The organism is Sphingomonas cynarae, assembly GCF_039537815.1.
Taxonomy (GTDB): domain Bacteria; phylum Pseudomonadota; class Alphaproteobacteria; order Sphingomonadales; family Sphingomonadaceae; genus Sphingomonas; species Sphingomonas cynarae.
Window position 1 is genome coordinate 112754 of the sequence record NZ_BAABBF010000006.1, and the last position, 113482, is coordinate 226235.

Genomic DNA, 113482 nt, shown 5'->3' on the forward strand with positions numbered 1-113482 from the left:
CTTCGCGCCCTGGATCACGTTCAGCCCGATCCCGCCCAGCCCGAACACGACCACGGTGTCGCCCGGCTGCACCTTGGCGGTATGCACCACCGCGCCCACCCCGGTCGTGACGCCGCAACCGACATAGCAGCTGGTGTCGAACGGCGCGTCCGGCCGGATCTTCGCCACCGCGATCTCGGGCAGGACGGTGAAGTTCGAGAAGGTGGAACAGCCCATGTAATGGAAGATCGGCTGACCTCTATAGCTGAACCGCGTCGTCCCGTCGGGCATCAGCCCTTTCCCCTGCGTCGCGCGGATCGCGGTGCACAGGTTGGTCTTGCCCGACAGGCAGCTTTTGCACTGGCGACATTCCGGCGTGTAGAGCGGGATCACGTGATCGCCGACCGCGACGCTGGTCACGCCCGCGCCCACCTCGCGCACGATCCCCGCACCCTCATGCCCCAGCACGCTGGGGAACAGGCCCTCGCTGTCCAGCCCGTCGAGCGTATAGGCATCGGTGTGGCAGATGCCGGTCGCCATGATCTCGACCAGCACCTCGCCGGGCTTCGGCCCTTCGAGGTCCAGTTCGACGATTTCCAGCGGCTGCTTCGCCTCGAACGCCACGGCGGCACGCGTCTTCATGTCTCGCTCCTCGCGGGCGCATGCCCGCCATCCTGCCGGCGGGGGTACGCCCGCCATGCTGCAACCATTATGCCCTTGCCGCGATTGATGGCCGGCATACAAGAGGAGCAGGCGATGGATGACCCGAAAAAGGGCGACGAGGTGACCTGGAAATCGCACGGCGGCGAAGCCCATGGCAAGGTCGTCGAGAAGGTGACCCACGATACGAAGATCAAGAGCCATCAAGTCCGTGCCTCGAAGGATGAACCCCAGTTCATCGTAGAGAGTGACAACGGCGGCAAGGCAGCGCACAAGGCGGACGCGCTGAAGAAAGCGTAGTCCCGGCAACGGGGCGACCAAAGATCATATAGGAAGGAAGACGATGGCTAAAGCCAAGCAGGAAGCCGGTGCCGCAAAGGCCGCCGACACGCAGACCAAGGCAGGCTCGGGCATCCACGCACCCGTCAAGCCCTCGCCCGAACTCGGCGAGATCGTCGGCGCCGATGCGCTGCCCCGCAGCGAGGTCATCAGCAAGGTCTGGGAATATATCAAGAAGCAGGAGCTTCAGAATCCCCAGAACAAGCGCGAGATTCTCGCCGACGACAAGCTGAAGAAGGTCTTCGGCAAGGACAGCGCGACGATGTTCGAGATGAACAAGTACATCTCGGCCCATCTGACCAAGGCGTGATGCGGCGGGGGTGCTCCGGCACCCCCGGTTTGCTGGCCCCGGTTTGCCGGTCCCGATCTACCGATACCGGCCTGCCGACCGCGCGAGGGCGACGCGAGACGCGTCGGGACTTTCCCTTCCCCATCCGGGGCTTTCACCGGATCGGACCGGCCGCCGCGATCGGCCGCCAGCCCTCCATCCGGGCTTCGGCCATTGTCGGACAGACCCGCCGGTCTCGCATCCACCGGAACGATCCGGTCCACACGATCCCCCCCGACCCGGCGGACTGGAAACGCGGCTACCGCCTGTCCTACACATGGCCGTTCGGTCTATGATCCCGCCATATGCCCGGATCGCCGTTTCCTATCCGCCGTCCACGCCCCACCGGCACCCCTGTAGGATGGGACTTTCGTGACTTTCCGGTGTGACTTTCCAGCTGACCGACCCGCCTCGTCCGTGAACGCCATCGTCGCGACCCCCGACATGCGATCGCCCTGACGCAGATTTCGCCAATTTGCCGGCTAGAGTCAGATGACATCAGATTGATCCGTCATTGCGAGCGTAGCGAAGCAATCCAGCGCCGGACCAGGATGCCCTGGATTGCTTCGCTCCGGTCGCAACGACGAACATCCGGTTCAACCTGATGTCATCCGGCTCCAAGTCACGATGACGTCACCCCCCATCCGTCATTGCGAGCGCAGCGAAGCAATCCAGAGCCCAGTCCGCGACGCCCCGGATTGCCTCGCCAACCCCGCCACGACGGGATCGGTCAGGCCAGGCCTCTCGGCCCTAACTATCGCAGAATACAGGAAATTTGGTGGTCCCGGAGGGACTCGAACCCCCGACGCCCACTTTAGGAAAGTGGCGCTCTGTCCGGCTGAGCTACGGGACCACGCCGACGCTCCTTAAACCAGCGTGCCGCGGCGATCCAGTCCGTCAATTCACCCGGTCGGGCGGCACGACCGGCAGCGGCAACGGCACCACCGCCACGCCATCCTCGACCAGCGCCTTCGTCTCGGCCAGTGTCGCCTGTCCGTGAATCGTCCGGGGCGGCTCGTCCCCGTCGTGCATCGCCCGCGCCCGGGTTGCGAAACCGGCTCCCACCCATTGCGACGACGCGAGCAATTTCGCCTGCGCCGCCGCCAGTTGACCGATCGCCTGCTTCATCCGGGCTGGATCCGGCGACGTCGCCCGATTGCCTTTCGCGGCCACCGCCGGTGCCATCACCGCCTTGTCCACCGCGGCGGACCCGCAGACCGGGCATGACAGCAATCCATCCTCGCGCTGCCGTGCATAGGCGTCGCTGGAACCGAACCACGCCTCGAACACATGGCCACCGTCGCACCGCAGGTCGAACACGATCATGTATCCGGCACCCCCGGAATCACGGCAACGTCACCGGGGGAATGGGCCGGCGATGCCGCAACGCCGGGATGCGCGCGCGCACCTCATCCGGCCGGGCCGGGTCGAGATCGACTACCGCCAGCCCCGGCGCCTCCCCCATATCGAGCATCACCGCGCCCCAGGGATCGACCGCCAGCGAATGGCCATAGGTGGCCCGTCCGTCCTCATGCGTACCCGTCTGCGCCGCCGCGACCACGAACGCGCCCGCCTCGATCGCGCGGGCCCGCAACAGCACATGCCAATGCGCCGCGCCGGTCGGCCGGGTGAAGGCCGCCGGCACCGCCAGTACTGTTGCCCCAGCGTCGCTCAACGACCGGTACAGATCGGGAAACCGCAGGTCGTAACAGATCGACAGGCCGACCCGCCCCACCGGGGTATCGACGATGACGGCCGCCTCGCCCGCGGCATAACTCGCTGATTCGCGCCAGCTCTCGCCGCTCGGCAAGTCGACATCGAACAGGTGCAGCTTGTCGTACCGCGCCCGGATATCGCCACTGGCATCGATCACGAAGGCGCGGTTGGCGTATCGCCCGTCCTCGCGCTTCACCGCCAGTGAGCCGAGGTGAACCCAAATGCCATGGCGGGCGGCCGCCTCCCGCGTCGCCGCCAGCACGCGATCGGCATTTTCCCCGACGATCGTCGCCGCCGCCCGCGTGCGGTCGCGGTCGATCAATCCGGACATTTCGGGGGTGAACAGCATCGCCCCGCCCTGTTCCTGCGTCCCGGCGATGGCGGCGGCGATCGTCGCTGCATTGGCGGCCGGATCGATCCCGGCCGTCATCTGCAGGACGCCCGCCTTCACGCCGCCAGCAGCGCGTCGAGCTTGCCGGCCTGTTCCAGCGCGGCCAGATCGTCCGACCCGCCGATGTGCCGGCCATCGATGAACACCTGCGGCACGGTGGTGCGGCCGTTCGCCCGCTCGATCATCTCGGCGCGCTTCGGTCCGCCCATTGTGATGTCGAACTCGTCGGGGCTGACGCCCTTGCTGTCGAGCAGCCGCATCGCCCGCGAGCAATAGGGGCAGAACGCCTTGGTATAGATTTCGACTTTTGCCATGACCCGGAAGTGTGGACGCACGACCGGCTTGTCAATCGGGCTGATCGATCGTGGCGGGGATCAATCGTCGGGAAGGACGCGCGCCCAGCACAGGATCGTCACCGACCGCGCTCCCGCCGCCCGCAGCGCCCGGGTACACGCCGCGGTGGTCGCGCCGGTGGTGTAGACGTCGTCGACCAGCAGCACCGCCCTGCCCCGCACCCGGTCACGCCGCGCCGGATCGATCCGGAAGACGCCCGCCACCGCCCGCGCCCGCGCCCGCCGGCCCAGCCCGCGCAGCAGCGGCGTCGCCCGGTCGCGGCGAAGAGCCAGATGCTCGCGCGGCAACCCCGCCAGCCTGCCCACCGCCTCCGCGATCAGCCCCGCCTGGTTGAACCCGCGCCGCCACAGCCGGCCGCGATGCAGCGGCACCGGCACCAGCACATCGGCATCGCCCGGCACCAGCCGCAGCATCGCCCGCGCCATCGTCCCCGCCAGCGCGATCCGCCCACCATGCTTCAGCCGCACCGCCAATGCCCCCGCGACATCCCCATACGCCACCGCGGCCAGCACCCCGGCGTGACGCGGCGGGGTGGCCGCGCACGACGCGCACACCGCCCCCCCTCCCCGATCGAACCCGAACGGCAGGTGGCAATGCGCGCACCATGGCGGGCCCAGGAACCGCAGGCTCGACCAGCAATCCACACAAAAGCGATGATCCTCGGCCACCGGTATCCCGCAGGCCGGGCAGCGCGGCGGCAACGCGTAATCGGCGATCAGGCGCCAGCCGGTCCGGACGATCCCCCGCATCCATCGCTTGTCGCCGCGCGGCCGGCGGGGCACAAGCGCCGTCATGGACACTCCCTCCATCTTCGACCGTGCCGCCCGTCGCCAGCGGCGCGATCGCGCCATGCCGCTTTATGCCGATCACGATTTCCTGCGCGCCGCGATGCTGGACGGGATCGCCGAACGGCTGGATGCGGTGACGCGCGACTTCACCGACTTCCTCGATCTGGGCAGTTACGATGCCGCATTCGTGCCGCCACCCGGCGCCCGTGTCGCCCGATTCGATCCCGGCTTCCGCTTCGCCCGGGCGCATCGCGGCGTGCAGGGGGACGAGGATCGCCTGCCCTTCGCCGATGCCAGCTTCGACTGCGTCGTCAGTGCCGGGGTACTCGACACCGTCGGCGACCTGCCCGGTGCGCTTACCCTTGCCCGGCGCGTCCTGCGACCCGACGGGCTGTTCCTAGCGGCGTTCGTGGGTGGCGGATCGTTTCCCGTGCTGCGTCAGGCCTTCCAGCGGGCGGAGCGCGACCGGCCGGTCGCCCGGCTGCATCCGCAGGTCGACGTGCGATCGGCGGGGGACCTGCTGGTCCGCGCCGGCTTCGCACTGCCCGTCGCCGATATCGAGACGCTCGACATCGGCTATCCCGATCTCGGCCGCCTGCTTGCCGACCTGCGCGGCATGGCCGGCACCAACGTGCTGACCGATCGTCATCCGCTGTCCCGCGCCGCACTGGCCGCCGCGGCGCAGGCGTTCGCCGCGGCAGCGGGGCGGGACGGGCGGGTGCGCGAGCGGATCGACCTGATCTTCCTGACCGCCTGGTCGCCCGATGCCTCGCAGCCACAGCCCGCACGGCGCGGCAGCGGCACGTCGTCGCTGGCGCAGGCGCTGCGACCGCCCCGCTGAGGTCAGGTGATCGAGGCGCCGTCCGCGGCGCCGCGCGCCAGCACCCGGCCCATCGAATCGAACAGGTCGTCCATCGCCACCGGTTTGAAGATCACGTCATCCGCGCCGGCCGCCAGACAACGCTGGCGCAGGTCGATCGCGGTATCGGCGGTAACGACGATGATCGGCACCGTCGCCCGTGTGTCGGATCGGGCGCGAATGTGGCCGATTGCGGTGATGCCGTCCATGCCGGGCATCCGCAGGTCGATCAGCACGATGTGGTAATCGCCCGTATCGATCCGGGCCAGTCCCTGCTCGGCATTCTCGGCCTCGTCCATGCTGGCACCGGCGACACGCAACATGTCGCGCACGACCCGGCGGTTCATGGCATCGTCCTCGATGAAGAGGACGTTCACCACCGGGGTGCCGGTGGTAACGGACGCTGCGGAAACCGGCATTTCATGGCAAGACACCTACCCTTCATGCCGTCCCGGATACAAGCGTGCGATCGGACGGTTCGTCGTGTCCCTTCGCGAACAGCGCGGCGATCAATACCGGTCCCGTCACCGGTTTATGCACGATCCGCGTCACCGGTACATCCGGCGCGCTGCGATCGGCCGGCCACAGCAACACCGTGACGACCCCCGCCGCCCTTGCCGCCCCGGCCAGATTGTCCAGCGCGGCATCGGACAGCGGGTCTGCCACGATCGTCGCATCGTCGATCAGGATATGATCGATCCGGCGATCGTCCAGAGCCGCCACCGCATCGGTTGCGGTCGAGACGAAGATCAGGTGATCGGTATGCGGCCCCAGCAGCGATTTCCACATGCTGCGGGTGATCGGATTGCGATCGACCACCATCAGCGCGCCGCCCGCCGCGTCGCTCACCGCCGGATCGGCTGCCCGGATCGGCTCGGGAGCCACCGCCACCAGCGGCAGGGTGACGGTGAAGGTCGCGCCCTCGCCGGGACGACTCGCCACGGTCACCTCGCCACCCATCGCCCGCGCCAGATTGCGACAGATCGACAGCCCCAGTCCGGTGCCGCCATATTGCCGTGTGGTACCGGCATCCGCCTGCCGGAACGATTCGAAGATCGTCCCCTGCTTGTCCACCGCGATACCGATGCCGGTATCGCTCACGGTGATCGCCACCATTTCCCCGTTCGCGGCTGCACGCGCCGCCAGTGAGATGCCGCCGGTCGCGGTGAATTTCAGCCCATTGGCCAGCAGGTTGAACACCACCTGCCGCACCCGCGCGGCATCGCCCAGAATCCGCGTCGGGCAAGCGTCGAGATCGACGGCGAACGTCAGCCCCTTGGCCGCCGCCTGCGCCTCCCACATCCGCGACGCCTCCCGGATCGTGTCGCGCAGGTCGAACGGAGCCTGTTCGACCGACAGGTTGCCCGTCTCCATCTTGGCGACATCGAGGATATCGTCGACCAGCGCGCGCATCGTCAGCCCGGCGCCATGCACCACCGACACCCGCTCGCGGGTCGGCCCATGCAGCGCGTCATCGGCCAGCATCACCTGCGTCATCCCCAGGATGCCGTTCAGCGGCGTCCGGATTTCATGGCTCGTCGTCGCCAGGAACTCGGTCTTCGCCGCCAGCGCCTTGCCCAATGCATCGTTGGATCGGCCCAGATCGTCGTTCGCGGAACGCGCCTCGTTGCGGCTGCGCCGGATCGCGAACAGGCTGGCCGCCAGCAGCGCGATGACGATCGCGGTCGCGCCGCCGACCCCCAGGAAGATCGTGCGCTCGATCCGTGCCCGTGCCTGTTCGAACGCGACCGACCGGCGCAGTTCATCCGCCTTCAGATTGGCGATACGCAGTTCCTGATTGGCATAATCGAACCGCGCCGCCATCAGCGCGGTGCTGGTGGTGATCGCCAGCTTCGTCGCCTCGTCGTCGAGCCGCTTCAATGCCACGAGATGCGCCAGTGCCAGATCGTCGCGCCCCAGCTTCGAAAAGACGGCATAGGCGGTGGCATGCGCTTCACGCCAGACGACGCCGGTCGTCGTGGGATCGACGCCGGCGAAACTGCGTTCGATCAGGTCGGCCGCCTGCGTCGTGTTGCCGCGCTGCACGGCCGCCTGCGCCGCCACCGCCAGCAATTGCGATCGCGCACCGGCATCCCGATCCTGCACGGTCAACAACAGGCTGCGCCGCACGGCGCGCTCGGCGGCATCGACCTGCCCCGCCTTCAGCCGGTTGCGCGCGATGTTGCGGAGGACGGTGGCTTCCAGCGCCTGACTCTTGACCTGCGCGACATAATGCATCGCCAGCCGAAACTGACCTTCAGCCTCGTCATGCCGGCCAAGATCCTGCAAGACTCCACCACGCCCGTTATGAAGCGATATCAGCAGACTGGGATCGCCATGATATATTTCCGTCGCCTGTTCGAGATAGCGCAGGGCGGAGAGATTGTCGCGGCCATCGGTGTAAAGCGATGCGATCAACATCAGCGCGATCGCCTGACTGCGGGCATTGCCGATCTTGCGGAATATCTGGAACGCCGCCTGATAATCGAGCAACGATGCCGCGACATCGAACCGCGCCCCATGAACGCCCCCCCGGGTCAACAGGATATCACCGGCAAGTTGAGACTCAGCGGGTAAGATGATGGCGGCAGCCGCATCGATGTAGCGCTTGGCCTTGTTGAAATCGCCAAGTCGCGAATTCGCTTCGGCCCGCAACCAATCGGTCGTCGCAATAGCAATACGTCGTTCTTGCGGATCATCGATCCGGCGGGCGGTCACGGCCGCTTCCGTGGCCGCCTTACTGGCGCTGGGCGGACTCGTGAGCATCGACTCCCGTGCAGCAGCGATCTGGCGGTCAAACCGGGTCGCGTTCGGATCGGCTGCGACGGCCGCGGTCGAACAGGCGATCGTCAGCAGCATCGACCAGCCGATCCGTTTCATCGGATCAGGCCCGCCCGAAAGCCCGAGCGAGGTCGGGCAGCATCGCCCGCTTGGGGTCCAGATCGGCAATGGCGTTGCTGCCCAGGAAATCAAGCAGCGCCGACAAATCGATCGGACGGCTGATGAAATATCCCTGCGCGATATCGCACCCCATCACCGTCAGCAGTGCCAGCGCCGCCGGCGTCTCGACCCCTTCGGCGACGACCTCCATCTCCAGCGCGTGGGCAAGATCGATCGTCGACCGAACGATCAGGGGATCGCGATTGGAACTGGTCAATTGCGTCACGAACAGCTTGTCGATCTTCAATTCGCGGGCCGGCAGCTTTTTCAGATAGGCCAGCGACGAAAGCCCCGCGCCATAATCGTCGATCGCGATATCGATACCGATCGCCGCGAATTCGTGCAGATGCGCGATTGCGATCTCCGGCTCGCGGATCACCGCCGTCTCGGTGATCTCGAAACCGATCCGCGCGCCGCTGCTCTTCACCAGTGCACAGGCGCGGCGCACGAAACGGGCGTCCGACAACAGGCTGCCTGAGATGTTGATGAATGCGGTGACGTCATGGCCCTCGCGCGCCAGTGCGCGCTGGTCGCGAATCACCTGCTGGATCGTCCATACCGTCAGGTCGATGATATCGCGCGATTCCTCGGCAATGCCGATGAATTCACCCGGCATGATCAGACCGCGCACCGGATGCCGCCAGCGAATCAACGCCTCGACGCTTTCGACCCGGTTACGTCGCAAATGCACCTTGGGCTGGTAATGAAGGAATAATTCGCCCTTGCCGATCGCAAGCCGAAGGTCCCGGGCCAGCGCCTCGCGGTCCGGTATCGCCGTGTCGATGTCACCGACGCCGCGTATCACGGGCGCGCGGGCGATGCGGGCATCCTCGACCGCCTGTTCAGCCTCGTCGATCAGCCGGATGGCATCATGCTGGCCAATGTCGACGATCCCGGCTCCGATCACCAGATCGATCGCATAGGGTTCGTCATCGACCACGAAGGCGGTTTCGAACGCGTTGTCGATCGTCGCCAGCCAGGCGGACAATACCGCCCGATCGAACGCTGTCGCCGTCACGTCTATACGGTCGCGCGCCGTGGCGACCACCGTCGACTCGGGGATCAGTTTTGCGACGACCCCGGCGACATCCTCCGCCAGCCTGCCAGCCACCGCCATACCGAGATGGCGCCGCAGAACCGCGAAATTGGCGATCTGGGCAATGATGCAGACGCAGTTCGGCTCCATGCCACGTGTCCCGTGCCCGGCGGCCGGCGAAGCGACCAACGACGAGCTTCCTTCCTGTGGCAACTGCCCGCGATTGATAGGTCCGACGCGATCCATGGCCGATGGCTAGGCGCGGCGGTTGAATAAATGGTTAAAAGCCACGTTCAGGGCATATAACTTTCGTTAACCATATTGAGCTATGGTTAAAGTCGAATTAGAGTGAAGGCGCATCCCACCCCGGGTGCCAACGAGGGAGAATACCATGCTGAAGTTGATTCTGTCGCTGATCTACAACGAACATATCCGTCCTTGGTAATATAAGACATGGCTCGAGGGGGCGTCTTGCCCTTGCACGGAAGCGCCCCTTCGGACTTGTTAATCAATTTACGCGTGACGAATCACTTTTATGTCGAGATGATTTCGTTTCGACCATTATCGCATGAATCGCAACCCATTCCGCGCATTATTGCGGAGGGTGCCATGCCGTAACGTCATCTTATCGAGCAGATAGTTCTGGCAAAGCCGCCATGGGCCACGCGCGCCCTGTACCGGCAGATTATCGGCTGCCCGGGTGATATAGCCTGAACTGAACGATACGAACGGCTGAATCGCCAGTGATTCGTCTCCGTTTACCGGTACGACCGATCGCACTCCCGTCCGCTGCATCCGCCGCAGCAACCGGCACAGATAGACGGCGGTCAGATCTGCCTTCAGCGTCCACGACGCGTTGGTATAACCGAACGTATGGATCAGGTTCGGCACGCCTTCGAACATCATGCCACGATAGAGCAGACGACCGGCAAAGCCGATCGGACTCCCATCGACACTGAAGGCGATCCCGCCTGCCATCTTCACGCGCAATCCCGTCGCGGTCACGATCACGTCCGCCGGTATGGTAGCTCCCGATACCAGCCGCACGCCTTCCGGTACCAAGCGGTCGATGCTGTCCGTTACGATGGAGGCGCGTCCCTCCCGCAGCGCGGCGAACAGGTCGCCGTCCGGGGTCAGGCACAGCCGCTGATCCCATGGCCGGTAACGCGGTGTGAAATGAATACCCGCATCATGTGCCGGCCCGATCGCCTTCTGCGCCGCCGCCACGATATGGCGGGCGACCCGCGTGGGAAAGCGCCGCGCCAGTAGGAAGGTCGCCAGCCCGAGCAGGATGTTCTTCGCCCGGATCAGGGCATAGGCCGATCGGGTCGGCAACCAGCGTCGCAACCGCGTGGCGATCACGTCAACCGCCGGTATCGCCACGACGTAGCTCGGCGAACGTTGCAGCATCGTTACATGCCCGGCTTCTCCGGCCAAAGCCGGCACCAACGTGACCGCCGTGGCGCCGCTGCCGATCACCACCACGCGCCGTCCCCGGTAATCGAGATCGGCTGGCCAGTGCTGCGGATGCACGATCCGACCGGCAAATACCTCTGCCCCTGCCAATGCCGGTGCATGTCCGCCGTCATAGTCATAATAGCCCGCGCATAGATCGACGAATGAGGCGGTCAGCATGAAGGGGCCGTCCGGCCCCTCCCCCTCGATCCGCCAACGGGCCGTATCGCCGCACCACGACGCGGCCGTCACCGTCACGCCGAATCGAATGTGACGATCAATGCCATGGTCATGTGCCGTTTTCTGGACGTAGTCGCGGATCGACGCGCCATCGGCGATCGACTTCTCACCGGTCCATGGCTGGAACGAGAAGCCGAGCGTGTGCATATCCGAATCCGACCGGACGCCCGGGTAGCGGAACAGATCCCAGGTACCGCCGATCGCGTCCCGCGCCTCCAGGATCAGGTAAGACGAACCGGGGCAGCGGGTCTGCAGGTGATAGGCGGCGCTTATCCCCGATATCCCCGCTCCGACGATCAGGACATCGACATGGTCGGGCAATGTCGCGGACGGCGGCTCCATCGGCCGGCCATGCCACTCCGCCGGCGGAGGGTAAAGCCGGCCGGCGGAGGGTTCGTCAGTAGTTCTTCGAATAGCGCACGCTGCCGCTCGATCCGCCGAACGAGCCGGTCGACGTCAGGATGCTGAGTGCCCGGGTCAGCGCGATCTCCAGCTGCGTAGCGGTGAAGCCACGGGCATCGGTGACGATCTCCACATAGATATCGTCGGTCAGATATTTGCCCGCCGCCAGGCTGGTACCCCGCCCGGTGGTGTCATCCGCGCCGAGCACCCGCAGACGGTCGAACCCGGTCGCCGAGCGTAGCTTGCCCAGCGGATTCAGCCCGCCACCACCTGACCCCCGCAGCGAATTGAGCGCGGAGGCCAGCTGGATCGCCTCCATCGCCGACAGGTTCTCGGGATTGGTGCCGAACAGCAGCCGGCTCAACACCTCGTCCTGCGGCAGGTTGGGGGTGGACGTGAAACTGATCTGCGGACGCTGCCCGGTGCCGGTAACGTTCAGCGTCGCGGTGATGCCGTCGGTCGTCGTCGTCGCCTGAATGTTGATGTCCGGATCGGTCAGCGCGCCGCCACGGAAACGGATGACGCCGCGGCTGACCTCGAACCGCTTGCCCGCAAACGAATAGGTGCCGCGGATCAGGTCGAGCCCGCCGGTGATGACCGGCGCCGCCGAGGTGCCGCCGATCCGCAGGTCCATCTCCCATTCCGACTCGAGACCCATGCCCGACACGAACAGCTGATTGTCCGCCCGCACCCGCAGGTCGAGCTTGAACAGGCCGGTCGGTGCCGCCGGCGCAGGTCGATCCGTGGGGCTGGGGGTCCGCATCGCGCTGCGGCGACGAATGCCGGTCAGTTCCGGCACCTCAGCCGCACCCTGCCGGATGATCTGGTAGCGGGCGTTGGGAATCGTCAGTTCACCCCGGATCAGCCCACCCTGCGGACCATTGGTCAGCCGCACGGTGCCGCTGGTCGTCGCGGCCAGCGCATCGCTGTCCGCCAGTCGCGCATTGTTCAGCGTGGCACGCAGATCGATCGGGAAGCCCGAATCCGCCGCCAGTCCGATCGATCCCTGCGCCTCAACCGTGCCGTCGCCCGCTCGTGCCGCCAGCCGGGTGATCTCCAGCCGATCATTGTTGAAGCGCCCGGCCAGCTGCATCCGCGACAGCCGTGTCCCATAGGTTTCGTTATCATAGGTCAGCGCATCGGCCCGGATCACGCCGTTCAGTCGTGGCGCCGAAACCCGTCCCGAAAAATCGGCGGCGACCGCGATCGGCCCCGTCAGTTGCTGCCCCTCCAGCGCCGCGAAGGAGAACAGCAGCGACGACGGCCCGTTATACCGGATGCCGCCCGCCAGCGGTGCGGACATCAACCGCGTCGTCCACGATCCCGACCCCGGCGGCAGCGGCCTGAGCGTCGCCAACATCCGGCCGACCACCGTCTGCCCGCTCTTCACCAGCGCACGCGCCTCGCCACCATCGGCCAGCAGCTTGCCGGCGAAGACGATGTCGACCGGGGTCGACACCGCGGCCAGCCCGGTGCGGCGGAACTGCGCGACCGTAATCCGTGCATCCGCCGTCGGGATCGCCGTCCCGCCCGTCTGCGCATAATCGACGCTGCCGGTCGCCTGACCGGAGATGCCCAGATTGGGCACGAACGCACTCAGCACCGACAGGTCGAGCCGGTCGAGCCGCAGTTGCGCGGTCGTCGTCCGGCCGAAAGCACCCGCGATCCGCGCCGATCCCCGGTCGAAATCGATCCGCGTGGCGGCCAGGCGATAGTCGCCGGCCACCTTGCGGATGCGGGCCGGGTTGGCGGTGCGGAAGTTGATCCCGTTCGCCATGCCTTGCAACGCAACGAGATAATTGTCGGGCGCGAGCCGGGCATTCGCTGCCACGCGGAACGGCACGCCGTTTGATCCGGTCAGCAGCGCCTGCGCGGTGCCGCGGCCGCCGACATAATTCACCTTTGCCCGTGCCGCCTGGATGACGGTGGGGCCATAGCGGGTATCGGCCAGCTGCACGTCGGCCACCACCTGCGGCGCGCGCGGCAGCATGACGATGCTGGCATCGACGATCGCGCGCCCGATGGTGAAGTCGACCGGCCCGGGCAGCTTGGCATTGTAAGCCCGCGCGGTCACGTCGGCACGCTGGTTGCCACCCTGACTCGCCAGTCGGACATTGCCGTTCAGCCCCTGTCCGTTGAACGCCAGCGCCCCCGCAAACGGCCCGGCGGCGGTCTGCACCACCCGTCCGTTGGCGACGATGCCCGCGAACACCACGCGCCGCACGTCGACGGCAAGCTGAGCGCCCGGCCGGACCAGCACGTCCGCGGTGAAGGGGCCATAGTCGGTACCGCCGCTCGCGGTGACGGCATAGGCCCCGTTCCGCCCGACCACCCGCGCCTGCAGATCAGCCAGTCCGACCCCGACCCCCGGCCGCGCCGCACGCAGCACGACCACCGGGTTCGTCGCCGATCCGGTGACCCGCGCCGACAAGGGGCCATATTGGGTGGACACGGCATCGGCGTTCACCGCCACCGCACCGGTGCGCGGATCGAATCGCCCCTGCCCGCGGGTGATGCGGAACTGGGGCGCGTTGAGCCGCAGCCCGCCGAAGGTCACGATACCTTCCGGGCTATATCCAACATCCGCCCGCAGCACGGCATTACCACCGAGGAAACTGCGTGCGCCGTCGTTGAACAGCTGCTTGGTCTGCGCGACAACGCGTCCGGTGATGCCGAACCCGCCATTGGCGCCCGCCACCAGCTTCGCATCGGTCGACAGGTCGATGATGCCGATGGAATCGACGCGGTAGTTATTTACGCGCCCCTTGAGCGCGCCGGTATACCGGCCGGTCTGCACGTTCGCGACGACGATCGCGGTCGCATCGATGTTGTCGGATCTGATCCGCAGATTGTCGGACAGGATGTTCGGCATCGAAATCGCGAAGTCGCCCTGGATGGCGACATTGTTCGCCAGCCCGCCGACCGCCGCATTCAGCCCGGTCACGCGCCGCGCCCGTGCCTTCACCGGCACCAGGATGCGATCGGCATTCACCGTCGCCTGCCCTTCGGCATACAGGTTCTGCGCGGCAATATCGCCGAAGCCCAGCGTGGCGGCGGCGATCTTGTAGTCGACCGTCGGCGTTGCGAACGCGCCGTCCAGCACCACCCGCGCGGTGACGTCGCGACCATTGACGTTGGGCGCGATGACCCCCGGCGTCAGCAGCTTCGCATCGACCGCGAATTGTCCGAACCGGCTATTGGCAAGGTCAAGCACGCCGCCCGCATCCACCGCCAGCGCGCTCGATTGCAGCTTGATACGCGTATCCGCCCGCCGCTCGTTCAGTGTCGTGTCGATCGCCACCTGCAAGGCCGGGGCGGTCAACCGCTCGACCGGTCCCGCGAGATAAAGTCCGGGGCGGGTGGTGCCGCGCACCTCGATATGCCCCGATTTGGCGGTGAGCCCCAAGTTCGCCAGTTCGCCGTCGCCCAGCCGCGCGATCGCGCGCCCCTGCCACGCCGCCCAGCCGCCGCGCCCGTCGACCGACAGCGCCAGTGGTTTCGTCAGCCCGCCCATCGTCGCCACCAGGCCACCGACCGGGGCCTGCAGCTTCACGTCGACGTCCAGCTTGTTGTCGTCCGGCACAGCATCCAGCTTCAGCGCCAGACGATCGCCACCTGCCACGCCCGGCGCCCGCAGCGCGGTCGCATTGCCCACCAGTTGCGCGCGCCGATCGGCGATATGCACCACGCCGTCGATCGACAGCACATGCGGTTGTCCGGTAACCGGTGCAGCGATTGCGAAACGCCCGATCCTCATCCGGTTCACGTCGATGTCCAGATCGGGAAGCAGCGGCGCGTCGGGGTCGCTGGGGGTCGGCTTCAGTGCGGGCCGCCGCCGCAGATTGACCGCGTCCGCAACCAGTTCGCGCACGTCGACATGATTGCTGGCAAACGCGAACGGGCGCCAGTCGACCGCCAGTTTCGGGCTGTCGAGGAACACGCCCTGCGGATCGCTCACCCGCAGGTCGCTCAGCGTCATCCGGCCATAGAGCGATCCGTCGATCCGCCCCACCTTGATGTTCAGGCCCGATGCGGTCGTATACCCGCCGATCTGGTCCGCGACGAAGCGGCGGCCGGGATCGGTGTTGATCCCGAACAGCACCAACAGCGCCAGCGCCACGACGCCCGCCGCCGTGATGGCGACACCCTTGGCGATCCGCCGCCACACCGGCCGCTTGGCGGGGGCGACGGTGCCGTCCGGCGCAGTATCATCCACCATCAGAATGCCTGCCCGATCGAGATATAGAGGGCGATCTTGCCGTCGCCGGGTCGCGGATTGAGCGGGGTCGCCACGTCGACGCGGAACGGCCCGAAATTGGTGTAGAAACGCCCGCCGATCCCTGCGCCCCAGCGCAAGGCCGAGAAGGTCGGTAGCGAATCCTCGTAACTGTTGCCCGCATCCACGAACGGCACGATCCCGAAATTGCCGAAGCGGTACCGCGCCTCGACCGCGAATTCGTTGAGCGAACGACCGCCGACGGGGTTGCGCTTCGCTTCCGGATCAGCCGGATTCACTGGCTCGAACGGCCCGAGCCGCTGATAGCCGTAACCGCGCACCGACCCGCCGCCGCCGCCGTAATAACGCCGCGAGGGTGCCAGTTCGTCACGCGAAATGCCTTGGACCGATCCGGCACGGGCGCGCCCCGCGATCACCAGCCGGTCGTTGATCGGGTAATAGACGGTGCCCTCCACCATCGTGCGGACATAGGGGCTCACCCCACCGCGCACCGACGTTTCCGGGCTCAGATTCAGTTTCAGGCGGTAGCCCCGCGTCGGATTGAGCAGGCTGTCCGACTGGTCGAACACCACCTGTCCCGGCAGGGCCGCGATGAAGAACGTGCCACGCCGCCGCCGGTTGAGGTCGAAATCATACACGTCCTCGTTCGTGCCGGTCAGTTCGCCGCCATAGGAATAGGTGAACTTCTTCTGCCAGATCGGTGTCGAATCGTAGCTCCACCGAACCGCCAGCGTGCCGATATAGGCCTCGTACGCGTCGTAATTCTGGTGACTGGCATTGGCGATGATCGAGAAGGTGCGGTCGCGCCGGCCCGCATTGGACCGGCGGAAGGTTGCGCCCAGCCCCTGTTCCTGCGTACCGCCGACTGCGGTCGCGATCAGTGCCCCTTCGTCGGGGAACAGGTTGCGATGCTGCCAGCTTCCCTCGACCCGCGCGCCCTGCCCCGTCGAATAACCCGCGGTCGCCGCGAGCGTGCGCGCCGGCCCCTTGGTCTGGCGGACCAGCAGGTCGATTTCCTCGGTACCGTCCGGTCCGGCGCGGCCGGTACGCTGCGGCTCCACCGCGACGCTGTTGAACAATCCGGTGGCGACCAGCGCATCGCGCAGATCGTCGGTCAGCCGCGAATCGTACAATTGCCCCTGCTCGAACCGGGGGAAGATGTTCAGGTGATCCAGCCCGAACACGGTCTCCGCCGCCGCGCCGTTCGCCCCCTTGCCCGCATCGTCGCCCATCACCGCGCCCGCGACCGTGGTCAGCCGCCCGAACGACGATCTGGGTCCCGTGTCGACCGGCAGCGTATAGGCGCCCACCGGTTCAGGCCCCTGATCCTCCAGCAGGATGTCGCGCTCCCCGACCTGGACGAAGGGATAGCCCTGTTGCGGCAGCACCAGGCTGACATTGGCTTCCGCCCCTTGGATGCGCGCCGCCTCGATCGGGTCGCCGACCTTGATCGGCAGGTTGCGGCGGATCAGGTCCTCCGGCACCACCGCGGGGGCCTGCACCGTGATCGACGACAGGTGATAAAGCCGCCCGGGCGAGGCGGTGACGATCGCCCGCAGCCGTCCGGTCGCGGTATCGGCGCCATCCGCTGCCGGAACGGCAGCCACCGGGGTCGTCGCCGGCGTGGCTACAGGCGCGGTGGTTTCCGTGGGGGTGGCGGCCGTGGTGACGGTGGCGGCGACGGGGGGTCGTTCGACCACCGACAACGCCGTCGCATCGTAATAGCCCAGCGACTGCATCAGCCGCACCGCCAGTGCTTCGTCCTCCCTGGCCCGCGCCGCCACCTGCGATGCGTTGGCGGCCTTGCCGTCGCCCTCGCGCAGGGCGGACAGCGACTTGAATTCATCATCGAGATTGAGGGCGTCGAGCCCGCGCACCACCGTCTCGTACCGGATTTCCGGGCTGTCGGAATTGGCGATGACCGCATCCTGCAACGGCGTGGCGTCGAACGCGGCGAGTGGAGTCAGCGGCTGCGTCAGCGCCGGGTCCTCGGGTCCGACCGGACCCAGCGTTTCTCCCGGTGAAACCGGGGCGGTGGTCGTTGCCGGCGTCGATCCGGCGGCAGGGATGGCCGGCATAGGTTCAAGCGGCGCGTTGATATCGCCCGACAGGGGCGGCAGCGCCGCACCGAATTCGGCATCGGGCACGATCGGGCCAGTGCCCTGCACGGCGTCACCCGACGTGGTGGAAGCGGGAGCATCCGCCGGTCGCGGTGCGTCCGGCCCGCGTGCGGGAGCGGTGCCGGGGGCGGCGATCTGCGCAGTAGCAGGCACCGATGCCATCAGCGCGACGGCTAACCAGTGATGCCGACGGTCGGATACGATCACGCTGTGCAAAACCCCTTTCGAAGAGTGTCGCCGTTTGCCGGTGCTACACCCATCCTCCCTCGCCAACGCGCATCCCGGCAAAGAGTTCAGTCGATTAACCAGATTGCATCCGGGATCGCGCAGTTCCCGCCGACGTTCAGCGCGCCGGCGCACAGCCGATCAGCCCGGCGACCGGTACGATCACCTGGTCCGCGCCGCCGCGCGCGATCGTCAGCATCCCCTGTGGCACGCCACCACCCTCGGTCAGGTCGGGGCGGGTGGTGACGGTCATTTCCAGCCGCGCGGTGATGTCACCCAGCCGATAGTCGCCGGTGCCACCCAGCCCGAATTCGCCGCTGCCCATCTGGGCGACCCGCGCCAGATCGGCGGGCTTCCCGCCCAGCGCCAGTCGCAGCCGCGCCGGATCGGCGCCCGCCACCGCCACCAGCTTGCGGTCGGCCACGCTCCACAGATAGGCCGCGCAGCCGCGCTCGGGCAGCGACTGGCGCTCCAGCGCATCGGGCAGCGGTGACGTGGCGGGCAGCGTGGCAGGTGGGGCCGCGACGGCGGCGGCCTGCAGGGCAAGAAACAGCGCGATCATGCCGACGATCCTATCATCATCAGCCATGCCGGGTAAGCCGCCAGCGCCATCAGCGTGCCCAGCGGCAGCATGTCCGTCGCCATCATCGCCCGCCCCGTCGCCTGCCGGAACAGCACCACGCCCAGTCCGATCAGGCCGGCGGTCAGCATGACGGCGGGCAGCATCCGCCAGCCCAGCCACAGCCCGATCGCGCCGAACAGCTTGGGATCGCCCCCGCCCATCCCCTCACGCCCCCGCCAGCGGCGATAGCCGGCGGCGATGCCCCACAGCAGCGCGAACCCGCCGACGCCGCCGATTAGCCGGTCCGTCAGGGCCGGCGTCCACCCCATGATTCCCGTCGCCACTCCGCCCCCCGCGAGCAGCGCGGTTAGCCGGTCGGGCAACCAGAACGCCCGCCAGTCGAGCGCCGCCAGCGCCAGCAGCAGCCAGCCGAAGACCGCCCCCGCCAGCGCCACCGGCCCCGCCGCGACCCAGCCCGCCGCCGCGCCGATCGCCAGCGCCGTCGCCTCGACCTGCCAGTGCACCGGGTCGATCGCCGCCCCGCATCCCCGGCACCGTCCGCGCAGCGCCAGCGCACTCAGCAACGGCACCAGTTCGGCCGGAGTCAGCGCCCGTCCGCAGGCATCGCAGGCGGATCGCCCGCGCATCACCGACCGATCCTCGGTCCAGCGCACCACCAGCGCCGCGATGAAACTGCCGACGATCGCCCCCAGCACCGCCAGCGCGACGCCCCAGGTCACCGGGTCAGAGACGTTTGCGGACCAGATATCGATATACCCCCAGCACGTTGATCGCGAACAGCACGCCGTTCTGCGTCGCCAGCGCCCAGTCCCCGGTCAGCCACGCGCCGGTGAACCACGCGACGGACGAGGCGACGAACACCACGAACCCCCACCCCGTCGCGACCCGGCCGAGATCGAGCGACACTACCAGCGCCGCCGCCATGCCCGAGATGGAGGCGAACCATTTGACGATGTTGATCGCATTGTCCATGCCGGCCCGTAACGCACTCGCCCGGCGTCGCCATTGATCGTGATCGACTACGGGGCAGGGCGCAAAAATATAGTCTGGAGAGCTGTCATGATCCCCGCCCCGACCGCCAACACCGCCGCCGATCCCGTCGTGATCCTGTCGTTCGCGCGCACGCCGATGGGCTCGTTCCAGGGCAGCCTTGCCGGCGCCAGCGCGACACAGCTCGGCGCCGCCGCCGTCCGCGCCGCGGTCGATCGTGCCGGGGTCGATGCCGCCGCGGTGGAGCGCATCGTGATGGGCTGCGTCCTGCCCGCCGGCCTAGGCCAGGCCCCGGCACGGCAGGCGGCGATCGGCGCCGGGCTGGGCGACCATGTCGAGGCGACGACCGTCAACAAGATGTGCGGATCGGGGATGCAGGCCGCGATCATGGCGGCGGAGGCGTTGGCGGCCGGGTCTGCCGACCTGATCGTCGCGGGCGGCATGGAGAGCATGACCAACGCGCCCTATCTGTCGCGGCGTCATCGCGGCGGTGCGCGGATCGGCCACGATACGCTTCATGACCATATGTATCTCGACGGGCTGGAGGATGCCTATGAACCCGGCCGGCTGATGGGCCATTTCGCCGAGGAAAGCGCGGCGGAATACCAGTTCACCCGCGCTGCGATGGATGATTTCGCGATCCGTTCGCTGCAACGCGCCCAGGCCGCGCAGACCAGCGGCGCGTTCGACCGCGAGATCGTCGCGGTCGAGGTGCCGGGCCGCAAGGGTTCGACCACCGTCGCACTCGACGAACAGCCCGCGCGCGGCGATGTGGCGAAGATTCCCACGCTGAAACCCGCCTTCTCGCGCGACGGGACGATCACCGCCGCCAATGCCTCCTCCATCTCGGACGGCGCGGCGGCGCTGGTGATGACGCGGGCCTCCGTCGCGGAGCGGCTCGGCCTCACCCCGGTCGCGCGCGTCGTCGCGCACGCCGCCCATGCCCATGCTCCCGCCAGGTTCACCACCGCCCCCGTCTTCGCGATGCGCAAGGCGATGGCGCGCGCCGGCTGGTCGATCGACGATATCGACCTGTTCGAGGTGAACGAGGCATTCGCCGCGGTGGCGATGATCGCGATGCGCGACCTGTCCATCCCGGACGATCGCATCAACATCCATGGCGGCGCCTGCGCACTCGGCCATCCGATCGGGGCGAGCGGTGCCCGCGTGCTGGCGACGTTGCTGTCGGCGCTGGCGACGACCGGCCAGCGTCGCGGCATGGCCTCGCTGTGCATCGGCGGAGGCGAGGCGACCGCGATGGCGGTAGAGCTGATCGACTGACACGGCGCGCCGGCGTCGGTTGCTCCTGTCCGGTTACGCCTGTCCGGTCGCCGGGCCGTCGCGGCAGCCATGGTCGTACAGCTGCATCCCGGTCGGCATCGCGCGCGGCTGTGCCCCTTGCGCCACCGCATGGGCTGCAGTCACCGCGCGGCCCAACGCCGCGGTCGGGAACGGCTTGGCCATATAGCCCACCACCAGCGGATTGTCGGTGCGCGAGGGGCAGTTGCCGCTCAGATACAGGCTGGGAATGCCGAACGCGGCCAGTTGCGCCGCTGCCTCCACGCCGCTGTCGCCGTCCGCCAGCCGGATGTCGCACAACGCCAGATCGATCGGCTCGCGCATCGCGATCATCATCGCGCCCGCGACATTTTCGGCCACGCCCACCACCTTGTGTTCGTACAAGGTCAGCGCATCCTCGATCAGCATCGCCACCAGCGCTTCGTCTTCCACCACCAGGATACGCAAGCACTTTCCTTCCACGTCGTCGTCCATCCCGACCTACGTCTCGTTGATGAAATGGATGGTCACGCCCGATCGGTCGCGATCGATAGCGGCATGAAGCTGGCGCAACAGCAGGCCGATCGATCGCGGCACCTCCATCTCGCTCCGGTCGTCGCCGGCCAGCGAGGGGGCGGAAAACCCGACCGCCAGCCTCGTGACCCCGTCCATCGTCCGCAGGCCCACCCGGATCATCTCCAGGTCGCCATTGCCCAGCAGGACGGCGTGGATCGCCAGCGCCAGCGCCACGCCGCGTTCGACCGACAGGCTGTGGATGCCATCGACCAGTACCGCCACGTCATGTCCGACGGTCTGCTCCGCCACGCCGCGCACCAGCGCCTCGACATCCACCTGCCCCAGCCGGTCGGTCGCATAGAGCGGCCGGTGCGCGGTCGCCATCGCTTCCAGCCGGGCGACCGCGCGGCGTTTCGCGGCGAGCGGCGTATCGACGTCGGGCACGCCGAATTCCATGCCGACGATGCTGATCGCCAGTTGCAGCGCGTTGCGCACCCGGTGATTCAGTTCGTGCAGCAAGCGTTCCTGCCGCTCCAGCGCGTTGCGCATATCCGCCTCGACCCGCAGCCGGTGCTTGGCGATCGCGACATAGCTGCACACGATATGGATAAGGCTCAGTTCGTCGGTCTTGAACCTTCCCGCCCAGCGTCGCGCGAAGGCCAGCGTGCCGAGCAGCCGGCCGCCATAGATCAGCGGCGTACAGGCAAAGGCGTCCAGCCCCACATCCTTGGCGAAATCCAGCGCGGGGTCGGGCGACGACTGGATGGCGGTAACGTGCAGCTTGCACCGGTCGCGGGCCGCCACCCCACAGATCGGCTGGCCCAGTTCGACGACGGCAGCGCCCGCTGCATGATGGGGACTCACCCCGCCATGCGCCTCCAGCACCAGCCGGTCGCCATCGAGGCGATAGTTGAAGAATACGTCCAGCTTCAACTCGTCGCAGATCGTCGCGAACAACTCGTCCACCATCGCCGCCGGATCGTCGGCCGCCAGCAGTCGTTCGGCGGCTTCGGCAATGATCGCCAGATACCGTCTGGGCAACCCGTCGTGCAACACAGGCGGATCGTCGTGGATCGCAATGATGCCGCCAGGTTCACGTTCTAGCATGGATCAAGTTCTAGTGGCTGAATCCTTGCCATGCAATGCTGCAACTTCATGGACTTATTCAACCATTTCGGCTTGCTCGACACCCCAAAGCCGTTCGGTTTCGATATAGCCGGTCCGCCCCTCGACATCGAGGCGACACCAGCCATTGCCGGCACAGTCGCTGATCCGCCCCACCACGCCCGGCGCGGCCTGCCACACCAGCGTCGCATCTGCGGCGGGGTGCTTGCGCATCGCTGCCGGCCCCTCGCCCCGCACGATCGCGGTCCGGGTGGTGCGCAGCAGGTTGGACAGCATCCATCCTTCCGCCCCGTCCGGGTCCTGCACCCGCCGCCACTCCTTGAACACCGCGACGACGCGCAGCGGCAGGTCGCGGCGCTGGTACAGCCAGCTTGCCGGATAGGTGCGCGCCGGGCCGGTGCGCATCAGCGCCCGGCCCGGCCCGATCGACCGCCAATAGGGTGGTGCCTGCTTCGCCGTCTGCGCCGTGGCGGGGCGGACAGGGATGGTCGTTCCGCCAGCGGCGGCGATGACGAGGAGCGCGATGGCCGCGATACGCATTGAACCTGTTCCCTCCGGGGCCGATCGTCTCCCTTTCACGAACGCCGCCGCCGATCAACGTCCGTTGACGCGGCGCGGTCCGTCCGCCAAGCCATCGGGCATGTCCGATACGCGCCGCTGCCCTCATCCGCAGGTGGTCGTCACCCGCGAACTGCCCGATCAGATCATGGATCGGATGGCGGCGCTGTTCGATACCGTGCAGCATCGCGGCGACACCCGCCTGACGGCCGATGCACTGCGCGTCGCGGTGGCGGAATGCGACGTGCTGGTGCCCACCGTCACCGATGCGATCGATGCCGCGGTGATCGCCGCCGCCGGGCCACGGCTCAGGCTCATCGCCAATTTCGGGGCGGGGGTGAACCATATCGACCTGCGCGCTGCCCGCGCCCGGGGCATCATCGTCACCAACACCCCCGGCGTCCTGACCGAGGATACCGCCGACATGACGATGGCGCTGATCGTCTCGGTCCCCCGCCGGCTGGCGGAGGGGGAAAAGCTTGTCCGCTCGGGCGAATGGCATGGGTGGAGCCCCGGCGGGATGCTGGGCCACCGGATCGGGGGCAAGGCGCTGGGCATCGTCGGGATGGGTCGGATCGGGCAGGCGGTCGCCGCCCGCGCCCGCGCGTTCGGGCTGTCGATCCATTATCATAACCGGCACCGCCTGCCCGCGATCGTCGAGCAGCAACTGGGCGCGATCTGGCATCCCGATCTCGACGACCTGTTGCGCGCGGCCGATATCGTCACCGTCCACACCCCGCTGAACGACGACAGCCGCCTGCTGATCGATCGCCGTCGCCTCGCGCTGCTGCGCCCCCACGTCTACCTCATCAATGCCAGCCGCGGCGGCATCGTCGACGAGGAGGCGCTGGTCGACGCGCTGGAGGCGGGGCACCTCGCCGGGGCCGGGCTCGACGTCTGGGAACATGAGCCGCGGATCGACCCGCGCCTGCTCGCCTTGCCCAATGTGGTGATGACCCCGCATATGGGCTCCGCGACCATCGAGGGGCGGCTGGCGAGCGGGGAAAAGGTGATCCAGAATATCCGGATGTGGGCCGACGGTCACCGTCCCCCCGATCAGGTTCTGGACGGCTGGGCATAGATTTCGCAGGCGAAACAACGGGAACGATTGATAGCGCGCGGCTTTAGAAGGGCGTCTCCGGACCTCATCAGCTACGCATCAACAGGAGTTTCCCCATGAAGAAGATCGCCATGTCCGCCGCCCTCGTCGCCGCCGCCGTATCGATGTCGGCCTGCTCGACGCTGCGCGGCGCTGCGATCGGTGGTGCGGGCGGGGCCGGTGTCGCCGCGGTCACCGGCAAGGACGTCGGCAAGGGGGCGGCAGTCGGCGGCACTGCGGGTGCGGTGGTCGGCACCGTCGTCGACTGACGCCGTGAAGGGAGGCCCGGTCGATCGCCGGGCTTCCCCTCATCGATACCTGAGGACCTGTGGTCACGGCCGACGGCGGCATCGATCGCCGCGATAGGTCTACCTCAATTCGCGCCAGCACCCTGCTGGTCGGGCGCGACAGGCGTCAGTTCGTAGACCTCCATCATGTTCCCCGCCAGCACCAGCCGCCACCGGAATGCGCCGATCCGCTCCATCACGCCGATCAGGTCGCGGGTGGCATCGACGCCATAACCCAGCGATACGTCACCCGCCCGCCGCTGCCGCGCCCCCAGGAAGATATATCGGTCCCGTTCGGGATACAGCCAGCCGCCGGGCAGCGCGGTGCCGGTCTGCTTGGTAAAGCTGACCCGCTCGCCCGTCTCGCCCCCGACATAACAGAAGAACGGCTTGCCCGCCTGAACCAGGCCGCGTGCCAGCGTTACCGAGCGACACCGGTACGACCCCGGCGGCAGCGCGGGATGCGCCAGCCCCGCATCGGCGCGCAGCAGGTCGCCTTCGCCCCGTAACGCCGCGGCCCCGCGCCGCCCGACACCGGCCCGCGCGGCGGCCCATCGTGCGGGCAGCGTATCGATCCGCATCGCATCATCGGGCCGGATCATCGCGCGCCAGCCGGACACCGGCTTCATCTCGACCGTGGCAGCCTCGGCCACGGCAGTCCCGCCCATGGCAGCTGGCCGATCACGGGCGGCACACCCCGCCAGCACCGGCACCGTCAGCAAAGCCAGACCGATGATCCGCTTCATTCGATACCTTTCGCCGGCGGGGCCGACCGTCTTCATGGATAGGCCCGTCACTGGTGCCGCCGACGCGCCGGAATCATCGGCCAGCGGACACCCGTCACGTCATGCGGGTCGATCGTAAACAAAGGATGAAGACCGGCACGACCCGCGCCCGCGTCAGTCACCCGTCAGAATGCGATCCACCAACTGCTTTACCGTCGGCACGAACCCATTGGAATAGAACGGATCGCGCTTGAAGTTATACGCGGCATGGCCCGCGAACATCAGATTCTGTTCGGTGTCGCCGCCATGGGCGATATCCTGCAGCGTCTTCTGGATGCAGAAGCTGCGCGGATCGGCCAGCCGCCCGGTCGAATTGGTGTCGGTATCCGCCCAGCTGGAAAACAGGCACTGCGACAGGCAGCCCATGCAGTCCGCCTGATCCTTGCGGATCTCCCCCTTTTCCTGCGGGGTCACGAATACCAGCGTGTTGTCCGGCGTCTTCAGCGCATCGGTAAAGCCCGCGCCGAACCATTCGCGCGCGCGCAGCAGATCCGCCTGGGTCACCCAGAAATTCTTGCCCTTCACCCCGACATCGAGCTGGAAGACATGATCGCCCCCCTCCTGCATCGAGAACGCGACCTGCCGTGCCGATCGCCCCTCCAGCGCGCGCAGGAACGGGTTGCGCACCGCCGACGAATAGAAACCGGTCGGCGAAAAGCGATGCAGCAGCACCTGCCCTTCCTCGATCTCCATCAGCCGGTTCTTCCACCCCTCCGGGATCGGGCTTTCGCGGGTCAGCAAGGGGCGCGTGCCGTACTGGAACGCGATCGACCCCAACTCGGGATTGTCGATCCACTCGTTCCAGTCGCGCAGGTACCAGACGCCGCCAGCCATCACGATCGGTGTCGAATCGGGAATGCCGCCCTCCCGCATCGTATCGCGCAGCGCCTTCACGCGGGGATACGGGTCCTCGGGCTTCAACGGGTCCTCGGCATTGGACAGGCCGTTATGCCCGCCCGCCAGCCACGGGTCCTCGTACACCACCGCCGCCAGCCATTCCGCCGCCTTGGAATAGGCGCGTTTCCACAGCGCGCGGAACGCCCGGCCCGACGACACGATCGGCAGATATGATACGCCGTAGGACGAGGTGATCTCCGACAGCTTGTACGGCATCCCCGCACCGCAGGTCACGCCCGCCACCAGCCCGCGCGTCTGTTCCAGCACGCCATGCAGGATGCGCGGCGCGCCGCCCATTTCCCACAGCACGTTGATGTTGATCGCACCCTTGCCGCCGGCGATGTCGTAGGCGCGCTTCACCTGTTCGACCGCGCCGTCGATCGCGTAGCGGATCAGTTCCTCGTGCCGCGCCCGTCGGGTCAGTTCGTGATAGATCTGCGGGATGATCTTGCCGTCGGGATCGTAGCTGTCGGCATTGACCGCCGACACGGTGCCGATCCCGCCCGCCGCCGCCCATGCACCGGCGGAGGCATGGTTGGTCGCGGCGACGCCCTTGCCGCCCTCCACCAACGGCCACACTTCACGGCCGGCATAGGTGATGGGCTTTAGACCTTTGAACACGGACGACGATACCTTTCCCGGCAGTAAAACGACGTGACGAACCAACCCGCTCTATAGCGACTGGGGGCCATGGTGCGAGCAAAACATGGATCAGCCCGCCATGCTCAGGAAAGCGCGCCCGGCCGCCCCAATACACCTTCATACAGCGCACGATACCGGGCGATCATCACCCCCTCGTCATACTCGGCCACGGCCTTCGCCTGATTGGCGGCACCCACCGTCCGTCGCAGGCCGGCGTCGTTGACCAGCGCCTGCATCACGTCGCGCAGCCGCACCTCGGTCGGCCATTCGGCGATGAAGGATGCATTTTCCGCCGCCACCATTCGCCGCACGTCGCCCACCGGCAGGCTGGCCACGGGCAGTCCGGCCGCCATCGCCTCGATCACCGCGGTCGGGAACTGTTCCGCACGCGACGACAGCGCGACCAGATCGAACCCGCGCAGGAACCGATAGGGCCGCTCGACGAAGCCCGGCATCACCACCCGGTCGGCGATCCCCATCGCCGCCGCCGCGCCTGCGATCATCGCCCGCTCCGGCCCCTCCCCCACGATCACCAGCCGGAATTTACCGGACAGACCGCCCGCTGCGCGGACCAGCGCGGACAGGTTCTTCATCGAGGTCAGTGCCGCGACCGCACCGATCACCACCTCGTCCTTGCGCCGGACGAAGCCGGGGATCGCGCGGGGATCGGGATCGGCGGCGTAATGCCGGGTGGCGATGCCGGTGACGATGCGGTGAACGCGCGATCGCGGCTGCTTCCATGCGCCCAGCGCGATCCCCTCCAGCGCCTCCGACGGCACCACCAGCCCCTGCGCCGCGGACAGCGCGACGCGGCGGTACAGGTTGCGCTCGATCTTCAGCCCCGCCGCTTCCTCCGCGCCAAAGCCGTCCTCGTGATGGATCAGCGGCGGCATGTCCTTGCCGAACACGCGCCGTGCCATCGCCCCGTCGATCGCGCCCCAGCCATAGGTCAGCACCAGATCGTAGCGCCGCATCATCCGCGCGATCGCCTCGTACCGCGCCACCGCAGGCTTGCCCCCCAGCGGCGGTGGGTCCTGCGCGATCTCGTAGCGTACGCCGGCCGGAATCAGCGTCTGCGCGTCCGTCGCCGCCGGATCGGCGGAGACGATCACGTGCCGGGCGCGGCCGCCCCACGCCGCCATCAATCGCGCGGCGCGTGCCTCCTTGCCGCCGATGTCGAACGATCCGTGGAGGTGGAGGATGGAAAGGGGCGCGTTCATATCGGTTCCGATAATCGATTCGGATGCCATTGCCACCTATTGCGTGGCGGGATCACCTGCGTCATCCTCCGATGCTCCACGGGACGACCACGGGAGAAACCATGATGATGAAGACCCTTATCGCCTCCGCCAGCGCCCTCGCGCTGTCCGCCACGCCCGCCCTTGCTGCGGCGGCCAACCCTGCGGCCTCGTTATCGGTGAAGGCCACCACCCGCGCCGCCACCCCCGCCAAGCGCGGCAACAAGCTTGCCGCCCCCGGCGCGATCGTCGGTCTCGTTCTTGCCGCCGCGGTCGTGGCCGGCGGTGCATTCATCATCGCGGACGACGACGACAGCGACAGCAACTAAGGCTCATATCCAGACGGGAAGGATCGGCCCCCTATACCGGGGCCGGTCCTTTCGCGTAATGGGCCCGAACGAACCTATATCGCCTCGCCCGCTGCGATCCGCCGGATGCGTTCATCGAAGCGGGCCTGCGACCGGCGCATCCAGCGCCGCACCCCGGCCGCGATCATCCCGAACCCGATCATCAGCATCGCCCAGGTCGCCGGTTCCGGCACGTGCGACATCGCCATCGCCGTATCCACGGGTGCCGATCTGATCGCCGCCGCCGGCCGCACCGCGATGCGCGTGATCGCGCCCACCAGTGTCACCCGCTCGCCATCGCCAGCTCCCCGCACCGATCCGATCGTATGCCCGGCCGCGTCATAGGCGGTCAGCATCGCGCCGTCTTCAGCCGCCAGCAGCGAGAACGACCGCGTGGAGGTCGGCCGCCCCGGATCGGCGAGATCGACGAACAGGATATCCGCCGCCCGTCCCGCGCCGCACAGCGCCTCACCCGGCCGCGTCGTGCAATCGGCGAAGGCGGTGCCAGACCGATCGACCGGCATCCGCACGATATCCGCTCCGGTCGCGGTCATACTGGTCGCGGCGGCGGTCCCAAACACCGCGCCGGGCCACACGGCCGCCGCCGGTGTCGTCACCAGCCCGATCGCCGCCACTGCCAACCCGAACCGCATCGATCCCCCGATGGATGTCATCCCCTAGGTGGCTTAATCGATCGTTCAGCAAAGCTCAATCGCCGCCGGCGAAGACGCCTGCATCGATATGGGTTACGCGGCAGGCCAGATCGGCCTCGCCGCTCGCCACGATGTAATGATCGCCCGCCGCAACGATACCGGTCGTGAAGACGACGTCGCTGACATACATCTGCTCCTGCAACGGTTCGGTCAGCGCCGGTGCAGCCTCCAGCAGGGGCGCGTGCTGCGTCCGCACCGTGATCGACGGATCGTCCCGGTCCAGGATCGACCAGTAGGTGCGATAGATACCCACCACCCCCGACGGCTCCACCCCGTGCCACAGGGTCAGCCAGCCGTCGTCGATCAGGATCGGCGGGGTACCCCCGCCCATCCGCGCGGTTGCCACCGTCGCCGCATGGGGGCGGATGCCGGGCTTGTCATACGGTTTCCAGTGCAGCGCATCGGGCGAGGTGGCCAGGTTGATCGACGGTCCCGCCCGCCATTCGCTGCCCGGCGGATAGGCGAAGTACAGGTCGCCCAGCGGCCGGGTCTGCGCCCAGTATTTGCCGCCGACCAGCCCTTCGAAGATCAGCATGTCCTTGTTCTGGTGGTCGAGGACGATCCCCTCCAGCGTCCAGTCCATGGCGTCCGTGCTGGAATATAGCGTGGTCGAATGGCGTTCCGGGCTGACCGAACAGGTCGTCATCAGATACCGGTCGCCGACCCGGCTGATCCGCGCATCCTCGATGCCATAGCATTGGTAATCGGTCGCCGGCGCGATCGCACGGTCGTAATGCACCGCGACCACCGCCGTGCCGTCCGCGTTCAGTTCGACGGGCAACAGCCAGGACAGGCTGGTCAGCGCCATCACCTTCCATCCGCCGCCATGCATCATGAACTTGCGCGGATCGGCGGTGTCGACCATTTCCAGCGGCCACGCATCGAGGTGATAACCGCCCGCCGCCCAGCGGATTGCATGGACGTGCCCGTCGAACCTCGGCCGGCGCAGCGCCTCCGCCACCCGCACCATCATCAGCAGGTTGCCGTTCGGCAGCCGGGTCAGCCCGGGATTGAACGCCCCCAGCACATAGGTGTCCGCCCCCAGCTTGCCCGCCAGCGGCGACCGCGACAGATCGACATCGTCGGGGGTGAAGACCAGTGCATCGAATCCCATCATTCGCCCTCCTGTGCGCGCGGCACGATCACCAGTTGCTGCACCACCGTCCGCGACGGTTGCGTCAACAGATAGTGGACGCCCACAGCGATATCCTCGGCCCGCAGCATCGTCTCGTCCCGGATCATCGCCCGCTGTTCGTCGGGCGGCAGGTCGGGTGACTGCATGTCCGATCCCGTCTTGCCCGGCTCGACCAGCGACACGCGGATGCCCTTTGGCCCAAGCTCGCGGCGCAGCGCCGCGGCGAAGCCGGCGATGCCCGCCTTGATCCCGGCATAGATCGTCGATCCCGGCCCCAGCACATGCGCGCTCATCGATCCGATCAACACCAGATCGCCGACCGGCACCAGCCGTTCCGATACCGCCTTCGCACCCATCAGATACGCGGTGAAGTCGACCGCGATCGCGCGTTCGATCGCCGCGGCGTCCATGTCGGTCAGCCCCTCGGCAGCGACCGCGGCGTTCATCACCGCGATGTCGATCCCGTCCAGCGCCGCCTCGCCCGCCGCGACGAACCGCTCCACCGCCCCCGGCCCGGCCAGATCGATCGCCATCCCGTCGCCCGTACCGACCTCGCGGATGTCGGCCAGCGCCTCCGTCAGCGCCGCCTCCTCATGCCCGCATATGAACACCTTGGCCCCCTCGGCGGCGAGCAGCACCGCGATGGCACGGCCGATCCCCGTCGTTCCGCCGGTCACGATCGCCCGCCGCCCGGTCAGGCTGCGGCGCGCGGTATGGGTATCGGCGGGCTTGGTCATCGTCGCTCCGGGGTCGGGGTATGCCCCCAAGACGAACGCGATGTCCCGCGGTTCCGGCCATGGACCGGTCGGATTGACCCCGGCGGACGCGATACCTACGATCGGGCCGGATCGGAGAGGGCATGACCATCTGGAAGATCTTCGTGGGCGGCGGGGGCGACGACTGGTTCAGCCATATCGTCGAAACCTATCATGCCGAATATGCGAAGATGAACCCGGATTTCTCCTGCCGCTGTTTCAGCTGGACGGAGGGCGATGCCATCCGCGCCTTGCTGAACGGCGAGGCGAAGGGCGGCAACGTCACGCTGGTCGGGCACAGTTACGGCGGCGACACCGCCTTCTGGGTATTGAGGGACACACCGAACGTCGACCTACTCGTCAGCATCGATCCGGTCGGACGTTTTCAGCGCAGCTGGGCCGCGATCCGCGCCGACGTCGGCCTGTGGTTCAACGTCCGGGCGGAACCGTCGTCGGACAACCGGTCGTTCGACGATACGATCGCATGGGCGGGGCGCAAATATCCGCGTCCGCCGGCCATCGGGCAACCGAACGCCCCCAATCACAGCGTCATCGCCAACCGGACGCACGGCGATTTCCGCGGGATGATGCGCGATACCGTCGGCGGGGTGAGTGGCCGGATGCTGCTGGGCGGCCATCATGTCGGCTGACGCCTCCTCCCGCCGCGCCGGCCGGCGCCCGATCCTTCTCGTCCTTGCGATCCTGCTCGCGCTGGTCGCGGCGGTGGCCGTCTGGGCGCTGGTCCCCCGCGATCTCGGCCCCGTCACGGTCGAACGGGTGCGGCTGCTCCCCGCCGGCGTGCCCGATGGCGGTACCAAGCCGGCTGCGCTCGGCACTCCCGTCCGGATCGCCGTCACCTTCGCGGTGCCGCAGGATCTGGCGTCGGTCCGCGAACGACTGGGCCTCGGTTATATCGCCGCCCGGCTCGCCGATTGCCGCGACGATGATGCCGCCACGCAGGAGGTGATCGCCCAGCGAGCCGGCTATCTGGGCGACTATGGCCGCGTCACCCGGCTCGGCACAGGTGCGGACGGACGGACCCGCTACCGAGCGGTGTTCGACGACGAACTGACCGCGACGGTCGATCACGCCGCCCGCCGCACCCCGGCCCGCGCCACGCCCGGCGGGCTGTGCCTGTCACTCTATGGCGCCAGCATGTGGTTCCGCCATGCCACGTCGCCTTCGACGCCAATTAGCTCCTGACCGGCACCGCATTATTTTTATAAATATTGATTATCAGAGTTTTTTGTCAGGCTCATCATACCATTCGGTCAGACGAATAAGGGGCGAAGATGCGTCCACGCTTTTCCCGATCATCCGTACTCGAGCAATTTTGTTTTGCCAGCGGCCTACCTTTGGCTCGTACAGCGATGCACCGATCTTGTAGCTTGACGCGGTTCGACTGACATTACGCAAGCTTACGATGGCAATTGGCCTTTCACCGGAGACATTCGTCCGATCGAGCAGGTTTTTCAGCGACGAAACTCTGGCATCATTGGAAAACTGTCCGATTACGTCATCGGCGGCAATGCAGCTTTTTGTTTCACGACATTCCGCTTCGGCGTCACCAAGCCCCGATATGATGAACTTTCCGCCCAGTTTACGCTCTAGCCCCATCAGGAACATACGGCGGGCATCAGAATCGATATTCACTTGTTCCACTTGGACTGCGGGAACACTCAAGGCCAATATCAATGAAACGAACATGATCTGGTTCCTTTATTTAGGTATCACAGTATCCTAACGTCGAAACGGCGGCGGCGTCGCCATTTTTCCACTGAAACGGCCCGGCATATAAACGACTGCAAGCTGTTACAGGAGGTGCTTTGCCTCATTAAATTCAGCATCAATATGCCTGTTGGCAATCTGAATGCAGCCTTGCTGGATTTCATAAAATCACAGATTGTTCAGTCCAGCCGCGCCAGCCAGCGACGGATCGCCGCATCCGCCACCGGCTCGTCCAGCATCGGCGCATGGCCGACCTCCGCCACCGTCACCCGCTCCGCGTTCGGCAGCGTGGCCGCCATCCGCGCCATCGCCGGTTCGCCCAGCAGGTCGGATCGTTCGCCGCGCACCAGCAGCACGGGCATGTCCGCCAGCCCGGCCAGCGCGCCCCACATATCCGGCCCCGCCTCCGCACCCGGCACGCGGAACGGCTCGGCGATGCGCAGGTCGTAATCCAGCACGATCCGCCCGCCGCTCGACAGCCGGTACAGTCGCTTGGCCATGCCCAGCCACTGTTCCAGCCCCCAGCCGGGGTAGACGTCGCGGTTGTTCTCCTCGATCGTCCGGGCCGCATGCAGCCAGGTCGGGCAGCTCGATCCCCGGCCGACATAGCCGCGGATGCGTTGCAGCCCCGCCGCCTCGATCTCCGGGCCGATATCGTTCAGCAGCGCGCCGGCCAGCCGCCCCTTTGCCGGTCCCGCCAGCAGCATCGTCACGATCCCGCCCAGCGACGTGCCCACCGCCGCGAACCGGCCGATGCCCTGGTCCGCCAGCAATGCCTCGACATCCTGCACATAGGTGAGCGGGACATAGGACATCGCGTCCTTGGCATAGCCGCTTTCGCCCCGACCGCGGAAATCGACCGCGATCACCCGCCGCTCCCCCGAATGCGCTTCGGCGAAGGCGGCGAAGTCGCGGGCGTTGCGGGTCAGCCCGTGCAGGCAGACCAGCGGCACCCTGGCGGGATCGCCGGGATAATCGCGCGCGTGGAGCCGCACCCCGTCGTTCGACCACCAATGTAGTTTTGCATAAGCGGCCATGTTGCGGTTCCCGTGTTCGACCACCCATATCGGCGGATGCCCTTCTCCCCGCAAGCATACCGCCCCGACTGGCCCATCCTCTCGTTGGGCGACGCCTTCTACGATCCGGTCGCGGCGGCCGACTTCCCGGAAACGATCCTGCGTTTCCGCAATGATCGCGCCGCCGCGCAGATCGGCCTCGCCGACCTGACCGACGACGAGTGGGCCGCGCATTTCGGCCGCTTCGTCCCCCTGCCCGGCACGCTGCCGCAACCGCTGGCGCTGCGGTATCACGGCCACCAGTTCCGCCAGTACAACCCCGATCTCGGTGACGGTCGCGGCTTCACCTTCGCACAGCTCCGGGACGATCGCGACCGGCTGATGGACCTCGGCACCAAGGGATCGGGGCAGACGCCATGGAGCCGCGCCGGTGACGGTCGCCTGACGCTGAAGGGCGGCGTCCGCGAAATCCTCGCGACCGAGATGCTGGAGGCGCTGAACGTCCCCACCTCGCGCACCCTGTCGCTGGTCGAGACGGGTGAGGAACTAATGCGCGGCGACGAGCCCTCCCCCACCCGCTCCGCCGTGCTGGTCCGGCTCAGCCACGGCCATATCCGCATCGGCAGTTTCCAGCGGCTCGCCTATGAACGTGACGAGGCGTCGATGCGCGCCCTCGTCGCCTACGTCCTGCGCCACCTGTACGGCGAGGACAGCGACGATCCCGTCCGCCTGCTGACCCATGTCGTCGATCGCACCGCGACGCTGGCGGCGCGCTATATGGCAGCGGGGTTCGTCCACGGCGTGCTCAACACCGACAACATCAATGTGACCGGCGAGAGCTTCGATTACGGCCCGTGGCGCTTCGCACCGACATGGGACCCGGCCTACACTGCCGCCTATTTCGACCATGCCGGCCTCTACGCCTTCGGTCGCCAGCCGGAGGCGATCGGCTGGAACGCGATGCAGTTCGCCAGTTCGCTGCGCCTGATCGCCGACAGCGACCCGCTGGTCGCCGCGCTCGACGGATTCGCCCCCCGGTTCCAGCGCGAACTCGCCGCTGCGATCCTGTGGCGGCTGGGGCTGGCGCCGGTCGACCCCGACACCGACCGCGCCACCGTCCGCGCGGTGGAGCAGGCGCTGCGCACCACCGCCACGCCGATCGACCGCTTCTTCTTCGACGCCTTCGCCCGTCCCGACCTGCCTGCCACCTATGGCGAGCCATGGGCCGCGGTACGTACCGCGCTCGCCGCGCATCCGCCGCGTAGCGACCGTGCCCACCCCTATTGGTCGGGCGAGCCGTGCGGGATGCAGATCGACGAGGTGGAGGCGCTATGGGCGCCGATCGCCACCGCCGACGACTGGTCGCCGCTCCATGCCAAGGTCGCCGCAATCCGGACGATGGCGGCGGCGCTGCGGTGATTAGACAAGCCAGCCGGACAGGGTAAGACACCGCGATGACCGACCTTCTGTCCCATGAACCCGCGACCGGTGCCGAACTGGCCCGCCTGCCCATCGGCAACGCGGACGACGAGGTTGCCGCCGCCCGCGCCGGCTGGGTCGGCTGGGCCGCACGGCCGCTGGTGTTCCGGGTGGAGACGCTGCGTCGCTACGCCAATGTCGTCCGTCAGCGCTACGATGCCTTCGCGGACCTGATCGCGCGCGAAACCGGCAAACCGCTCTGGGAAGCGCGGACCGAGATCGACTCGGTGATCGCCAAGGTCGACATCTCGGTCGCGGCCTATGCCGAACGCACCGCGCAGCGGCGGATGGACGGGCAGCTCGGCGCGCGCGTCGCCGTCCGGCACAAGCCGCACGGCGTATTGGCGGTGCTCGGCCCCTATAATTTCCCTGCGCACCTGCCCAACGGCCACATCGTCCCCGCGCTGATCGCGGGTAACGCGGTGGTGTTCAAACCGTCGGAGAAGACACCTGCCACGGGCGCCTTCATGATCGACTGCCTTCATGCCGCCGGGGTACCCGCCGAATGTGCGCGCCTGCTGGTCGGCGGCGCGGACGAGGGGCGGGCGCTGGCCGCCCATCCCGGTATCGACGGGCTGCTGTTCACGGGCTCGGCCACCACCGGCCTTGCGCTCAACCGTCTGTTCGCCGATCGGCCGGACAAGATCCTCGCGCTGGAGATGGGCGGCAACAACCCGATCATCGTGTGGGACACGCCCGACATCGCCGGCGCGGCGGTGCTGGTGGCACAGTCCGCCTTCACCAGCGCGGGCCAGCGCTGCACCGCCGCACGCCGCCTGATCGTGCAGGACGCGCTGTACGAACCGCTGGTGGCGGAACTCGATCGCCTGATCGGTCGCATCATCGTCGGCGCTCCGCACGACGATCCCGCGCCGTTCATGGGGCCGGTGATCGACAACGACGCCGCCGACCAGTTGAGCGACGCCTTTGTCGACCTGCTGATGCGCGGCGGCCGGCCGATCCGCCATCTGGAACGCCCGGTGCCGGGCCGCCCCTTCCTGACGCCCGCGATGATCGACGTTACCGCCGTGCCCGACCGTCCCGATGTCGAGCTGTTCGGCCCGCTGTTGCAGGTGATTCGCCACGGCGATTTCGACGCCGCCATCGCAGAGGCGAACGCGACGCGCTATGGCCTGTCCGCCTCGCTGGTCAGCCAGACGCCCGAACTCTACGACCGGTTCTGGGCCCATATCCGCGCCGGCATCGTCAACTGGAACCGCCCGACCAACGGCGCCGCCTCCAATGCGCCGTTCGGCGGCATCGGCTGGTCCGGCAATCACCGCCCCTCCGCTTATTATGCGGCGGATTACTGCGCCTATCCGGTCGTCTCCAGCGAAACCGACAATTCCCGCGCCGCGATCGGCATCGGCTTGCGGGACGAATAGAACGTCCCGACCCCCGATGCGTCGAAGGGGCCGGACCGTTCCCATCGACGGCTTGACGATGATGCCATCAAAGCAGCCCCAATCGTCATTGCGAGCGTAGCGAGGCAATCCAAGGCGCGGCGTGTGACGCTCTAGATTGCCTCGCTACGCTCGCAATGACGGGATGGGTTGAACTGCCTCAGGGCGGGGAATCACTTCCCCAGCCAGTCCCCGATCTTCTTCTCCAGCACCGGCATCGGCAGCGCGCCCGTATCCAGCACCTGCGCATGGAATGCCCGCGGATCGAACGCCGCGCCCTGTTTCGCCTGTGCCTGTGCCTTCAGTTTCGAGATCGTCAACTGGCCGATCTTGTACGCGGTCGCCTGTCCTGGGATCGCGATGTACCGCTCCACCTCGGCAGTCGCGTCGGTCTTCGACATCGGCGAATTTGCCAGCATATAGTCGATCGCCCGTTCGCGGCTCCACCCCTTGGCGTGCAGCCCGGTATCCACCACCAGCCGCATCGCGCGCAGCATCTCGTCGCTCAGGCCGCCCATCCGCTGATACGGATCGGTCTCCATCCCCAGCGGCTTCCACAATGTCTCCGCATAGAGCGCCCAGCCCTCGACATAGGCGGTATTGCCGCCGAACCGGATGAACGACGGCAGCGCGGCATTCTCCTGCGCCAGGCTGACCTGGAAATGATGCCCCGGCACCGCTTCGTGCAGGTACAGCGTCTCCATCCCCCAGGTATAGCGGATCGGCAGGTCGTAGGTGTTGTAATAGAACACGCCCGCGCGCGACCCGTCCGGTGTGCCGCCCTGATAAGAGCCGCCCGCATCCGATTTCGCCCGAAAATCGGGGACCGGCCGGATTTCCAGCGGCGTCTTCGGGATCAGCGAGAACTGCTCGCACACCCGCGCATCCACCCGCTTGCCGATCGCCTCATAGCCCAGCCGCACCTCCTCGGCGGTCTTGGGCTGGAACCGCGTATCGGTGCGCAGGAAGGTGAAGAACTGCGCCAGCGTACCCTTGTACCCCACCGCCGCCTGCTGCGCGTTCATCTCGCGCGTGATCCGTGCCACTTCGGACAGGCCGAGCGTGTGGACCGCGTCCGCCGTCATCGGCAGCGTCGTCGACTGCTCGATCCGGTAGGCATACAGCGCGTCGCCACCCGGCATCGCCGACAGCCCCACCGTGTCGCGCGCCCTGGGCAGATATGTGTCCGCCAGGAAATCCCGGATTTTCCGATGTGCCGGCATCAGGACGTCGCGGACCTGCGCGGCATAGGCGGCGGTCAGCCGGGTCCGGTCGGCCGCGGACATCGACGACGGGAACATCGTGACCGGCGCATAGAAGGTCGATCCCTCCACCCCTTGCGCCAGCAGGCCGTCGAACTGCTCGATCATGTTGCGCACGACCAGCTTGGGATGCACGATCCCTCCAGCCATACCCTCTCGGAACCGGGCGATGATGCGATCGTACAACGCGGCATAGGCGGCGTTGCGCGTCAGGTTGTTCTCGTAATCCTGCACCGTCTTGAACGGCGCGCCGCCCTTGCCCGACGCGAAGTCGGGATAGAAGGTCTGGAAGCCGCCGAAATGATTGATCGGCAACGCCCGCTCGATCCGCTCGATCGCCGGGGCGAAGCCGCGCAACGCCACCTCGGTCTGGTTGCGGAACACGTCGTAGGCGATCCGGTCGACCGGGGTCAGCTTGTCGCGATCGATCGCGGTGATCGCCGCCAGATCGGCCTGCGTGTTGCGTTTCTCGATCGCGGTGCGGGCATCGGTCAGATATTCGCCGAAGCGGTCGGCATAGCGCAGGTCCCCGCGAAAGATCGCCTGGATCGGATTCAGCGCCAGATCGCGTTCGTCGCTGTCATGGAACAGCCGCTTCAGCTTGGCGTCTTCCGGTCCGTCGCCCGGCAGTGGCGTCGCCAGCGGGATCGCCTGACCCAGGACGGGCGTGGCGCAGGTGGCGGCAAGCAGCAGAGCGACGGCAACGGTCAGGCGCATGGATTTCCCCTTTTCGATGCAGCCTTTGCGCGAAGTGGAACAGAAGACAATGGATCGTTGCGCCCACCGCCCAAAGCCATGCTACCCCCGCCCCAAGCATCGCTCGATTGCCGCACCTGCACGAAGACGCCATCTGATGGTGCATGGCGACGTTACTCGATCCCCACGCGCGCGGGCGCGTGATCCTCGTCGGGGCAGGCCCCGGCGATCCCGGCCTGCTCACCGTGCGCGCGGTGGAGGCGTTGAAGATCGCCGACATCGTCGTGCACGACGGCCTGATCGACCCCCGGGTCCTCGATCTGGCCCCCGCCACCGCGCAGCGCATCTCGGTCGCCAAGCGCCGTGCCCGCCACACCCTGCCGCAGGAGGCGATCAACGCGCTGATCGTGGCGCATGTGAAGACCGGCGCGATCGTCATCCGGCTGAAGGGTGGCGACCCCTTCATCTTCGGTCGCGGCGGCGAGGAGGTGGAGGCGGTGCGCGCCGCCGGGCTGACGGTCGAGGTGATCCCCGGCGTCTCGGCCGCGCTCGGCTGCGCGGCGGAGGCGATGCTGCCGCTCACCCACCGCGATCATTCGTCGGCGGTGTCGTTCGTGGCGGGCCAGTGCAAGGGGTTGCAGGATCAGGACTGGTCCGGCCTCGCCGGGCAGGGCCGCACGCTCGTGATCTACATGGGCGTCGCCACCGCCGCCGTCATCGCCGACAAGCTGATGGCGGACGGCGTCGCCCCCGACATGCCGGTCGCGGTGCTGGAACGCGGCACGCTGGCCGGCCACCGCGGGCTGCGCACCCTGCTCGCCGATCTCGGCGCGATGGTCGCGCGCGAACGCGTCGGCAGCCCGGCGGTGATCGTCGTAGGCGAAGTCGTTGAATTGTCGGACGCCGAAGACAAGCTTGCCCGCTGGGCACGGATCGCGGAAGAGACCGAAGCATGAGGATATTGACCGGTAACGACCTCGCCAGCGGCGATGTCACCTGGTGGACCGGCACCGGCTGGTCGCGCCATCTGGACGACGCCATCGACGTGGCCGACCAGGGCGAGGCGATCGCCCGTGCTGAGGAAGGCGCGCGCCGCGTCAACGTGCCCTATGTGATCGACGCGACGATGACGGCGGACGGCCCCCGCCCCGCCCATATCAAGGACCGTATCCGCGCGCTCGGCCCGACGGTGCGGCCGGACCTGACGCTCAAACCGGCCGATCCGACCGCGGGAAGCTGGGTGATATGATGCGCGCGAAGACAAAGAAAGGGGGTCACGCGGAGACGCGGAGACGCGGAGGTGTCTTCCCCGGCGCGCAGCGTCCCCCGGAATTACCGGCGGCGTCGCGCTTCCTAGCCGCTGACGCGACCGGAAAACCTTTCTTCTTCTCCGCGTCTCCGCGCCTCCGCGCGAACCATATCTTCTTCACGTCCTCGCGTCCCTACGCGAACCACATTCTTCTTGCGACCGCGCTCCGCCGCGCGACACCCAAGGCCCCCGCTCATGTATAAGTATGACGAATATGACCAGAGCATCGTCGACGCCCGCGTCGACGAGTTCCGCGATCAGGTGACCCGCCGTCTCGCCGGCCAGTTGACCGAGGATCAGTTCAAGCCGCTGCGGCTGATGAACGGCCTCTATCTCCAGCTGCATGCCTATATGCTGCGGGTGGCCATCCCTTACGGCACGCTCGACAGCCGGCAGATGCGGATGCTCGCATCGATCGCGCGCGATTACGACCGTGATTATGGGCATTTCACCACCCGCCAGAACCTTCAGTTCAACTGGATCAAGCTGGAGGATACGCCCGATATCCTCGCAAAACTGGCGACGGTCGAGATGCACGCCATCCAGACCAGCGGCAACTGCATCCGCAACATCTCGTCCGACCAGTTCGCCGGCGCCGCCGCCGACGAGATCGCGGACCCGCGCCCCTGGGCCGAACTCATCCGCCAGTGGAGTACGTTCCACCCCGAATTCAGCTACCTGCCGCGCAAGTTCAAGATTTGCGTCATCGCCGCGGACGAGGATCGCGCCGCGATGCGCCTGCACGACATCGGCATCCAGCTGGTGACGCAGGACGGTGAGCTGGGCGCGCGCATCTTCGTCGGCGGCGGTATGGGCCGCACCCCGATGATCGCGCCGCTGATCCGCGATTTCGTTCCCGCCGACGATCTGATGAGCTATCTGGAAGCCGCGTTGCGCGTCTACAATCGCTACGGCCGCCGCGACAATATGTACAAGGCGCGGATCAAGATCCTCGTCCACGAGATCGGCGCCGACGACTATCGCCGCCAGGTCGAGGAGGAATTCGTCGCGGTCAAGGCGCTCGGCCTCGATCCCCCCGCCGCCGAACTGGCCCGCATCACCGCGATGTTCGCGCCCCCCGCCTTCGATACGGATGCGCCGGACCGGGTCGATCGCAGCGATCCCGACTTCGCCGTCTGGCTCGACCAGAACGTCGTGGCGCACAAGCAGCCGGGCCATGCGATCGTCACGGTCAGCCTCAAACCCGCCGGCGGCATCCCGGGCGACGCATCCTCCGCGCAGATCGACCTCGTCGCCGATCTGGCCGAACGCTACAGTTTCGACGAACTGCGCGTCACCCACGCCCAGAACCTCGTCCTCCCGCATGTCCGCAAGGCCGATCTGTACGCAGTATGGGAAGCGTTGCGCGACGTCGGGCTGGCGGAGGCGAACCTCGATCTCATCACCGACATCATCGCCTGCCCGGGCCTCGACTATTGCAGCCTCGCCAATGCCCGCTCGATCCCCCTGGCGCAAAAGATCGCGACCCGCTTCGCCGATCCCGTGCGCCAGCGCGATCTGGGCGAGCTGAAGCTCAAGATATCGGGCTGCATCAACGCCTGCGGCCACCACCATGCCGGCCATATCGGCATCCTCGGCGTCGACAAGAAAGGCACCGAGAACTACCAGCTCTCGCTCGGCGGCTCGGGCGCGGAGGACGTATCGCTCGGCAAGATCACCGGCCCCGGCTTCGACGAGGACGGCGTGGTCGACGCGATCGAACGGGCGACCGACACCTATGTCTCGCTGCGCGAACCCGGCGAGCGGTTCCTCGACACCTATCGCCGGGTCGGAATGCAGCCGTTCAAGGAGGCGATCTATGGATGACCTGCTGCGCTTCCGCGACGACGTGGCGCATGACGAGCCGGCGGTCACGCTCGACGCCTTCCTCGCCGAACAGACCAACGCCACCGCCGTCCGGCTGGAAGCGGGCGAGGATGCGCGTGCCCTTCTCCCCCATCTCGACCGGCTCGCGCTGATCGAGGTCAGCTTTCCCTCGTTCCGCGACGGTCGCGGCTATTCCGCCGGACGTATCCTGCGCGAGGGCGGCTATACCGGCGAATTGCGGGCGCAGGGCGACGTGCTGGTCGACCAGTTGCCGCTGATGCGTCGCTGCGGCTTCGACAGCTTCGCCCCCGAAGCGGAGATCGATGCGGAGGTGCTGCGCCGCAGCCTCGATCGCTACGACTATCGCTATCAGCCCGCCGTCGATGCGGTCGTGCCCGTCTGGAAACGCCGTCATGGCTGAACCGGTTCGCACGCTCGACACGATCGATACCCGCCCCGCCTTCACCGCCGCCGACGCGGCAGCGCTGGAGGCGCGGTTCGCCGGTGTGCCCGCGCCCGCGATGCTCGCCGAACTGCTGACCGGCGAACTCGCCGGACGAGTTGCGGCGGTATCGTCGTTCGGGGCGGAATCGGCAGTGCTGCTGCATATCGTCGCGGGCGTCGACCGCAGCGTGCCGGTGATCTTCACCAACACCCAGAAGATGTTCGGCGAGACGCTCGCCTACCGCGATACCCTGTCCGAACGCCTCGGCCTGACCGACCTGCGCGTCGTGCGCCCCGATCCGCACCTGCTCGCGGTACGCGACAAGCAGGCGGAACGCTGGTCCTACGATCCGGACGGCTGCTGCGAAATCCGCAAGGTGAAGCCGCTCGCCCGCGCCCTTGTCCCCTTCGACGCCTGGATTTCGGGTCGCAAGGGCTTCCAGGCCGGCACCCGCACCGCGCTGCCCCGGTTCGAGGAGGATCAGGGCCGGCTCAAGATCAACCCGCTGGTCGACTGGGACAAGGCCGCGCTCGACGCGTATTTCGCCCGGCACGACCTGCCCCGTCATCCGCTGGAAGCGCAGGGCTACCCCTCGATCGGCTGCGCACCCTGTACCTCGCCCGTCCGTCCCGGCGAAGACCCGCGCGCGGGTCGCTGGCGCGGGATGGACAAGGTGGAATGCGGCATCCACATGATCGCGGGCAACGGCATCAAGGTCGACGAAGCGGGCCTCTGACGCCCGCGATCCTCAATATCCCGCATAATCCGAGAAGCGGGTGATCGTCGGATCGAACTTCATCGTCACCTTGCCGGTCGCGCCGTGGCGCTGCTTGGCGACGATCAGTTCGGCGAGGCCCGCGGCCGCCTGATAGCGTTCGCTCCACATCGCATGCTTGGTCTGCACATCGGCGCTGCTGCCCGCGGTCGGCATCTCCGGCTCGCTCATCGCCAGGTAATAATCGTCGCGATAGACGAACCAGACCATGTCGGCGTCCTGCTCGATCGATCCCGATTCGCGCAGATCGGACAGCATCGGCCGCTTGTCCTCGCGGCTTTCCACCGCGCGGCTCAACTGCGACAGTGCCAGTACCGGCACGTTCATGTCCTTGGCCAGCGTCTTCAGCCCGCGCGAGATTTCGGAGATTTCCTGCACGCGGTTGTCGCTTTTGGTGCCCGAGGTCAGCAGCTGGAGATAGTCGACCACCACCAGCCCGATCTCGTTATTGTGTCGCCGTTGCAGGCGCCGCACGCGGGTGTGCAGCGCACTGATGCTCAGGCCACCGGTATCGTCGATGAACAGCGGCAAATTCTCCAGCTCCGCCGCCGCCGCCGCCAGTTGCCCGAATTCTGTGCGGCTGATCTTGCCCATGCGCAGCGATTCGGAACTGATCTGTGACTGTTCGGCCAGAATACGCGTCGCCAGCTGGTCCGCGCTCATTTCCAGGCTGAAGAACGCGACCTTGGCGCCAACCGAATCGGCCGGGGCGATCCCGTCCGCCATGTCGCGCATCCAGCGCCGCGCCGCGTTGAACGCGATGTTGGTGGCGAGCGACGTCTTGCCCATGCCCGGTCGCCCGGCGAGGATCATGAGATCGCTGTGATGCATGCCGCCGATCTTGGCGTTGATCGAATCGAGCCCGGTCGTCACGCCCGACAGGTTGCCGCCCGAATTGAGCGCACGTTCCGCCATCTTGACCGCCATCGTCGTGGCCTGGGCGAAGGTCTTGGTCGCGTTCTCTGCCCCGCCGTCGCCGGCCACCTTGTACAGTTCCTCCTCCGCCGCCTCGATCTGCGCGCGCGGGTTCACCGCCTCTGACGTGTCCATCGCCCGGTCGACCAGCGTGCGCCCCACCGTCACCAGCGCGCGCAGCATCGCCAGATCGTAGATCTGCTGCGCGAACTGCCGCGCGCCGATCAGCCCCGCGCCCGATCCCGTCAGTCCGGCCAGATAGGCGGGACCACCCAGTTCGCGCATCCCCTCGTCCGCCTCGAACATCGGGCGCAGCGTGACGGGTGTCGCCAGCATGTCGGCGGCGCGTAGCGTCTTGATCGCAGCGAACACGCGGCCGTGGACGGGTTCGAAGAAATGCACCGGTTCCAGCCGGTCGACCAGATCGTCGGCCAGCCGGTTGTCGATCATCATCGCGCCGAGCATCGCGGCCTCCGCCTCGACGTTGCGGGGAAGCTGGGGCGCGACGGGGGTCGTGGGTGCGGGGAATGCGAGGGTTGCCATGCCCGGCCCATACCCCCGCGACTCCATCGCTTCAAAGGCCATGTGACGATCAGTGACAGTTTGCGGACACGCCGCTATCCGGGGGCATGGCCGATCCGCGCATCATCGCCGTCGAACTGGACGAGGGCAGCATCGGCTGGCGATCGGCCGATGTCGATCAGGAACGCCGCATCGCGATCTTCGACCTGATCGAACAGAATCATTTCGCGCCGCAACGGGTCCATGCCGATGGCTATGCCGGCCCGTACCGGATCAAGCTGCAGACCGAGGAAGGCCGTCTCGGCATCCACATCCACCGCGAGGATGGGTCGCACCTCGAAACGCTGGTCCTCGCGCTCGGGCGGTTTCGCCGGCCGATCAAGGATTATTTCGCGATCTGCGACAGCTATTACCAGGCGATCCGCCGCGCCACGCCGCAACAGATCGAAACCGTCGACATGGCACGCCGGGGTGTTCACAACGAGGCGGCCGAGATGCTGCGCGAACGGCTGGAAGGCAAGATCGAGGTCGATTTCGACACCGCCCGCCGCCTGTTCACGCTGATCTGCGTCCTCTACCTGCGCGGCTGATCGCCGCCGACATTCGTAAACCGGAACCTCGACCTACATCATGACCGATCCCACCGCTTCCGACCCCGCCGTGACCGCGCTGGTGCAGGCCGCCCGCGTCGCGGCGCTGAATGCCCATGCTCCCTATTCGCGCTTCGCGGTCGGGGCGGCGTTGCTGATGACCGACGGCAGCATCGTCACCGGCGCCAATGTCGAAAATGCCAGCTACGGCCTGTCGCTCTGCGCGGAGACGGTCGCGATCGCCACCGCCGCCGCCGCGGGTCGCCTGCGCGACGTGGCGGCGGTGGCGGTGATCGGCGGCGCGATGGACGATGCCGGCCGCCCCACCGGCACCGTACCGGTCAGCCCGTGCGGCCGCTGCCGTCAGGTGCTGAACGAGGCGGCACAGCTCGGCGGTCGCGACCTGCCCGTGCATTGCGGCGCGGCGGAGGGCGATGCGATCCGCAGCCACCGCCTGTCCGACCTGCTGCCCCACGCCTTTGGCCCCGCCGACCTCGGCATCGCGTGACGATGCCCGCACCCTTGCGCATCGGGCGCGAGGGGATTAAGTGGCGGCCTATCCGACAGCGAGGATGATCCCCCGCGCCGGTTCCCCTGACAAGGGAAACGGCGGCTGGGTTCATGTCTCCCGATCGACCAAACAGATTAGCGGGCGTGACGGTACGTGGCGAAGACGACCCCCATGGAGTTCATCAACCAGGTCAAGACGGAGACCCGCAAGGTCACCTGGCCGACCTGGAAGGAAACGTGGATGACCGGCCTGATGGTCGTCATCATGACCACGATCCTCGCCCTGTTCTTCCTGGGTGTCGACTCGTTCTTCAACGCGGTGGTCAACGCCCTGCTCAAGCTCGCGCAGTAAGGAACAACGCACGATGGCGCGCTGGTACATCATCCACGCCTATTCGGGCTTCGAGGGCAAGGTTCGCGACGCGATCATGGCGGAAGCGACCCGGCTCGGGCTCGACCGTCTCGTCGAGCAGATCGAGGTGCCGACCGAAACCGTGACCGAGGCCCGCCGCGGCAAGAAGATCGCGGTCGAACGCAAGTTCATGCCCGGCTACGTCCTCGCCAAGCTCGATATGACCGATCAGGTCTATCACCTCGTGAAGAACACGCCGAAGGTGACCGGCTTCCTCGGATCGATGGGCAAGCCCCAGGCGATCAGCGAATCCGAAGCGACGCGGATGCTGAATTCCAAGGAAGAAGCCGCCGCCGCCCCGAAGACCAAGGTCAAGGTGGATTACGAGATCGGCGACGCGGTCAAGGTGCTGGAAGGCCCCTTCGCCAGCTTCAACGGCACCGTGGAATCGCTCGACTTCGACAAGTCGAAGGTATCGGTGTCGGTATCGATCTTCGGCCGCGCCACCCCGGTGGAGCTCAACTTCGAGCAGGTTGAGCGGAGCAAGTAGGGCAAAGCCTTACTTGCGAACGCCGGCCGGCGGGCCGCGAAAACGGTCCCGTTCCGACGTCACGATGCGGCTTTGCCGCAACGTGGCCATTGGCGCTTGACCTTGCCCCCCACCGCGCTTTCGTCTAAGCGCGCCCCCTTCCCGTGCATCTGCACCGGATAGCCTCGCGGGAGGACGTTCGCGTCCGTTCGAACCGCTAAACTTGGAACAGAGAGACAATGGCAAAGAAGATCACAGGTTACATCAACCTGCAGGTTCCTGCCGGCGATGCGAAGCCCGCCCCGCCGATCGGGCCGGCGCTGGGTCAGCGCGGCGTGAACATCATGGAATTCTGCAAGGCGTTCAACGCGTCGACGACGGATATCGCCAAGGGAACGCCGATCCCCACGAAGATTACCGTCTATGCCGATCGTTCGTTCAGCTTCGAGACGAAGACGCCGCCGGCAACCTTCCTCATCAAGCAGGCCGCCGGCCTGAAGTCGGGCTCGAAGGAGCCGGGCAAGGTGTCTGCGGGCAAGATCGCGCGCTCCAAGCTCGCCGAGATCGCACAGGTCAAGATGAAGGACCTGAACGCCAACGACATCGAGGCGGCGACGAAGATCATCGAAGGTTCGGCCCGCGCCATGGGCCTCGAAGTTACGGAGGGCTGATCCATGGCCAAGCTGAGCAAGAAGCAGAAGGCGAACGCCATCAACCCCGAGACGCTGCACGGCGTCGACGAGGCGATCGCACTGGCCCGTTCGAACGCCACGTCGAAGTTCGACGAGACGATCGAGGTCGCGCTGAACCTGGGTGTCGATCCGCGTCACGCCGACCAGATGGTCCGCGGCGTGGTGAACCTGCCCAAGGGCACCGGCAAGACGGTGCGCGTCGGCGTGTTCGCGCGCGGCGCGAAGGCGGACGAGGCGCGTGAGGCCGGGGCCGACGTGGTCGGCGCCGAAGACCTGATGGAGATCATCCAGGGCGGCACGATCGATTTCGATCGCTGCATCGCGACCCCGGACATGATGGGCGTCGTCGGTCGCCTCGGCAAGGTGCTGGGTCCCAAGGGCCTGATGCCGAACCCGAAGCTGGGCACCGTGACGATGAACGTCGCGCAGGCCGTCAAGGACGCCAAGTCGGGTCAGGTCGAATACCGCGTCGAAAAGGCCGGCATCATCCATTCCGGCATCGGCAAGGCATCGTTCCCGGCTGAGGATCTGCGCGCGAACTTCGACGCGCTGGTCGATGCGGTCGTGAAGGCCAAGCCGTCGGGCGCGAAGGGCAAGTATGTCCGCAAGATCGCGCTGTCGTCGACGATGGGCCCCGGCATCCGCGTCGACACGGCGGAAGTCGCAGGCGCGTAAGCCGAAGCGGGGCGCGCGGTACAAGCCGCCCGCCGCTGCGCCAAAGGCGCACGCGCACGGCCGGCCAGCGCGGGTATAACCCGCGACTGACGGCATGGGATTTACTCCCATGCCGGCCCTTGCCGGATAGAATGAAAGGGCCGGGCTAAACCCCGGCCCTTTTCGCATGGATCGCCCGGTTCGCCGCCATCGCCGGATCGCCTTGCCCGACCCCATCCCGTCATTGCGAGCGCAGCGAAGCAATCCAGAGCCCCGCGCATGACGCCCTGGATTGCTTCGCTATGCTCGCAACGACAGCATGGCGGCTTCACGCCACTAGGCTCCAAGACCTCAAAACAGAGAGGCCCGTCATCCCCGACCCCCGCCGTATCCTCGTCGATGCCGATGCCTGCCCGGTAAAGGACGAAATCTACCGCGTCGCGTGGCGGATCGGCGTCGCGGTGGTCGTCGTCAGCAACCAGCATCTGCGCGTGCCCGCCCATCCCCTCGTCTCGCGCATCGTCGTCAGCGACGGGTTCGATGCCGCCGACGACTGGATCGCGGAGGCGGCGGATGCGAAATCGGTCGTCGTCACCGCCGACATCCTGCTTGCCGATCGCTGCCTGAAAGCGGGCGCGACGGTGTTGTCGCCGACCGGCAAGCCCTTCACCACCGCCTCGATCGGCGGCGCCATCGCCACCCGCGCGATCATGGCCGATCTGCGCGCGGGCGGCGATCAACTGGGCGGCCCCGCCCCCTTCGCCAAGGCGGACCGTTCCCGCTTCCTCTCCGCGCTCGATGCGGCGCTGGTGAAGCTGAACCGGTAAGGCACGATGACGTGAAACCCGCCCATCCGTCATTGCGAGCGTAGCGAAGCAATCCAGGGCGTCACGCACTGGGCTCTGAATTGCTTCGCTACGCTCGCAACGACGGGGCGGATCAGACCAATGTCATCCTGCTTCAGGCTTCATCGGCCGGAAAATCGGTCGCCACGCTCGCCGCCCGCCGGCTCTCGATTTCGGCCAGCCGGGCGCGCAGGCGATCGGTCACCGCGTCCATCCCGAACGCGCCCAGCACCATGTGCCGGGGTGGCGTCTCTTCCTCGGCCAGCGCGATCATCGCCGCCGCCGCGCGCACCGGGTCGCCGGGTTGGGTGCCGCTATACCCCCTGGTTGAATCCAGCCGCGCCCCGGCGGTGTCCGCATAGGCATCGATCCGCACCGGCGTCTGGCGCAGCGACCGGCCCGCCCAGTCGGTGCGGAACGGCCCCGGCTCGACGCAGGTCGCGCGGATGCCGATCGGTGCCCCCTCCGCCGCCAGCGCATCGGTAAAGCCCTCCACCGCATGTTTCGACGCGGCATAATAGCCCGACCCCGGAAAACCGACGAGCCCGGCGACCGAGGTGATGTTGATGACATGGCCGCTGCCCCGCGTCCGCATCCCCGGCAGCACCGCCCGCGTCAGCGCGAACAGGCCGAACACGTTCGCCTCGAACTGTGCGCGGATTTCGTCGTCCTCGCCCTCCTCGATCGACGCCTGATAGCCATAGCCGGCATTGTTCACGAGCACGTCGATCCGCCGGAACCGTGCCTCCGCCGCGGTCACCGCCGCCGCGACCTGTGCCGGATCGGTCACGTCGAGCGCCAGCGCCAGCACACGGTCGTCCGCACCATCGGCCAGGTCGGCGACCCGTGCCGCATCGCGCGCGGTCGCCACGACGCGCCAGCCGCGCGCCAGCACCCGCTCGGCCAGGGCGCGGCCGAAGCCGGTCGAACAGCCGGTGATGAACCACACGGGATCGGCAGGAAACGTCATCATTTTTGTCCTTGTCGTCAGGCATCGCCAATGATCGCCGCCCCGCCCCGGTTCCCGCATCCGCCGCCATCGTCTATCGTGCCGCGATGACCCAGCGCACCGGCGGCCGCCTCCTTGTCGATCAACTCGTGGTGCAAGGGTGCGATCGTATCTTCACCGTACCCGGCGAGAGCTTCCTGGCGGTGCTCGACGCGCTGCACGACACGCCCGCGATCGATCTCGTCACCTGCCGGCAGGAGGGTGGGGCCGCGTTCATGGCCTGTGCGGACGGCACGCTGACCGGGCGGCCCGGCATCGCGTTCGTCACCCGTGGCCCCGGCGCGACCAACGCCTCGATCGGCGTGCATGTCGCGATGCAGGACAGCCGGCCGATGATCCTGTTCATCGGCGATGTCGATCGCGCCACCCGCGACCGTGAGGCGTTTCAGGAGATCGACTTCGCCGCGATGTTCGCGCCAATGGCGAAATGGGCCGCCCGGATCGACGACGCGGCGCGCATCCCCGAATATGTCGCGCGCGCCTATGCCACCGCGATGAACGGCCGCCCCGGCCCCGTCGTGCTGGCGCTGCCGGAAGACATGCTGCTCGACCGGGTCGAGGCAGCCGACCGGCCACGGGTGGAGCGGCTCGCCCAGCCGGCCGATCCGATCGCGATGGCGCAGCTCGCCGCTCTGCTCGACGCGGCCGAGCGTCCTGTCGCAATCATTGGGGGCGCCGATTGGAACGACGCGGCCGCGCGCGGCGTCGCCGACTGGGCCACCCGCAGCGACATCCCGCTGGCCGCCGCGTTCCGCCGGCAGGATGCGGTCGCCAATGATTGTCCGGTCTATGCCGGCAATCTCGGCTACGGCCCCGCGCCTGCCTTGGTCGAGCGGGTCCGCGCCGCCGACCTGTTGCTGGTGATCGGCGCCCGGCTGGGCGAGGCGACGACGGACGGCTACACGCTGGTCACGCCGGACCATCCCGGCCAGCGCCTGATCCATGTCCATCCCGATCCGCACGAACCCGGCATGGTCTATCGCACCGATCTGCCCATCTGCGCCGGCATGGCCGATTTCGCCGGGGCGCTCGCCGCGATCGACCTGTCGCCCCGTGCCGAAGGGGCGGCGGCCCATGCCGCATGGCTCGACTGGTCCACCCCCGCCCCGCGTGCCGGCGTGACGCTCGATCTCGGCCCCTGCGTCGCGACGATGCGCGCGGTGCTGCCCGCCGATACGATCATCTGCAACGGCGCGGGCAATTACTCCGGCTGGTGGCACCGTTACTGGCATTATGCCGGACCGGGGACGCAACTGGCACCGACTGCCGGGGCGATGGGCTATGGCTTGCCCGCCGCAATCGCCGCCGCGCTGCGCCATCCGGGCAGGAGCGTCGTCGCGCTGGCGGGGGACGGGTGTTTCCTGATGAACGGACAGGAACTCGCCACCGCCGTCCAGCATGGCGCCGACCTGCTCGTCGTCATCGTCGATAATGGCGGCTACGGCACGATCCGGATGCATCAGGAGCGGGAGTTTCCCGGCCGGATCGCCGGCACGACCCTCACCAACCCGGATTTCGCCGCGCTGGCACGCGCCTATGGCGGATGGGCCACAACGGTCGAACGCACCGAGGATTTCGCCCCCGCCCTTGCCGAGGCACAGACGCTGTCAGGCGTCCGGGTGCTGCATTGCCGCACCGATATCGAGATCATCACCAACCGCACCACGCTGTCGGCGATAGCGGCGAGGGGTTGACCCGATATAACTCGTCATTGCGAGCGTAGCGAAGCAATCCAGAGCGTCATGACATTACCTCTGGATTGCTTCACTATAGTCGCAACGACGAATTAGCCGGACGACATCTTACTCAAAGCAACACCCCCAAATAAAAAAGCCGCCTCGGTTTCCCGGGACGGCTTTTTCAGTCAGTCAACGTCAAGATCAGATCTTGTCGCCGAGTGCACCCTTGACCGAACCCTTGACGTCCTGCCCGGTGCCCTTGACCTGCTGCGCTTCGCCCTCGGCCTGCAACCGCTCGTTATCGGTGTGCTCGCCGATCGCTTCCTTGACGTTGCCGACGACCTTGTTGGCTGCTGCTGCAACCTTGTCCGTGAACTCACCCATGAGAGCCTCCGTTATTTTGCCGACACGCCCACCGCATCGGCTTGATCTGGTTTAAATAACGGCCGGGTTGGGGCAGGGTTCCGTGACAATTGCGTAACGTTCAGATCAGGCCGGCAAGCGGGCTGGACGGATCGGCATAGCGCCGCATCCCCATCCGTCCCGCCCGGTACGACAGCCGTCCCGCCTCCACGGCGGCGCGCATCGCGGCGGCCATCATCACCGGGTCCTTCGCCTCGGCGATGGCGGTGTTCATCAGCACGCCGTCACAGCCCAGCTCCATCGCCACCGCCGCGTCGGAGGCGGAGCCGACCCCGGCATCGACCAGTACCGGCACCCCTGCTCCTTCCACGATCAGGCGGATGGTGACGCGGTTCTGAATACCCAGCCCCGATCCGATCGGTGCGCCCAGCGGCATGATCGCGACCGCGCCGGCATTCTCCAGCCGCTTCGCCGCGATCGGATCGTCGACGCAGTACACCATCGGCAGGAAGCCCTCGTTCGCCAGTATCTCGGTCGCGCGCAGCGTCTCGACCATGTCGGGGTACAGCGTCTTCGCTTCGCCCAGCACCTCCAGCTTCACCAGATCCCAGCCGCCCGCCTCGCGCGCCAGCCGCAGCGTGCGGATCGCCGATTCGGCATCGAAGCAGCCGGCGGTGTTGGGCAGATAGGTGATGCGCTTCGGATCGATGAAGTCGGTCAGCATCGGCGCGTTGGGGTCGGACACGTTCACCCGCCGCACCGCCACGGTCACGATCTCCGCGCCCGATGCCTCGACCGCCGCCGCGTTCTGCGCGAAGTCCTTGTACTTGCCGGTGCCGACGATCAGCCGCGACCGGAACGTCCGGCCTGCGACGGTCCAGCTGTCCTGCGTGACCGGGGCGACGTGATCGCCACCACCGACGAAATGCACGATCTCGATATCGTCGCCATCCTCGACCAGCACGTCCGCCAGCGTCGATCGCGGCACTACCTCCAGGTTGCGCTCGACCGCCACCTTCTCCACCACCAGCCCCATCTCGGTGGCCAGTTGCGCCAGCGTCAGCCCGGCGCTGATACGCTTGTGTTCGCCATTCACGGTGATCGTCACGGTGCCGTCGCTATGGGCCATGTCGCGTTCCCCCCGGTCGCTTCGAGCGGAAGTCGAGAAGCACCGGTCATCTGTAGGGCCGACCCGCATGGACACATGTCTCGACTTCGCTCGACACGAACGGGTAGAAGACCTGCGATCTAGGGGCGCGGTCCGCGCCCCGCAACCGAAAGCGCCCCGACATGGCCGAAAACGCCACCGGCCCCATCTATGTCCTGAACGGTCCGAACCTCAACCTGCTCGGCCTGCGCGAGCCGGAAATCTACGGCCATGACACGCTCGACGACATCGCCGGGATGCTGGAAGACCGCGCCCGCGAACTCGGGCTGGAGATCGACCTGCGCCAGTCCAATCACGAAGGCCATCTGGTCGACTGGCTGCACGAGGCGCAGGCACGCCGGGCAAAGGCCGTGCTGCTGAACGCCGGGGCCTTCACCCACAGCTCGATCGCGATCCACGACGCGATCAAGGCGGTGACGACCCCGGTGATCGAGGTTCATCTGTCGAACCCGCATCGGCGGGAAGAATTTCGCCATATCAGTTACGTGGGACGCGCGGCGAAGGGGACGATCGCGGGTTTCGGGGCGCAATCATATATGCTGGCGCTTGAAGCCGCCGCCCGCTTCTGACAGACGCCCGCGCTTGACAAGGGGAAGGGTCACCATGACCGACGTTAAACCGAACGGCCCGATGCAGATCGATGTCGACCTCGTCCGCCAGCTCGCCGAGCTGCTGGATACGACGCAGCTGACCGAGATCGAGGTCGAGGACAAGGACCGCAAGATCCGTGTTGCGCGCAAGGCGCCACCGGCCGCCGCGGCACCGATGCACTATGCGCCGGCACCGCCCGCCGCCGCGCCGATCCCGGCCGCCGTCACCGCCGAGGTCGCGGCCTTCGCGCCGACTGCCGCGGTCGATGCGGTAAAATCGCCGATGGTCGGCACCGTCTATCTGTCCGCCGAACCTGGCGCGAAGCCGTTCGCCGGCGTCGGCCAGACCGTGGCGGCGGGCGACACGTTGCTGATTGTGGAGGCGATGAAGGTGATGAACCCGATCCTCGCCCCCACCGCCGGCGTCGTCCGTCAGGTGCTGGTCGAAAACGGCCAGCCGGTGGAATTCGACCAGCCGCTGATCGTGGTCGAATAATGCCGCAGATCAAGAAGCTGCTGATCGCCAACCGTGGTGAGATCGCCCTGCGTATCCACCGCGCCTGTCATGAAATGGGCATCAGGACGGTGGCGGTCCATTCCACCGCCGATGCTGATGCGATGCATGTGCGCCTCGCGGACGAGGCGATCTGCATCGGGCCGCCGGCGGCGACCGACAGCTATCTCAACATCCCGAACATCATTTCCGCCGCCGAGATCAGCGGTGCGGACGCGATTCATCCCGGCTACGGCTTTCTCAGCGAGAATGCCCGGTTCGCCGAGATCGTCGAGATGCACGACCTGATCTTCATCGGCCCCAAGCCCGAACATATCCGCACGATGGGCGACAAGGTGGAGGCGAAGCGGACCGCCGGCGCGCTCGGCCTGCCGCTCGTGCCCGGCTCCGACGGCGCGATCTCCGACGTGGCAGAGGCGAAGGTGCTGGCCGCCGACATCGGCTATCCCGTCATCATCAAGGCGGCGTCGGGCGGCGGCGGGCGCGGCATGAAGGTCTGCAATTCGGAAGACCAGCTCGAAACGCTGATGCAGCAGGCGGGGACGGAGGCGAAGGCGGCGTTCGGCGACGCGACCGTCTACATGGAGAAATATCTCGGCAACCCGCGCCATATCGAATTCCAGATATTCGGCGACGGTAACGGGCAGGCGATCCATCTGGGCGAGCGCGATTGCTCGCTCCAGCGCCGCCACCAGAAGGTGCTGGAGGAGGCCCCCTCCCCGATCATCACCCCCGCCGAGCGCGAGCGGATGGGCGGCATCGTGGCGAAGGCGATGGCCGACATGGGCTATCGCGGCGCGGGCACGATCGAATTCCTGTGGGAAGCCGGCGAGTTCTACTTCATCGAGATGAACACGCGCCTCCAGGTCGAACATCCCGTCACCGAGATGATCACCGGCATCGATCTGGTCCGCGAACAGATCCGCATCGCGGAGGGCAATCCCCTGTCGGTCCGGCAGGACGAGGTGCGCTTCTCCGGCCATGCGATCGAATGCCGCATCAATGCGGAGGACCCGCGCACCTTCATGCCCTCGCCCGGCAAGGTCACGCATTTCCATGCGCCCGGCGGGATGCATGTCCGCGTCGATTCCGGCCTGTACGCGGGTTACAAGGTGCCGCCCTATTACGACAGCATGATCGCCAAGCTGATCGTCTACGGCACCACCCGCGACCGCTGCATCGCCCGCCTGCGCCGCGCGCTGGAGGAATTCGTGATCGAGGGGATGAAGACCACCATCCCCCTCCACCAGCAGTTGATCGAGGACCCGGAATTCCAGGCGGGTAGCTACACGATCAAATGGCTGGAGGATTGGCTCGCCAAGCAGGACGCCTGACGGGATGCGGCGATACTGGTGGCTCGCCGGCCCGCCCCTGCTGCTGGCGATGTCGCTGAAGGTCGGCTCGTCGATCGAGGACCCGGTCCGCGCGCTGACCGGCCATTACCTCAGCCGGACCACCGATCCGCAGGGCAAGCGGGTGGACAGCGTGGTGGAGATCGTGCCGATCGCCGCCCGCCACGCCTATGTCCATTTCGACCTTCACGCGCCCGACGGCGCGCGGTGCGAGCTGACGGGGATCGCCGATGCGGTCGGCCCGGCGCTGATCTACCGCGCGTCGCGCCACAGCAGCGCGCCGCAATGCCGGATCACGATCCGCCGGCAGGACGGGCGCCTGACCTATGTCGATGCGGGCGATACCTGTGCCTCGCTGTGCAGCGCGCGCGACGGGTTCGACGGCAGCATGGCGTGGGGCACCCGGCGGCGGATCGCCGATTCCGCCAGGTTGCGCACCTCGCAACCGTTCCTCGATGCGGTCGAGGAATGGCGGCACCTGCGATGAAGGCGACGATCTGGCACCATCCGCGTTGCTCCAAATCCCGTGCCGCGCTGGCGCTGCTGCACGCGGCCGGCGCGGACGTGACCGTGATCGATTACGTGAAGACCCCGCCCACCGCCGACGACCTTGCCCGCCTCTATGCCCGTGCCGGTCTGACGCCGCGACAGGGGCTGCGCGGCGATGCGCCGCCGCTCGCCGACGATACGATCCTCGCCGCGATGGCGGCCGACCCGACGATCATCGAGCGTCCCCTGGTCGAAACCGAACGCGGCGTCGTCCTCGCCCGCCCGCCCGAACTGGTCCGGCGCATCCTGTGATGCCGCAACTATGGGCAACATCCTTTGGAATGCCCGGTTTTCGGGCACCGTCATCATCGCCGATCCGGGCTTGCCGCAGGCAGGCGCGACTGGCACGTAGTCTGCATCGTCCATCATCGGGGCGAGGATCGAACATGCACCGGGGGAAGCCGTGAAGAAGGTCGAGGCCATCATCAAGCCGTTCAAGCTGGATGAGGTGAAAGAGGCGCTGCACGAGATCGGCGTATCCGGCATCACCGTGACGGAGGCGAAGGGCTTCGGCCGGCAGAAGGGGCATACCGAGCTGTATCGGGGTGCCGAATATGTCGTCGATTTCCTGCCCAAGGTGAAGCTGGAGGTCGTGGTCGAGGATGCCTTGGCCGACCGCGTGGTCGAGGCGATCGCCGCGGCCGCGCAGACCGGCCGGATCGGCGACGGCAAGATCTTCGTGATCCCTGTCGAGGCCGCGCTCCGCATCCGCACCGGCGAACGCGATGAAGCCGCTATTTAACGGCGATGACGTCGTTGCCCGGAGAATTTTCGAAAGTGAGGCCGGGCCTGTTGAGCTTCGCATCCACCGGCCTCAACCGTGGCCTTCTGATACCGTCGAGCGTGAGCCCGATTGGGTCTGCTGGTACTCCATCCATTTTCCAGGAGGTGAAATCAGGCAGGGCGGCGTAGCCGGGGTCGACAGCATTCAGGCGATGCTACTTAGCTTCGCCTCCGCCGCAGGCGCCCTGAGGTATGTCGGGGATGGAACATCGACACGCCGCCCACCGCTGCAATGGCTTGACGACGATGACCTCGGATTGACGATCAACCATTTTGATTGAGGTGCCGCATCTGCGGCAAGAGCAAGGAAAGAACACATGGCTGTCACCGCAAACGACATTCTGAAGCGGATCAAGGAAGAGGAGATCGAGTGGGTCGATCTGCGCTTCACCGATCCCAAGGGCAAGTGGCAGCACCTGACCATGGTCGCCTCGCTGCTCGGTGAGGACGAGTTCACCGACGGCCTGATGTTCGACGGTTCCTCGATCGAGGGCTGGAAGGCGATCAACGAGTCGGACATGACGCTGATGCCCGATCTGGAGGCGGTCTATACCGATCCCTTCTCGGCGACGCCGATGCTGATCGTGTTCTGCGACATCGTCGATCCGTCGACCGGCGAACTCTACGCCCGCGATCCCCGCTCGACCGCGAAGCGCGCCGAGGCGTATCTGAAGACCACCGGCGTCGGCGACACCGTCTATGTCGGCCCGGAAGCCGAATTCTTCCTGTTCGACGACGTGCGGTTCGAGAACAGCTATTCGACCAGCTATTACAAGATCGACGACATCGAGCTGCCGGGCAATTCGGGCCGCGAATATGGCCGCGAATATGAAGGCGGCAACATGGGCCACCGCCCGCGCGCCAAGGGCGGCTACTTCCCCGTCGCGCCCGTGGACAGCGCCGTGGATATCCGCGGCGAGATGGTGTCGACCATGATCGAGATGGGCCTGCCCTGCGACAAGCACCACCACGAGGTTGCCGCCGCACAGCACGAACTGGGCCTGACCTTCGGCACGCTGACCCAGACCGCCGACCGGATGCAGATCTACAAGTACGTCGTCCACCAGGTCGCGCACGCATACGGCAAGACGGCGACGTTCATGCCCAAGCCGATCAAGGAAGATAACGGCTCGGGGATGCACACTCACTTCTCGATCTGGGAAGGCAAGAACCCGCTGTTCGCCGGCAACGGCTATGCCGGCCTGTCGGAGATGTGCCTGTATTTCATCGGCGGCATCATCAAGCATGCCAAGGCGGTCAACGCCTTCACCAACCCGTCGACCAACAGCTACAAGCGGCTGGTGCCGGGTTACGAGGCACCGGTGCTGCTCGCCTATTCGGCGCGCAACCGCTCGGCCTCGTGCCGCATCCCCTACGGCACCGGGCCGAAGGCGAAGCGCGTCGAAGTGCGCTTCCCCGATGCGCTCGCCAACCCCTATCTCGCCTATGCGGCGCTGATGATGGCGGGCATGGACGGCATCCTGAACAAGATCCATCCTGGCGAGGCGATGGACAAGAACCTGTACGACCTGCCGCCCGCCGAACTGGCGCAGGTGCCGACCGTCGCCGGTTCGCTCCGCGAGGCGCTCGACTGTCTGGAAGCGGATCACGACTTCCTGCTGAAGGGCGACGTGTTCTCGAAGGACCAGATCCACTCCTTCGTCGAGATCAAGCGTTCGGAAGTCGCGCGTTGGGAAATGACCCCCAGCCCGGTCGAATACGACATGTACTACAGCGGCTGAGGCGTAGGGCGCACGCGGGCAGCGCAGCTGCTTGCGAGACGCCCGAGCCCGACCGACGGCGCGGCTCTGCCGCGACGCTGACACGGTAAAAGGGCGTCCGGAGCGATCCGGGCGCCCTTTTACCGTGTCAGCCCGCGCCCCACAGCGCCGCGTCATAGGTCACGCGGTTCCGGCCACCGCCCTTGGCCATGTAGAGCAACTGGTCGGCGGCGTTCAGCGCATTGTCCAGCCCTTCGCCGGGATGGATCGCCGCAACGCCGAGCGATGCGGTCACCGACAGGACGCTCCGGTCGGTCGAAGCCGCGATCGCCTCCCGCAGCGCCTCGCAGCGCGCCTGCACGGCGGCGCTGTCGATCCGGCTGAAGATGATGATGAATTCCTCCCCCCCGAACCGGGCGGAGACGGCGTCGCCATGATCGCAGCAGTCGCGGATCGCCGCCGCGACCCGCTTGATGACCTGATCGCCCACGTCATGGCCGTAACGGTCGTTCACCGCCTTGAAATGGTCGATGTCGAGGATGGCGATATATCCCTCGTCCCCCGTCGTGCCGAGTTCGACCACGATCGGATGCGCCCGCTCGAAAAAGGCACGACGATTGTACAGGCCGGTCAGCGGGTCGCGCTCCGCCAGAAAGCGAAGGTGCCTGATCTGCGCCAGCGTCTCGATATTGCTCTCGATCCGGTAACGCACTTCTTCCGCGATGAAGGGACGATAGACGAAATCGGACGCCCCCGCCTTCAGGAACGAGGCGGAGAGGAACGGGTCCGACGAACCGGAGATGCCGATGATCCGCAGCCGGTCCGCCGGGTGGCGGGCACGGATGCGCTGCGTCAGTTCATGCCCGTCCATATCGGCCATGTGATGATCGGTGATGACCAGTTCGATATCGTCGTTCTCGGCCAGAATGCGCAAGGCATCGACGCCCGATGCCGCCTCGAATATCCGGTAGTTCTGACGGCGCAGCAGGTCCGCCAGCACCGATCGCCCGCTTGCCATGTCGTCGACGATCAGCACCGGCGGCGGCAGCGTGTCGACGAAGCGCGCCACCGTCCGCACCACCTGCGCGATGGTATCGTCGGCGTCCTTGTAGAAATAATCGACGATATTGGGCGAGGTGAACCGCTCACGCACCTTGCGGTCGAGCGTCGCGGTGAACAGCACGGTCGGCACGTCGGCATCGGCCAGTAGATCGAGGATTTCACCCGCAGGCGCATCGGGCAGGCTGGTACCGGTGATCGCCAGCGCCGGCTGCCGCTCCTCCAGCGCCGCGGCGGCGGCGGCATAGCTGCGGAACCAGCTGACCTCTGCGGTGGTCTTCGCCTTGATCCGGCCCTGCAGCAACAGGCCCATCGCCACCGATTCCTCGATCAGGAACACCTCCGGCGTGCTGCCGGGCCGGTAGCCGGGGGACCGGTCCAATTGCGCCTTGCGATCGAGTTCCCGAAAACGGGTCATGCTGGCTCCATCATCCCCACGGGTGTCCGGCCGTCCCGGCCCCGATGGCCATGTCCGGCAAGGCGTAGACACGATGTCCTGCCAACTGGTTACCAGCTTGATATGTGGCAACTTTGCCTGTGCCCTATGGCATCATCACCGTGCTGCCGTGCGTATCGCCCGCTTCCATCGCCCGATGTGCCTCGGCGGCATCCGCCAGCGCGAAGCTGCGACCGATCGTCGGCCGGATCGCCCCGCGCGCCAGCATCGCGAACACCCGGTCGGTCATCGCCTGCCGCTCCGCCTGGGTCCGGGCATAATCGAACAGGGTCGGCCGCGTCACGAACAGCGATCCCTTCGCCGCCAATATGCCGAGATTGACTCCCTCCACCGCACCGGAGGCATTGCCATAGCTGACGATCATCCCGCGCCGTGCCGTCGCCGCCAGCGACACGTCCCAGGTCGCCTTGCCGATCCCGTCCAGCACCACGTCGGCACCATGACCATCGGTCAGTTCGCATACGCGGGCGGCGACATCTTCCTCCCGGTGCAGCAGCACGTGATCGGCACCCGCCGCCCGGGCGATATCGGCCTTGCCCGTGGTACCAACGCTGCCGATCACCGTCGCGCCGATCGCCTTCAGCCAGCCGACGAGCAGATGCCCCACCCCGCCCGCGGCGGCATGGACCAGCACGGTCTGCCCCGGCTGCACTCCGGCGCATTGCTCGATCAGCATCGCCGCCGTGCCGCCCTTCAGCAGGAGCGCCGCCGCCGTCCGGTCGTCGACCGCGTCCGGCAGATGCACCAGTTCGCCGACCACGACGTTGCGCGCGGTGGCATAGGCGCCGCGCGACGGCCCGAACGTGCCCACCCGGTCGCCAACGCGGAATCCATCGCTCCCCTCGCCGACCGCCTCCACCACGCCGGCCGCTTCCGATCCCAGTCCGCCGGGCAGTTCGATCGGATACAGTCCGCTACGGTGATAGGCATCGATATAGTTCAGCCCCACCGCGCTCGATCGCAACCGCACCTCTCCCGGTGCCGGCAGGGGCAGGTCGACATCCACCCATTCGATCACCTCGGGGCCGCCGGTGCGCGTGATCCGCGCGACGCGGGCTGACTGGTCCATCACCATCGTCCTTCCATCATGATCGTGGCCGCGAAACGCCGCGTGCCTGCCACCGGTTGCGCCACTCGCTGGGCAAGCGTTACGGCAAGGCGTATATACCGGACTATACGGGAGTGCAGCCGATGGGTGCGATCGAAACACGGACGTTCAGGAGCGGCAACAGCGTCGCGGTGCGCTTGCCCAAGAGTTTTGGCCTGCCTGCGGGCACGATGGTGACGATGGAGCAGGTCGGCGATACGGTGATGGTCAAACCTGCCGTCGACGCAGATGCCGAAAAAGCCAAGGTAAGCGAACTGATTCGCAGGCTGCGGTCAATCGGACCGATCACGCCGATTGAAGAACGGGCACCGATCGAATTTCCGGATCGCACAGGTATGGAATAATGTACCTGATCGATACGAACATCGCGATCTACCTTCGTGATGTCGAAGCGACGATAACGGAGCGGGTGGAGCGATTGGCCGTAACCCCGGCAATATCGATCCTTAGCTGGGTGGAACTGGAAGCAGGCGTTCATCGCGATCCCGTCAATGCCCATAGACGTCGCGTCAATCTTGACTCACTTCTTCAACTATTGCCGATGCTCGATCTGGATGGAGACACGGTCATCACCTATGGCCGTATCGTAGCCTCCTGCGGCTTTTCCCGCCCCAAGATCATCGACCGGCTGATCGCCGCCACCGCACTGGTCAACGACCTGACGCTCATTACCGTCAACGCCGCCGATTTCCACGACATCCCTAGTCTGCGGCTCGAACCCTGGCCCGCCCCGGTTCAGTAGTCGCGCGATACCCGCACGTTGACGCTCTGCCGCCCCAGCGTCGAGATGCTCGACAACAACGACAGCCAGCGCGTCACCTGGAACTCCACCTGTGTCGCGGAATAGCCCTGTCCATCGGTCACGATCTCCGCATACAGCCGCCGCGTCACATATTTGCCCGCCGCGATCGACGTGCCCTGCCCGGTCTGCGGATCGGCCGGCAGGATGCGCAACCGGTCCAGCCCCGCCGCGCGGCGCACCGCGTTGATCGGGTTCAGCCCGCCGCCGCTGTCCTGCAACGCCGCCACCGCGGCGGCCAGTTGCAGCGCCTCGGGCGCGGACAGGTTGGTGATCGAGGTACCGAACAGCAGGCGTGACAGCAGTTCGTCCTCGGGCAACGCCGGCACGCTGGCGAAACCGATCTCGGGCTTCATCGCGGTGCCCGTCACCCGGATGGAGGCGTTCAGGCCGGTGGTGTTCGCATTCGCCTCGATATCCAGCGACGGGTTGGCGGGCGTCTCGCCGCCGAAGCGGATGATGCCACGCGACAGTTCGAACTCGCGCCCGGCGAATTCGTAATCGCCCCGGATCAGCCGTGCCTGCCCGGTGATCGCCGGATTGTCGGGCGCGCCGCCGATCTGCAGGTTGGCGGACCATTCGCTGGTCAGGCCCAGCCCCGTCACCGCCACGGCGTTGCGCGCCCGCGCGTTCAGCGCCAGCGTCCACGGCGTCGCGGGCCGATCGTCGGTGTCGTCGCCACCCGGTACGTTGATCTCGCGCACGTTCAGCGGCGGCGCGGCGGTGGCGGCGGTCGCCTGCCCCAGCCGATACCGCGCCTGATCGAGCGTCACGTCGCCCGAAATGGTGCCGCCCGTGCCCGTGGAGGCGAAGCGCAGCGGCCCGGATACGGTCGCGCCGATATCGTCGCGGGCGATCAGCACCGCATGGTCCGCCTGCATCCGCAGGTCCAGCCCGACGCCGCCACGGCCCGCCAGATCGAACTGGCCCGATCCCGTCACCCGGCCACCGCGACCGGCATCGGCGGCGAACCGGTCGATGGCGAGCCGCGATCCCGCAAAGCGTCCGCTGGTCTGCACGTTGGTCAGCAGCGTGCCCGTCGTCGCGCTTTCGATCCGGGCCGCGCTGGTCTGCAACGCGCCGCGGATAAGCGGTGCGGACAGCCGGCCGGTCACGTCCGCGCCGATCGATACCGGGCCGGACAAGTCGAACAGCTCCACCCCCGTCAACCGCCACAATGCGTCTGCCGGGCCGGCATAGCGCAGTTGCGCGAACAGCCCCGCGCCCGCCAGCCGCTGCGTCAGCGTCCCCTGCCCCAGCGGCGCAAGCTGCGCCTGCGCCCGTCCGATCGTCTTGCCGCCCGCCGCCATCACCGCGCGCAATCCCGCCCGGTCGGCGCGCAGCACGCCCGCCATCGCCACGTCGATCGGGGTGGAGTTCAGCACCAGTCCGGCACGGGTCAGCCCCCGCACGGTCATGTCCATCCGCCCGGTCGGCGCACCGCCCGCCGGCGTGGCCAGCGTCAGCGTGCCCGATGCCGATCCGCCCAGCCCCAGTCCCGGAAACCCGATATCGAGGATGGTCAGCGGCATCGTGGTGACGCCGGCCTCGACGCTGGTGCCGGCCTCGCTCCACCGGCCCGCCAGCCGCGCCTCGCCGCCGGCGAAGGTCAGCCGAGTCGGCTGCACGCGCCAGCCCTCGCCCTCGCGCACGATCACCGCCGGCTCCAGGAGCCGGATCGGCCGCCGGTCCAGTGTCCCTTGCGCATTCACGGTGAAGCCATCCGCGCGCACCTGCGTCACCGTCTGGATATCGAACGAGCGTCCGCGCGACCCGGCGATCGCCGCCCGCGCCTCGCCGATGCCGTCCACCAGCTTCGCGGTCCCGGCAAAGCGCGCCAGCAATAGCCCGCCATAGCGCAAGCCCTGTCCCTGCGCGGTCAGGTCCAGCACCGGCCCGGCGGGGTTCAGCCGCACCGATCCGTCCAGCCGCCCCTGCCGCAGCGTCGCGCCGTCCAGTTGCGCGCCCCGCGCCGCCAGATGCAGGTCGATCCGCTGCACCGCGCCCTCCGGCCGGAACGTCAGGTCGCCCGTCAGCGCGCCCGTCATCGCGATGCGTCCGTCGAAGCCGCCATCGACGATCGCCAGCCGGCCGCTGCCCCGCGATCCCGCCACCTCGACCGTATCGATGCCGATGCTCGCCTGCCCGCCGCTCGGCAGCAGGATCGCGCCCCGCCCCCGGAACGACCCCAGCCGCGATTGCCCCTCGGCCATGAAGGCGAAGCCCTGCGGCGTCGGGTCGAGATGCGCCCGCACGTCGCGCAGGCCCAGCGTCGCATTGGGGCTGGCGAAGCGCAGGTCCAGCGTCGGCCGCTCGATCCGCCCGTCCAGCACCAGCGACACCGGGCCATAGGTCGCCTGCCGCCCCGCCCCCTCGAAATGGAACGTGCCGTCGCGCCGGCGATAACCGTTACCCGCCAGCCGCAGCGACGGCGCGGTCAGCACCAGACCGGTGAAGTGCAGCACGCCGTCCGATGTCCGCTCCAGCCCGGTCGTGATCCGGGGCAATCCCCCCGCGAGGGAGCGGAAGAAGGCGTTGTCCAGCCGCCGCACCTGCGCCTCGCCCCGCCCGGCGATCCGCGTGCCGCGCCCGCCCGGCCCCGGCACCACCTGCAACCGCGACTGCACGTCGACCACGCCGATGCCGGGGATCAGATACCGGCCCAGCGCCCCGCCCAGTCCGATCTGATAGCGACCGGTCCGCAAGTCCAGCGCCAGCGTGATCCGCCCCTGCAACTTGTCGGACCGCAGCCGCAGCGCGTCGCCCGTCAGCATCGGCGGGGCAAGGCGCAGCGTGCCGTCGACGCTCAGGTTACGCAGGATGCCGCCCGCGACATCGCCCACCCCCGTCACCCGCGCCGCCGCCAGCCGGATCGGCACCGTCACCGGCATCGGCGACCAGCGCCCGGCGCCGCCGATCCGCACCCGGTCGAACCCGGTGTTGTCGAACGCCAGCCGTTCCGCCGTCAGCCGGTAATCGTAGCGGACCCGGTCGAACGCCCCGTCCAGGATCGCGCGCAGTTCGATGCCCCGCCCGCTCATGTTGGGAAACAGCGCAGCGGGCCGCAGCAATCGTGCCCGCACCCGGACGTTGCGATACACGCTCGCCGCCAGATCGATCTCGCCCGTCGTCGTCACCGCCAGCGCCGCCGATCGCAGCCCCAGCTGCCCTGCCAGCCGCCGGTTGGCATAGGTCGCCGCCCCTTCCACCAGCACGCGTGGTGCGGTCAGCCGCTGGCCCTTGCCGGTCAGGAAACGCGACGGCGCGGCTGTCCCCGCCAGCGTATAGCGCCCCGCGGTCGCACTCAGCGCGAGATCCAGCACCGATGCCCCCGCCGCCCGCGCCACCGCCCGGCCGCGCCATGCCGCCCAGCGCCCGTCACCGTCCACGGTCAGCGTCACCGGCCCGTTCACCCGCACCGCGCTCGCCAGCACGCCGCCCGCCGCCCCCGCCGCCGCGACATCGATCTTGAACGTGTCGCGCGCCGGCTCGGCATCGATCGCCACGCGCAGCCGGTCGCTGCCCGCCACCGTCGCCGCCAGCGTTACCATCGCCCGGCCAGACCGGATATCCGCCCGGCCCGCCAGCCGTCCGATCCGCTCCCGGCCCGACACCGGTGGCGCCAGCACCAGCCGGTCGATGGCGAGGCCGCCGATACGGATGTCGAAATCGGGCAGGATCGGCCCGCGCCGCCCGGTCTTGCGGGTATGCGGCACATGCTCCAGCCGCGCCGTGGGCACCGCCAGTTGCTCGATCGCCAGTTCGCCCGTCAGCCAGCGCCACGGCGCCCAGTCCAGCGCCACTTCGGGCGCGCTGAACAACAGGCCGTCCAGATCATAGACGCGCAGGTCGCGCAGCCGCGTCGCGCCGTACACCGATCCGTCGATCCGCCCCACCGCGAAGCGCAACCCGTTGGCGGTCCTGATCGTGCCGATTCGCTCGGCGACCAGCCGGTGACCCCAGCCGGTATCGACCAGCACCAGCGCCAGCGCGACGATCGTCGCCAGCAGCGTGACGGTGCCGGCGATCCAGTGCCTGATCCGTCGCATCAAAAGGCCTGCCCCAGCGACACGTACACCGCGATCCGCGAATCCCCCGGCTGCCGGTTCAGCGGCGTGCCGACGTCCAGCCTGATCGGCCCGAAATTGGAATAATAGCGCACGCCCAGCCCCGCGCCGTAGCGCAGGCCGCTGAACCCCGGCAGCGGATCGGTGTAGATGTTGCCGGCATCGACGAACGGCACGATCCCGAAATTGCCGAAGGCGCGGATGCGCGCCTCGACCGCGAATTCGGTCAGGCTGCGGCCGCCGATCGGATCGTTGTTGGGATCGCGCGGCCCGATCGACTGGAACCCATAACCGCGCACCGATGCGCCGCCGCCCGCATAAAAACGCCGCGACGGCGCCACCGCGTCGCGCGGCGCCCCGACGATCGTGCCCAGCCGCGTCCGCGCCGCCAGCACCACGCCGTCATGCACCGTGCGATAGACGCTGGCGTCGATCTGGGTGCGCGCATACCCGAACACGTCGCCCTGCAACGACGCCTCCGGGCTCAACCGCCCGCCCAGCCGGAATCCGCGCGTGGGGTTCAGCAGATCGTCGGTGCCGTCATAGATCAGGCTGGTCGGCAGCGCGCCGATGAAGAAGGTCCGTCGCCGCCGCTGCCCGGTCGATACGATCACGTCGCGCTCGTCCGACGCCAGCAGCTCCGCCCCCAGCGACCATGTCCATGTCTTCTGGAAGAAGATGTTGGTCTGCCGTTCCAGCGCACCGGACAGCGAATAGGTTCTCGCGTCGTATGCGTCGCGGTTCTGGTGCGCGGCGGCGGCCTGCACGGTCAGCACCCGGTCGCGCGCCTGGAAATTGTTGCGGCGATAGACCAGCGACGACAATTGCTCGCGCGTGCCCAGCACCGACCGGATCGTCAGTGCGCCTTCGGGGGGAAACAGGTTGCGGTGCGTCCAGCTCAGTTCCAGCCGTGCACCCTCGCCGGTGCCGTACCCCGCCTCGCCCGCTACGGTGCGGGGCGGCGCCGGGTCCAGCTTCACCGCGATGTCGACGGTGCCGGGCGCCGCGCTTTCCACCGGGCGCAACGTCACCTGCGATACCAGCCCGGTCTGGATCAACGCCCGGCGCAGATCGTCCAGTCGCGCCTGATCGAAGGGTTGGCCCCGGTCGAACCGGGCGATCTCGGCGACATGGTCCGGCCCGAACACGCGGTTGCCGGGCAGCGCGACGATATCGCCGAACCGCCGCGCGCCGCCCGGCGCCACCGCCAGATCGAGCGTCGCGGTCTTCGCCGCGCGGTCGACGACGATCGCCGGCTCGTCGATCCTGGCGAAGGGAAATCCCTCGCGCCCCGCCGCCGCCGTCACCGCCGCCTGCCCCGCGACCACCGCATCGGCATCCACCGGATCGCCCGCCTTCACCGCGAAGGCGCGGGTCAGGTCGGCCGCCTTGTCCCCCGCCGCCGCCACGCCCGCCAGCGTCACGCCCGTGAAGCGGTACAGCCCGCCCGGTGCCGCCTCCAGCACCACCTGCATCCGCGTGCCCGGCGTCACGCCCCCTTGCTCGACCCGCGTCGCCACCGTCGCATCGTAATAACCCTGCGCGCGCAGCAGCGACACCAGCAGCGCCGCATCCTCGCGCGCGCGCCGGTCGAGTTGCGCGGCGTTGGCGGGGTTGCCGTCATTGGCGTCCAGCGTCGAATTCTCCGCGAACCGCTGGCGCAGCAGCGGTGTCGACACCGCGTCGATCCCCTCGATCCGCCAGTCGTAGCGGCGCTCGGTCGTCACGTCGGTGCCCGCCACCTGCACCGTCGCGGGTTCGACCGGCAGATCGGGCCATTCCACCCCGATATCGGGCAGGTTCGCCAGCGGGGCGTCGGGATCGATCGCCTGCGGGTCGATCGATCCGATGCCCTGTTGTGGGGAGGGCGATCCGATGCCCTGCGGAGCGGGCGCACCCCCGCCCTGCGCCGCGAGGGGCGATGCGGCCAGGGCAAGGCAGGCGGCAGAGGCCAGCCGGCCTGCCCGCCGGACGCGGAAGTGCATGTCGCCCCCCTAGCGTCGCGACCGCGCGGAAGACACCCCCAACCTCAGTCGCGCCAGCTGCGGTCCCGCCGGTCGACCAGCCGCACCATCGCCGCGAAATCCGCAGCACCGGGGCCGCCGGGCACCTGCGCCATGTGCAGGTCGCGCTGGTGTACCGCCACCACCTCCGGCGCGACCTCCAGCGGCGTGCCCATCGACAGTGTCGCCAGCTGGATCTCGCACGCGCGCTGCAACGCCCAGTGCTTCACGAATGCCTCGGGCAATGTGCGCCCCATCACCAGCATCCCGTGGTTGCGCAGGAACATGATCCGCTTCGACCCCATGTTCCGCACCAGCCGCTCGCCCTCTTCGGACCGCACCGTCACGCCCTCGAAATCATGATAGGCGATCTGCCCGGCGAAGTTGCAGGCATAGAAGTTGATCGGCCTCAAACCGCCTTCCAGCGCGCTCACCGCCATGCCGGCGGTGGTGTGGGTGTGCATGATGCAATGCGCGTCGGGCAGATGACGGTGGAACACCGCATGCTGCACGAACCCCGCCCGGTTGACCGGATAGGCGCTGTCGCCCAGCACGTTGCCGTCGATGTCGATCTTGACCAGGCTCGATGCGGTCACTTCGGAGAAATGCAGCCCGAACGGGTTGATGAGGAACGCGCCTTCCTCGCCCGGCACCTTCAGCGTGATGTGGTTGTAGATCATCTCGGACCAGCCAAGCATGTCGAACACCCGGTAACAGGCGGCCAGTTGCTGCCGCGCCTCCCATTCCGGGGTCGCGACCGGGCTGGACGCAGGGGCGGTGGCCATGGCGTTTCTCTCCTGATTTTTTATCGCCCGGTTATCGCATGCCGGGAAACAGGTTTCCAGCACTGCCGCCCTGCCGCCCCGCCCCTCCGGCGTGGAAACCCATCCGTCCGTCATTGCGAGCGCAGCGAAGCAATCCAGGGCCCGGTGCGTGACGCTCTGGATTGCTTCGCTACGCTCGCAATGACGGAACGGGGACGGCGCTGGCGATAGGGACGGGATCGATCAGGCCGATGACATCCCGCCCCGACAGTCTCCTACAACCGGAACCCCAGCGTCGCCCGCAGGTCGCGCCCTGCCAGCGGCGCGAAATCCTTCAGGAAGCTGGCATGGCGACGCGCATTCACGTCGAAGATGTTGTTCGCGCTCAGCGTCAGCGTCGTGCCGTTGTCCGCCCCGAACGGCTTCAGCGCGACACTGGCGTTGACCAGCGTGAACGCACCCGTCTCCGTCTCGAACTGCGTCACGCGGTCCTGCTTGAAGCTGCGCTCCACCTCGGCGCGCGCACTGATCCGGTCGCCCTGCGCTTCCAGCCCGCCCAGCAGCCGCATCGGCGGGATGCGCGGCACCGGCCCGCGATCGACCACCTTGGCATGGACCCAGTCGCCGAGCAGGTCGGCATTGATCCGGTAGCCGCCGATCGTCGCCAGCCGGACATTGGCCTCCGCCTCCAGTCCGTAATAGCGCGCATCCGCCTGCGCATATTGGAAGCACGGCAGATCGACCTCGCGTCCCGATGGCGCCGCCGCCGCCTCGCACGCGCCCGGATCGACCTGACTCTCGAAGATGTAGTTGGAGAACCAGTTGTAATAGGCCGCCGCATCGAAGCTCCACGCCTCGCGGTGCGCGTGCAGCGTCGCCTCCAGTCCCCACGACTTCTCCAGCCGGAAGTTCGGGCTGCCCAGTTCGTAGGACTGGGTACCGGCATGGGGGCCGTTGGCGAACAGTTCCTCGGCCGACGGCGCCCGCTCGGTCCGCGATCCGTTCAGGCCGATCCGCACACCTTGCGCGACTTCGTAGGAGGCGCCGAGCGATCCCGACACCGCCTCGAAATCGCGACCGCCCGCAAAGAAGCGTGCGTCATCCAATCCGGTGCGCGCGTCCACCGACGTCCGCTCGTACCGGCCGCCCGCCTCCGCGCGGAACGGACCCGCGCTGTACTGCTGCAACGTGAACAGCCCGACCTGACTGGTCTCGTTGCGCGGCAGGAACGCCTCGTCCCCCTCCACGTCGAAGCGGCGGTTGAACACCTGCACGCCCGATGCGCCCTGCCAGCCGCCCCGGTTGGCCTGCACGAACTCCAGCCGCCCCTCCAGCCCCTGGTTCATGAAGGTGGTGCCCACCTCGCCGTCCGGCTCCAGTTCGGCATGGGTATAGTCCGCAAAGCCCGCGCGCAGGCGGATACGGTCGAGGAAATTGCCCCCCGTCGCCACTTCGGCGCGCAGGTCGACCCGGTCCTGTTTCAGGTCGATGCGCGGTGCCTCCTGCTCCTGGCCGACCTGCGTCGCATAGCGGACCGGCACGCCGTACAGGCTGTCGTACCGGCTGTACGACACGCCCAGGCTGCCGCCGTCGCGGATCAGCGCCGTGCCGACGCCGACGTTCCACGTCTCCGACGCGGTATTGGGCAGGCGGCCGCGGATCGCGGCGTTGCCGGCGAAATCGATCGCCTCCTCGCCGGGCACCGCCGGCTGTGCCCCCGCCGCCGACGCCGCCGCCAGCGACGCCGCCCGCTGTTCCCGCGACAGCGCGAAGCCGCCGATCTCCAGATCGTCGGTCTTCAGGTACGATCCGTCGGCATGGACGACGAAGCCGGCGCCCACCGCCACGTCCGCCGCCGCCGATCCCGATCGCTCGTTCGCCGCCGAGCCGTAGGTGGCGGTGCCGCCCAGCCGGTATCCGTTCTCCGGCACGGTGCGCGGGATGCGCGTGTCGATCACGTTGACCACGCCGCCCACCGCCGACGATCCGAACAGCAGCGCCGACGGTCCACGCAGCACCTCCACCCGCTCCGCGATCAGCGGGTTGATCGCGACGGCGTGATCGACCGAGGTGTTGGACACGTCGATCGATCCGATCCCGTCGGTCAGCACCCGGATACGCTCGCCCTGAAAACCGCGCAGCACCGGCCGCGACGCGTTCGGCCCGAACGAGGTGGCCGACACGCCCGGCTGGCGCGCCAGCGTCTCGCCGATGGTCGGGCGCAGCGATCGTTGCAGTTCCTCGCCGGTCACGATCGACGTGCCCGACAGCACGTCCGCCTCGCTCTGCCGGAACGGCGCGGTCACCACGATGTCGCCGCCGCGCATGGACGGGCCGGCGACCGGGGTCGTGGTCCCTGCCGGCGTGGCGGCCGTCTGGGCGGTGGCGGACAGGGGAAACAGCAGCGCGGCACCGGCCAGCAGCGAGAAACGGGTCATGGGCAACGGACTCCGAAACGGGATGATCGTCGCTGCCCTATCGGCCATGTTACGTTATATCAAGTACCATGCTGCACTGCGACGAACTTGTCATCTTCCCGTCATCCTCACGCCGCCACCAGCGTCAGCGCGGCGATCGTCACGTGGCGCTCTTCCCCTGCCGTCACCACCGCGTCGATCGTCAGGTCCGCGACGATATGCCGCCACAGGGGCAGGTCCGCTTCGGGCAGATGCCGGGTCCAGTCGTCCGCCCCCTCGCCCGTCACCGCGATCACGACATGATGCCGCGCCCCGACAAACGTCGCGCTCGCCCAGTCGCGCGCGGTCGCCGACGCCGCGCGCGCCACGCATCCCGCCGCCGCCGCGTCCGCCAGCAACGCCCGGACCAGCGGCACGCAGGCGTCCGGCGTATCGGGCCGATCCCGCCGCGCGCTCATGCCCCCATCCCCGCCATGAACGCCTCGACCTGCGCGACCATCTTGTCGCGCGGCATCCGTCCCCGGCGCAGGTCGCCCACCAGCCGCGGGTCGCCCACCGCCAGCCGCCCGAACTTCGTGGACGGCATCCCGGTCACCCTCAGATACCGGTCGATCTCTATAAGCAATGTCACGCCGACTCTCCCAATCCCACAACGGCGTTCTTCATTTGTTCTCACAAATCCAACTTGTCTAGGATAATTTCCTACGGTACCGACGATTCATGACGATGGATGATCCGCGCACGACCCTGATCGATCTGGCGGCGGCGGGGGGCACCAGCCTGGCGGCGCTGTCGCGGATGCTCGGGCGCAACCCCGCCTATATCCAGCAATATGTCCATCGCCGCAGCCCGCGCACGCTGGAGGAGGCGGACATCGCCGCGCTGGCCCGGTTCTTCGGGGTCGATCCCGTCCGGCTGGGGGCGGTCGCCGCCCCGTCATGGTGGCGGGTGAAGCGCCTCGACATCGCCGTCTCGGCCGGCCCCGGCGCGCTGATCGATGCGGAGGTGGTGACCGGCACCGACCTGCTCGATCCCGGCCTCGCCCGCCGGCTGGGATTGCAGCCCGACCGGGCGGCGATCGTCCGCGTCCGGGGCGATTCGATGGAGCCGGGGCTGCGCGAGGGCGATCACATCCTGGTCGACACCGCCGATCGCCACCCCGGTCCGCGCGGCGGCATCTTCGTGGTGCGGATCGACGGCACGGTGATGGTCAAGCGCGTGGCGCTCCACGCCGGCGTGCCGCGCGCGCGCAGCGACAATCCGCTCGCCCCGCCCCTGCCCGATGCGCCGGTCGAACTGATCGGCCGCGTCGTCTGGCAGATGCGCGCTCCCGTCTGACCAGGAGGGCCTGACCGTCGATGCGCGGCCGCTATCGCCGGTCGCGCCACCAGATCAGCAGCGCGCCGACCGCGCCCAGCCCCAGCCCGATCAGGAAGCCCGCCGTCGCCTCGCCGATTGAGAAGCCCACCGCCGCCCCCAGGATCGAACCGAGCGCGACGAGCACACCGCCCGCGGCGGATGGAGGGGAAGAATCGGTCATCGCCGCCGTTCCTGCCACGCCCGTCGCCGCCGCGCCACCATCCTCGGCCGGTCGCATCGCGGGGCGGCACCGATTGACGGACCATTGCCGCTGCGTAATGAGCCTTGCCGATGTCTGCCCCGTTTCCCGCACCTTATATCGCCGATGCCCGCGAGGCCGCCGAGGCCGCCGACCTGATCGCCGCCTTCGGCCCCGCCGCCGCGACCGAGGCCGCCGCCCGCGCCGACCGCAGTCGCGATCTGGGCAACCACATCAATTTCTGCCGCTGGCGCCAGATCGAACGGCTGATCGTGATCCTCGTCGCGGATCAGGCGACCGGCACGGTCCACTAGGCCCCCCCCCCCCGGCGCGCCGCCGTCGCTTCGCAGCACGCGCCCCTTGCGCTATCCCGTGCCGGCATGACCCGTTTCACCGTCAACGACCAGGCCGTCGAATACCGGCTCGATCCCGCCACCCCGCTGCTGTGGGCGCTGCGCGACGCATCGAACCTGACGGGCACCCGCTATGGCTGCGGCACCGGCCATTGCGGCGCCTGCATCGTCGATATCGACGGCCGGGCCGTGCCGTCCTGCCGGATCACGATCGCGCAGGCGGAGGGCAGTTTCGTCACCACGATCGAGGGGCTGTCGCGCGACCGCGACCACCCCCTGCAACTCGCCTTCCTTGCCGGCAACGTCGTCCAGTGCGGGTTCTGCGTGCCCGGCATCATCATGGCGGCCGCCGCGTTGCTGCGCCGCGTGCCCGATCCGGACGAGGCGACGATCCGGGCCGCCATCACCAATCTGTGCCGCTGCGGCATCTACCCCCGGCTGGTCGACGCGATCCGCCACGCCGCCGCGGCGATGCGCGGCGAGGAGGTGATCCCCGCCGCCACCCGCCCCGGCATCACCCCCGCCGAAGCGGCCACTTCGGTCCCCGCGCTTTCCCTCCGCCCGCCTGCCCGGTGAACCGAAACCTGTCGCGCCGCTGACCGTGCGGTTCAGCTTCGCCTCACCGTGGACATGGCACGGTTCATCCATCGACAACGCCGTCTAAATCCCGGCGAACAAGGACGAAACGGATGCGCAGGCTGATCGTGACATTGCTGACCGCCGCCATGGTGCTGCCGACCATGGCGGATGCGCAGGACCGGGGCGAGCGCCGTTCCCGCGCCGAGGGCGCCGGTGGCCCCGCTGCCGGCCCCGCCACCGGCGAAGCCCGCCAGCGTCCGTGGCGCGACCAGATGCAACCGGCCGGGGGCGGCGCAGACGACACCCGCCGCCGCTTCGATCGCACCCAGGATCGCCCGACGAATCAGCCCCGTCCCGAACGGCCCCGTTTCGACCAGTCCCGACCCGACCAGCCCCGCCCCGAGCAAGCCCGCCCCGACCAACCCCGCCCTGCCCCCCGGCAGGACGATGGTCGTGGCAATGACGGGCGCGGCAATGACGGCCGCTGGAACGCCGACGCCCGGCCCGACCGCAACGGCGCCGGCTGGTCGCGCGGTGGCGGCGACGATGGCCGCCGCTACGGCATCGGCGGGCGCGATACGGTCGACCCCCGCCGTGACGGCTCCCGCCCGAACGGCGATCCGCGCTGGAACGATCGTCAGGCCGATGGCCGCTACGACGGCCGCCGCAACGACGCCCCCCGTTTAGACGGGCGCCGCGATGGCGACGGCCGCCGCTGGAACGACTCCCGCGGCGGCGGCGCCTGGTATTCCGATCGGGACAATGGCAATCGCGGCGGCTGGAACCGTGGCTGGCGTGCCGACACCCGGTACGACTGGGCACGGTACCGCACCACGAACCGCAACGCCTATCGCCTGCCGCGCTACTATGCGCCCTCGGGCTGGGGCGGCGGCTATCGCCGGTTCGGGATCGGTACGACGCTGTCGTCGGGGCTGTGGGGCCAGAATTACTGGATCGGGGACCCGTTCGCCTATCGCCTGCCGGAAGCGTATGGCCCCTATCGCTGGGTCCGCTATTTCGGCGATGCGTTGCTGATCGACCTGCGCACCGGCCTTGTCGTAGACAGCGTCTACGACATCTTCTGGTAGGGTCGTAGACAGCATCCACGACATCTTCTGGTAGGGTCGTAGACAGCATCCACGACATCTTCTGGTAGGGTCGTAGACAGCATCCACGACATCTTCTGGTAGGACTTCGCGCGCCGGCCCCTTGCTTTCGGGCCGGCGCGCCCCGAACATACGGGGATCATGAGCCTGTTCTCCCCCCGCAGGAAAGCCCCTGCCGTCTCGCCCGTCCGTCAGCGTTTCGGGGCGGATGTCGCCGCCCGGCTCGATGCCGATCCCATGGTCGAACGCGCGGCGATCCCGGCGGCGCAGGTCTATTACCGCCCCGATTTCCTCGATGCGGCCACCTGCGCGCGGCTGATCGACACGATCGACACCAATCGCCGGCCCTCGACGCTGTTGTCGGACCGCAACGACCAGAATTTCCGCACCTCGGACAGTTGCGACATGGATCGCTGGTCGGCGGACATCCAGCCGATCGACACGGGCATCGCCGACCTGCTCGGCATCGATCCGGCGCATGGCGAAACGATGCAGGGGCAGCGCTATGCCCCCGGCCAGCATTTCCGCGCGCACCACGATTATTTTCACGAAAGCGAAAGCTACTGGCCGCGTATGGTCAAGGAGGGCGGGCAGCGCACCTGGACCGCGATGATCTACCTCAACGACGTGACCGAAGGCGGCGCGACCTGGTTTCCGCAGGCCGGCATCAAGGTCGCGCCCCGTCGCGGGCTGATGCTGATCTGGAACAACATGAACCCCGACGGCACGCCCAACGAACTGACCATCCATGAAGGGATGCCGGTGGTGGATGGTGTGAAGTACATCGTGACGAAGTGGTTCCGCGAGGGCCGCTGGATCAAATAGCCTGTCCTACAGCCCCTCGGTCGTGGCAGGGCGGCCCGATGGCGCGCCGACTTCCGATCCGACTTCCGGTGATGGCCGCTTCCCCGCCCGATCGGCCGTCTCTCCATCGCCCCCCGCCCCGGCAACGGCCGGGGTCCAGCCGGGTACTTCTCCGCATGACTGACCGTGACTTTCCGATCGGGGCATCGAACGCCGCCAGATCCGTGCGCCGCGCGACACCGACGCCCGCCGGCGTCGTCTTCATCGGGAAAACAGGCCGTTCTTACAGTGACTTCGCTGTCACCCCCAAACACGACCGGTCATGCCATGGCGCGACACCGCCCCGCCGTCGGGCGTTCCCGCACACCCCTGTAGGATGCGACGTTCGTGACTTTCCGATTACCCTCGCACCCTGCCGGAACCCCACCGCATGACCGTTCTCGGCGTCACCCGTTCGATCCTCGGCCAGCCCTGGCGATGGCGCTCGCTGTCCGCCGATGCGCGTGACGGGATGCTGGGCGAAGATGGCCTGCTGATCCAGTTGCTGCTGTCGCGCGGCTGCCCCCCCGACGAGATCGAGGCGCATCGCACCCCCTCGATCCGGGGCTTCATGCCCGATCCCTCGATCTTCCGCGACATGGACCGCGCCGCCGCCCGCCTCGCCGATGCGGTGCAGGCCGGGGAGCAGGTCGCGGTCTTCGGCGATTACGATGTCGACGGCGCCACCTCGACCGCGCTGATGGTCCGTGTCCTCGCCGATCTCGGTCTGGCCGCCCGCCCCTACATTCCCGATCGTCTGCTCGAAGGCTATGGCCCCACCGGCGCGGCGCTGTGCCGGCTGGCGGCGGAGGGGGCGACGCTGATCGTCACCGTCGATTGCGGCGCGCAGGCATTCGACGCGTTCGATGCCGCGCGCGACGCCGGGGTGGAGGTGGTGGTGGTCGATCACCACAAATGCGCCACCGCCCTGCCCCACGCGCACGCGCTGGTGAACCCCAACCGCCTCGACGAGGCGGCGGAGGCCGCCGCGCACGGCCATCTCGCCGCGGTCGGCATGTGTTTCCTGCTTGCCGCCGCTTTGGTTCGCACGCTGGAGGCGCGCGGTCATTTCGCCGACCGGACCAAGCCGAAGTTGCTCGACCTGCTCGATCTGGTCGCGCTCGGCACCGTCGCCGACGTCGCACAGTTGCGCGGGCTCAACCGCGCCTTCGTGACGCAGGGGCTGAAGGTGATGGCCGGCCGCCGCAACATCGGCCTGTCCGCCCTGATCGAGGCATCGCGCCTCACCCGCGCGCCGACCGCGCAGGATCTCGGCTTCGCGCTCGGCCCCCGCATCAATGCCGGTGGCCGGGTCGGACAGGCCGATCTCGGCGTCCGCCTGCTCACCACCGCCGACCCGGACGAGGCCCGCGCCCTCGCCGCCGATCTCGACCGCCTCAACGAGGATCGCCGCGCAATCGAGACGGCGGTGCAGATCGAGGCGGATACTCGCATCGACCTCGCCGCCAGCGTCGCGGTCGTGTCCGGCCATGGCTGGCACCCCGGCGTGATCGGGATCGTCGCCGGCCGGCTCAAGGAACGGCTCGGCCGCCCCGTCGTCGTCGTCGCGATCGACGAACACGGGCTGGGCAAGGGGTCCGGCCGCTCGATCACCGGCGTCGATCTCGGTGCCGCGATCCTGGCGGCGAAGGAGCATGGCCACCTGATCGCCGGCGGCGGCCACGCCATGGCCGCCGGGCTGACCGTGGCGGAGGCGAGCCTCCCCGCGCTCACCGCCTTCCTTGACGATCGCCTCGCCGCCACCGTCGCCACCGCGCGCGAGGATCGTGCGCTGCTGGTCGATGCGGTGCTCGCCCCCGGCGGCATCACCCCCGCGCTGGTCGATTCGCTGGAGGTCGGCGGCCCCTACGGCGCCGGCTGGCCGCACCCCCGCGTCGCGGCGGGGCCGTTCCGTCTGATAAAGGTCGATATCGTCGGCAACGGCCATGTCCGCGCGATTGCGGCGGGCGACGATGGCAGCCGGATCAAGGCGATGGCGTTCCGCGCCGCCGACACGCCGCTCGGCCTGGCGCTGCTCGCCTGCCCGCCCCACCGCCGCCTCTGGCTCGCCGGCCGCGCCCGCCGCGACGACTGGGGCAGCCGCCCCGCCGCCGAACTCCACCTCGACGACGCCGCCTGGGCGGATTGATGACGCGACGGACCACACAAAGGATTGACGCCCTGCCGATCCTCCCCTAACGGCACGCAACGCCATGACGGCCCCTTCGTCTAGCGGTTAGGACGCGGCCCTTTCACGGCTGAAGCACGGGTTCGATTCCCGTAGGGGTCACCAGCATCTGCCTAAGCGGCGGAAAAGCGTGGTTTTTCAGGCTTTCACGGACGCTTTACCCATCCTTGTATACAAAGGATGTGCACAAAGTGATCCGTATGGCCGCCCCCTTCAAAGATCCTCGCACCGGCATTCTCTACTTTCGACGGGTCATCCCGGCCGCACTCCGCTTGTTCTTCGACGGTGGCGCAAGCGAGTATAAGCGAACCCTCGACACCCGCGATCCCGACGAAGCGCGCCAGCGCTATCATCCGCATGCCGTCGTCTACGAGCAGAAGCTCGCCGCCGCTCGCCGCACGCGGGCCAGCCACCACCTCCGCTCGGCACGCGCGATGGTCGACGACTTTCTCGACGGACAACCGGACGAGGATCTTCGCGGCGTGGCGCAGAAGCTCGCTGCGCTCGAACTCGGGGCATTCGACCATGCCAACGGCCTGACCGACGATGCGCCCGGCGCACGCTACGACTTCGGGATTTCGCCAGGCCTCGATGATCTTCGCGACCATGCGAGCAGGATCACCATGCTGTCCGCCGTTCCCGATCTCCTGCCGCTATCCTGGCTGGAGACGTTGCAGCGGGTCGCCGCCCTGCCCACCCTCGAACCGATCGAATGGTTCATCGCGGCGGTGGCCATGGCGAACGATCTGGGCTGGCCACTGACCCACGAGCTACACGGCGCAATCGGTCGTGCTTACCTCGACAGGCTCTGCGCGGCCTGCGCCATCAGGATCGATCCGGCGCGGACCCGGATCGTCCCGCCGTCGGTGCTTGTCGCAGGATCTACGGCGGTGGTGACGGCGCCGTCTGCTCATCCAACCGAACCAGAACTCCTTACGCCGCTCGGCAAGGCGGCACCCACGATCACCCAGGTCTATGAAGCCTGGGCCACGTCCGAGCCGCGCGAGGCCAAGCTCGTGGACGAATGGCGGACAGCGGTGAAGCGCTTCGCCCGGCTCCATGACGACCCGCCGGTCGATCGGATCACCGCGTCGATGGTGCGTGCCTATCGCCGCACCTGCGCGGGGCTTCCAGCCCGTGCCGGACACAGGATCGCCGCCCTGCCCCTGTTGGAGCAGGTCGAATTGGCAGAGGCTGAGGGATTGCCGACGCTATCGCCTGCGACCGTCAATAAGGCGCTGTCGGCGATCCGGGTAACGCTCGAGCACGCGGTCGAGGAACTCGAGGTCATTGACGGCAACGTCGCCAAGACCGTGAAGTCGATGCCCAAGCGCTCGTTGGAGGACGCACGCCTCCCTTTCGAGCCCGACGACATGGTCAGGATCTTCACCTCGCCCCTGCCCGAGCGCAGTGGTGTGACGGCACGAACGCTGTTCTGGACACTGTTGCTCGCCCCGTTTACTGGTTGCCGCCTCGATGAGCTGGGCAAGCTTCGGCCCGGCAACATCAAGACCTATGACGGCATCCCCTACATCGCCATCGAACCGGATCGCTTGCGCGTCCGCCAGGAGCAGGAGGGACCGGCCAAGCGGATGAAGACGGCCAGCGCCAAGCGCGACATTCCGTTGCATTCCACCCTGCTCGAAGCAGGCTTTCTCGATATGGTCGCGGCGCGACGGGCAGAAGGCACCGAGTGGCTGTTCCCCGAACTCGAGACCAACAAATATGGCAGCCGCACACAACGGCTATCGCGCGTCATGAACGATTTTCTCGATGCCATCGGCCTGTCCGATCCCGAGCTCGTATTCTATTCATTCCGACACACCGGCAAGCGCGCCGTTCGGGGCAAGGTTGCGAAGGAGATCGTCGACCTTCTGTTCGGTCACGCGGACGGATCGGTCAGCACATTATATGGCCGCGGTGCCGCCATGGCGGTTCTGCGTGATGCCATCGAGCAGATCCAATATCCTGCCGTTGACTGGAAACCTGTTGTCGCGATGGCGCGGGCAATGACATAATTGGGCGGACTGCTCCCGAGCAGCTTCTATTCGCGAGAGGCAGACAGCGGCTGTTCGGTAATTGTGGCACCACTTTGTTGTGACACGATAGCGCCTTCATTGCTGGTTGAAACCCGCATATGCCGGCGATCAATCCGCGCTAGACGATCAACAATTCAATGGCCGATGACAAGGCGGTGTGCACGAATTGGCCGCGGTGGGCTGGCTTGCCATTGCCGCGTGAGAAGACCCGAAGCACCTCGGCGCGCGTATTGGCATCACTGCCGTGCTGCACACAGAAAGCTCGGCGATGACCCATTCCAGACATTCAGACGCTCTTTTCAGCTCCCCAACTTCGGCCGCTCGTTCATATCGCGGCAGCGACGGTCGGAGCGGCAGGGTTTGGGACGAAGCTGTCCTTCGCGAATGCGAAGGCGAAGGTCAGGTTTAGAATAAAACGGACGTTCGCGGGATCGCGTCGATCTGCCTAGGAACGGGCGAGGCTAGGCCGTCTGCGGACTGGCGGGTTTTGGGGCGCAACGCCACCGAGGCTGACCTCGCCGCGCGTTTCGCTTATTTCCCCGCGCTTCACTACAAGCACTCGGCTTGTCGGCCCGTGCCAGTGGGGTCATAGTGCCGGCCATGTCTGCCGCGCCGGAAATCCCGCTCGATATTCGAAATATTATGCATGACTGCATCCTCGCCATTTTCTGGCCGAAGAAGCAGATCTTGGACTTCCTGCTAAGCGTTGATTGCCCGCTCAATATCCTCCCGCCTGTCGATACCCAACTTTCCCGTCATGAGATCGTGATTGATGCCTTTTCGAGGCTGAGTGCTCGCCCTGATCGCGGCTATGCTGTCTTTCAGACGATGATCGATCGCCTCTCGAACTGGAGCTATTTGGACCCCTATTATTTCGTGAAGCTCGCCAAGCTCGACAGCAGAGACGCACAACAGAAGATCGACCAACTCAAGAAGGCCCTCGAGAAGCGCAACGCGACCACGGAGAGCCGCCGGGCGGCATCCAGCGAAACCTCCCGGCAAAGGAGCAAGACGCAGGATCTGAATGCGCTAACCACGGCTTTCAGCAAACTTTATGGAACTGGCCTCGCTCCTCAAGCGAGAGGACGCCTATTCGAGACGTTCCTCCGTGAACTGTTCAATCGTCAATCAATCCACATGCGGGATAATTTCCGCCTGACCGGTGAAGAGATTGATGGCACCTTCAAGTTCGAAGGCGAGAATTATGTGGTGGAGGCAAAATGGCAGGAAGCGAGTGTCGCCACCAGCCAACTCTACCACTTTGCGATGAAGGTCGATGGCAAGATGCATGGTCGGGGGCTGTTCATCTCGGTCAACGCCTTTTCGAACGAGGCGATTAGGGCCATCGTTCACGGCAAGCATATCCAGACTATACTGATGGATGGACAGGATATCTCGCACGTTCCAGAGCAAAGGATCAGTCTTGAGGATATGCTCGACTACAAGATTCGTGCGGCACAGACGCGTGGCGAAATCTATGTGTGCGCTGTTCTGAAGTCAGCTAAAGTCTAGTGACGATGCGAGATATAATCCGTTGTCCTGCTAGGGTTTGTCACATCACGAATGGTGCGCCCGATCTTTGACGATATTCAATGAATCTGAGATTAACGAAGTAAGAAAACTAACCAGTGGCTCGCAGGCTGCCACGCGAGAAAAGGACTGGAATGATCAAGGTTGATAAAGAGCATTTTGTTCGAGCCGCTTTTGAGATTGGTCAGAGCGGTGACAACGACACATTGCCTTATGACTTAGACTCTGCGTTCATCAAGGACAAAGCTACCGATCTTGCGGCGCTTTGCCTAGCCCTTTTCCATAGTGTCGAAACCGGCGCCGTTGGGAAGCCGGCCCCCTTCATGAACGGACTGGCGATAGGGGCGGAACGCCTGCTCGTTCCATCCGGCTCGCACGGTTTCCGCATCACCACAAAAATCCACCCCTTCTGGAATCTCTATCTGAACGGCTTGGGCCTAGCGATCGCGGAAGCGAACGAAACAGAGCGGAGTCCTCGGGCGCATTCTTACCGGCTCGCCACACAGGGGCCGGGCTTCTTCGACCGAACCAGATCGTGGCGCGCATATAAGCTCGCCACGTTGGACGAGGCCGGTCTGGAAGAGGAGCGGGCGGTGGTGATCCAGACCGATGTCTCAAGCTTCTATGAGCACATCTACCACCACCGGCTCGAAAATATCGTCAAGGACCTGTCACCAGGATCGACCTTGGCGATGCAGATCGATCGCATCTTGAGCAAGCTCGCGTCAGGCCGCTCCTTCGGTCTCCCAGTCGGTGGTCAATGCGCACGCATTCTGGCCGAAGTGATGATGACGCCGATTGACCGATCGCTGACCGATGTAGGGCTTGTGTGGCACCGCTATGTCGATGATTACACATTAATCTGCCGTTCGCGGCAGGATGCCTATAAAGCACTCTCTGAATTGTCACATGCCTTGGCAGACTATGGCCTTTCGCTCAATCGCAGTAAGACCACCATCTTGAGTGCCAAACACTATAAGGACTTTGTTTCAGCGCAGTTAGGAGAGGGTGAGGATTCCAGCCTCGCGTTGCGGGAGCTTGATCTGCATTTCGATCCTTATTCCGACAATGCCAGCGCGGAATATGAAAAGCTCAAACAGTCGTTCGAGAAAATTGACATTTCCTTTCTTCTCGATCTTGAACGCGAGAAATCGCAGCCCGACGCCTTTGTGCTCGCGCAGATTGGTCGCGCGCTCAAGTTCCAAGAGCCCGCTAGCGCGGCCCAACTGTGCGCCACGCTCCTCGACCCGAACAACCTCGACTCGTTTCGTGCCTCATGGTCGAAAATCATGCGCGGCGTATATGCCGTCCGGTCGAATGACGAGTTCGCATTGATTTTTGCCGCCATCGACGCCTTGCTCGATCGTATACCGGCCACCGGCGCCCATTTGCTCGTTCCCGAAGCCAACATGCTGCATTTCCTGCGAGCGATTCGGTTTGTTAGGACTGATACGCGCGGCATTTTCGTCCGTCAGACATACGATGCGACGGCATCCGCCTCGGTCCGACGTGCCTGCATCGACTGCTGGAGGCATTGGGCCGACCGGTCGAACTTCACGCGATTGCGTAACCAATGGCAGAATCTGGGCACCGGCGAGCAAAGGATGCTTTGGCTCGCAGCAGGTGCGTTCGGCGACGAAGGCGTGAAGACGAGAGACCAGTTGCGCGGTTCGCTCGCACAGGTCTGGCAATTGGGAATCGAGTCCGGCTCACCGGGCACTTTTGCGACCTGCTACGAAGATTGGGTCAAGCATGCCGTTTAGTCGCCTCCCGGCTCGCGACCCGAGGACCGTAGCGCGCGATATTCCTGGCGTTCTCGATATTTTGTTTCCTCGACTCACCGGCGGTCTCGTAAATAGCTTGAATGCGACGATGTTTTCCTTCCCTGGCATCAGCCCGATACCGAGCGAGATGATTGATAAAAGTCGCCTGCAAAAGGCGATGATGTTCGAGCTGTCGGTAGCGCGAGCTGAAAGCGAGCTTCGGGGTGGCGAGGTGGCGTCGTGGGATGAATGCCTGACGATCGCGTCAAATCGCCAGCGTCGCCATTTCGATGCGCGCATTCCGGAGGAGCTCGAGCCGAGCGATATCCTCGTTGCCGACCATGCCGCTCGCAATCTGGTAGCGATGCTGAACAGCGTTCAGGCGCAGCGGCCATCTGCTATTTTGGAACATGCACCCCTTATTCCTGGCCTTGGCTGGGTGGCATCTGGCAACGGGGATTTCGCGATCGGTTCAACGATCATAGAGGTCAAGCACACGGAGCGTAATTTCGGCGCGAGCGATTTTCGTCAGGTTCTTATGTACTGGCTGCTTCGCTACGCCCGAACCGTCGAGAATGACGGCAATATGTGGCCGGACGTTCTATTGTTAAATCCGCGGCGTAACGCCGCGCTGCTGGTCAATTATGATCACCTGCTCCGGTCGGCTTCCGCTTCGTCGAACCGTGTCGAGCTAGTGGAATTGCTGCGATCTGCGGTCGAACAGGATTTCGATTGGCGGTGAGTATCACGATTTAGGAGGGCGCTCTTCGACCGCGTCAGCGATGCCAACTAGAGAGGAGTGGCGGGACGGTCAGTGCAAGCCCGACGAGAGCAAGTAGCAAGCCAATTATTGTAAGCCTGGCTGGCAAATGTACCGCCGGATCAGGGGAGGCGAGATACCAGCGCAGCCTCCCCCACCATCCGACACGCCGAATCGAAAAGTGGAGCGATGCGCCCTTCTCGACGCCAAGGAAGTCACGAATGTCAAACGGCATGAAGATGAGATCTTTCTCGGCATGTCCCATGACAAGAACGTGAAGGCCCTTCCCATTATCCTCGTTTACGAGCCGAGCGATGCCGAAGCGCTTGATCCCGCCACGATGGCTATGGTGAAGGCGCACCAGATGTCGACCTGCGTCGCCTGGTGGCAGGCCGTGAACCGGAAGTTTAGGCATGATCCTCCCCGCTAGAGGCCCGTCCTACCTACCCTGGACCGTCTACAAGTCAACTTAACGAATGATGGCGAAGGGGGCTGATTGGAATACCGGTCAACGGCCGGCATTAGGGCGCGTTGCTGACCGACCGCTTCGCGAAGCCGATCGGCAGCTTCCGTCAGAACCGGACGTTCACCGAAGTCGGTGTGAACGTCCGGCTATGGTCGCAAGCTGCCGTGCCTGCCCCCCTTCCGGCCTGACCCACAACCGGACGTTCCCGAGCTACTTTCGGCTACCCAACTTCGGTCGCTCATTAATGTTGACGCACAGGCTGCGTTGGGCGGCGAATTACCGGCCGCCGCCCCTTCCCGAGGAACTGGCGGTTTGGGAAGGTCCCAAATCAAACTCTGGAGCGCCAACTATTGCCTATTTTGCGGATGGCACCTCGAACACCAGCAACGTCGAGGTCGCCGTCGCACAGACCTGCCCCTTGTCGTTCTGCAGCGTGGCTTCGGTGAAGGCGGCGCGACGGCCCATGGAGATCAGCCGGCCGGTGGCGCGGATCGTGCCACTGGTGCTGCTGAGGCCCTTCACGAAAGAGACCTTCAACTCCAGCGTCGTATAGCCGTAGCCTGGCTTCAGCGCCGTGTGTGCCGCGATACCGCAGGCGCTGTCGAGGATCGTCGCGATGTAGCCGCCATGAACCGAGCCCATCGGATTGTAGGAACTTCCGTCGGGCGTCGCTTCGAAGACCGCGTGTCCACGGTCCGCCTCGATCAGCGAGATACCGAGTTTTTCGCCCAACGGCGGTTGCCGTCCGGTCGCGAGCAGCGCGCGGACCTGAGTGAGCCCATCGGTTCCTCCGGCAGCCTCAGATGACATGGTCTTCCCTCCTCCTACTTATTCTGGCTGGCTAGCATCATGCCGGTGCCGGTCGACATCGCGACTTGAGAAGGATCCCAGCCGCCGCCCAATGCCCGGAACGACGCGACCGCGCCGCGACTTGCCGCCGCGCGCGCCTGGATCGCACCGTCGCGCGTCTCCAGCAGGCGCCGATCCGCGTCCAATACCTCGATGAGACTGATGACGCCGCCCCGGTATGCCGTATCGGACGTCGCCCTGGCCCGAGTGAGCGACAGCTCACCCTGAGTCAGCATCGCGGCGCGCGCTTCCTGTTGTACCAAGGTTGAAAAGGCGTCCTCGACATCCCGCGACGCGCGCAGCACGGTCAGACGATAGGCCGCCAAGGCCTCTGCGTTGCGCCCTTTCGCTGCCTTGATCTCGGCATCGACGCGGCCGAAGTCGAACAGTCGCCAGCGCAGCCCCAGCACGCCATTGGCCTGTGTCGCATTGCCGCCGAACAGGCCACCCGCAGCCGTGGTGGCCGTGCCGAGCAGGCCGCTGAGCGAGAATTTCGGGTAATATTCCGACACCGCCGCCCCGATCCGAGCATTCGAGGCCGCGAGCGTGCGTTCGGCCGCGATGATATCGGGCCGGCGTCGCAACAGCGCTGCCGGCCCGCCCGCCGTCGATACCTTGGGAGGGGATGGTATCGCGGCGGGACCGGCAAGCTGGGCTCGGCTGCTGCCCGGCTGCACGCCGACGAGTACGTCCAGCGCGTTCATCGCGATATCCAGTTCGTTCTGGAGCGCAGGGACGCTGGCGCGGACCTGCGCCGACGCTCCTTCGGCCTGGCGGAGCTGCAGTTCTGCGGCAATGCCCTTGCGATATTGCAACGCGATCAGGTCGACGAGGCGCTGTTGGGTGGCCGCCTGCGCGCGCGCGACATCCAGGCGTGCCTGCAACGCGCGGACCAGGATGTAGGTATCCGCCGTCTGCGCCGCGACGGTCAGCCGTGCCGCTACGGCACTCGCGGCCGACGCCTCCCAGTCCGCCCGTGCGGCATCGCGGGCGGCATCGCGTCCGCCGAACACATCGAGCTCCCAACTCGCACCAAGGTTCGCCTCGTACGTCTCGGTCGAGCGTTCGAACTGCGAAAAGGCGCTGCCGATCCGACCGATCGGCGTCTCCAGCGATTGGTAGATTTCACCGACCTGCCCGTTGATCTGACCGGACGGCAACAGGGCGGCGTTGGCGCCCTTCAATGCGGCACGAGCCTGTATCACCCGCGCGCGCGCCTGTTGCAGGTCGAGGTTCTGAGCAAGCGCTCGTTCGACCAGCCCTGCAAGCACAGGGTCACCGAACGTCCGCCACCAGCTGACCATGTCGGCCGCGCCGGCGGAACCCGGCCGGGCTTCCACGGCAGCCCCGCCCACATAGGTTGCAGGCGCCGACGTTACCGGTACGACATAGCGCGATCCCACTGCGCAACCCGACAAAGACAGGAGTGCAAGAACCGACGCTCGCCCATGCGGTACAGATCGCATCTCAAAATTCCAACCCGACTAACTCTGTTACCGATGGACGAATTGGTCACTTGTTGTCAATGCGCGCCCATACGATTATCTGGGGTCATGGACCATGCACTCACCTCTGAAACGCTGGCGCGCGGCCCCGCCGAACATGCGGTGCGCGATCAGATCATCGACGCGGCCAACGAGTGTTTCGCGCGCTACGGCTACCAGAAGACGACCGTGGCCGATCTGGCCCGTGGGATCGGGTTCTCGAAAGCGTATATCTATCGTTTCTTCGAATCGAAGCAGGCGATCGGCGAGGCGATTTGCAAGGATCGTCTGGACCGGATCATCGCTGAAGCGCGCGTGGCGATGGACGAAGGCGGCAGTGCAACCGACCGGTTTCGTCGCATGTTCCGCAGCGTCACGGCGCTCAGCGTCGCGCTGTTCTTCGACGATCGGAAGATCTACGAGGTCGCGGCGCTCTCCGCGCTCGAACAGTGGAATTCTGCGAAATACTATTCGGCGACGCTCAGATCGATCGTCGAGGATCTGGTTCGCGAGGGTCGCGAGAGCGGGGAGTTCGAGCGCAAGACGCCGTTGGACGAAACTTGCCGCGCGATCTTCTACGCCATGATGCCCTTCATCGACCCGCTTCACCTGGAGCGTAATCTGGACCTGCTGCCTGAGGCGCAGAACGAGGTCACGAGCCTCATTCTTCGGAGTCTGGCGCCGTAGGTATCGTATTAGAAATCTGTGACTAGTTGACATATTGGTAACTCGATAGCATTCACGCTCCCGTATTTGGGAGGACCGCCGCGTGTCGAACCGCTTTCGTTGCTATGCCATGGCTGTCCCGATCCTGCTTGGCGGGGTGCTGACCGGTTGCGGCGATGCCAAACCCGACCCCCGTACCCAACCACCCCTGGTACGCGTGACGACGCCGACCGCAGCAAGCGACGCCTCGCGCGAATTCACGGGGATCGTCGCGGCACGCGTGCAGAGCGATCTCGGCTTCCGAGTCGGCGGCAAGGTCGTCGCACGACTGGTGAACGCGGGGCAGGTCGTGCGTCGCGGCCAACCGCTGATGCGGATCGATGGCGCCGACCTGGCGCTGGCCACGCGTGCGGCGCTCGGCACCGTCGACGCCGCCCGTGCCCGCGCGGTGCAGACCGCTGCCGACGAACGACGCTTCCGCGATCTGGTCGGAGCGGGCGCGGTATCTGCCTCCGCCTATGATCAGGCGAAAGCCGCGGCGGACTCGGCGCGCGCGCAATTATTCGCGGCACAGGCGCAGGCGCGGGTAGCGCGCAACGAAACCGACTACACGACGCTGCTGGCCGACGCCGACGGCACCGTGGTGGAGACGCTCGCCGAACCGGGGCAGGTCGTCACCGCCGGACAGATCGTCGTACGGGTGGCGCGGTCCGGTCCGCGCGAAGCATTGGTGCAATTGCCGGAAACCCTCCGCCCGCCGCTCAATTCCGTCGCGCGCGCACGGACATTCGACAGCAGCACGGGTAGCGCCACGCTTCGCCAGCTGGCGGATTCGGCCGATCCAGCGTCGCGCACGTTCGAGGCGCGTTATGTGCTGGGCGGCGCGACCGCACGTGCACCGCTGGGCTCCACGGTCACGATCGCGCTTGCGCTCCCGGGTAAATCGACCGGCATGGAGATACCCCTCGGCGCGCTCCGCGACACCGGACGCGGGCCGGGCATCTGGATCGTACGCGATGGCGCGACACCCACCGTCGTCTGGCACGCCGTGCAGGTATCCGCGGTCGGCGAGGAAATGGCCACGATCACATCGGGATTGGCACCGGGCGAGCGATTCGTCGCGATAGGCGCGCACATGCTGCACCAAGGCCAGCGGGTTCGCGTTGCCGCCCCGGTGCCGGGTGCCGCCCGATGAGCGGGCGGGACGACGATCGGCCGGATACGGCCGGACGCTTCAACCTGTCCGCGCTGGCCGTCCGCGAACGATCGGTGACGCTGTTCTTCCTGATCGCGATCATCCTCGCTGGTGTCGTGGCTTTCTCGAAGCTGGGCCGCGCCGAGGACCCGAGCTTCACGATCAAGGTACTGACGGTCGTCACCGCCTGGCCCGGCGCAACCGCGCAGGAAATGCAAGATCAGGTCGCCGAACCACTGGAGAAGCGCCTGCAGGAGTTGCGCTGGTACGACCGCAGCGAGACGTTCACCCGCCCAGGCCTCGCCTTCACCACGCTGACGCTGCGGGATACCACCCCGCCCGCCGCGGTCGCCGATGAGTTCTACCAGGCTCGCAAGAAGATGTCGGACGAGGCATCCAGTCTGCCACGAGGCGTCGTCGGCCCCTTCGTCAACGACGAGTATGCCGACGTCACCTTCGCACTTTACGCGCTGAAGGCAAAAGGAGAGCCGCAACGGTTGCTCGCGCGCGAGGCCGAGCAACTGCGCCAGCGCCTGCTGCACGTTCCGGGCGTCAACAAGATCAACATCGTCGGCGAACGACCGGAGCGCATCTACGTCCAGTTCGCGGAGGAACGGCTGGCGACGCTCGGCGTCTCGCCGCGCGATATTTTTGGCGCGCTGGCCCAGCAGAACCTCATTACGCCTGCCGGCGCGATCGAAAGCAAGGGGCAGCAGATCGTCGTTCGGCTCGATGGCGCGTTCGACGATCTGTCCAAGATCCGAGACCTGCCGATCGTCACGCGCGGCAACACGCTGCGCCTGTCGGACATTGCGACCGTTGAGCGCGGTTACGAGGATCCCGCCACCTTCCTGGTGCGCAGCCAAGGCGAACCGGCGCTGCTGCTCGGCGTCGTGATGCGCGAGGGCTGGAACGGTCTCGATCTCGGCGCGTCGTTGAAGGACGAGGTCGCGAAGATCGGTGCCGAATTGCCGCTGGGCATGTCGCTGACGCCGGTCACCGATCAGTCGGTCAACATCGCCGAATCCGTCGACCAGTTCATGCACACGTTCCTGGAAGCATTGGCGATCGTCATGATCGTCAGCCTGATAAGCCTGGGCTGGCGGGTCGGCATCGTCGTCGCCGCAGCCGTGCCGCTGACGCTGGCAGTCGTCCTGATCGTGATGTGGGCGACCGGGCGCGCGCTCGACCGCATCACGCTCGGCGCGCTGATTCTCGCGCTCGGCCTCTTGGTCGACGACGCGATCATCGCGATCGAGATGATGGTGGTGAAGATGGAGGAGGGGTACGACCGTATCCGCGCCTCTGCCTACGCCTGGAGCCACACCGCCGCGCCGATGCTCGCGGGAACGATGGTGACGGTGATCGGCCTTATGCCGGTCGGCTTCGCGCAATCGACCGCGGGTGAATATGCCGGCAACATCTTCTGGGTGGTCGGTTTCGCGCTGATCGCCTCGTGGTTCGTCGCGGTGATCTTCACGCCGTACATGGGCGTCAAGCTGCTGCCGGCCATCAAGGCGGTCGAGGGCGGGCATGCCGCGATCTACCAGACCCCGCGCTACCAGAAGGTGCGCGACGTGATCGCGTGGGCGGTGCGGCGCAAGCTGCTGGTCACGTTGGCGACACTGTCGGCGTTCCTGATCGCCGGCGTGGGCATGGCGCTGGTCAAGAAGCAGTTCTTTCCTGCGTCTGACCGACCCGAGGTGCTGGTCGAGGTCCAGATGCCCAAGGGCACCGCGATCGCGCAGACCGCTGCCGCAGCGAACCAGGTCGAGGCGTGGCTGCGCAAGCAGCCCGAGGCGAAGATCGTCACGAGTTACGTGGGACAAGGCGCACCGCGCTTCTTCCTGTCGCTGTCACCGGAACTGCCCGACCCGTCCTTTGCCAAGATCATCGTTCTCACCTCCGACGAGGAGGCGCGCGACGCGTTGAGCATCAAGCTGCGTCAGGCAGCCGTGGATGGGCTTGCCCCACAGGCGCGGGTCCGTGCGACCAAACTGACCTTCGGCCCCTATTCGCCTTTCCCGGTCGCGTTCCGCATCAGCGGGCCTGACCTCGGTACCGTCCGCACGATCGCGGCCAAGGCGCAGGCGATCCTCCAGGCCGATCCGTCGATGCGGACCGTCAACGCCGACTGGGGCGACCGCGCGCCTGCGTTGCATTTTGTACTCGATCAGGACCGGCTGCGGGCGCTTGGCCTGACGTCGGGTGACGTTGCCGAGCAGTTGCAGTTCCTGCTCAGCGGCGCCGTCGTCAGCCAGGCACGTGAGGACATCCGCACGGTCGATGTGGTGGCACGTTCGGCTGGAACCGACCGGCTCGATCCTGCCCGGATCGGCGACTACACGCTCACCGGCAGTGCGGGGCAACGCGTTCCGGTCAGCCAGATCGGCAGAATCGAAGTGCGGATGGAGAACCCGATCCTTCAGCGCCGCGACCGGGTGCCGACGATTACCGTACGCGGCGACATCGCCGATGGCCTGCAGCCCCCCGACGTCTCGACCGCGATGCTAGAAAAGCTCCAACCGCTGATCGCGAAACTGCCGACCGGCTATCACATCGACATGGCCGGCTCCATCGAGGAGGCAGGCAAGGCCAACAAGGCGCTGGCCCCGATCTTCCCGATCATGATCGTTCTGATGATGATCGTTATCATCCTGCAGGTCCGCAGCCTGTCGGCGATGGCGATCGTGTTGCTGACGGCGCCGCTGGGGCTGATCGGTGTCGTGCCGACGCTGCTAATGACGGGGCAGCCATTCGGGTTCAACGCCATCCTCGGCCTGATCGCGTTAGCAGGCATTTTGATGCGCAACACGCTGATCCTGATCGGCCAGATCCATGACCATGAGAGGGGTGGCATGGACCCGTACCATGCCGTCGTAGAAGCGACCGTACAACGCTCGCGGCCGGTGATCCTCACGGCACTCGCTGCTGTGCTCGCGTTCGTGCCATTGATCAGCTCGGTATTCTGGGGATCGATGGCGGTGACGCTGATCGGCGGGACGCTCGGCGGAACGGTGCTGACGCTGGTGTTCCTCCCCGCGCTCTACGCGCTTTGGTTCCGGATCAGGCCGTTAGCCGATGACCATGCCCCGCGCTCCACTGGTGGCAATCCCGCTTTGGCGTGACCGCTGCCTGCCATCGCCTATGATCGAAGACCCATTTGCAGTCATTCGCACACCAATTGCGGCAGCCCCGTTTCGGCTGTTCGTTCATGCTCAAGGCGATGAGTGTTGCCTTTTACGCTCCATCTGGCCGCGATAATTGGTCAATCGCAGTGCCGCATTCACCGTGCCGGCGGCCCGAACTATCAGCAAGCAGGAGGTGCCAGTTTCCGAATCTTTCAACCCAGCACTGGCACCCCCCTCGCGATCACATGTCCGCCGCGGTCGGGCGGACGATGACCTCGTTAATGTCGACACCTTCAGGCTGCTCCAACGCATAGCGGACCGCCCGTGCGATCGAGTCCGGGGTCAGCGATTTCTTCCGCCAACCCGTCAATGCGGTGGCTATTGCAGGATCGGTAATGTCGTGCCCCAGTTCGGTGGCGACGACGCCCGGCGAGATCAGCGTCGAGCGGATCTCGTCATGCTCCTGCCTCAGCCCCTCGGTGATGGCGCGCACCGCATGCTTGGTGCCGCAATAGACCGCCGCCGTGGGCATCACCATGTGCGCGGCGACCGAGGCGACGTTGACGACATGGCCGCTCTTCTGCGCCACGAAGCGCGGCAACACCGCGGCGATCCCGTTGAGAACACCGTGGATGTTGACGTCGATCATTCGGCTCCACTCGTCTCGCTTCAGTGCGGCGAGCGGCGAGAGCGGCATTACGCCGGCATTGTTGACCAGCACATCGACGCCTCCAAACCACGCTTCGGCGGCTTCCACGAAGGCGTCGAAGTCGGCACCGTCCGTCACGTCGAGGGTTCGCCACGCGACACTCTCACCAAGCGCCTCCGCTAGCGCCATCAACCGCTCGCCGCGGCGCGCGCCGATGAAAAGCCGTGCACCCGCCGCTGCCAGTTCGCGCGCTGTCGCTTCGCCGATGCCGCTCGAGGCGCCGGTGATGAGGATGACCTTGTCGATAGTAGCTGCCATGATGATTTCCTTGCCTTGATGATGATCAGCAAGATGGAGCGACAGGACGGGTCTGCGGTAGAGCGATCGTCCGAACCCTTTGCACGATCCTCCAGAACTGGCGTCCCTCGCTTGCGCGCGTCGATCGGCTGATGAATGTCGATCGGTATGGACCGGGTCACCGAGCTTGCCGCCGTCATCGACCGACACGTCGGCGGAACGGGTATCTGCACGACGGCAATGCCGCATGTGTCGCTGATCCGCGCCGATCAACCGAGCACGCCGACGCCTGCAGTCTACGAGGCTTCGCTATGCCTGATCGCCCAGGGATCGAAACGCGTGTCGATCGGCGACCACAGCGTCGTTTACGATGCCGCCCATTACCTCCTCGTCTCGGTCGACCTGCCGCTGGTCGGACATGTGATCGATGCGAGTCCCGACAGACCGTATCTCTGCTGCAAGATCGATCTCGATCCCGCGATCCTCGCCGACCTGATTGTGACCGAGGGCGGCGTGGCGCATAGGACCGACCTGCCGGTGCTGGGCGTCCACCCCATCGATGCCGACCTGATCGACGCCGCCTGCCGGTTGGTGGGGCTGCTTGACCGGCCCGAAACGATCCGAACACTGGCACCGCTGATTGAGCGCGAAATCCTGTACCGGCTGCTCACCGGGCCGCACGGGCCGATGCTTCGCCACGTCGCAACCGCAGGCAGTCATCTGAACCAGATCAGCCGCGCCATCGCCGCGATCCGCCGTCGCTTCGATACGCCGATCCGCATCGACGAGGTCGCGGCCGAGGCCGGCATGAGCACCTCTTCGCTTCATGCGCACTTCAAGGCGATCACCCGTCTGACGCCGCTCGAATACCAGAAGCAATTGCGTCTGCAGGAGGCGCGGCGCTTGATGCTCGCCGGCGGAACCACGGCCAGCGCGGCAGGTTTTGCGGTCGGCTATGAGAGCCAGTCGCAGTTCAGCCGCGAATACCGCCGCCTGTTTGGCGCGCCACCGCGACTGGACATCGATCGGCTTCGCGCTGCACCGGCGGCGGGCATGGCACTCTAGCCGCAGACGATATCGACGATAACGTGCGCAGCAATGGCACGGCCTGACTACCGAACTCAGCGGGCGGGGACGCGCGGTCCGGTTTCGGCCATCCAGGGCGCCTTGCGGCCCTGCCGCCACCGGTCGCGTGGTTATTATTGCCGTCATGCTGGCCGGGGCGTTGATTGAACGATGCGGTGCGGCAATCATTCTGAAGCCGACGACCTTGTCCCGACGTGGAGCGATCGACCATGAAGACCAGCGGCAACACGATCCTGATGACTGGCGGGGGAAGCGGCATCGGTGAGGCACTGGCCCACCGTTTTCACGATCGTGGCGACACCGTCATCATCGCCGGACGGCGACAGGAGGCGCTTCAGCAGGCAGCGGGCGGACGTGATCGCATCCACACCATGACCCTCGACGTCGAGGATGCCGCGGCAGTCGACGTGTTTGCCAAGAAAGTCGTGGCCGACTTCCCGTCACTGAATGTGCTGTTCAACAACGCCGGCATCATGAAGTTCGAGGATTTGACGAGCCGGCGCAGCCTGACTGATGCCGAAGCGACGCTGGCGATCAACATTCTGGGTCCTTTCCGGCTGACGAACGCGCTGATCGACCATCTGACGGGCCAGCCCGACGCCGCGATCGTCACGGTCACCTCAGGCCTGGCTTATGTACCGCTGGTGGCGGCACCGACCTACTCGGCGACTAAGGCAGCGATCCACTCCTATACCGTTTCGCTGCGAACCCAGCTTGCGGACAAAGTCGAAGTGATCGAGCTGGCGCCGCCGGGTGTGCAGACCGACCTCACGCCGGGACAGGCGAACCGCCCGGGCTACATGCCGCTCGACGCCTTCGCCGATGCGGTTAGCGCCCAATTCGCCCAGCAACCGACGCCGCCTGAAATCCTGGTCGATGAGGTGCAGTTCCTGCGGCAGGCCGAACGCGAGGGTCGGTTCGACGAGACATTGATGACGCTGACGGAGCGCGCCGCCCGGCAGCGTGAAGAGGGTAACCGACGGCGCCAACCGTGATGCACGTCAGGTAGCTGGCCGCCACTGCTCCCTGATCCGCGATCATTCCATCCTATGACGTTTGCCGATGGACGTCAGCGCAGTGCAGGATCGAACAACTTTGGAGACGCATCATGGTCGAAGCACGGTGGAACGGTACACTGATCGCGAGCAGCAACGATACCGTCGTGGTTGAGCGCAACCATTACTTTCCCATCGCGTCCGTCGACGCCTCGCGGTTGCGACCGAGTGACACGACGACGATCTGCCCATGGAAAGGCGAAGCGCACTACTACGACATTCATGTCGAAGGGGCCAACAATCCGGATGCCGCCTGGTACTACCCGGAGCCGAAAGCAGCGGCAGAGGAGATTCACGGCCGTGTGGCCTTCTGGAAGGGCGTGGAGGTCGTCTGACAGATATCCTCTCGTCGGCACAACCGTGGCCGTGCCGACCTAGAAGCAGACCCTCAGACGCTCTTGCCCGGCTTTCGAAAGCGGAGGTTCGTTAATCTCAGGCTAGCCGCCGTTTGATCGGCGATGATCGCCTCAGCTATCGGCCACCGTCATTCTTTCGACGATGGTTGCCTTCGCTCCCGAAAACCAGGGCGAAACCCTGTACATGATCCGGTCAAAAATCTCCGAAGCGAGATGATTGGCGAGCCATGACTTTAGTCGTGGCAGAGGCAGGTTATCGAACCACGTCCAGTCGACCCCCGCGAACTGTCTGACGAACGGCATGAGGGCGGCATCCGTCAGGCCCGCTTCCGTGCCGCACAGATGACCGGCAAACCCGATCCGCCTTTCCAGATCCTGCAGAAACCGGAAGCCGAGGTCGCGATGCCGGGCAGCGTCCGAGCCGTGCCGATCGGGATATTTGTACCGGTCGAGGTGCTGCTTGAACACGCCGTCGTTGGTCGCGATCAGTGCCGGGTCGTCGCGAGCGAGCCAGTCTTGCGGGTCCCTGATCCGCAGCGCCCAACGCATGATCGCAAGACTTTCCTCGATCACCGCCCCTTCCGCCGTTACGAGCACCGGCACCGTGCCCTTTGGCAACATGACGAGAAGCTCTGGAGGCTTGGTCGAAAGCCGGACCTCCCGAAGTTCATAACGCATGCCGCTGACCGCCAGCGCCAATCGCGCCCGCATCGCAAAGGGGCAACGACGAAAGCTGTAGAGGATGTGGTCGGTCATGGCGCCGATATGGGGGAAAACCGAATGGTGCGGGCAGGATAATTGCATTGCCGTACAATGGCGCGGATGGAATGATGCGGCCATGCGGATACCGAAAGCAGCCGTCCTCGCCCTCCTCCTGTCGGCATCGGTGAACGCCCAGATCGTCGCCCAGCCCTCGGCGGGCACCTATCGACGCGCGGTGGCGGGCGGATACAAGGCGGCACTCTATTGCTCCGGCCTCTTCAACGCCGGGCGGACCACCGCGCAGATCGATGCTGACGAACTGACGGGCATCTACCCCGAATATGAGAAGATCGTGTCGACGCTGATCGCGAAGGTCGACCGCCCGCGCCGGTTCGTCGCCGTCACCTTCGACCCCGCGCTGCCGCCGCGATACGCGGTGTGGCGCGACGGCCATGGCTGCATGACGCTGCCGATCGGCAGCAGGGCACCTGCGGACGGCGGATCGGCAGCGCCGCTGGATGCCATGCCGCCGATCGCGGGTGCGGACCCTCGTCGCTGGCCGCAGGGCGATGCCGGCATCGCACCGCGGCCCTCCGCCGGGCTCACGAAGGTCGTCGGTGCGGCGTTCGGCGATGGGTACGGCGTCGGCGCCAAGACGGTCGGGGTGGTCGTCCTGAAGGACGGCCGCGTTGTTGCCGAGCGATATGGCCACGGCTTCGGCCCGTTCGTCTCCAATCGAACCTGGTCGGTCGGCAAGTCGATCGCGGGCACGCTGATCGGCCTTGCCGATGCCGCCCCGCTGGATGCCCGTGCCACCGTGCCGCAATGGACCGCCGGCGATCCACGACGCAGCATCACGCTCGACCATCTTCTGCGCATGGCGTCCGGCCTACACAGCGACAGTGCCGGCAACCGCACCGACGCCATCTATTTCGGCGGCACGACGGTGGACGATCAGGCGACATCCTGGCCGCTGGAGGCGCTGCCCGGCACGCGCTTCCGGTACGCGAACAACGATATCCTGCTCGCCGTCTATGCCACGCGACAGGTGATCGGCGCAGATCGATACCGTGCGTGGCCAGGCAATCTGTTCGGCCCGCTCGGCATGTCACATACCGTCGCGGAAACGGACTGGCACGGCAACTACATCCTCTCCAGCCAGGTCTGGTCGACCGCGCGCGATCTCGCCCGGCTGGGCCTGTTCTGGTCGCGGGATGGGGTCTGGGCGGGCAGGCGCCTGCTGCCAGCGGGCTGGATGCGCACCATGACGATGCCGAGCGGGCCGCAACCACCAAGCGGACCCGGCTATGGCGCGACGATGTGGCTGTTCGGCCCGAAGCAGGGGCTGCCCCAGGGCAGCTTCGCCGCGCAGGGCAATCGCGGCCAATATGTGATGGTGGTCCCGTCCCGGCATCTGGTCATCGTCAGGCGTGGCGAAGATCCTGGTGCCGCCCGGTTTGATATCGCTCGCTTTGCCGCTGACGTGGCCGGCCTGACGCCTTAGCGTTCGTAAAACGGTATGGCACAGCGGTTCGACCCACAAGCAGACATTCGCGCGCCCTTGTCCGCTGCCCAACATCGACCGTTCGTTTATCTCCGCGCTTTCCCGTCGTCTGGCATCTGGTTCGAGCCATGAATGTCTGAACCGGCCACTCCTGCCGGGCCGCCATCGAAATGCATCTTGTTTCAGTGAAGGTTGCTACGGGGAGGACAGCGCCCGCCTGTTTTCTCACATGTGATAGCCGGAGTTGGGTAATGGTCTTCAGATGGACTGCGGTAGAGGCTGACCCAGGTGTTCCGCGACCGCCGGTGGTGAAGCTGGGCCTCGTCACCTAGACATCAGGCAACGTCTGACGAGCCATTCCCCATCCGGCCAGTGCCGGGCTGGCAGCGCGGCGCAGGAGCTTATCTGCATCGCGCAACGTCCATACCCCTGCCGTTTCGATCTCACGCAGCTCGGTCCATGACACCGGTGCAGCAATCGGGGCGCCGGCCCGCGCCCTGACGGAATAAGGCATGACCGCAGTGCTGCCGCGCTGGTTGCGGAGCCAGTCGATGAAGATGCGCCCGGACCGCTTCGATTTTGTCATCGTTGCCACGAAACGCTTGGGATCGGCTGACGCCAGCGCACGTGCGAAGCGCTCGGAGAAGCTCTTTACCTCCGGCCATGTCGCCTCGGGTGAGATCGGAACGATGACGTGGATGCCCTTGCCGCCAGACAGCATTGGGAAGCTCGTCAGGCCCAGCTCCGCCAGTTGCTCCTTCAGATATTCCGCCGCGCGTCTGGTCTCGGCAAACCCCAGCCCTTCATCAGGGTCCAGATCGAACACCATCCGGTCTGGCGTCTCGACCGCTCCCACCATGGAGCCCCAGCCGTGAAATTCGATCGCCCCCATCTGCACGCAGGCGATCACCCCATCGGTATCGTCGACGTAGAGATAGTCGTCAGCGTCGCCGTCTTTGTCGTGGATCGAAACGTGGCGGACATGGTCGCCGAAACTGCCGGCGTCATGCTTCTGGAAGAAGCATTTCCGCCCCCGCCCCTGCGGGCAGCGGACGAGGCTGATCGGCCGGTCGCGCGCGAACGGCAGCATCAACGGGGCGATCGTCGCATAATAGTTAGCGAGATCGCCTTTGGTGACACCGCTTTCAGGAAAGACGACCCGGCTGTGGTGCGTGATCGCGATGCTCGTTGCAGCGGCCGGCGGTGGTTCGGAGGCGGTCGGGCCCTGAAGGTCGGTCAGCCCGATGAAGCTGGCGTGGCGCAATAATCCATCCGGGGTGATTTCGGCATAGGCGATGTCAGCCGACAGGCTGGGCGTCACCCAGTGCGCACCTTTCACCGCCGCCTTTGGCGCGACGACCGTCGGCGTCTGCCGCTCGATCCGCTCCAGCTGGAGGCGGAGCGCTTCCATCGTTGCCAGATCGAACCCGGTCCCGACCTTGCCGGCAAAGACGTAACCCTCCGGCCCCTCCCACCCCAGCAACAGCGATTTGAAGCCACGACGCTTGTCCGACGGCAGCCAGCCCACAATCGCATAGGCATCACGCCTGACGCACTTCACCTTGATCCAGGCGCGGGTGCGGCTCGAGCGATATGGGGCATCCGCCCGCTTCGACACCACGCCCTCCAGCCCGTCACGGCACATCTGATCCAGCAGCGCCTCGCCCTGACCGATCACATGTTCCGAGAAGCGGATGTCCGCAGGCACATCAGCCACAAGCGCCCGCAGCCGCTCCTTCCGCTCCAGCGTCGGGAGCGCGGTCAGATCCTCGCCATCTTGCTCCAGCAAATCGAACGCCATCAGCACGATCTTCCCACCATCGCCGATCGCATTTTTCAACGTCGAGAAATCCGGCCGGCCGTCCCTGAACGCCACTGCTTCGCCGTCGATGAGCGCGGTGCCGGCCAACCGGGTCGCAGCTTTGGCGATGCCGGGGAACTTGTTGGTCCAGTCGAGGCCCGTACGGGTGAAGACCCTCGCCCGACCATCACCAACCGCCACCAGCACGCGGTAGCCATCGAACTTGATCTCATGCAGCCATGCGTTGCCCGTCGGGACGGTGTCCTGCAGCGTACATAGCTGAGGCTGGCGAAACTCAGGCAATGTCGGCTTGCTCCGGCTCGTCCGCGAAGACGAGGCGTGGCCGGCCACCGCAGCCTTCCTTCTGGAGGGACGCGCGGGTTGCCTGTCGGCGATCTCCGCCATCGTCCGTCCGGTGGCGACGCTGGTCAACGCTTCTTCGACCAGCTTGTCCGTACCCCCCGCCTCCGCATCATTTACCTTGCGCAACAGCCAGTTCTCGCGCTTTTCCCGGCCGCGCGGCTTCAGGCGTATGAGCATCCATTCGCCCCGCATCCGCTCACCATCCACCACAAAATGGAGGTGGCCGGCGTCGATGTCCGACGCAGACTTGCCCGCGACCGGTGACCAGGTGCCGCGATCCCATAGCATCACCGTGCCACCGCCATATTCACCAGCGGGGATCGTACCCTCGAAGGTCGCATAGGACAGCGGATGATCCTCCGTGCGGACCGCCAGCCGCTTTTCGGCGGGATCGAGGCTGGGACCGCGCGTCACTGCCCAGCTCTTCAGCACGCCATCCATTTCCAGTCGCAGGTCCCAGTGCAACCGGGTGGCGTCATGCTTCTGGACCATGAACAGGTTGCCATGCCTGGGCTCGAGTGTCCCGGCTGGCTCGGCGGTACGCGCAAAGTCGCGCTTGGCGTTGTAGGTCGCCAGGAGCGGCGATGCCGTCTTTGCCGCAGGCTTAGGCACGTTTCCTAGCCGCTTGCTTGGCGGCCGGCTTCCCGGCCGCGGTCTTCTTTGTCGCCGGCTTTTTCGGCGCAGGTTTCTTCGCGGGTGACGGTGCGGCCTTGCCACCCATCGATTGACGCAGAGCGGCCATCAGATCGACGACATTGCCGCCCTTGGCCGTGTCGCCCTGCCCGTCATCCTCGACGATTTTCTTGCCGCGGGCCTTGCGCTTGCGTTCGATGAGATCGCGAAGCGCATCGACATAGCGGTCATGATATTCCTGTGGGTGGAACGGGCCGCTCTTCCGGTCGATCAGTGCTTCTGCCAGTTCCAGCAACTCGCCCTCGGGTTCGTCGTCGGGTATCTCCCTGAAATAGCCTTGCGCCTTCTCCATTTCGTCGGCGTAGCGCAGCGTCTCCAGAACCATACCCCGCCCGGACGGCTTCAGGCTCACCACATACTCCCGGCCCCTGAGAGCTAGCTGGCCCAGACCCACCTTGCGGGTTCGCTTCAAGGCCTCGCGCAGCACGATGAATGCCTCGTTCGCGAGGTCGTCTGCCGGCACCACGAAGAATGGCTTCTCATAGTAGAGCACGTCGACCGCATCCGCATCCACGAACTGGGTCAGCTCCAGCGTCTTCTTGCTCTCGAGCTTGACCGCGTCGATCTCGTCCTGCTCGAGCAGGACGTATTCGCCCTTGGCTACCTCATAGCCCTTCATGATCTCGTCCTGATCGACGGGTCCGATGCCCGTCACCACCTTCTCGTAATGGATTAGTTTGCCACTGGGCTCGTGAATTTGCTTGAACGAGACGGTCGCGCCTGAGCGCGTGGCGGAGTAGATCTCCACCGGGATGGATACCAGGGCGAGCTTGATCTGCCCCTGCCAGTAAGCGCGTGCGGCCATGCCGGTTCTCCTTGGTGGCATGCAACGCACAACAGGCGGTGGGAGTTCGCTGGGGAGCGAAGGGTTGGATGGCAAAAGCACCGAAACTCAAAGTGTTTACCACCCCGATTGGCTTTCATGACGCCCTTGTGGCCGCCCCGAGCCGGGCAGCGGCATTACGAGCCTGGGGAAGCGATCATGATCTATTCGCGCGTGGGGCGGCGTTCGAAGTCACCGACCCCGACCTGATGAAGGAGCCGTTGGCTACGCCCGGCGAGGTCGTTCGGCGCCTGCGTGGTTCGGAAGCCGAGCAATTCGCCGCTTTGCCTCGGGACCGGCCGTCTGCCGGTAAGGCGAGGTCTGCAAAGGCTAGCGCCGGCAAGGCTACGCCCAAGCGGCCCGAGCCATCAGCCAGTGAACTTGAACGCGCCGAGGTGTCCCTGCAGGCGGCAATGAAACGTCACCGCGACGCGGATGCGGAGGCCAAGGCACGGGTGGAAGCTGCCCAGCGCGATCGAGCCGATCTTCAGCGGCAACAGCGCAGCGAGGAGGAAAGGCTGCGAGAGGCCCGCGACCAAGCACAAGCGGCATATGATCACGCCATCGAGCGATGGCGTGCGGCTTGATACCGGCTTGGCGGATTAGGCCTTGCTCACATAAAGTAGCTCGCTTAGCCGGCATTCGGCCGTCTTGAGATTTGGGCGACACTACGAGCCCCTTGCCACGCTGACTCCGCTTCCGCCATCTGTTCATGTCGACCCGTGGAACCAGCCGTTTTTCGCTGTTGCAGCTGTTATCGCCATCCAGCGATGCTAATCGATATCGATGACCATTGTACCATCGCCTCCCGAACCGGCTGAGTATGTCGAGCTTCTGGATACGCTGAAGGACCGGATCCGGTCATCACGTCTCAAGGCCGCGCTAGCTGTCAACGAGGAGTTGGTCCTGCTCTATTGGGGGATCGGTCGCGACATTCTCGACCGTCAGGATAGCGCTGGCTGGGGGGCCAGAATCGTTGATCGCCTTTCGGCTGACTTGAAGCGCGACTTCCCGGAGATGACTGGCTTTTCACCACGCAATCTCAAATATATGCGGGCGCTGGCCGAGGCGTTCCCGGATCGTGAAATCGTGCAACGGGTTATTGCACGATTGCCATGGGGACATGCAATCACGCTAATCGAGGTGATCAAAGACCCGGTACAGCGTATCTGGTATGGAGAGCAGGCGCGAGAGAACGGCTGGAGCCGGAAGGTGCTCACCCACCAAATCGGCAGCGGCCTATTTGGCCGTCAAGGCAAGGCAATCACCAATTTCGCTCGCACCCTACCTGCCCCCCAATCGGATCTTGCTCAGGCGCTCATCAAGGATCCCTACAGCTTCGACTTCCTCGGACTGGGCGCGGACATCTCGGAGCGCGAGCTTGAACGCAGCCTGCTCGATCACCTGCGCTCACTGATCCTTGAGTTGGGCAAGGGCTTCGCTTTTGTCGGCAGCCAATACCATCTTGAGGTGGCAGGCCAGGACTATTATTTAGATTTGCTCTTCTATCACCTGCATCTGCGCTGCTTCGTCGTGGTCGAACTAAAAATTGAGGAGTTCAAACCGGAATTCGCCGGCAAGATGAACTTCTATCTGTCGGCCGTAGACGACCTACTCCGGCATGCCGATGACGCCCCAACGATCGGCATCATCCTGTGCCAAGGGAAGAACGCGGTGATCGTCGAATATGCGTTACGCAATTCGATGAAGCCCATGGGCGTCGCCGAGTATACCCTGTCCAACGCCCTGCCCGCTCCGTTGCAGGCGTCACTGCCCACGGCGGAAGACTTAGCGCGCGAATTTCCGCTGATGTCGTTGGTGAAGCTGCGTATCGAGATCGAGCGGGAACTGCGCGCCCTGGCGAGTAACACTGAAATGACGGCCGACCGCCTGATGGGTCTGAATGAGCTGGTCAAGGCCAATGAGGATGTGCGCCAGTTTCCATCAACGGCCGAGTTCATGCAGATCGTCAACAGCCTTCATGATGCCGCGCACGGGGTCGACGTATCTCAAGACGAAGCCAATCATGCGACTCAAATCTCAACGCGCTTTCTTGCTGACATCAGAAATTATCGGGTGGCCCGCTGACGCTTAGTGGGCCGTGGACTGCGCACCGCCCGCCCTGCGGACTATTCCTCGCCGAGAGACGACCCAGAAAATGACACTGCGCAGCGCTCTTGCGGTCCTCAATGTCGGGCGATCGTTAATGTGTCCGGATTACAGAGTATCTACCACGTTTCTAAACTGCGGCTTTACTATGGCCGATTATGCTGTTGTCACCGGCTCGGAGCAATGGAGATAAGCGATGGGTCACTCGACGATGGACCCAGCCTTTCATGAACTTCGGCCTTGGAACGAGGGCAGGCTGGTTGGTGCCAAGCGGGCGCTTAAGCAGCAACAGGTTTGGGCCATTCGCTTTTGGCTCGATCAACACCGGCGATTGCGTGATCGAGCGCTGTTCGACCTTGCTATCGATAGCAAGTTACGCGGTTGTGATGTGGTAAAGGTTCGCATCGGTGATCTGGTTTCGGGTGGGCGTGTCCGTGATCGCGCCATCATCATGCAGCAGAAGACCAAGCGTCCTGTTCAGTTCGAACTTATGGATACGGCTCGCAAAACAATTCGTGCGTGGCTGGAACGACGCGGTGGCACGCTGAACGACTTCGTCTTCCCGAGCCGCAATGACTACATGGCCCATATGAGCACGCGTCAATATGCCCGTCTTGTGCGGGAATGGGTGATCGGCATCGGCCTACCCCCGCAGGATTATGGAACGCACTCGCTCCGGCGAACGAAAGCTTCAATTATCTACAAAGCGACCGGTAATCTCCGCGCCGTTCAAATTCTCCTTGGGCACGCGAAAATCGATAGCACCGTTCGCTACTTAGGCGTCGATGTGGAGGACGCTTTGGAGTTAGCCGAACGAACGGAGGTCTGACCGACCCACAACCGGTTACTCAGCGTACCGCTCCAGCTTTCCAGAACCGGACGCTTGTTCATCATCGCGGCTGTGGGGCATGAAACCGGCCTTCCCATATAGGCCGGTTTCATGCCCTCCTCCCGCTAAGCAGTCACCCCGAAGCCCCGCCTCAAGGTCTCAGGCTGCACGTTCCAGCGACGCGTACCGGGTTGCAGCGCGCCATCGCTCCCTCCGGCAACGATACGACAAAGCCGGATCGTAAGGGATCGGGCGCGCCTGGGTAATAGTCGGTGCTTACGGCCTGGGCCCCGCTGGCCATCGCGGCTCTCGCTTTGGCGAAATCGCGGCGGCGCGCCTCCACGGTGTTGGCATCGGTGCGGGTGCGCACGATCAGGCGTTCCCGAACCCAGCGACGGATCGTCTCGCCATCCGTCAAGGGATCCTGAACGATCTCGATCGCCGCCTCCGGCTGATCCTCCCGATACCAGCCGAACATAGCGCGCCCCGACAAGGCGGGATGCCCTTTGCGATAGACCTCCGACACCGCGTCCCGCACATCGAGCGCGATGTAGATGCGGCCGCGCGCCGCCGTCAGCGTCGGCCAGCCCCGCTGCCGCACCGCGTCACGCAAGCTGTGCGAGTCGCCACGAACGTCGTCCGGCGTTATCAGCCGCCGACCCGGCATCACCGACCGGATCTCCGCGTCCAGCGCGTCGAGCAAACGTGTATCGTCCAGCGGCAGCGGGTCGGTGATGCCCGCCCGTCCCGACGGCGTGTCGGCGGCGTTGATCGTGATCATGATCGGCAGATGCCGCGGATGCGCGCGGGACCACTGGTCTACCTCGCCCAGGCAGCGGATCAACGTCACGCACGTGCTCAGGTAATCGACATCGGGAATGTGGAAGACCTTGAAACCGGGCCTGGCCATCGCCGCGCGGTCGAACCCGGTGACTTCGCCCGCGGCCTTCGCCCACGCTTCCCCCTTGGGCGAGGTGTACCGGCCACCCTCGGGATCGGCGAAGATGTCGATCTCGATCTGGCGAACGCCCGCGTCGAGTTGGCGCGACAGCGGCAGGTGATAGTAGTCCAGCCCCTCCGCCAGCTTTGGCTCTGCGACACGCAGCTTCGCCATCACCGCCGCCGGGATCCGTGCCTTGAAGCTGTTGTGCGAACCGACGACCTGAATATCGTTCATCGCCAGTGGCCTGGCCGCTCCGGTAGAAACCGACGCGACGGCCGCGAGCAGGATCGCGCGGATCATCAGAACTGCGCCCGCACGCCGAACAGGATGGTCCGTCCGTAATTGTTGATCTCGCCGAACTGCAACTCCCGCTCGTTGTAGCTGTAGGTATTGGCATTGGCGATGTTGATCGCCTCCACGCTGACCATCACCTGATCGGTGACGCGCACCGACACATTGCCGTCGAGCGACCCGAAGGCATCCTGATAGGTCGGCACCTGCGTCGTGCTGCCGATGCCGGTCAGGTATTTGTCGCGCCACGTGTACGACAGCCGCGCGGATAGCGGTCCCTTGTCGTAGAAACCGACCATATTGAAGCTGTTCTTCGACAGGCCGATCAGCTGATCCCGGATCGGCCGCGCGCCGGCCGTGTAGCTCGCCTGCACCGAGGTGTGGGTGTAGGACGCCTGGAAGCCGAGGCCGTCGAACGGCTCCGGCAGAAAGGTGAACACCTGGTTGTACGCCACCTCTGCGCCGTAGACCTTGGCGTTGCCGCCGTTCACCTGTGTGCTCAGCAGAACCGTCCCCCGGCCCGGAATCTCGACGTTAATGTTCTGCGCCGTAATGTAGTCTTCCATCGCCTTATAGAACACCGCCCCCGTCAACGACGCGCTGCGGTTGAAATACCATTCGAGCGAGCCGTCGAACTGCGTCGCGAGGAACGGCTGCAAGGCGGGGTTGCCGCCGCTGGCGGTGGGCTGATCGGTGGAGACGCTGATCTGCGGCGCGCTCTGCGTTACGTTGGGTCGGGTCAGGACCCGGCTGGCGGCGAGGCGCGCCTGCAGGGTCTGCGTCAGCTCGGCGCGCAGATTGAAACTCGGCAACCAGTTGCTGAACGTCTGGGGGAAACTCGCCGGAGTGGCGACGCTACCCGTCGTCAGGGTTCCGCTCGCGACCTGATCGGTGTGAACGTAGCGTACACCGACATTGCCGGTGATTGCCACGCCGCCGACCGGGAACGCATAATCGGCGCGGACATAGCCGCCCGCCGTCTCCTCCTTGACGACGTACGAGGCACGCAGATCGCCCGGTGTCAGCGGGCTGTTGGCGATCGCGGCGGTGAACAGCCTGTCATAGAACACGCTGGTAATCGGCACGAGCCAGGTGCGCGGGATGTTGCCGGATACGCCCGACAGGAAGTTGTCGAACGGCATCTGCTCGAAGCCGCTCGGCGCAAACCCGAGCAGCGAGGTGTTGGCGGCCGGGTTCACGGTGAAGTCGCGCCGGCGATAGTCGCGCTTGCGCCAATGATATTCGCCGCCTGCCGCCAGTCTGGTGATGAACCCGTCCAACTCGTGATCGATGTCGAGCCGACCGAACGTGTCCCAATCCTTGCTGTTCTTGGGCGCGATGTTGAACGGGTAGAGCGTGTAGTTGGCGGGGTTCAGCACGTCGACCGGCGTGGAGAGCGTCGGCGCGACCTTGTATCCAGCCGAGGAGTCGTAGGTCAGTGGCGCGAAGAACTGGATGCGGCTGCGGACGGTACCTTCGGCATAGCTGGGGTGGAAGCTGTGCGCATAGGACCAGTTGCCGTTGGCGACGATGTGCCACCCCTCCGGGTTCCACGCCTGTTTGAGGCCGACGGTGATCAGGTCGTGCCGGTTCAGGCTGTATTCGCGCGTGCCCATGAACCGGACGTCGTTGATCGTCGCGGCGACAACCGTGCTGCCGTCGAGCTTGACCGATCCGGGCATGAGCACCGGCCGGTGTCCCGCGACGCTGGCATCGTCGGGATAGATGTCGAAACCATATTCGTCATACGCTACGTCAAGCCGGGTCGCGAGCACGTCCAGCGTCGTCTCCAGTTCCAGGCTTGGCCGCCACTGCGCCGAGATCATGCCCGACAGGCGCTTGCGATCCTCCGTCTCCACCGTGGGGCGGGTGCGGCCCGGCGTGTAGAAGCCCGTCCCGAGCGCGGAGACGAACTTATCGAGGTACCAGCCGGTGTTGTAGGACCGGTCATTCCGCACCGCCTTGCCCCAATATTGCGCGGCGGCGAGGATACCGAACGTGGCGTCGGCATTCGTCCCGCTGGTCAGCACGGTGGCGTTGGGCTTCACCTTGTCGGCCAGCGTCGTATAGGTGCCGCGCAGGTTCAGCGTAGTTTTGGTGCCGACGTCGAGCGGGCGGAACGTGCGGACGTCGATATTGCCACCCAGCGCCCCTTCGGTCATGTCCGAGGTCGGCGTCTTCACGACGTCGATCTGCGACACGAACTCGGCCGGCAGCATCTCGAAGCGGAACTGACGCCCATTCGCGCCGCCATTCTCGATGAGGTCGTTGATCGCGACCGGTCGGCCATTGAGCAGCGTACTTTGAAACTGCGGCCCGAGCCCGCGGACGCTGACGTACAGGCCCTCGCCGCGGGGGCGGGTGATGGCGACGCCGGGAACGAGCTGAAGCGCCTCGGCGACGTTCTGGGCGGGAAATTTGCCGATGTCGGTCGCGTTGATCGCGTCGACACCAAAACCGGCCTGACGCTTGGTCTGCGTCGCGGCGGCCAGGCTTTGTGCGTAGGACCCTGTGACGACGATGTCGTCGGTGCCTTCAGCGGCAATATCGCTGGCGGTGCCGGTTGCCGGGTCGGCGGGGGCCGCATTGGACACCGTCTGGGCGTGGGCGGATGGCGCTAGGCCAACTGCGATGAGCGTGAGCGGCAGCGTGGCCCGGATCAGGCGCGTATGTTTCAGCATGTCGTAACCCCTTCGAACACCGTTTGGTTCTTATGATCGGGGGCTCTAGGAAGGAGCCGTGGCAGTTCGGCGTACAATCTATTGCGATATCGTTACGCATACCTGTCACTGGTGTTGCATCGAAACGTCACTGCTTCGGTATCGCTCGAGCCGGCAGACCGGCCTACCCGTCGCGTACACTCCGTGCACCGGCAGAGATGTCGAACGATTTGCCTGCTATCGTGTAAGTGTCGTCCTGCATCTGATCCGCGATCATCCGCATGCCCACGCTGATAGTGGGGCTACCAATATCAAATTTAGTCCAGCTAGCATGTTTCACGTCGTGAAAACGGACATTAGGGTTGCCATAACTTCGCGGTGTTAGGACATCCGGCTTTTGATCCTGACGACGTAAATTTTGTGCTTTCGGCGATACGCGCCTCGGACGTCTACATACATAGCGCTAGAGGCTGTTATGGACTTGGGAGTGCGTCTGATTCATCCGTCCTTGGATGAACATTTGCCGCAAGCCGTATCCGTCTGACGTCAGTAGCGAGGAATGGTCGCTGGTCGCGCCGTACCTGCTGTTGCAGCGTGAAGATGCCGGCCAGCGGGAGCACGACCTGCGCGAGGTGTTTAACGGCCTGCGTTACATCGTGAAGACGGGGCGCCATGGCGGTGGATGCCCAACGACCTGCCGCCGTGGGCGAAGTAGCCCAAGGTTCCGGCGATGCGTAGTATCGTTGGAATGGCTACGGAGGGGGCGGTCTACCAGCAGACGCAGCGATGGCTGGCAGCGGGCTGCTTCGAGGCGCTGGTCGATGATCTGTGCGCGGTGCTGCGGCTGGCGGCGGGGCGCAAGGCCGAGCCGACTGCTGCGATCATCGATAGCCGGACGCTGCGGTTCACGCCCGAGAGCGGCGAGCGCGCCGGCTATGACGGGGGCAAGCGCAAGAAGGGCTCGAAGATCCACATGGCTGTCGATACGCTGGGCCATCTGCTGGCGCTCCATGTCACGCCGGCCAGCGCGGAGGATCGCAGCGAGGTGGAGCGCCTCGCGCGTACCGTGCAGGCCGTCACCGACGTCACCATCGAACTGGCCTGGGTCGATCAGGGCTATACCGGCGAGCGCGCCGCCAATGCCGCTGCCAGACACGGTATCGCCCTCAAGGTCGTCAAACTGCCTGAAGCCAAACGTGGTTTCATCCTCCTGCCACGACGCTGGGTCGTCGAGCGGTCCTTCGCATGGGCAACCCGCTTCCGACGCCTCGTCAAAGATTACGAACGCTATGCCGAAACACTTGCCGGACTTCACGTCGTTGCCTTCGCCTGCCTCATGATGAAGCAGGCCATCGCCATCGCCGCAGGTTCATAACAGCCTCTAGCTGCCGGCGGCAAGCGCGGGTCTCGTCTGACAACCTGCGTCTAGCGGTCACAATCTCACCCAAGCTGAACCGTCGGGACGCGGTGATAACTATTGTACTATAGTCGATATCTGCCCCTGCCCCCGTCGAGCCATGGCACGTTGAGGTGCCCGACCATATTCCAGACCCGTGAGGACCAGACCCACGCCGGGCCAAATGCGACATGGTAGCAACTGTGGGCTACGCTTGGCTCAACCTGCCCCACAGCAAGCATCACGTGACCGGCGTTCGGCTGTACCATCAGATTGAGTTCGAACCGGCTTTCCCAATGGGGACGGTATTCTGAGAGTATTTAGGGTTGGCTGGCCGACGTTGAGCGGTGACCCGGCGCAAAGGCGAAACGGCGTGCGGCCAGTGCGATAAGGAAGGCGATCAGGGTCAGCCCGACGACAGCGGGCGGCAGCAGCGTGGTCCCTCCCGTCGTCAGGAGCACCCCGCCCAGCGCCCCGCCCACCGCGATCGCCAAGTTCCAGGCCGTGGTCACCATCGCCTGCGCCAGATCTACGCCGTCCCCCGCTGCGTCCGCCGACGCCGTCTGCATCATCGCCCCGGCACCACCGAAGCCAAGGCCCCAGACGATGGCTGCCGCATAGACGGCAAGGCCCTGCCCACCGGCAAACGTCAGAAGAACAGCAACGGCCGCAAAGGATCCGATCGCGAGCAGTACCAGCACGCGCAGCATCCGATCGACCAGTCGCCCGACGATCCAGATGCCGACGAGCGAACTGATGCCGAACGCCAGCAGGACGAGATCGACCCGCACGGACGCGGCGGTCGCGAACGGCGCGATGTAGGTGTAGAGGATGTTGTGGCCCGTCATCCAAGCAAGGATGACGAGCAGGATCGGCATGATACCCGGTGTTGCGACGACGCGGCGCAGCGAAGGACGATCGTCACCCGTCCGCCCGGGGGCATCGGGCACCTTGAAGATAATCCAGCCGATCAGCACGACACTCAGCGCCGAGAGGATCAGGAACGATCCGCGCCACCCGACCAAACCGCCCAGGAAGGTGCCTATGGGAACACCCAGTGAAAGCGCCAGCGGCACGCCGACCATGGCGAGGGCCATTGCCGGGCCGGTCTGATCGGCACGCACGATGCTGCGCGCGTAACCCGCAAGGATTCCCCAAGCGAGACCCGCCGCGCACCCGGCGACGAACCGCGCGACCAGCACGACCGTGATCGATCCGGCCCAAGCGGTCAGCGTGTTGCCCACAACGAAGCAGATGATGGTGGCAAGCAGTACCGGTCGTCTGCGAAAGCCTTGGGTCAGGCTCGTGAGCGGGATCGCTGCGAGCAAGGACCCAAGCGCATAGACGGCAACGAGTTGTCCCGCGATCGCCTCGGAGATTCGCAGGCCGGACGCGATCTGCGGGAGTAGGCCAGCGGGCAGCGTCTCGGTGACGATGCACAGGAAGCCACTGGCGGCGAGTCCGGCAAGGGCCGCGATCGGGAGTGTGGCGCGAGCCGCTGAGCCCGCTTGGACGCGGATTTTGTTGGAGGAAGGCGGCATGGGTGTCCTTGTTCGTCGATGTAATGCCCGCCTCTACGCCGTGACGATCCTGAGACATGGCTATTTCCTTTAATAACCGCTATACAAATGCCACTCTCAGAGGCAAGCGGATTCTGTAATGGATGTTAACGTAAATAAGCGACAACGGGGGCGCCCCCGTGGGTTCGCGCTTGAGACTGCGATCGAAGCCGGGCAGCATCTGTTTCACGAGCATGGCTATGAGAACGTCAGCGTGGCCGCGCTGACCGAGGCGATCGGGATTACCCCGCCGAGCTTTTATGCAGCGTTCGGCAGCAAGGCCGCGTTCTTCAAAGAGACGCTGCGGCTCTACTCAGCTACCGTTGTGCCGCTGGATCGCTTTCTCACGCCAGGTGCAGCGCCAATGGCGGCGCTTGGCGACGTGCTGCGCGCTGCCGCGCATGCTTATGCCGCCCATCGCCATCGCCCCGGCTGTCTGATCCTCGAACACGCCAAGGCTGTGACAACGGATTGGGGTATTGCAGCCGGACAACTCGCGGAAGCAAACCGCGATAAAGTGCGGATGTTTCTCGAAGAGGCTGATATCGTGACGCCGGGGCTTATTGCGGATTGCGTCGCCACGACAATGCTCGGCCTGTCGGCCGCAGCGAGAGAGGGGTGGGACGAGGCAAGACTCCTTGCCGTCGCAAACACAGCGGCCGAGGCATTACTTTGCCGCTCAATTCTTTGATGAATACAAAGTTCTTGTAGAGGCGTATTCCTCAATTGGAAGTGACCTATGAAAAAACTCCCCTACCGATCGGTATCGTATTCCTATTTTAGAATGCTATTTTCCAAAACAGCAAGTAAAATATGGAAAATTGAAAGCCGCGAGTCTTGTAAAATGACAAGCTTTGGGAAAACGACAGGTGCTGGGAGCGGCTGAAATTTATCATGCGTATTTTAGTCGCCGAGCATATGCGAAAAGATTCAAACCCGGACATTCGAGATTCCCTCCCTGCTCCTCAACATCTGACGTCCGTTCATCTCCGCATTCTGACCGCATTGGGCGGAACCAATAGGAGTCCAAATCGGGCTTGCTCCTCCGAAGAGTATGGCTGCGAAGAGGTTTCGCGGTGTGTCTCAAAGCTACCAAAGTTACAGGTGTCGTAAGTGGCGAACGAAAGTGCGCGGCCGGTAGGTAGGCAGTCGGCCCGAATCGTGCATTCACCAGCCAGCACAATTTTTAGGGGATTTGCAATTTTCTTTGTACCAATATCGAAGACCACGCTTCGATATTGATCCACCATCCTCATTTTGGGTTGTTGACAAGGTTATGCCCACCATGATGCCGCTGCCCCACCCGATGTTCGAGGGTGCGGTCTTCCCGTCCGTCCCCCGCACACAGGCGGCGGTGCTCCTGGCGGTCCAGCAGCAGCTGGGGGACAGCCAGTTTTCTGCCGCTGACGTGCTACAGATGCGGCAGTTCGAGCAGATCGCTACGCTGGTTGCGCACATCGATCGGCATGTTCCCTATTATGGCCTGTCGCTGCGTCGCGTGGGCATCCGTCCGGGCGAGCCAATCACGAATGCCACGTGGCAACAGGTGCCGGTTCTGACCCGTCGCGCGGTGCAGGATGCGGGCGAAACCCTCTTCGCGACCTCGGTTCCGGCGTCGCACGGGGAGATCGGAGACCTCACCACCTCGGGCACCAGCGGTCTGTCCGTGCGGATCAGGCACACGGGGTTGCACCAGCTCTATCTCCAGAGCTTCGAGCTGCGCGAAGAGATGTGGCACCAGCGCGACCTCCAAGGGCGGTCGATCGGCATCCGGCGCGACGAGACGAGGCGGGATTTCAGCGGCAAGGTCCATCTCCGTCGGCTACCCGACTGGGGCGGCCCCGTCGCGACCGTCTATCCAACCGGCCTGTCCGCCATCCTGGATTATCGCTCGACGGTGGAGGATCAGGTGGCGGCGGTTCAGGCGGAAGCCCCCGCCTATCTGACCGCCTACCCCTCCGTGTTGATCGAACTGCTGCGGCATTGCCGGGCAAATGGACTGTCGTTGCCGGGCCTGAAGGGGGTGCGCACCGTCCGCGAGGTCCTGTCACCGGAAACGCGCGCGCTGACCCGGGAACTGCTCGGGGTCGGCATCACCGATGTGTATAGCTGTGCCGAGGCGGGCGCGCTGGCTCTGCAATGTCCCGAACACGGTGCCTATCATCTGCAACAGGAGAACGCTCTCATCGAGGTTCTCGACGACGATGGGCAACCTTGCATGCCGGGCATGATCGGACGGGTCGTCGTGACGCCGCTCCATAATTTCGCTATGCCGCTCCTGCGGTACGAGATCGGCGATCTGGCGGAGGTTGGCGGGCCGTGCCCGTGTGGCCGAACGCTGCCGGTGATCGCGCGGATCGTCGGGCGAGCACGTGACATGCTGACATTGCCTAATGGCGGCAGGCGCTATCCCTATTACGGGCACAACGCACTTGTCGCGATCCGCGCCATCCGCCAGCATCAGGTGATCCAGCGAAGCGTCCACGACATCGAGATCAAACTGGTCGTCAGTCGTCCGCTAACCGCTGAGGAAGAGAGCCGCATCAAGGCCATCGCGACCGGCGGCATGGGGCACCCGTTCGAGATCACCCTGAGCTATGTCGACGAAATCCGCCGCGAAGCCTCCGGCAAATATGCCGAGTTCCGCTCCGACCTGATCGATTAGACTGCGACGACGGCTGACCTGCGGCGACGGACACGCAGCGTGGAGCCGATGAGACCGAAGCCGACAACCATCGCCGTCCAAGTCACCGGCTCCGGCACTGCGGTAACGGTGCGGAAAGTAAAGACGGTTCCGGTCGGCAGCGTTCCTGTCGGGGGAACGGGTACACGATCGATGAATGTCTGGAACGTCAGGCCGGTTACGGTCCCGGGGGTAAACGTGATAG

Annotated in this window: 106 protein-coding genes, 2 tRNA genes and 1 pseudogene (2 of these 109 cut by a window edge); 59 read left to right on the forward strand and 50 right to left on the reverse strand. The window is 66.1% G+C overall.

Going from position 1 to position 113482, the window contains the following annotated elements; genetic code table 11:
* A protein-coding gene (locus ABD719_RS13530) for an S-(hydroxymethyl)glutathione dehydrogenase/class III alcohol dehydrogenase (RefSeq protein WP_344693917.1) crosses the window boundary here: on the reverse strand, nucleotides 1-621 show its 5' portion. Its footprint begins 486 nt before the window's first position; the window shows 621 of its 1107 coding nt (coding positions 1-621); its start codon is at nucleotides 619-621; its stop codon lies off the left edge, out of view.
* Between the two features lie 114 nt (nucleotides 622-735).
* On the opposite strand from ABD719_RS13530, the gene ABD719_RS13535 reads away from it, so the two are divergent.
* Nucleotides 736-939, forward strand: coding sequence for a hypervirulence associated TUDOR domain-containing protein (locus ABD719_RS13535; RefSeq protein ID WP_192124633.1), 204 nt, complete (start codon nucleotides 736-738; stop codon nucleotides 937-939).
* A 43-nt stretch (nucleotides 940-982) separates the two neighbouring features.
* Entirely contained in the window at nucleotides 983-1288 is a 306-nt protein-coding gene (locus ABD719_RS13540; RefSeq protein ID WP_192124631.1) for an SWIB/MDM2 domain-containing protein, read from the forward strand.
* Between the two features lie 794 nt (nucleotides 1289-2082).
* Here the strand turns inward: ABD719_RS13540 and ABD719_RS13545 are convergent.
* From ABD719_RS13545 to ABD719_RS13565, 5 genes are all read right to left on the reverse strand, one after another.
* Nucleotides 2083-2159 (reverse strand) — tRNA-Arg (locus ABD719_RS13545).
* Nucleotides 2160-2203: 44 nt separating this feature from the next.
* Nucleotides 2204-2632, reverse strand: a complete 429-nt coding sequence (locus ABD719_RS13550; RefSeq protein ID WP_344693918.1) for a DUF1178 family protein — start codon at nucleotides 2630-2632, stop codon at nucleotides 2204-2206.
* A gap of 19 nt (nucleotides 2633-2651) precedes the next feature.
* The gene (locus ABD719_RS13555) at nucleotides 2652-3473 is read right to left on the reverse strand and encodes a carbon-nitrogen hydrolase family protein (protein ID WP_344693919.1); all 822 of its coding nucleotides are present in this window, start codon (nucleotides 3471-3473) and stop codon (nucleotides 2652-2654) included.
* Nucleotides 3470-3727 (reverse strand): glutaredoxin 3, encoded by a 258-nt coding sequence (gene grxC, locus ABD719_RS13560; RefSeq protein WP_192124626.1) that lies wholly within the window; start codon nucleotides 3725-3727, stop codon nucleotides 3470-3472. Before grxC ends, ABD719_RS13555 begins: the two co-directional genes overlap by 4 nt.
* 60 nt (nucleotides 3728-3787) lie before the next feature.
* The gene (locus ABD719_RS13565; RefSeq protein WP_344694032.1) at nucleotides 3788-4516 is read right to left on the reverse strand and encodes a ComF family protein; all 729 of its coding nucleotides are present in this window, start codon (nucleotides 4514-4516) and stop codon (nucleotides 3788-3790) included.
* A gap of 43 nt (nucleotides 4517-4559) precedes the next feature.
* Between ABD719_RS13565 and ABD719_RS13570 the strand changes: the two genes are divergently transcribed.
* Nucleotides 4560-5396 carry a methyltransferase domain-containing protein gene (locus tag ABD719_RS13570; protein ID WP_344693921.1) on the forward strand — a complete coding sequence of 279 codons (837 nt, stop codon included), beginning with the start codon at nucleotides 4560-4562 and terminating at the stop codon, nucleotides 5394-5396.
* 2 nt (nucleotides 5397-5398) lie between these two features.
* Here the strand turns inward: ABD719_RS13570 and ABD719_RS13575 are convergent, their stop codons facing one another.
* The 9 genes from ABD719_RS13575 to ABD719_RS13615 form a co-directional block, all read right to left on the reverse strand.
* Nucleotides 5399-5791, reverse strand: a complete 393-nt coding sequence (locus tag ABD719_RS13575) for a response regulator (protein WP_344694033.1) — start codon at nucleotides 5789-5791, stop codon at nucleotides 5399-5401.
* Between the two features lie 64 nt (nucleotides 5792-5855).
* Nucleotides 5856-8294 (reverse strand): ATP-binding protein, encoded by a 2439-nt coding sequence (locus tag ABD719_RS13580; protein WP_344693922.1) that lies wholly within the window; start codon nucleotides 8292-8294, stop codon nucleotides 5856-5858.
* A gap of 4 nt (nucleotides 8295-8298) precedes the next feature.
* Nucleotides 8299-9540, reverse strand: a complete 1242-nt coding sequence (locus tag ABD719_RS13585) for an EAL domain-containing protein (RefSeq protein WP_344693923.1) — start codon at nucleotides 9538-9540, stop codon at nucleotides 8299-8301.
* A 411-nt stretch (nucleotides 9541-9951) separates the two neighbouring features.
* On the reverse strand, nucleotides 9952-11427 hold the full coding sequence (locus ABD719_RS13590) for a flavin-containing monooxygenase (protein WP_344693924.1): 1476 nt from the start codon (nucleotides 11425-11427) through the stop codon (nucleotides 9952-9954).
* A gap of 55 nt (nucleotides 11428-11482) precedes the next feature.
* Nucleotides 11483-15706 (reverse strand): translocation/assembly module TamB domain-containing protein, encoded by a 4224-nt coding sequence (locus ABD719_RS13595; protein WP_344693925.1) that lies wholly within the window; start codon nucleotides 15704-15706, stop codon nucleotides 11483-11485.
* Nucleotides 15706-18051: an autotransporter assembly complex protein TamA gene (locus ABD719_RS13600; protein WP_425567174.1), complete on the reverse strand. Its 2346-nt coding sequence runs from the start codon at nucleotides 18049-18051 to the stop codon at nucleotides 15706-15708. Before ABD719_RS13600 ends, ABD719_RS13595 begins: the two co-directional genes overlap by 1 nt.
* 136 nt (nucleotides 18052-18187) lie before the next feature.
* Nucleotides 18188-18631: a hypothetical protein gene (locus ABD719_RS13605; RefSeq protein ID WP_344693926.1), complete on the reverse strand. Its 444-nt coding sequence runs from the start codon at nucleotides 18629-18631 to the stop codon at nucleotides 18188-18190.
* The gene (locus ABD719_RS13610) at nucleotides 18628-19371 is read right to left on the reverse strand and encodes a prepilin peptidase (protein ID WP_344693927.1); all 744 of its coding nucleotides are present in this window, start codon (nucleotides 19369-19371) and stop codon (nucleotides 18628-18630) included. The genes ABD719_RS13605 and ABD719_RS13610 overlap by 4 nt, the downstream gene beginning before the upstream one ends.
* 4 nt (nucleotides 19372-19375) lie before the next feature.
* Nucleotides 19376-19624, reverse strand: a complete 249-nt coding sequence (locus ABD719_RS13615) for a hypothetical protein (protein WP_244646462.1) — start codon at nucleotides 19622-19624, stop codon at nucleotides 19376-19378.
* A gap of 87 nt (nucleotides 19625-19711) precedes the next feature.
* Here ABD719_RS13615 and ABD719_RS13620 point away from each other — a divergent pair, with 87 nt between their 5' ends.
* On the forward strand, nucleotides 19712-20923 hold the full coding sequence (locus tag ABD719_RS13620) for an acetyl-CoA C-acyltransferase (RefSeq protein ID WP_344693928.1): 1212 nt from the start codon (nucleotides 19712-19714) through the stop codon (nucleotides 20921-20923).
* A gap of 33 nt (nucleotides 20924-20956) precedes the next feature.
* Here the strand turns inward: ABD719_RS13620 and ABD719_RS13625 are convergent, their stop codons facing one another.
* The 3 genes from ABD719_RS13625 to ABD719_RS13635 are packed head-to-tail and all read right to left on the reverse strand — an operon-like array spanning nucleotide 20957 to nucleotide 23101.
* Entirely contained in the window at nucleotides 20957-21388 is a 432-nt protein-coding gene (locus ABD719_RS13625; RefSeq protein WP_344693929.1) for a response regulator, read from the reverse strand.
* 33 nt (nucleotides 21389-21421) lie between these two features.
* Nucleotides 21422-22543 carry a GAF domain-containing protein gene (locus ABD719_RS13630; RefSeq protein ID WP_344693930.1) on the reverse strand — a complete coding sequence of 374 codons (1122 nt, stop codon included), beginning with the start codon at nucleotides 22541-22543 and terminating at the stop codon, nucleotides 21422-21424.
* A 54-nt stretch (nucleotides 22544-22597) separates the two neighbouring features.
* Nucleotides 22598-23101: an SH3 domain-containing protein gene (locus ABD719_RS13635; protein ID WP_344693931.1), complete on the reverse strand. Its 504-nt coding sequence runs from the start codon at nucleotides 23099-23101 to the stop codon at nucleotides 22598-22600.
* A gap of 100 nt (nucleotides 23102-23201) precedes the next feature.
* Here ABD719_RS13635 and ABD719_RS13640 point away from each other — a divergent pair, with 100 nt between their 5' ends.
* Both ABD719_RS13640 and ABD719_RS13645 read left to right on the forward strand, forming a co-directional pair.
* On the forward strand, nucleotides 23202-24200 hold the full coding sequence (locus ABD719_RS13640) for a 2-hydroxyacid dehydrogenase (protein ID WP_344693932.1): 999 nt from the start codon (nucleotides 23202-23204) through the stop codon (nucleotides 24198-24200).
* A gap of 95 nt (nucleotides 24201-24295) precedes the next feature.
* Entirely contained in the window at nucleotides 24296-24487 is a 192-nt protein-coding gene (locus tag ABD719_RS13645) for a YMGG-like glycine zipper-containing protein (RefSeq protein WP_192124604.1), read from the forward strand.
* Between the two features lie 104 nt (nucleotides 24488-24591).
* Here the strand turns inward: ABD719_RS13645 and ABD719_RS13650 are convergent, their stop codons facing one another.
* The 3 genes from ABD719_RS13650 to ABD719_RS13660 form a co-directional block, all read right to left on the reverse strand.
* Nucleotides 24592-25251 carry a DUF4893 domain-containing protein gene (locus tag ABD719_RS13650; protein ID WP_344693933.1) on the reverse strand — a complete coding sequence of 220 codons (660 nt, stop codon included), beginning with the start codon at nucleotides 25249-25251 and terminating at the stop codon, nucleotides 24592-24594.
* A gap of 153 nt (nucleotides 25252-25404) precedes the next feature.
* Nucleotides 25405-26808 carry an NAD(P)H-dependent flavin oxidoreductase gene (locus ABD719_RS13655; protein ID WP_344693934.1) on the reverse strand — a complete coding sequence of 468 codons (1404 nt, stop codon included), beginning with the start codon at nucleotides 26806-26808 and terminating at the stop codon, nucleotides 25405-25407.
* Nucleotides 26809-26912: 104 nt separating this feature from the next.
* Nucleotides 26913-28049 (reverse strand): glycosyltransferase family 4 protein, encoded by a 1137-nt coding sequence (locus tag ABD719_RS13660; RefSeq protein ID WP_344693935.1) that lies wholly within the window; start codon nucleotides 28047-28049, stop codon nucleotides 26913-26915.
* A 104-nt stretch (nucleotides 28050-28153) separates the two neighbouring features.
* On the opposite strand from ABD719_RS13660, the gene ABD719_RS13665 reads away from it, so the two are divergent.
* A complete protein-coding gene (locus ABD719_RS13665) occupies nucleotides 28154-28396 on the forward strand; it encodes a hypothetical protein (RefSeq protein ID WP_344693936.1) in 243 nt (80 codons plus the stop codon).
* A gap of 74 nt (nucleotides 28397-28470) precedes the next feature.
* On the opposite strand, the gene ABD719_RS13670 is transcribed toward ABD719_RS13665, so the two are convergent.
* From ABD719_RS13670 to ABD719_RS13680, 3 genes are read right to left on the reverse strand one after another with little or no spacing between them, the layout of a single operon-like run.
* Nucleotides 28471-29067, reverse strand: a complete 597-nt coding sequence (locus tag ABD719_RS13670) for a PEP-CTERM sorting domain-containing protein (protein ID WP_344693938.1) — start codon at nucleotides 29065-29067, stop codon at nucleotides 28471-28473.
* A gap of 55 nt (nucleotides 29068-29122) precedes the next feature.
* A complete protein-coding gene (locus tag ABD719_RS13675) occupies nucleotides 29123-30244 on the reverse strand; it encodes a glycoside hydrolase family 130 protein (protein ID WP_344693939.1) in 1122 nt (373 codons plus the stop codon).
* Nucleotides 30241-30999, reverse strand: a complete 759-nt coding sequence (locus ABD719_RS13680) for an SDR family oxidoreductase (protein ID WP_344693940.1) — start codon at nucleotides 30997-30999, stop codon at nucleotides 30241-30243. Before ABD719_RS13680 ends, ABD719_RS13675 begins: the two co-directional genes overlap by 4 nt.
* 122 nt (nucleotides 31000-31121) lie before the next feature.
* On the opposite strand from ABD719_RS13680, the gene ABD719_RS13685 reads away from it, so the two are divergent.
* Nucleotides 31122-31667 carry an alpha/beta hydrolase gene (locus ABD719_RS13685; protein WP_344693941.1) on the forward strand — a complete coding sequence of 182 codons (546 nt, stop codon included), beginning with the start codon at nucleotides 31122-31124 and terminating at the stop codon, nucleotides 31665-31667.
* The gene (locus ABD719_RS13690; RefSeq protein ID WP_344693942.1) at nucleotides 31657-32220 is read left to right on the forward strand and encodes a hypothetical protein; all 564 of its coding nucleotides are present in this window, start codon (nucleotides 31657-31659) and stop codon (nucleotides 32218-32220) included. Before ABD719_RS13685 ends, ABD719_RS13690 begins: the two co-directional genes overlap by 11 nt.
* Nucleotides 32221-32253: 33 nt before the next feature.
* On the opposite strand, the gene ABD719_RS13695 is transcribed toward ABD719_RS13690, so the two are convergent.
* A complete protein-coding gene (locus ABD719_RS13695; protein WP_344693943.1) occupies nucleotides 32254-32724 on the reverse strand; it encodes a hypothetical protein in 471 nt (156 codons plus the stop codon).
* Between the two features lie 200 nt (nucleotides 32725-32924).
* Nucleotides 32925-33782 (reverse strand): alpha/beta fold hydrolase, encoded by an 858-nt coding sequence (locus ABD719_RS13700; protein ID WP_344693944.1) that lies wholly within the window; start codon nucleotides 33780-33782, stop codon nucleotides 32925-32927.
* Between the two features lie 36 nt (nucleotides 33783-33818).
* On the opposite strand from ABD719_RS13700, the gene ABD719_RS13705 reads away from it, so the two are divergent.
* A complete protein-coding gene (locus tag ABD719_RS13705) occupies nucleotides 33819-35180 on the forward strand; it encodes a protein adenylyltransferase SelO family protein (RefSeq protein ID WP_344694035.1) in 1362 nt (453 codons plus the stop codon).
* A 35-nt stretch (nucleotides 35181-35215) separates the two neighbouring features.
* Complete coding sequence (gene astD / locus ABD719_RS13710; RefSeq protein WP_344693945.1) at nucleotides 35216-36625, forward strand: succinylglutamate-semialdehyde dehydrogenase; 1410 nt, start codon at nucleotides 35216-35218, stop codon at nucleotides 36623-36625.
* A gap of 191 nt (nucleotides 36626-36816) precedes the next feature.
* On the opposite strand, the gene ABD719_RS13715 is transcribed toward astD, so the two are convergent.
* Complete coding sequence (locus tag ABD719_RS13715) at nucleotides 36817-38622, reverse strand: DUF885 domain-containing protein (RefSeq protein WP_344693946.1); 1806 nt, start codon at nucleotides 38620-38622, stop codon at nucleotides 36817-36819.
* Between the two features lie 143 nt (nucleotides 38623-38765).
* Between ABD719_RS13715 and cobA the strand changes: the two genes are divergently transcribed.
* The 5 genes from cobA (at nucleotide 38766) to ABD719_RS13740 (ending at nucleotide 42918) form a co-directional block, all read left to right on the forward strand.
* Complete coding sequence (gene cobA / locus ABD719_RS13720; RefSeq protein ID WP_344693947.1) at nucleotides 38766-39557, forward strand: uroporphyrinogen-III C-methyltransferase; 792 nt, start codon at nucleotides 38766-38768, stop codon at nucleotides 39555-39557.
* Nucleotides 39554-39850, forward strand: coding sequence for a DUF2849 domain-containing protein (locus tag ABD719_RS13725; RefSeq protein WP_344693948.1), 297 nt, complete (start codon nucleotides 39554-39556; stop codon nucleotides 39848-39850). The genes cobA and ABD719_RS13725 overlap by 4 nt, the downstream gene beginning before the upstream one ends.
* Before the next feature lie 255 nt (nucleotides 39851-40105).
* Complete coding sequence (locus tag ABD719_RS13730; RefSeq protein ID WP_344693949.1) at nucleotides 40106-41737, forward strand: nitrite/sulfite reductase; 1632 nt, start codon at nucleotides 40106-40108, stop codon at nucleotides 41735-41737.
* Entirely contained in the window at nucleotides 41730-42158 is a 429-nt protein-coding gene (locus ABD719_RS13735) for a DUF934 domain-containing protein (RefSeq protein ID WP_344693950.1), read from the forward strand. The genes ABD719_RS13730 and ABD719_RS13735 overlap by 8 nt, the downstream gene beginning before the upstream one ends.
* Nucleotides 42151-42918: a phosphoadenylyl-sulfate reductase gene (locus ABD719_RS13740; protein ID WP_344693951.1), complete on the forward strand. Its 768-nt coding sequence runs from the start codon at nucleotides 42151-42153 to the stop codon at nucleotides 42916-42918. Before ABD719_RS13735 ends, ABD719_RS13740 begins: the two co-directional genes overlap by 8 nt.
* 12 nt (nucleotides 42919-42930) lie before the next feature.
* Here ABD719_RS13740 and ABD719_RS13745 read toward each other — a convergent pair whose 3' ends face one another.
* Nucleotides 42931-44415 (reverse strand): replicative DNA helicase, encoded by a 1485-nt coding sequence (locus tag ABD719_RS13745; RefSeq protein WP_344693952.1) that lies wholly within the window; start codon nucleotides 44413-44415, stop codon nucleotides 42931-42933.
* An 86-nt stretch (nucleotides 44416-44501) separates the two neighbouring features.
* On the opposite strand from ABD719_RS13745, the gene ABD719_RS13750 reads away from it, so the two are divergent.
* The 7 genes from ABD719_RS13750 (at nucleotide 44502) to ABD719_RS13780 (ending at nucleotide 48548) form a co-directional block, all read left to right on the forward strand.
* Complete coding sequence (locus tag ABD719_RS13750) at nucleotides 44502-44984, forward strand: UPF0262 family protein (RefSeq protein ID WP_344693953.1); 483 nt, start codon at nucleotides 44502-44504, stop codon at nucleotides 44982-44984.
* Between the two features lie 40 nt (nucleotides 44985-45024).
* Nucleotides 45025-45492, forward strand: coding sequence for a cytidine deaminase (locus ABD719_RS13755; RefSeq protein ID WP_344693954.1), 468 nt, complete (start codon nucleotides 45025-45027; stop codon nucleotides 45490-45492).
* Between the two features lie 156 nt (nucleotides 45493-45648).
* The gene (gene secE, locus ABD719_RS13760; RefSeq protein WP_192129882.1) at nucleotides 45649-45846 is read left to right on the forward strand and encodes a preprotein translocase subunit SecE; all 198 of its coding nucleotides are present in this window, start codon (nucleotides 45649-45651) and stop codon (nucleotides 45844-45846) included.
* Nucleotides 45847-45859: 13 nt separating this feature from the next.
* Entirely contained in the window at nucleotides 45860-46396 is a 537-nt protein-coding gene (gene nusG, locus ABD719_RS13765) for a transcription termination/antitermination protein NusG (RefSeq protein ID WP_192129883.1), read from the forward strand.
* Between the two features lie 218 nt (nucleotides 46397-46614).
* Complete coding sequence (rplK, locus tag ABD719_RS13770) at nucleotides 46615-47046, forward strand: 50S ribosomal protein L11 (protein ID WP_192129884.1); 432 nt, start codon at nucleotides 46615-46617, stop codon at nucleotides 47044-47046.
* 3 nt (nucleotides 47047-47049) lie between these two features.
* Nucleotides 47050-47742 (forward strand): 50S ribosomal protein L1, encoded by a 693-nt coding sequence (gene rplA / locus ABD719_RS13775; protein ID WP_192129885.1) that lies wholly within the window; start codon nucleotides 47050-47052, stop codon nucleotides 47740-47742.
* 281 nt (nucleotides 47743-48023) lie between these two features.
* Complete coding sequence (locus ABD719_RS13780; protein WP_344693955.1) at nucleotides 48024-48548, forward strand: YaiI/YqxD family protein; 525 nt, start codon at nucleotides 48024-48026, stop codon at nucleotides 48546-48548.
* A gap of 133 nt (nucleotides 48549-48681) precedes the next feature.
* On the opposite strand, the gene ABD719_RS13785 is transcribed toward ABD719_RS13780, so the two are convergent.
* Entirely contained in the window at nucleotides 48682-49536 is an 855-nt protein-coding gene (locus ABD719_RS13785; protein WP_344693956.1) for an oxidoreductase, read from the reverse strand.
* Nucleotides 49537-49622: 86 nt separating this feature from the next.
* Here ABD719_RS13785 and ABD719_RS13790 point away from each other — a divergent pair, with 86 nt between their 5' ends.
* Nucleotides 49623-51269 carry a thiamine pyrophosphate-binding protein gene (locus ABD719_RS13790; protein WP_344694036.1) on the forward strand — a complete coding sequence of 549 codons (1647 nt, stop codon included), beginning with the start codon at nucleotides 49623-49625 and terminating at the stop codon, nucleotides 51267-51269.
* Nucleotides 51270-51455: 186 nt separating this feature from the next.
* On the opposite strand, the gene ABD719_RS13795 is transcribed toward ABD719_RS13790, so the two are convergent.
* On the reverse strand, nucleotides 51456-51638 hold the full coding sequence (locus ABD719_RS13795) for a CsbD family protein (protein ID WP_344693957.1): 183 nt from the start codon (nucleotides 51636-51638) through the stop codon (nucleotides 51456-51458).
* Nucleotides 51639-51738: 100 nt separating this feature from the next.
* Complete coding sequence (thiS, locus tag ABD719_RS13800; RefSeq protein ID WP_344693958.1) at nucleotides 51739-52746, reverse strand: sulfur carrier protein ThiS; 1008 nt, start codon at nucleotides 52744-52746, stop codon at nucleotides 51739-51741.
* A gap of 161 nt (nucleotides 52747-52907) precedes the next feature.
* On the opposite strand from thiS, the gene aroQ reads away from it, so the two are divergent.
* The 8 genes from aroQ to glnA all read left to right on the forward strand — a co-directional run bounded on the left by aroQ (nucleotide 52908) and on the right by glnA (nucleotide 58315).
* On the forward strand, nucleotides 52908-53354 hold the full coding sequence (gene aroQ / locus ABD719_RS13805; RefSeq protein WP_192129224.1) for a type II 3-dehydroquinate dehydratase: 447 nt from the start codon (nucleotides 52908-52910) through the stop codon (nucleotides 53352-53354).
* A 34-nt stretch (nucleotides 53355-53388) separates the two neighbouring features.
* Nucleotides 53389-53871 carry an acetyl-CoA carboxylase biotin carboxyl carrier protein gene (accB, locus tag ABD719_RS13810; protein ID WP_192129227.1) on the forward strand — a complete coding sequence of 161 codons (483 nt, stop codon included), beginning with the start codon at nucleotides 53389-53391 and terminating at the stop codon, nucleotides 53869-53871.
* Complete coding sequence (gene accC / locus ABD719_RS13815; RefSeq protein WP_344693959.1) at nucleotides 53871-55223, forward strand: acetyl-CoA carboxylase biotin carboxylase subunit; 1353 nt, start codon at nucleotides 53871-53873, stop codon at nucleotides 55221-55223. Before accB ends, accC begins: the two co-directional genes overlap by 1 nt.
* 4 nt (nucleotides 55224-55227) lie before the next feature.
* Nucleotides 55228-55728, forward strand: coding sequence for a hypothetical protein (locus tag ABD719_RS13820; protein WP_344693960.1), 501 nt, complete (start codon nucleotides 55228-55230; stop codon nucleotides 55726-55728).
* Nucleotides 55725-56042, forward strand: a complete 318-nt coding sequence (locus ABD719_RS13825) for an ArsC/Spx/MgsR family protein (protein ID WP_344693961.1) — start codon at nucleotides 55725-55727, stop codon at nucleotides 56040-56042. The genes ABD719_RS13820 and ABD719_RS13825 overlap by 4 nt, the downstream gene beginning before the upstream one ends.
* A 151-nt stretch (nucleotides 56043-56193) precedes the next feature.
* Nucleotides 56194-56532: a P-II family nitrogen regulator gene (locus ABD719_RS13830; protein ID WP_056528474.1), complete on the forward strand. Its 339-nt coding sequence runs from the start codon at nucleotides 56194-56196 to the stop codon at nucleotides 56530-56532.
* The gene (locus tag ABD719_RS13835) at nucleotides 56516-56854 is read left to right on the forward strand and encodes a DUF6968 family protein (protein ID WP_344693962.1); all 339 of its coding nucleotides are present in this window, start codon (nucleotides 56516-56518) and stop codon (nucleotides 56852-56854) included. The genes ABD719_RS13830 and ABD719_RS13835 overlap by 17 nt, the downstream gene beginning before the upstream one ends.
* 36 nt (nucleotides 56855-56890) lie before the next feature.
* Entirely contained in the window at nucleotides 56891-58315 is a 1425-nt protein-coding gene (gene glnA / locus ABD719_RS13840; protein ID WP_344693963.1) for a type I glutamate--ammonia ligase, read from the forward strand.
* 127 nt (nucleotides 58316-58442) lie between these two features.
* Here the strand turns inward: glnA and ABD719_RS13845 are convergent, their stop codons facing one another.
* Nucleotides 58443-59771, reverse strand: a complete 1329-nt coding sequence (locus tag ABD719_RS13845; RefSeq protein ID WP_344693964.1) for a GGDEF domain-containing response regulator — start codon at nucleotides 59769-59771, stop codon at nucleotides 58443-58445.
* A 124-nt stretch (nucleotides 59772-59895) separates the two neighbouring features.
* A complete protein-coding gene (locus ABD719_RS13850; RefSeq protein ID WP_344693965.1) occupies nucleotides 59896-60879 on the reverse strand; it encodes a quinone oxidoreductase family protein in 984 nt (327 codons plus the stop codon).
* 122 nt (nucleotides 60880-61001) lie between these two features.
* Between ABD719_RS13850 and ABD719_RS13855 the strand changes: the two genes are divergently transcribed.
* Together ABD719_RS13855 and ABD719_RS13860 are read left to right on the forward strand one after the other, a co-directional pair.
* Nucleotides 61002-61262, forward strand: coding sequence for an AbrB/MazE/SpoVT family DNA-binding domain-containing protein (locus ABD719_RS13855; RefSeq protein WP_344693966.1), 261 nt, complete (start codon nucleotides 61002-61004; stop codon nucleotides 61260-61262).
* Nucleotides 61262-61660, forward strand: a complete 399-nt coding sequence (locus tag ABD719_RS13860; protein WP_344693967.1) for a PIN domain-containing protein — start codon at nucleotides 61262-61264, stop codon at nucleotides 61658-61660. Before ABD719_RS13855 ends, ABD719_RS13860 begins: the two co-directional genes overlap by 1 nt.
* On the opposite strand, the gene ABD719_RS13865 is transcribed toward ABD719_RS13860, so the two are convergent.
* The 6 genes from ABD719_RS13865 to ABD719_RS13890 form a co-directional block, all read right to left on the reverse strand.
* Nucleotides 61654-65766 (reverse strand): translocation/assembly module TamB domain-containing protein, encoded by a 4113-nt coding sequence (locus ABD719_RS13865; RefSeq protein ID WP_344693968.1) that lies wholly within the window; start codon nucleotides 65764-65766, stop codon nucleotides 61654-61656. The genes ABD719_RS13860 and ABD719_RS13865 overlap by 7 nt on opposite strands.
* The gene (locus tag ABD719_RS13870) at nucleotides 65766-67769 is read right to left on the reverse strand and encodes an autotransporter assembly complex protein TamA (RefSeq protein ID WP_344693969.1); all 2004 of its coding nucleotides are present in this window, start codon (nucleotides 67767-67769) and stop codon (nucleotides 65766-65768) included. Before ABD719_RS13870 ends, ABD719_RS13865 begins: the two co-directional genes overlap by 1 nt.
* A 44-nt stretch (nucleotides 67770-67813) precedes the next feature.
* On the reverse strand, nucleotides 67814-68572 hold the full coding sequence (locus ABD719_RS13875) for a class II aldolase/adducin family protein (protein WP_344693970.1): 759 nt from the start codon (nucleotides 68570-68572) through the stop codon (nucleotides 67814-67816).
* A gap of 254 nt (nucleotides 68573-68826) precedes the next feature.
* Nucleotides 68827-70989, reverse strand: a complete 2163-nt coding sequence (locus ABD719_RS13880; RefSeq protein WP_344693971.1) for a TonB-dependent receptor — start codon at nucleotides 70987-70989, stop codon at nucleotides 68827-68829.
* 107 nt (nucleotides 70990-71096) lie between these two features.
* A complete protein-coding gene (locus ABD719_RS13885; RefSeq protein ID WP_344693972.1) occupies nucleotides 71097-71426 on the reverse strand; it encodes a hypothetical protein in 330 nt (109 codons plus the stop codon).
* On the reverse strand, nucleotides 71423-71599 hold the full coding sequence (locus ABD719_RS13890) for a hypothetical protein (protein WP_344693973.1): 177 nt from the start codon (nucleotides 71597-71599) through the stop codon (nucleotides 71423-71425). Before ABD719_RS13890 ends, ABD719_RS13885 begins: the two co-directional genes overlap by 4 nt.
* 95 nt (nucleotides 71600-71694) lie before the next feature.
* Between ABD719_RS13890 and ABD719_RS13895 the strand changes: the two genes are divergently transcribed.
* Nucleotides 71695-72306 (forward strand): S24 family peptidase, encoded by a 612-nt coding sequence (locus tag ABD719_RS13895; RefSeq protein ID WP_344693974.1) that lies wholly within the window; start codon nucleotides 71695-71697, stop codon nucleotides 72304-72306.
* A 31-nt stretch (nucleotides 72307-72337) separates the two neighbouring features.
* Here ABD719_RS13895 and ABD719_RS13900 read toward each other — a convergent pair whose 3' ends face one another.
* Nucleotides 72338-72508: a hypothetical protein gene (locus tag ABD719_RS13900; protein ID WP_344693975.1), complete on the reverse strand. Its 171-nt coding sequence runs from the start codon at nucleotides 72506-72508 to the stop codon at nucleotides 72338-72340.
* Nucleotides 72509-72618: 110 nt separating this feature from the next.
* Between ABD719_RS13900 and ABD719_RS13905 the strand changes: the two genes are divergently transcribed.
* The 11 genes from ABD719_RS13905 to ABD719_RS13955 all read left to right on the forward strand — a co-directional run bounded on the left by ABD719_RS13905 (nucleotide 72619) and on the right by ABD719_RS13955 (nucleotide 84117).
* Nucleotides 72619-72840, forward strand: a complete 222-nt coding sequence (locus ABD719_RS13905; protein ID WP_344693976.1) for a hypothetical protein — start codon at nucleotides 72619-72621, stop codon at nucleotides 72838-72840.
* A gap of 66 nt (nucleotides 72841-72906) precedes the next feature.
* Nucleotides 72907-73455 (forward strand): (2Fe-2S)-binding protein, encoded by a 549-nt coding sequence (locus ABD719_RS13910; RefSeq protein ID WP_344693977.1) that lies wholly within the window; start codon nucleotides 72907-72909, stop codon nucleotides 73453-73455.
* Nucleotides 73456-73568: 113 nt separating this feature from the next.
* On the forward strand, nucleotides 73569-74546 hold the full coding sequence (locus ABD719_RS13915; protein ID WP_344693978.1) for an RcnB family protein: 978 nt from the start codon (nucleotides 73569-73571) through the stop codon (nucleotides 74544-74546).
* A gap of 159 nt (nucleotides 74547-74705) precedes the next feature.
* Nucleotides 74706-75389 carry a prolyl hydroxylase family protein gene (locus ABD719_RS13920; RefSeq protein ID WP_344693979.1) on the forward strand — a complete coding sequence of 228 codons (684 nt, stop codon included), beginning with the start codon at nucleotides 74706-74708 and terminating at the stop codon, nucleotides 75387-75389.
* A gap of 409 nt (nucleotides 75390-75798) precedes the next feature.
* Nucleotides 75799-77556: a single-stranded-DNA-specific exonuclease RecJ gene (recJ, locus tag ABD719_RS13925; protein ID WP_344693980.1), complete on the forward strand. Its 1758-nt coding sequence runs from the start codon at nucleotides 75799-75801 to the stop codon at nucleotides 77554-77556.
* A 69-nt stretch (nucleotides 77557-77625) separates the two neighbouring features.
* Nucleotides 77626-77700, forward strand: a tRNA-Glu gene (locus ABD719_RS13930).
* 95 nt (nucleotides 77701-77795) lie between these two features.
* On the forward strand, nucleotides 77796-79613 hold the full coding sequence (locus tag ABD719_RS13935; protein ID WP_344694037.1) for a DUF6538 domain-containing protein: 1818 nt from the start codon (nucleotides 77796-77798) through the stop codon (nucleotides 79611-79613).
* Nucleotides 79614-80234: 621 nt separating this feature from the next.
* Complete coding sequence (locus ABD719_RS13940; RefSeq protein WP_344693981.1) at nucleotides 80235-81146, forward strand: restriction endonuclease; 912 nt, start codon at nucleotides 80235-80237, stop codon at nucleotides 81144-81146.
* Between the two features lie 152 nt (nucleotides 81147-81298).
* Entirely contained in the window at nucleotides 81299-82927 is a 1629-nt protein-coding gene (locus ABD719_RS13945; protein WP_344693982.1) for an RNA-directed DNA polymerase, read from the forward strand.
* Nucleotides 82917-83669, forward strand: coding sequence for a hypothetical protein (locus tag ABD719_RS13950; RefSeq protein ID WP_344693983.1), 753 nt, complete (start codon nucleotides 82917-82919; stop codon nucleotides 83667-83669). The genes ABD719_RS13945 and ABD719_RS13950 overlap by 11 nt, the downstream gene beginning before the upstream one ends.
* Nucleotides 83670-83796: 127 nt before the next feature.
* Nucleotides 83797-84117, forward strand: a complete 321-nt coding sequence (locus tag ABD719_RS13955; protein ID WP_344693984.1) for a hypothetical protein — start codon at nucleotides 83797-83799, stop codon at nucleotides 84115-84117.
* A gap of 390 nt (nucleotides 84118-84507) precedes the next feature.
* Here the strand turns inward: ABD719_RS13955 and ABD719_RS13960 are convergent, their stop codons facing one another.
* Together ABD719_RS13960 and ABD719_RS13965 are read right to left on the reverse strand one after the other, a co-directional pair.
* A complete protein-coding gene (locus tag ABD719_RS13960) occupies nucleotides 84508-84885 on the reverse strand; it encodes a PaaI family thioesterase (RefSeq protein ID WP_344693985.1) in 378 nt (125 codons plus the stop codon).
* A gap of 92 nt (nucleotides 84886-84977) precedes the next feature.
* Nucleotides 84978-86468, reverse strand: coding sequence for an efflux transporter outer membrane subunit (locus tag ABD719_RS13965; protein WP_344693986.1), 1491 nt, complete (start codon nucleotides 86466-86468; stop codon nucleotides 84978-84980).
* 141 nt (nucleotides 86469-86609) lie between these two features.
* Here ABD719_RS13965 and ABD719_RS13970 point away from each other — a divergent pair, with 141 nt between their 5' ends.
* The 3 genes from ABD719_RS13970 (at nucleotide 86610) to ABD719_RS13980 (ending at nucleotide 91475) form a co-directional block, all read left to right on the forward strand.
* Nucleotides 86610-87173 (forward strand): TetR/AcrR family transcriptional regulator, encoded by a 564-nt coding sequence (locus tag ABD719_RS13970; RefSeq protein ID WP_344693987.1) that lies wholly within the window; start codon nucleotides 86610-86612, stop codon nucleotides 87171-87173.
* A gap of 109 nt (nucleotides 87174-87282) precedes the next feature.
* Nucleotides 87283-88347, forward strand: a complete 1065-nt coding sequence (locus ABD719_RS13975; protein WP_344693988.1) for an efflux RND transporter periplasmic adaptor subunit — start codon at nucleotides 87283-87285, stop codon at nucleotides 88345-88347.
* Entirely contained in the window at nucleotides 88344-91475 is a 3132-nt protein-coding gene (locus tag ABD719_RS13980; protein WP_344693989.1) for an efflux RND transporter permease subunit, read from the forward strand. Before ABD719_RS13975 ends, ABD719_RS13980 begins: the two co-directional genes overlap by 4 nt.
* A gap of 244 nt (nucleotides 91476-91719) precedes the next feature.
* Here ABD719_RS13980 and ABD719_RS13985 read toward each other — a convergent pair whose 3' ends face one another.
* Complete coding sequence (locus ABD719_RS13985) at nucleotides 91720-92445, reverse strand: SDR family oxidoreductase (RefSeq protein ID WP_344693990.1); 726 nt, start codon at nucleotides 92443-92445, stop codon at nucleotides 91720-91722.
* 147 nt (nucleotides 92446-92592) lie between these two features.
* Between ABD719_RS13985 and ABD719_RS13990 the strand changes: the two genes are divergently transcribed.
* The 3 genes from ABD719_RS13990 (at nucleotide 92593) to ABD719_RS14000 (ending at nucleotide 94900) form a co-directional block, all read left to right on the forward strand.
* Nucleotides 92593-93489, forward strand: coding sequence for an AraC family transcriptional regulator (locus ABD719_RS13990; protein ID WP_344694038.1), 897 nt, complete (start codon nucleotides 92593-92595; stop codon nucleotides 93487-93489).
* Nucleotides 93490-93719: 230 nt separating this feature from the next.
* Nucleotides 93720-94505, forward strand: a complete 786-nt coding sequence (locus ABD719_RS13995) for an SDR family oxidoreductase (protein WP_344693991.1) — start codon at nucleotides 93720-93722, stop codon at nucleotides 94503-94505.
* 113 nt (nucleotides 94506-94618) lie between these two features.
* Nucleotides 94619-94900 carry a DUF427 domain-containing protein gene (locus ABD719_RS14000; RefSeq protein ID WP_344693992.1) on the forward strand — a complete coding sequence of 94 codons (282 nt, stop codon included), beginning with the start codon at nucleotides 94619-94621 and terminating at the stop codon, nucleotides 94898-94900.
* Nucleotides 94901-95032: 132 nt separating this feature from the next.
* On the opposite strand, the gene ABD719_RS14005 is transcribed toward ABD719_RS14000, so the two are convergent.
* Entirely contained in the window at nucleotides 95033-95677 is a 645-nt protein-coding gene (locus ABD719_RS14005; protein WP_344693993.1) for a glutathione S-transferase, read from the reverse strand.
* 82 nt (nucleotides 95678-95759) lie between these two features.
* Between ABD719_RS14005 and ABD719_RS14010 the strand changes: the two genes are divergently transcribed.
* Nucleotides 95760-97127 (forward strand): serine hydrolase domain-containing protein, encoded by a 1368-nt coding sequence (locus tag ABD719_RS14010; protein ID WP_344693994.1) that lies wholly within the window; start codon nucleotides 95760-95762, stop codon nucleotides 97125-97127.
* A 328-nt stretch (nucleotides 97128-97455) separates the two neighbouring features.
* On the opposite strand, the gene ligD is transcribed toward ABD719_RS14010, so the two are convergent.
* Nucleotides 97456-99903: a DNA ligase D gene (ligD, locus tag ABD719_RS14015; RefSeq protein WP_344693995.1), complete on the reverse strand. Its 2448-nt coding sequence runs from the start codon at nucleotides 99901-99903 to the stop codon at nucleotides 97456-97458.
* Complete coding sequence (ku, locus tag ABD719_RS14020) at nucleotides 99896-100789, reverse strand: non-homologous end joining protein Ku (RefSeq protein ID WP_344693996.1); 894 nt, start codon at nucleotides 100787-100789, stop codon at nucleotides 99896-99898. Before ku ends, ligD begins: the two co-directional genes overlap by 8 nt.
* Nucleotides 100790-100857: 68 nt before the next feature.
* Between ku and ABD719_RS14025 the strand changes: the two genes are divergently transcribed.
* From ABD719_RS14025 to ABD719_RS14035, 3 genes are all read left to right on the forward strand, one after another.
* Entirely contained in the window at nucleotides 100858-101394 is a 537-nt protein-coding gene (locus ABD719_RS14025) for a hypothetical protein (RefSeq protein ID WP_344693997.1), read from the forward strand.
* A gap of 199 nt (nucleotides 101395-101593) precedes the next feature.
* Entirely contained in the window at nucleotides 101594-102895 is a 1302-nt protein-coding gene (locus ABD719_RS14030) for a PDDEXK nuclease domain-containing protein (RefSeq protein WP_344693998.1), read from the forward strand.
* Nucleotides 102896-103112: 217 nt separating this feature from the next.
* Nucleotides 103113-103745, forward strand: a complete 633-nt coding sequence (locus ABD719_RS14035) for a tyrosine-type recombinase/integrase (RefSeq protein WP_344693999.1) — start codon at nucleotides 103113-103115, stop codon at nucleotides 103743-103745.
* A gap of 151 nt (nucleotides 103746-103896) precedes the next feature.
* On the opposite strand, the gene ABD719_RS14040 is transcribed toward ABD719_RS14035, so the two are convergent.
* Nucleotides 103897-104988 (reverse strand): Ca2+-dependent phosphoinositide-specific phospholipase C, encoded by a 1092-nt coding sequence (locus ABD719_RS14040; RefSeq protein WP_344694000.1) that lies wholly within the window; start codon nucleotides 104986-104988, stop codon nucleotides 103897-103899.
* On the reverse strand, nucleotides 104988-107660 hold the full coding sequence (locus tag ABD719_RS14045) for a TonB-dependent receptor (protein WP_344694001.1): 2673 nt from the start codon (nucleotides 107658-107660) through the stop codon (nucleotides 104988-104990). The genes ABD719_RS14040 and ABD719_RS14045 overlap by 1 nt, the downstream gene beginning before the upstream one ends.
* A gap of 491 nt (nucleotides 107661-108151) precedes the next feature.
* Here ABD719_RS14045 and ABD719_RS14050 point away from each other — a divergent pair.
* Nucleotides 108152-109014: pseudogene (locus ABD719_RS14050) on the forward strand (IS5 family transposase).
* Nucleotides 109015-109355: 341 nt separating this feature from the next.
* Here the strand turns inward: ABD719_RS14050 and ABD719_RS14055 are convergent.
* A complete protein-coding gene (locus ABD719_RS14055; RefSeq protein WP_344694002.1) occupies nucleotides 109356-110576 on the reverse strand; it encodes an MFS transporter in 1221 nt (406 codons plus the stop codon).
* A gap of 118 nt (nucleotides 110577-110694) precedes the next feature.
* Here ABD719_RS14055 and ABD719_RS14060 point away from each other — a divergent pair, with 118 nt between their 5' ends.
* Together ABD719_RS14060 and ABD719_RS14065 are read left to right on the forward strand one after the other, a co-directional pair.
* Nucleotides 110695-111285: a TetR/AcrR family transcriptional regulator gene (locus tag ABD719_RS14060; RefSeq protein ID WP_344694003.1), complete on the forward strand. Its 591-nt coding sequence runs from the start codon at nucleotides 110695-110697 to the stop codon at nucleotides 111283-111285.
* A 594-nt stretch (nucleotides 111286-111879) separates the two neighbouring features.
* Nucleotides 111880-113259 (forward strand): phenylacetate--CoA ligase family protein, encoded by a 1380-nt coding sequence (locus ABD719_RS14065; RefSeq protein ID WP_344694005.1) that lies wholly within the window; start codon nucleotides 111880-111882, stop codon nucleotides 113257-113259.
* On the opposite strand, the gene ABD719_RS14070 is transcribed toward ABD719_RS14065, so the two are convergent.
* A protein-coding gene (locus tag ABD719_RS14070; protein ID WP_344694006.1) for a PEPxxWA-CTERM sorting domain-containing protein crosses the window boundary here: on the reverse strand, nucleotides 113256-113482 show its 3' end. 313 nt of this gene lie beyond the right edge of the window; the window shows 227 of its 540 coding nt (coding positions 314-540); its start codon lies beyond the right edge, outside the window; its stop codon occupies nucleotides 113256-113258. The genes ABD719_RS14065 and ABD719_RS14070 overlap by 4 nt on opposite strands.

What these genes read in the sequence shown, in the direction of transcription:
- ABD719_RS13535 (WP_192124633.1), top strand. Translation starts at nt 736, where the DNA reads ATGGATGACCCGAAAAAGGGCGACGAGGTGACCTGGAAATCGCACGGC.
- ABD719_RS13540 (WP_192124631.1), top strand. Translation starts at nt 983, where the DNA reads ATGGCTAAAGCCAAGCAGGAAGCCGGTGCCGCAAAGGCCGCCGACACG.
- ABD719_RS13550 (WP_344693918.1), bottom strand. Translation starts at nt 2,632, where the DNA reads ATGATCGTGTTCGACCTGCGGTGCGACGGTGGCCATGTGTTCGAGGCG.
- grxC (WP_192124626.1), bottom strand. Translation starts at nt 3,727, where the DNA reads ATGGCAAAAGTCGAAATCTATACCAAGGCGTTCTGCCCCTATTGCTCG.
- ABD719_RS13565 (WP_344694032.1), bottom strand. Translation starts at nt 4,516, where the DNA reads ATGCGGGGGATCGTCCGGACCGGCTGGCGCCTGATCGCCGATTACGCG.
- ABD719_RS13570 (WP_344693921.1), top strand. Translation starts at nt 4,560, where the DNA reads ATGGACACTCCCTCCATCTTCGACCGTGCCGCCCGTCGCCAGCGGCGC.
- ABD719_RS13580 (WP_344693922.1), bottom strand. Translation starts at nt 8,294, where the DNA reads ATGAAACGGATCGGCTGGTCGATGCTGCTGACGATCGCCTGTTCGACC.
- ABD719_RS13585 (WP_344693923.1), bottom strand. Translation starts at nt 9,540, where the DNA reads ATGGAGCCGAACTGCGTCTGCATCATTGCCCAGATCGCCAATTTCGCG.
- ABD719_RS13590 (WP_344693924.1), bottom strand. Translation starts at nt 11,427, where the DNA reads ATGGAGCCGCCGTCCGCGACATTGCCCGACCATGTCGATGTCCTGATC.
- ABD719_RS13595 (WP_344693925.1), bottom strand. Translation starts at nt 15,706, where the DNA reads ATGGTGGATGATACTGCGCCGGACGGCACCGTCGCCCCCGCCAAGCGG.
- ABD719_RS13605 (WP_344693926.1), bottom strand. Translation starts at nt 18,631, where the DNA reads ATGATCGCGCTGTTTCTTGCCCTGCAGGCCGCCGCCGTCGCGGCCCCA.
- ABD719_RS13615 (WP_244646462.1), bottom strand. Translation starts at nt 19,624, where the DNA reads ATGGACAATGCGATCAACATCGTCAAATGGTTCGCCTCCATCTCGGGC.
- ABD719_RS13620 (WP_344693928.1), top strand. Translation starts at nt 19,712, where the DNA reads ATGATCCCCGCCCCGACCGCCAACACCGCCGCCGATCCCGTCGTGATC.
- ABD719_RS13630 (WP_344693930.1), bottom strand. Translation starts at nt 22,543, where the DNA reads ATGCTAGAACGTGAACCTGGCGGCATCATTGCGATCCACGACGATCCG.
- ABD719_RS13635 (WP_344693931.1), bottom strand. Translation starts at nt 23,101, where the DNA reads ATGCGTATCGCGGCCATCGCGCTCCTCGTCATCGCCGCCGCTGGCGGA.
- ABD719_RS13640 (WP_344693932.1), top strand. Translation starts at nt 23,202, where the DNA reads ATGTCCGATACGCGCCGCTGCCCTCATCCGCAGGTGGTCGTCACCCGC.
- ABD719_RS13645 (WP_192124604.1), top strand. Translation starts at nt 24,296, where the DNA reads ATGAAGAAGATCGCCATGTCCGCCGCCCTCGTCGCCGCCGCCGTATCG.
- ABD719_RS13650 (WP_344693933.1), bottom strand. Translation starts at nt 25,251, where the DNA reads ATGAAGCGGATCATCGGTCTGGCTTTGCTGACGGTGCCGGTGCTGGCG.
- ABD719_RS13660 (WP_344693935.1), bottom strand. Translation starts at nt 28,049, where the DNA reads ATGAACGCGCCCCTTTCCATCCTCCACCTCCACGGATCGTTCGACATC.
- ABD719_RS13665 (WP_344693936.1), top strand. Translation starts at nt 28,154, where the DNA reads ATGATGAAGACCCTTATCGCCTCCGCCAGCGCCCTCGCGCTGTCCGCC.
- ABD719_RS13670 (WP_344693938.1), bottom strand. Translation starts at nt 29,067, where the DNA reads ATGCGGTTCGGGTTGGCAGTGGCGGCGATCGGGCTGGTGACGACACCG.
- ABD719_RS13675 (WP_344693939.1), bottom strand. Translation starts at nt 30,244, where the DNA reads ATGATGGGATTCGATGCACTGGTCTTCACCCCCGACGATGTCGATCTG.
- ABD719_RS13680 (WP_344693940.1), bottom strand. Translation starts at nt 30,999, where the DNA reads ATGACCAAGCCCGCCGATACCCATACCGCGCGCCGCAGCCTGACCGGG.
- ABD719_RS13685 (WP_344693941.1), top strand. Translation starts at nt 31,122, where the DNA reads ATGACCATCTGGAAGATCTTCGTGGGCGGCGGGGGCGACGACTGGTTC.
- ABD719_RS13690 (WP_344693942.1), top strand. Translation starts at nt 31,657, where the DNA reads ATGTCGGCTGACGCCTCCTCCCGCCGCGCCGGCCGGCGCCCGATCCTT.
- ABD719_RS13695 (WP_344693943.1), bottom strand. Translation starts at nt 32,724, where the DNA reads ATGTTCGTTTCATTGATATTGGCCTTGAGTGTTCCCGCAGTCCAAGTG.
- ABD719_RS13700 (WP_344693944.1), bottom strand. Translation starts at nt 33,782, where the DNA reads ATGGCCGCTTATGCAAAACTACATTGGTGGTCGAACGACGGGGTGCGG.
- ABD719_RS13705 (WP_344694035.1), top strand. Translation starts at nt 33,819, where the DNA reads ATGCCCTTCTCCCCGCAAGCATACCGCCCCGACTGGCCCATCCTCTCG.
- astD (WP_344693945.1), top strand. Translation starts at nt 35,216, where the DNA reads ATGACCGACCTTCTGTCCCATGAACCCGCGACCGGTGCCGAACTGGCC.
- ABD719_RS13715 (WP_344693946.1), bottom strand. Translation starts at nt 38,622, where the DNA reads ATGCGCCTGACCGTTGCCGTCGCTCTGCTGCTTGCCGCCACCTGCGCC.
- cobA (WP_344693947.1), top strand. Translation starts at nt 38,766, where the DNA reads ATGGCGACGTTACTCGATCCCCACGCGCGCGGGCGCGTGATCCTCGTC.
- ABD719_RS13725 (WP_344693948.1), top strand. Translation starts at nt 39,554, where the DNA reads ATGAGGATATTGACCGGTAACGACCTCGCCAGCGGCGATGTCACCTGG.
- ABD719_RS13730 (WP_344693949.1), top strand. Translation starts at nt 40,106, where the DNA reads ATGTATAAGTATGACGAATATGACCAGAGCATCGTCGACGCCCGCGTC.
- ABD719_RS13735 (WP_344693950.1), top strand. Translation starts at nt 41,730, where the DNA reads ATGGATGACCTGCTGCGCTTCCGCGACGACGTGGCGCATGACGAGCCG.
- ABD719_RS13740 (WP_344693951.1), top strand. Translation starts at nt 42,151, where the DNA reads ATGGCTGAACCGGTTCGCACGCTCGACACGATCGATACCCGCCCCGCC.
- ABD719_RS13745 (WP_344693952.1), bottom strand. Translation starts at nt 44,415, where the DNA reads ATGGCAACCCTCGCATTCCCCGCACCCACGACCCCCGTCGCGCCCCAG.
- ABD719_RS13750 (WP_344693953.1), top strand. Translation starts at nt 44,502, where the DNA reads ATGGCCGATCCGCGCATCATCGCCGTCGAACTGGACGAGGGCAGCATC.
- ABD719_RS13755 (WP_344693954.1), top strand. Translation starts at nt 45,025, where the DNA reads ATGACCGATCCCACCGCTTCCGACCCCGCCGTGACCGCGCTGGTGCAG.
- nusG (WP_192129883.1), top strand. Translation starts at nt 45,860, where the DNA reads ATGGCGCGCTGGTACATCATCCACGCCTATTCGGGCTTCGAGGGCAAG.
- rplK (WP_192129884.1), top strand. Translation starts at nt 46,615, where the DNA reads ATGGCAAAGAAGATCACAGGTTACATCAACCTGCAGGTTCCTGCCGGC.
- rplA (WP_192129885.1), top strand. Translation starts at nt 47,050, where the DNA reads ATGGCCAAGCTGAGCAAGAAGCAGAAGGCGAACGCCATCAACCCCGAG.
- ABD719_RS13780 (WP_344693955.1), top strand. Translation starts at nt 48,024, where the DNA reads ATGCTCGCAACGACAGCATGGCGGCTTCACGCCACTAGGCTCCAAGAC.
- ABD719_RS13785 (WP_344693956.1), bottom strand. Translation starts at nt 49,536, where the DNA reads ATGACGTTTCCTGCCGATCCCGTGTGGTTCATCACCGGCTGTTCGACC.
- ABD719_RS13790 (WP_344694036.1), top strand. Translation starts at nt 49,623, where the DNA reads ATGACCCAGCGCACCGGCGGCCGCCTCCTTGTCGATCAACTCGTGGTG.
- ABD719_RS13795 (WP_344693957.1), bottom strand. Translation starts at nt 51,638, where the DNA reads ATGGGTGAGTTCACGGACAAGGTTGCAGCAGCAGCCAACAAGGTCGTC.
- thiS (WP_344693958.1), bottom strand. Translation starts at nt 52,746, where the DNA reads ATGGCCCATAGCGACGGCACCGTGACGATCACCGTGAATGGCGAACAC.
- aroQ (WP_192129224.1), top strand. Translation starts at nt 52,908, where the DNA reads ATGGCCGAAAACGCCACCGGCCCCATCTATGTCCTGAACGGTCCGAAC.
- accB (WP_192129227.1), top strand. Translation starts at nt 53,389, where the DNA reads ATGACCGACGTTAAACCGAACGGCCCGATGCAGATCGATGTCGACCTC.
- accC (WP_344693959.1), top strand. Translation starts at nt 53,871, where the DNA reads ATGCCGCAGATCAAGAAGCTGCTGATCGCCAACCGTGGTGAGATCGCC.
- ABD719_RS13820 (WP_344693960.1), top strand. Translation starts at nt 55,228, where the DNA reads ATGCGGCGATACTGGTGGCTCGCCGGCCCGCCCCTGCTGCTGGCGATG.
- ABD719_RS13825 (WP_344693961.1), top strand. Translation starts at nt 55,725, where the DNA reads ATGAAGGCGACGATCTGGCACCATCCGCGTTGCTCCAAATCCCGTGCC.
- ABD719_RS13835 (WP_344693962.1), top strand. Translation starts at nt 56,516, where the DNA reads ATGAAGCCGCTATTTAACGGCGATGACGTCGTTGCCCGGAGAATTTTC.
- glnA (WP_344693963.1), top strand. Translation starts at nt 56,891, where the DNA reads ATGGCTGTCACCGCAAACGACATTCTGAAGCGGATCAAGGAAGAGGAG.
- ABD719_RS13845 (WP_344693964.1), bottom strand. Translation starts at nt 59,771, where the DNA reads ATGACCCGTTTTCGGGAACTCGATCGCAAGGCGCAATTGGACCGGTCC.
- ABD719_RS13850 (WP_344693965.1), bottom strand. Translation starts at nt 60,879, where the DNA reads ATGGACCAGTCAGCCCGCGTCGCGCGGATCACGCGCACCGGCGGCCCC.
- ABD719_RS13855 (WP_344693966.1), top strand. Translation starts at nt 61,002, where the DNA reads ATGGGTGCGATCGAAACACGGACGTTCAGGAGCGGCAACAGCGTCGCG.
- ABD719_RS13860 (WP_344693967.1), top strand. Translation starts at nt 61,262, where the DNA reads ATGTACCTGATCGATACGAACATCGCGATCTACCTTCGTGATGTCGAA.
- ABD719_RS13865 (WP_344693968.1), bottom strand. Translation starts at nt 65,766, where the DNA reads ATGCGACGGATCAGGCACTGGATCGCCGGCACCGTCACGCTGCTGGCG.
- ABD719_RS13870 (WP_344693969.1), bottom strand. Translation starts at nt 67,769, where the DNA reads ATGCACTTCCGCGTCCGGCGGGCAGGCCGGCTGGCCTCTGCCGCCTGC.
- ABD719_RS13875 (WP_344693970.1), bottom strand. Translation starts at nt 68,572, where the DNA reads ATGGCCACCGCCCCTGCGTCCAGCCCGGTCGCGACCCCGGAATGGGAG.
- ABD719_RS13880 (WP_344693971.1), bottom strand. Translation starts at nt 70,989, where the DNA reads ATGACCCGTTTCTCGCTGCTGGCCGGTGCCGCGCTGCTGTTTCCCCTG.
- ABD719_RS13885 (WP_344693972.1), bottom strand. Translation starts at nt 71,426, where the DNA reads ATGAGCGCGCGGCGGGATCGGCCCGATACGCCGGACGCCTGCGTGCCG.
- ABD719_RS13895 (WP_344693974.1), top strand. Translation starts at nt 71,695, where the DNA reads ATGGATGATCCGCGCACGACCCTGATCGATCTGGCGGCGGCGGGGGGC.
- ABD719_RS13900 (WP_344693975.1), bottom strand. Translation starts at nt 72,508, where the DNA reads ATGACCGATTCTTCCCCTCCATCCGCCGCGGGCGGTGTGCTCGTCGCG.
- ABD719_RS13905 (WP_344693976.1), top strand. Translation starts at nt 72,619, where the DNA reads ATGTCTGCCCCGTTTCCCGCACCTTATATCGCCGATGCCCGCGAGGCC.
- ABD719_RS13910 (WP_344693977.1), top strand. Translation starts at nt 72,907, where the DNA reads ATGACCCGTTTCACCGTCAACGACCAGGCCGTCGAATACCGGCTCGAT.
- ABD719_RS13915 (WP_344693978.1), top strand. Translation starts at nt 73,569, where the DNA reads ATGCGCAGGCTGATCGTGACATTGCTGACCGCCGCCATGGTGCTGCCG.
- ABD719_RS13920 (WP_344693979.1), top strand. Translation starts at nt 74,706, where the DNA reads ATGAGCCTGTTCTCCCCCCGCAGGAAAGCCCCTGCCGTCTCGCCCGTC.
- recJ (WP_344693980.1), top strand. Translation starts at nt 75,799, where the DNA reads ATGACCGTTCTCGGCGTCACCCGTTCGATCCTCGGCCAGCCCTGGCGA.
- ABD719_RS13935 (WP_344694037.1), top strand. Translation starts at nt 77,796, where the DNA reads ATGGCCGCCCCCTTCAAAGATCCTCGCACCGGCATTCTCTACTTTCGA.
- ABD719_RS13940 (WP_344693981.1), top strand. Translation starts at nt 80,235, where the DNA reads ATGTCTGCCGCGCCGGAAATCCCGCTCGATATTCGAAATATTATGCAT.
- ABD719_RS13945 (WP_344693982.1), top strand. Translation starts at nt 81,299, where the DNA reads ATGATCAAGGTTGATAAAGAGCATTTTGTTCGAGCCGCTTTTGAGATT.
- ABD719_RS13950 (WP_344693983.1), top strand. Translation starts at nt 82,917, where the DNA reads ATGCCGTTTAGTCGCCTCCCGGCTCGCGACCCGAGGACCGTAGCGCGC.
- ABD719_RS13955 (WP_344693984.1), top strand. Translation starts at nt 83,797, where the DNA reads ATGTACCGCCGGATCAGGGGAGGCGAGATACCAGCGCAGCCTCCCCCA.
- ABD719_RS13965 (WP_344693986.1), bottom strand. Translation starts at nt 86,468, where the DNA reads ATGCGATCTGTACCGCATGGGCGAGCGTCGGTTCTTGCACTCCTGTCT.
- ABD719_RS13975 (WP_344693988.1), top strand. Translation starts at nt 87,283, where the DNA reads ATGGCTGTCCCGATCCTGCTTGGCGGGGTGCTGACCGGTTGCGGCGAT.
- ABD719_RS13980 (WP_344693989.1), top strand. Translation starts at nt 88,344, where the DNA reads ATGAGCGGGCGGGACGACGATCGGCCGGATACGGCCGGACGCTTCAAC.
- ABD719_RS13985 (WP_344693990.1), bottom strand. Translation starts at nt 92,445, where the DNA reads ATGGCAGCTACTATCGACAAGGTCATCCTCATCACCGGCGCCTCGAGC.
- ABD719_RS13990 (WP_344694038.1), top strand. Translation starts at nt 92,593, where the DNA reads ATGGACCGGGTCACCGAGCTTGCCGCCGTCATCGACCGACACGTCGGC.
- ABD719_RS13995 (WP_344693991.1), top strand. Translation starts at nt 93,720, where the DNA reads ATGAAGACCAGCGGCAACACGATCCTGATGACTGGCGGGGGAAGCGGC.
- ABD719_RS14000 (WP_344693992.1), top strand. Translation starts at nt 94,619, where the DNA reads ATGGTCGAAGCACGGTGGAACGGTACACTGATCGCGAGCAGCAACGAT.
- ABD719_RS14005 (WP_344693993.1), bottom strand. Translation starts at nt 95,677, where the DNA reads ATGACCGACCACATCCTCTACAGCTTTCGTCGTTGCCCCTTTGCGATG.
- ABD719_RS14010 (WP_344693994.1), top strand. Translation starts at nt 95,760, where the DNA reads ATGCGGATACCGAAAGCAGCCGTCCTCGCCCTCCTCCTGTCGGCATCG.
- ku (WP_344693996.1), bottom strand. Translation starts at nt 100,789, where the DNA reads ATGGCCGCACGCGCTTACTGGCAGGGGCAGATCAAGCTCGCCCTGGTA.
- ABD719_RS14025 (WP_344693997.1), top strand. Translation starts at nt 100,858, where the DNA reads ATGGCAAAAGCACCGAAACTCAAAGTGTTTACCACCCCGATTGGCTTT.
- ABD719_RS14030 (WP_344693998.1), top strand. Translation starts at nt 101,594, where the DNA reads ATGACCATTGTACCATCGCCTCCCGAACCGGCTGAGTATGTCGAGCTT.
- ABD719_RS14035 (WP_344693999.1), top strand. Translation starts at nt 103,113, where the DNA reads ATGGGTCACTCGACGATGGACCCAGCCTTTCATGAACTTCGGCCTTGG.
- ABD719_RS14040 (WP_344694000.1), bottom strand. Translation starts at nt 104,988, where the DNA reads ATGATCCGCGCGATCCTGCTCGCGGCCGTCGCGTCGGTTTCTACCGGA.
- ABD719_RS14045 (WP_344694001.1), bottom strand. Translation starts at nt 107,660, where the DNA reads ATGCTGAAACATACGCGCCTGATCCGGGCCACGCTGCCGCTCACGCTC.
- ABD719_RS14055 (WP_344694002.1), bottom strand. Translation starts at nt 110,576, where the DNA reads ATGCCGCCTTCCTCCAACAAAATCCGCGTCCAAGCGGGCTCAGCGGCT.
- ABD719_RS14060 (WP_344694003.1), top strand. Translation starts at nt 110,695, where the DNA reads ATGGATGTTAACGTAAATAAGCGACAACGGGGGCGCCCCCGTGGGTTC.
- ABD719_RS14065 (WP_344694005.1), top strand. Translation starts at nt 111,880, where the DNA reads ATGATGCCGCTGCCCCACCCGATGTTCGAGGGTGCGGTCTTCCCGTCC.